Raw genomic sequence first — 112,288 nt, forward strand, 5'->3', positions numbered from 1 at the left:
ACCTCGCCCATGCAGAGCGCTGGTTCAGGCCGTTCGGCGGCGGCGGCAATCTCGATTCGCGGCTGTTGAAGCCCTCCGTGGTCGACTACCTCGTTCGCAACAGGCATGGCTGCGTACTCTGGAATGCGATCCCGCGCGACTGGGACGATCCCGATGGCTGGGTCGACCGAGCCCTCGACCTGTGCCGCTCGCAGCCGTGGAGCCTGATGGTGCTGCACGATCTGCCTGGCGGCGCCATGGATCACCTTGAGCGCTTTCTCGACCGAGCAGAGGAAGCCGGCGCGCGCTTCCACCAGGACTTTCCGCCCGACTGCGTCCCGCTCCGGTCGGGCAAGATCGTGCTGCCCATCCAGCCCTACGTTTCCAACATCGAAGAGAGTGTCACAACATGAGGATCGCGAGTTTCAAGGCAGGTCAAACGGCAACCTACGGCCTGGTCACGAACGCAGGCATTGTCGACGCCGGAAAACGGCTCAAGGCTTATCCAACCCTGAAGTCGCTGCTCGCCAAGGGATTGCTCGACGAACTGAAAGCGCTGCAGGGTGAGCGTCCCGATTACGCATTGGCCGAAATCGAGCTGCTGCCGACCGTGCCCGACCCGGACAAGATCTTCTGCATCGGCGTCAACTACGCCACGCACCTTGCCGAAAGCGGCCATCCCACGCCGCCGCACCCGATGATCTTCACCCGTTTCGCCAACAGCCAGGTCGGCGGCGGCCAGCCGATGATCCGGCCGCTGGAATCCGAACGTTTCGACTTTGAGGGCGAGATGGCCGTGATCATCGGCAAGGCAGGCCGCCGGATTTCGCGGGAAGAGGCGCTGGCGCATGTTGCGGGCTATGCGTGCTACAATGACGGCAGCATCCGCGACTGGCAGCGCCACACCTCGCAGTTCGCGCCGGGAAAGAATTTTGTCGGCACCGGCGCATTCGGACCGTGGATGGTCACCACGGACGAAATCCCCGATATCAGCAAGCAGACCATTGCGACCCGCCTCAACGGCGTTGAAGTGCAGGCCGCGCCGATCTCTGACCTCGTGTTCGATGTCCCTGCACTGATCGCCTACTGCTCGACCTTCACCGAGCTTGTGCCCGGCGACGTCATCGTCACCGGCACCACCGGCGGCGTCGGCGCCTACCGCACGCCGCCGCTGTGGATGAAGGATGGCGACGTGGTCGAGGTCGAGGTGTCCGGCATCGGTGTGCTGCACAATCCTGTGAAGGACGAGGTTGCGGCGGCTGCGACACGCGCGGCTTGATATGAGAGGAACAACAATAAGAGCAAGGAGATACTGATGAACCTGCCGAAACATCTTCTGCCGACCACTGTCGTCGGCAGTTACCCGCAGCCGGAATGGCTGGTCGATCGCGCGATGCTGTCAAAGGTGGTGCCGCGCACACGCCTTCACGCGATGTGGCGGCTGCCTGCGGAGCACCTGGAAGAAGCGCAGGACGACGCCACCATCGTTGCGATCAGGGACATGGAGCGCGCCGGCATCGACATCGTGACCGACGGCGAAATCCGCCGCGAGAGCTATTCCAATCGCTTCGCCACAGCGCTTGAAGGCATCGATGACGAGAATCCGGCGATGATCACCTCGCGTAGCGGACACGAAACGCCGGTGCCGCGCGTGGTCGGCCCGGTAAAACGCCGTGGCCCGGTCGAGCTGCACGACATGGAATTTCTGCGCCAGAATACCGATCGCGCGGCCAAGATCACCCTGCCCGGCCCGTTCACGATGAGCCAGCAGGCGAAGAACGAGTACTACAAGGACGATGAAGAGCTGGCGATGGCATTTGCCGAAGCCGTCAACGCGGAAGCGCTCGATTTGCAAAAAGCCGGCGCTGACGTGATCCAGCTCGACGAGCCCTGGGTGCGCAACAACCCGGACCTTGCCCGCCGCTACGCCGTCAAGGCGATCAACCGCGCCCTGCAAGGCATCACCGTGCCGACCGTGGTGCATCTGTGCTTCGGCTATGCCGCGGTCGTCCCCGGCTCGACCAAGCCGGCCGGCTATTCCTTCCTCGCTGAGCTCGCCGACACCAGTGCCGAGCAGATTTCGATCGAGGCGGCGCAGCCGAAGCTCGATCTCGGCGTGCTCAAGGATTTATCGTCGAAGAAGATCATGCTCGGCGTACTCGACCTCGGCAATCCCGAGATCGAATCTGACGGTGTGGTGGCCGGCCGCATCCGCAACGGGCTGAAGCATGTCGCCGCCGACCGGCTGGTCATCGCGCCCGATTGCGGCATGAAATACATGCCGCGGCATGTCGCGTTCGGAAAACTGAAGGCGATGTGCGACGCGGCAGCAACGGTGCGCAAGGAGATCAGCTAGATCGGCCCGCCCTGCAGCCACGCCGCACCGCGCGCATACAAGGCCTCGACCTCGGGTCCCTTCAGGCCGGGCATGTCGCGCTTGACCGTGTAGCCGATGCGGGTCTGCAAATAGGCGAGATGGCGGTAGCCCGGCGGGAATTGCTCGAGGAGAGTTTTGTCCAGTACCGGCGCCGTGCCCGGCGTGACAGGGTCCATGCGGTCCTTCTCATAGATCGGCTGGCGCAGCACGATGCCCCAGCGTCCCTCCCGCTTTTCGAGGAAGTCGTAGAATCTCCCGGTGCAGAGCACGTCGCACGGCACGCCCTCGACCTCGGCACGCTGCGAGATCGTCATTTTGGTCTGCGCAATCGCGCGGGCGCCTGCGAGGTCAACCGAGATGCCGCCGAGAAAATGCAGGATGCTGACGCCCTTGGCCCAGGCCTGCTTGCTGATTTCGATGAACTCGTCGCCGGTGCCCTGCGTCCAGGTCGCCATCATCCGGCCGTCCGGATGCCAGACCGTGCGGAAACGCTCCCAGTCTCCGGCATCGCGCCAGATCGCCCAGTTCTGCAACAATTCCCGGATCAGGCGATCGTCTTCAATCTCGGCGTCACTTATGGGCATGCGCACATTTTCCCTTGGGACATATTTTCTCAAGCGTCCAAGAGCCATAGCCGTGGGGCTTCCACTGACAGGCCGGCGCCTTCACAACAGCTTCGCGCGGACGAACAGCGCACGCAAGGCGTCGGTCGCCTGCACGGTCAGCATCGCGTTATCAGCGGCGCCCTGCAGTGCTTGCACGGCCTCGGCATGCAGCGCGCGGAATTCGATCCATTCGATCGAGGAGAGATTGGTGATGAAGCGATAGGCCTGGCCGACGGTGGCGATCGACACCGTCCTGCCATTCAGGCTGATCTTGAAGAGCGCCCGCAGCGGGGTGTCGGAATCGGCGGCATCGCCCGCAACTGCGGTCATGACGGAGATGGCGAACGCCGCGACGCGGTGAGGCCTTCGCGCAGACTCGGCACGACGACGAGCCGCTTGACCTCTCCGTTCCGGTAGGCCTGCAGGAACCTGTCGTAGTCCTTGATCGAGACGCAGCCGTTGGAATCACCGTTCGGCCCGAGCAGGTAGCTGTGCACGAGCAGGCCCGTTCGCCCGTGCATTTCGTTTTCGCCAATCGGCGTCATGCGCAGCGCCGCGACACCGTGAAACAGTTTCTCGCGCGGCTTCAAATCGTAAACGTTCGGCGGGGTCGCGCCGACCATGCGCTGGTCGACATGCGCCGGATTGTCCATCAGGCTGCCCAGCCCCGAGTGTGCCTCGAGCTTGGTGCCGCTCGGCAGGTAAACGGCACGGGCCGAAATGTCGTAGACGGCGGTCTGACCATCATAGCCCAGCGCCGCCAGATCCTTGCGCTCGCTGAGCAGCCCATCCCCCGGCGTCAACGAGGCCAAGGAGAAGCGCATCGGCACCAGATCGGCAAGCTTGTCGAACATGGTGCGGTTGTCGGACGAAACCGGCGGCGGATCGCTTCTCGCCGACTGAAGGTTGGCCAGGACCGGCCGGGACCTCGGGAGCGGGATGGCCGCCTCGACCGTCGGGGCGGGCGGCGGGGGCTGCACGTTCTCCTCACGCGACTGCTCCTCGCGCGATTGTCCGCCCAGCAGGATTTCGATGTACGCGAACTCCGCATCGAAGTCCGCGCGCTGCGGGCGGGCGGCGGCACGCCAGGGATAGTTGATGGTCAGCGAACGCCGCACCGAGCCGTGGCCGAAGCGCTCGTCGAACGAGGATGTGCTGCCGACATTCGCGGATGCGGGCTTGACCAAGCCGACCACATCGAAATCGGTCACCCAGGCAGCCAACCCCAAGGCCATGACGAGCGCCGTCGTGCCGAATGCCATCTCACGGAGCAATCGGGTACCGCGGCTTGACGCAAGCCCGGCTGCGCTGGTCTTGGCTCTATCCATTCGTCCCCGGATCGGCGCTTCGGAATCGAATGATTCCTAAGGGATTCACCGAATAAGTCCCACCATAATGCAAACCAAAGTAAGGCATAATCGAGACAGTCGCTCACGGCCATCATGACCGGCCGAATTCACAGGTTCAAGCCTCGTATTGGTAAACGGGCCGGGGTTTTCGACCAGCAGAGCCGCGCTCAAGGCCGGAGAATTGGATTGGTATTCGGTGCCGGCGCCTCTTCCATCTCGGCGTGCTCCGGCAGCTTATCGCCATGTACGGCCAGCGCCGGCCCGATCCAGACCGGATCGGCCAGATGATCCCGGCGCGGATTGGTCGTATTCGGATGGACCAGAACGCTCAGATTGCCATGGTTGAGCATCAGCCAAGGCACCAGTTCGGGGAATATCTCGCGGGCAAAGGCGACCTGGTACATGGCCTGATCGTGCGGCCCGACCTTGACGTCGTGCCACCGTCCGAGCGTGACCGAAAAGCGCTCGCCGATCCACGTGCGCAGTTGCTCGGCCTCGGCCCGCGTGATCGCCGGATCGTAGTAGATGTGGGCGTGATAGCTGGCGATTTCGCCTAGTGGTCGCGGACCCGTCGTTTCCGCCACACCTGTCATCTTAAGCGCTCCCAACACCGCCACCTCAATGCCGGATGGATGATCGCTGCAACCGGCGGCGTGGTCAATGTGCAGGTGTCAGCCGGCCGCCTCCGCCACCTCGACGATCTCGACCGCCAACTCCGGACAATTGGCCCTGGCGATCCATGCCTGGTCTTCGAGCGCGGGCGGAATCCGGCCGGAGCCGCGAACGCGCGCGTTGCCTAACTCATCCAGTTCGAACAGTTCGGGGGCCAGTGCATGGCAGCGCGCGTGGCCCTGGCACTTTTCCGGATCGATTCGGGCAGTGAGGACGCGATTTTCGCTCATGCTGCTACGCCTTGCCACTTTCGGAGAGTGCAAGGAAACGTTTTTCCACATTGCGCTTGATGTTCTGAAGCCCGATCATCGCTTCTTCGTCCATCCGCGCGACCTGCTCGGGGCTGGGCTCCAACGGCCGGTCGGGATTGCGCAATGTCCGCGTATATTTCGTACCACCTGCTGTCACCTCGAAGGTGTAGCGGATGACGATCTTGCCGATGAAATCGGTATCTGCTTCGACGGTCCAGGTCCGGGGCGGGTCGCTTTCGGTGACCGTCCAGGCAAGACGGACTTCGCCGCGCTTGATATGCCATTGCTCACGGAAGGTCTCGCCGCGCAGCAACGGCCGGTCTTCGCCATCGATGTGACGGGAGGCGGCGAGCCATTCCGGCCAGGAGTTCGGATTGCAGACATAGTCGTAGACCGCTGAGGGCGGGGTCTCGACCGTGATGTCGTGGCTTCGCTGAAACGATACGCCCATTGCTGGTCCTTCTCTCAAGTTTTGAGTGCATGCAAAACCGGCGAGCGGTCCCGCCTCATCCGATCCTGATCGGCAAATTGCGGGGGCCGCGTACCGTGCCTTGTGACCATGTGGTGGGCTTCGAAGTATCGAGGGTGAAGGCAGGAATGCGCTTCAGCCATTCCTGCAATGCCACCACCATTTCCATCCGCGCCAGGTTTGAGCCGATGCAGCGATGAATGCCGAGACCGAAAGCGGCATGCGGATTGTTCTTGCGGTCGATCAAGACCTTGTCGGCGCTGGGAAATTTTTCGGGGTCACGGTTGGCCGCCGGGAAAGACAGCAACACCATCTGTCCTTCCCGCATGGGGCAGCCACCGACATCGGTTGTCCTGGTGATCTCCCGTGCCATCGTCACCGGCGCATAGGCGCGCAGGAATTCCTCGACCGCGGTTGGAATCAATTCCGGCTCCGCGACGAGCCTCGCCCGATCCTGCTCGTGTGTCGCCAAATGCCACAGGGATGATCCGATCGCGCTCCAGGTGGTGTCGATGCCGGCCACCAGCAACAGGCGCAGGGCGCCGAGAACCTGACGGTCCGAGAACGGCTCGCCGTCGGGAGAACGCGCCGCGATCAGGAAGCTGACGAGATCCTCGCCCGGATTTTCGCGACGTGCCTTGATCTGGACCTCGAAATACGCGGCGATCGCCTCCTCCGCCTGCCGGAGCGCCTGCTCGTCGGTGACGCCGGTCTGCAGCGCCATCGTGATCCACTCGCGAAACTGATCGCCGTGCTCGGCCGGAATTCCCAGCATATGACTGATGATCAGCACGGGAATGTTCTGGGCGTAGTCGACCGCGCCATCGCACATGCGATTGGCGACGAAGCGGTCGATCAGCTCATTGCAAACTGCCCGCGCCTTTGCTTCGAGCTTCGCGACGGCCTGCGGCGTGAAGGGCGGGATCAGGACCATCCGCATTGGGCGGTGGTTGGGCGGATCCGATGTAATCGGCGGCGAATTCACCCGATAATCGCCTTCGCGAACGACCACGCGCCGGGACGAGAAATGCTCGTAATCGTAGGCGATGTCGCGGATGTCCTGATAGCGCGTCGGAAAGTAGACGCCTCTGTAGCGGTCCGTATGGGCTATCGAACACTGCCGCCGCAGACCGTCCCAGATTCCATAGGGGTCGCAGGTCCAGGCCGGATCAAGGTGATCCCAATCCGTGGCCCAATCGGAAACCGGAGGACGTGCGGTCATTCTCGCTCCCGGGTAGATTCCTTCGCGGCCGGTCGATCTTTCCGACCGGGCTTGTGATATATCAGTTAATATATCAGAAATTCCACGTCAACCATGATTCGAACGCCGGGGCCACACGCCTTGTCCAAAGCCGCAAAGAAATACAAAGCGCGCGAGCGCGAGCCGGCGGAAGCCGAAAGTCTCACCACGCGGGCCTACAGCGTGCTCGAAGAAATGATCTGTACGCTGCAATTGCCTCCCGGCACGCCGGTGTCGGAGGCAGAGCTTTCATCCCAACTCGGAATTGGCCGGACCCCGGTTCGCGAAGCCATGCAACGGCTGGCGCGGGAACGGCTTCTGCTGGTCCTGCCCCGCCGCGGCTGCATCGTTACGCCGATCAGGCCCGACGAAGAGGTGATGCTGATCGAGACGCGGCGCGCGATCGAGACGCTGGTGATGGAAACGGCAGCCGCGCGAGCCAGCGACTCCGAACGCAGGCAGTTTGGCGAGATCGCCGCCCGAATGAAGACCGCGCTGCGCACACAAGACTTCGATGCCTTCGCGCAGCTCGATGCCGAGTTCAACCGCCTTTGCGTTGCCGCCTGCAAAAACGAGCTTGTGGGCTCGATGATGCAGGTGATCGCACCGCTCAATCGCCGGTTCTGGTTTACCCATCACGGCCGAACGCTGTCGAAGGAAGGCGTGGAAGCGCATATCGAGATCGCGTTTGCGTTGTCGCGGGGCGACGCCAGGGCGGCGCTGTCCGGAACCGAGCGGCTGCTTCGCTATGTCGAGAGCCGCATAGGTCAATCCGGCGTGACGGCTTGAGGGAAGCATTGTCGTGCGTTCAGCCCGACCGCTTCTTGCTGCTCTCGAAGACGGTCACACCAGCGGCGGGGTCGAGATCAACCTCGGTCGCTTCCGTCAGACGGGCCATCGTCATGTAGAAGCCGATCGCGAGGATCGATTCCACGATCTCCTGCTCGCTGAAATGCTTACGCATGGCGGCGAAGACCGGTTCTGAAACGCGCACGTTCTCGATCACTTCGCGGCCGAACGCCAGCAGCGCCTTTTCGGCGGCATTGAACGCGGCGTCCTCGTATTTGCCCTGTTCGATGCAGTCGATCTGCCGCTGGGTGACGCCGACGCCGAGCGCGATCGGAACATGCTGCCGCCACTCATATTCGCCGTGCTCCCATTGCGCGACCTGAAGAATCAGCAATTCGCGATTGACGTGGCTGAGCTTCTGGCGGTGCAGGATCGAATTGGCGAACCGCATCGCCGGAATGAAATTGGCCTCGGCATGCGCCATCATCCGGAAGATGTTCAATACGACCGGCATCCGATCGAAGGACGCACGCACGTCGCCGCTGGTCGTCGCCGGATCGATCAGGGGAAGTCTGGCCATTCGCCTCTCCTTGCGCTTGCTGTTCTTGTTGCCATTGCGGACGCTTTCGCGCTCTGGTCGTAACTTACTTGCCGGATCGCGCATCGCTCAGCGGCCGCCGACTTCGCGGATCGGATCGGAGCCGTCCCAATCGGCGGCAACGCGGCGGATGTGCTCGAAGAAACTTCCCTTGCTTCCACTGATGTCTGAAATCTCCACCACGGTGCCGGGATGGGCTTGGGTATCGAAATAGGCGAAACGGCCTTTTTCGCCGCCGATCTGGCCCTCGTGTCCGACTTTGTAGCCCAGCGACAGCGCGCGGTCGTAGAGGGCCTGATATTCGCGGGTCCAGTACGACATATGCTGCAAGCCCTCGTGGCCGGAATCGAGAAACTCCTTGTACATCGAGGGCGCGTCATTGCGCTGCTGGATCAGCTCGATCTGGAGATCGCCGGAGTTGGCGAGCGCCACGCTCATCTCCATGGCGGAGTCCTGGCCGCGGTGGCGGAAGTAATCGGTCTTGACTTTGTCGATATAGTACCAGGGCCCGACGCCCATCACATTGACCCAATGATCCATGGCAGCGCGGATATCGCGGACGACATATCCGTTCTGGCAGACTGCACCAAAGATGCGGCTCATCACGACCTCCCGCTGCTTGCCGGCGGCGCATCCTCTCCGCCTCTTATGTGTCTTGATCCGCCGTTCAGAGGACCGCGTGTCCCGGACGCGGTGCAGCGCCTGTTCGGCGCTGCGCCGCAGAGCCGGGACCCATCTCAACACGCAGGAATGGGTCCCGGCTCAGCAGCGCAGCACTTCGTGCCGCGCTGCGTCCGGGACGATGCCCGTCCAATCCCGACCACTGACAATGCGTTAGCGTCAGCCGTTCGCCTCGGCCACGTCCTCAACGTTGCGCGATCGAAGAAGCGAGAAAATCGCCCTCCCCGCTTCATAAGTCGAGCACTCAGTTCGCCTTCCCGAACAGCAGGGGCAACTGACGCGGGCCGCGAACGGTGCCTTCCGACCATGTGACCTTGCCGGCCGGATCGAGCCTGAAATCAGGAATCCGCTTCAGCCATTCCTCGATCGCAACCGTCATTTCCATGCGGGCGAGGTTGGAGCCGACGCAGCGGTGAATACCGAGGCCGAACGCGGCGTGGCGATTCTCCTTGCGGTCGATGACCACCTTGTCGGCATCGGGGAACATGGCGGGATCGCGGTTGGCGGCCGGGAACGACAGCAGCACCATGTTGCCGGGCTTGACCGGACAGCCACTGACCGTCGTCTCCTTCATCACCTCACGTGCCATCGTCACCGGTGAGTAGGCACGCAGCAATTCCTCGACTGCGAGCGGCATCAGCTCCGGCTCCTTGACGAGGCGCTCGCGGTCCGCGGGCGTCCTGGCCAGATGCCACAGCGAGGACCCGATCGCGCTCCAGGTGGTGTCGATGCCGGCGATCAACAGCAGCCGCAGCGAACCCAGCACGTGTTCGTCCGCCAGCGGGTTTCCGTCCTTGTCCTTTGCCTTCATCAAGGTTGAGATCAGATCGTCGGTCGGATTCTTCTTGCGCTGCTCGAGGTGGCCGGCGAAATAGCCGGTCATCTCCTTCACCGCCTCCATCAGCGCGTTGTCGTCCTTGATGCCGAGTTCGAGGATGCCGTGAATCCATTTGATGAAGAGGTCGCCGTCCTTCTCTGGAATTCCGAGCATGTGCGCGATGGCACGCACCGGAACGTGCTTGGTGTAGCGGGCGGCGGCGTCGCATTTGCCGTCGGCAATGAACTCGTCGATCAGCTCGTTGCAGATCGCGCGGACCCGCGGCTCCAGCTTCTTCATCGCGTCCGGCGTGAAAGGCGGCAGCAGAATTTGCTTGGCCGGCTTGTGCTCGGGCGGGTCGGAGGTGATCGGCGGCGCGCGGGCCGTGATGTCCGGGCGCACGTCGCGCACGATCACGCGCCGGGAAGAAAAGTGCTCGGTGTCATAGGCGATTTCCTTCACCGCCTTGTACGTGGTCGGCATGTAGCAGCCGAGAAAGCGCTCGGTGTGAACGACCGGCGAAGCGGCACGCAGCTTTTCCCAGATCGGAAACGGGTCATCCGTCCACACCGGGTCGGTATGGTCGAAATCGTTGATCCAGTCGGTGACTGGCGGATGTTCGGGCATGATGCTGGCGGAATCGGACATCGGAGCAATTCCTCTGCTTGGTTCGTTCAGATCGTGATGGATGAAAGATCCGCGACCGGATTATTCTTCGGTCACTTCGATGGCAATTTCCGGACAGTTACTCTGGGCGAGCCAAGCCTTGTCTTCCAGGCCCGCAGGCACAGAACCGTCGCCAGTTTCGTGCGCGTTGCCGAACTCGTCGAGCTCGAACAGTTCCGGTGCCAGTGATTTGCAGCGCGCGTGGCCCTGACATTTGTCCTGGTCGACGCGGATCTTGAGCTTTCCGGCCATCGCAGCGCTTCCCCTTCTGCAGCGCGCTTGTTTTCTGCGCGTATTCTTATTCGGCGGCTTTTTCGGCGCGACGGCTCAAACTCGCCGGCCTACCCGCGAAGTTATATCATATTACATTCGCGTTGCCGTTGTGCTGTCAAGGCAAAAGTTATAGATCATGGAACTGAATGTCGCCTCGACCCGCACGTAAAGCGCTGAATGCCTACCACCATGGGGATCTTCGTGATGCCCTGGTTCAGGCCGCGTTGCACGAAGTGGAACTAGGCGGTCCCGAAGCGATCAGCATCAGCGCGCTGGCCAAGAAACTCGGCGTCTCGCAGCCGGCGCCTTACAAGCATTTTGCCGATCGCGAGACGCTGCTGACGGCTGTGACGGCCGAAGCGTTCCGCCAGTTCAGCGCTATGATGCGTGCGGCGCTTGAAAAGCCGTCGAAGCAGTCGAAGCTGTCGCGCTTCGCGCAGCTCACGCTTGATTTCGGCCTGCGCCGCAACGGCATCTATCGCCTGATGTTCGCGTCGCGAACCATGGCATGTGCGCCGAAAGGCAGCGAACTGCATAGTGCCGCAATGGAGACCTTCGAGCTCCTGATAGAGGCGCTGGAGGCGCCCGCCGTAGAACTGCTGCGCGAACGGAGCGCTCTGAAGGTCTGGGCCTCGCTACACGGCGTGGTCATGCTCGCCGAACAGGGATTGCTCACTGGCCAGGCCGCCCATGTCAGCCGGGAAGAACTGGTCGAGGACATCGTGGAGGAAACCAAGCTCGCGCTGTCCGTTGCCATCGAGAAGGCCGGCAAGGCTGGTTCATGACGGCCAAGGCTCCGACGGCCGCGCCTCACACTGCCGACAATACCGACCTTTATGGCGGCATCGCGCTTGGCATCGCCGCAGCCGCAGCGCTCATCGTCGCTAACTCGCCGCTCGGGCCGCAGTATCAGTCGCTGTTGCATACCACCGGCGAGGTGCGGATCGGATCGATCGGACTGACCAAGACGCTCGAACACTGGATCAACGACGGCTTGATGGCGGTGTTCTTTCTGCTGGTCGGCCTCGAGATCAAACGCGAGGCGATCGAGGGTGCGCTGGCGAGCCCGAGGAAAGCAGCATTGCCCGTGATCGCCGCGTTCGGCGGGTTTATTACGCCAGCGGCGATTTTTGCCGCGATAAACTGGGGCGATGCCGAGGCGTTGCGCGGCTGGGCCATACCGGCAGCCACCGACATCGCCTTTGCACTCGGCGTCTGCGCCATGCTGGGACGCAAGGTACCGGCTTCGCTGAAGACTTTTCTGTTGGCGCTTGCGATTATCGACGACCTCATGGCTATCATCGTCATCGCGATGTTCTATGCTGCCGACCTTTCGGTTCTGGCGCTGGGGCTCGGCGCACTCGGCATCGCTGTGCTCGTGGTTCTCAACCTGCTCGATGTGCGAAGGCCCGCATTCTATCTGATCGCCGGCCTTTTCACCTGGGTCTGCGTGCTACAATCCGGCGTGCATGCGACACTTGCCGGTGTCGCCGTCGGCTTCGCGATGCCGCTCACCCGGCACGATGGCCACAGCCTGCTCGAGGACACCGAACATGCACTCAAGCCGTGGGTCAGTTTCGCGATCGTGCCGATCTTTGCTTTCGCGAACGCCGGCGTATCGCTACATGGCCTGACCCTTGCCAATCTGGCGGCGCCGATACCGCTCGGGATCATTGCGGGGCTTTTCATCGGCAAGCAGATCGGGGTTTTTGTCGCTTCGCTGCTTGCGATCCGCCTCGGCCTGGCTGCCATGCCGGATGGAACGACGACGGCAAAGCTCTACGCAATTGCCATCCTGACCGGCATCGGATTCACCATGAGCCTATTCATCGGAACGCTTGCCTTCGACAGCGAGACCGTCCTGAAACAGGTCCGGCTCGGCGTCCTCGTGGCTTCGCTGCTGTCCGGCGTCGTCGCTTCGCTGGTGTTTGTGGCCCTTAGCCGATCGAACAACGCTGCGCCTTCGCGATAGGAGAGCGTCCGGCGAGGCCACGACAAGGCCGCGGCGCAAGCGCGCCACACTCGCCATGGGATCGAAGCCTGCGCCGCGGCGGCGGCTTGAATTCTGCAGTGGCAGATGATCAGCTTGTCCGGTCAAGGGCATCGCCGGTTGAGCACGAATTTTACCAAATCCACTGCACCTCGCCTTCCGGGTTTCGCGCCAGCGCGATCCGCGAGAGGGGTAGCGCTCGGCATGCTGATCTCATTGTGTCTTTCCGGCGCAGCCCTTGGCAAGGACGATGGCGACGATGAGGAGGACGCGGGCAAGAAAGAGCCGGCCCTGCCCAATCTCTATCTCGATATGCGAACCATCTACTCGACCGTGCGCGCCGGCTCGCTCTCGATCGGATTCAGTACGCCGCCCTTGTTGTCGACATTGACGAACTTGTCCTCGCTCCGGACCCTTACCTCGCCGTCCAGCCGAAGCCTCTCCGTCGACCTGCCCTTGACCGTCGATGTCAACGACCGGCTCTCGGTCTATGGCGGCGTCAGCGGAGCTACTTCGCAGGCGGGCACCGATCCCTGGACGACGTTCTCGATCTACGCCTTCACCGTCGGATTCCAGGCCGACCTGTATCAGCAGAACGGCGGAATGTTTCCAACAATCACCGTCCAATCGAACGCGACGCGATCGATTTCGGACTCGCCGCTGGCAACGACCGCCTACAACACCATCCTCGAAGCAGGCTACGCGCTGGATGCGGATGAGACGCGCGGGCTGCTCGCGGGGATGCAATATACCAGGGTCCTCGTCGATAGCCCGTTCGCGCGCGTCAGTCCCGATATCATGGGCTATGTCGGCGGCTATTATCAGTGGGACAACAACTGGAAGTTCACCGGCCGCGTCGGGGTGCAGTCCTTCGGCGGCGCACAGATTCTGAACCTGACGCCGTTTCCAGCGTTTACGCAGCCGATCCTGCGGCTCGACCTCGACCGCATGGATGATGACGACAATCGCCTATTTGGTATCACCGCGCAGATCGCCTGGGCACCGAAGCCGTCTTACCAGCTCACGCTGCGAACGCCGCTTTACGCGATCAAGAACTAGCAATGGCCTCGGAAGAATCGCCAGAACGGCGAGAAGTTCAGTCTGGCTTCATGCCGGGTGCGGATCCCGCACGGCCACGCCGCGCAATAGCTTCCCGATCTCCGGCTTGCAGGCGCCGCAATTGGTGCCGGCCTTCAGGCGCCGGCCGACGTCATCGACACTGGCCGCCCCCTTTTCGATTTCGGCCGAGATTTGGTGCTGCCCGACGCCGAAACACGAGCAGACGATGGATCCGACGTCCTGAGCGGCATCGAGCGGCTGCCCCGTCAGCAGCGACATGCGCGCACTCGGTGACAATTCCTGTTCCGCGAACAGGCCGGAGAGCCACGACCGAGAAACCAGCCTGTGATCGGGTGCGATGAACACGCAACCCTCCAGCCGGCCGTCGCGAACAGCGGCGTAGCGGAAGCGGCCAACCTTCGGATCGCGATAGGCGATCCACTCGATGTCGTGCCCGGCGCGGAGTTGCGCCCGCGCCCAATCGCGCCAGCTCGGCGGCCGCTCGTCGAAGGCCAACTCCATCCGCCAGCAGGTCCCTGAAAGCCCGCCGACCCAGTAACCCGCGGCGGGACGCTCGATCTCCCGGCGGCTGAGGATGAAGGCATGCCATTTCGGCAAGTAAGCGGCCGCCTTGACCGGCGTGTGCTTGGACTCCGGCTGTCCGGAGATCGGATCGGTCGCCGGATTGACCAGCGCGTTGACCCGCCCCTCGCCGGCATACTCGCCATTCCAGTGCATCGGCACGAACACGCAGCCGCGCCGCTGCTCGGCGGTGACGACGACGCGCGCCACCATCTCGCCCCACGGGCTGGTCAGCCGCGCGAGCCCGCCATTCTCCACCCCGGCTGCGCGTGCATCGTCGGGATGGAATTCCGCACAGGGCTCGAAGACGTGCGCCAGCAGCCGCGGCGATTTCCCGGTCCGCGTCATGGTGTGCCATTGATCGCGGACCCGCCCGGTATTGAGCACCAGCGGATAGTCGCGGCTGGTCGCGTTGACGGCTGCGCGCGGCGTCACCGGCACGAAACGGGCTTTGCGGTCGGCTGTGAAGAATTCGCGCGTTTCGAACATCCGCGGCGTGCCGGTCGGATATTCCCGCGTCACCGGCCATTGGATCGGAGTAAGCGCATCGTAAGCGCGGTCGTCGAGCGTGTTCAGGGCGGACAGGTCGAAATCGCGCGTCCCGTTATTCTCGAAACTCGAAAGCCCGGCGTGCTCGCGGAAGATCGCCGCAGCGCTCGGATAGTCGAACCCCGAAAAGCCCATGCGCCGGGCGACGTCGCAGACGGTCCGCCAATCCGCCCTTGCAGCTTCGGGCGCCGGCAGGAACGCTCGCTGCCGTGAAATGCGGCGTTCGGAGTTGGTAACGGTACCGTCCTTTTCGCCCCAGGTGAGTGCGGGGAGCAACACGTGAGCATGACGCGTGGTGTCGGTATGCCGCATGCAATCGGACACGACGACGAGCTCGCACGCCTCGAGCGCGCGGCGTACACGATCGGCATCCGGCAGGCTGACCAGCGGATTGGTGGACATGATCCAGACTGCCTTGATGCGCCGATCGGCGATCGCGTCGAACATGTCGATGGCCTTGAGGCCCTGCTTGTCCGCGATCACAGGCGATTGCCAGAACCGCTGGACGATATCGCGGTGCTGCGGGTTCTCGATCTCCATGTGGGCGGCAAGCTGGTTGGCCAGCCCGCCGACTTCCCGGCCGCCCATGGCGTTGGGTTGTCCGGTCAGCGAGAATGGCCCCATACCGGGCCGCCCGATGCGGCCGGTCAACAAGTGGCAGTTGATGATCGAGTTGACCTTGTCGACGCCGCTGCTCGACTGGTTGATACCTTGCGAATAGAGCGTAACGACCCGCTCGGTTTTGGCAAACCAGTCGAAGAACAACGCCACTGCGCCCTCGCCCAGCCCACAGATGTCGGCCGTCTGCGCGACCGTCTGGCCGGCGACCTGCCGCAGCGCGGCTTCGGCGCCGGTGGTGAATCCATCCACGAATGCGCGATCGATGACGTTGCGTGATGCAAGATGCGCAAGCAACCCGTTGAACAGCACGGAGTCGCTGCCCGAGCGAAGCGGCAGGTGCAGATCGGCGCCGTCGCATGTCGCGGTCCGCCGCGGGTCGATCACGACGATGCGGCACGCGGGATTGCTGGCCTTGGCGGCCACCATGCGCTGGTAGAGGATCGGATGGCACCAGGCAGCATTGGAGCCGACGAGGACCAGAAGATCGGCTGTCTCGAGATCCTCATAACAGCCCGGAACAGTGTCGCTGCCGAACGCACGCTTGTGGCCTGCCACGCTCGAGGCCATGCACAGCCGCGAGTTGGTGTCGATGTTCGCAGTGCCGATAAAGCCCTTGGCGAGCTTGTTGATGACGTAATAGTCCTCGGTGAGAATCTGGCCGGAGACATAGAACGCGATCGAATCCGGTCCATGCTCGCGGATGATTCTGCCAAATCCATCCGCGACATGGTCGAGCGCCGTATCCCAGTTCCTTTCCTGCCCGTTGACCACAGGGGCGAGCAGCCGCCCCTCGAGGCCGATGGTCTCGGCGAGCGCCGAGCCTTTCGCGCACAGTCGCCCGAAATTGGCGGGATGAAGCGGATCGCCCCGGACGGTCACGGCGCCGGCGGGACCCCTGTCAGCGACAACGCCGCAGCCGACCCCGCAATACGGACAGGTTGTCTTAACTGCCACGGGCGATCACCCTCACTCGGCGGGCACAACCGCTGCCGTTTGGACGCTAAGCCAGACCATGCCGTTCTCCACCTTGGTCGGATGCGCGCGCGTGCATCCCTCGTCGGGCGCGACCGCCATGCCGCTTCTGAGCTCGATGACGAAATTGTGCAGCGGACAGGTGACGCGCTTGTTGTGGACGATCCCTTGCGACAACGGTCCGCCCTTGTGCGGACAGCGGTCGTCGAGCGCGAACACCTCGTCCTCGCCGGTCCGGAACACCGCAATGTCTCCGGAGGCCGTCCTCACCACGCGCGAGCCGAGAACGGGAATGTCGTTCAACGCCCCGATTTCGATCCACTTGGTCATGCCAGTTCGAGCTCCGCCAGCGGGGTGAATTCGTTACGGTCGACGCCGCGCTGGGCGCGCGCCGCCCAGGGATCGCTCTGCGAGAATTGCTGCGAATGGGCGAAGCGGCTGAACAGCGCCTTGCGGTTGGTGACATCGTCGACCACCTGCTTGCGGATCGCATCGAGACCGACCCGATCGCACCACTTGTACATGCGCTCCAGATACCAGCCCTGCTCGCGATAAAGCTGCGTCAGCGCAGCGACGATTTCGAGCGTCTCCTCTTCCGTCGCTGCCTTGGCCAGGAATTCGGTTCCCTTGATGTGAAGACCGGCGGCGCCGGCGAAATGGATCTCGAATCCGGAATCGACGCAGACGACGCCGACGTCCTTGCAGGTCGCTTCCGCGCAGTTGCGCGGACAACCGGAGACCGCAAGTTTCACCTTGGCCGGCGTCCACGAGCCCCACATGAACTTTTCGAGTTTGATGCCGAGACCGGTCGAATCCTGCGTGCCGAAACGGCACCATTCCGATCCGACACAGGTCTTCACCGTGCGCAATCCCTTGGCATAGGCATGACCCGACACCATGCCAGCATTATTGAGATCGGCCCAGACCGCAGGCAGGTCCTCCTTCTTTACGCCCAGAAGATCGATGCGCTGTCCGCCGGTCACCTTGACGGTCGGAATCTTGAACTTGTCTGCGACATCGGCGATGGCGCGCAATTCATCCGGCGTCGTGACACCGCCCCACATCCGCGGCACGACCGAATACGTTCCGTCCTTCTGGATATTGGCGTGAACGCGCTCGTTGATATAGCGCGACTGCTGATCGTCGCGATACTCGCCGGGCCAGGTGGCAAGCAGATAATAGTTCAGGGCAGGCCGGCAGGAGTGGCACCCGTTCGGCGTTTTCCAGTCCATGAACTTCATGACATCAGGGATGGTCTTCAATCCATTCTCGACGATGACGCGGCGCGCATCATCGTGGCTGTGATCGGTGCACGCGCACATCGGCTTGACCTTCGGCGCCGCCGAATAGTCGCCGCCGAGCGTGAAAGCGAGTACCTGCTCGACCAGGCCGGTGCAGGAACCGCACGACGACGACGCCTTGGTGTGGGCACGCACGTCATCGATCGTGAAGAGTTTCTTTTCGCTGATTGCCTTGACGATCGTCCCCTTGCAGACGCCGTTGCATCCGCAGATTTCCGTATCGTCGCTCATGGCGGCAACCGAGTTCTTGCCGCTATGGCCGCCGTCGCCGAGATTGGCGGCACCGAACACCAGCCGCTCGCGCATCTGCGAAACGTCGGTGCCGTCGCGCAGATGCTGGAAGTACCACGGGCCGTCGATGGTATCGCCATAGAGCACGGCGCCGACGATTTTCTTGTCGCGCAGGATGATGCGCTTGTAGACGCCGCGGGAGGCGTCCTGCATGACGATCTCTTCCTTGTCCGCACCCGGCGCGAAGTCGCCGGCGGAGAACAGGTCGATCCCGGTCACCTTCAGTTTGGTCGAAACCACCGATCCGTCATAGGTGGCGAAACCCTTCATGGCGAGGTGGTTGGCGCAGACCTTGGCCTGGTCGAACAAGGGAGCCACGAGCCCGTAGGTCTGGCGCCGGTGCTGCACGCATTCGCCGACGGCGTAGATCCGGCCGTCATAGGTCTGCATGGTGTCGGAGACCACGATGCCGCGCTCGCAATAGAGGCCTGCCTTGCGCGCCAGCTCGACATTCGGGCGGATGCCGACCGCCATCACGACCAGATCCGCGGGGATCTCCTCGCCGTCGGCGAAGCGCACACCGGTTACGCGATCCTCGCCGAGAATCGCCTCCGTTTGCGCCGGCATCTTGAACACCATGCCGCGCTCTTCCAGCGACTTGCGCAGCAGTCCGCCCGCGACCTGATCGAGCTGGCGCTCCATCAGCGTGTCGAGCAGATGCACGACGGTGACGTTCATGCCGCGCTTCATCAGGCCGTTGGCCGCTTCGAGGCCGAGCAGACCGCCGCCGATCACGACGGCATCCTTGAAGCTCGTCGAGGCCTGAACCATATGCTCGACGTCCTGGATATCGCGAAAGCCGATGACGCCCCGGAGGTCCTTGCCTGGAAGCGGCAACATGATCGGGTTCGAGCCGGTGGCGATCAGCAGGCGATCGTAGGGTACCCGCGCGCCCTCTCGCGTCACGACTTCGCAGGTACGGCGATCGATCATCTCGATCATTTCGCCCTTGCGCAGCGTGATGCCGTTATCGTCGTACCACTGCTCCGGGTTAAGCATGATGTCGTCGACGGTCTTCTCGCCGGCAAGCACGGGCGACAGCAGAATTCGGTTGTAGTTGCCGTATGGCTCGGAGCCGAACACGGTGATGTCATAGAGATCGGGCGCACGGTCCAGCAGCAATTCCACCGTGCGGATGCCGGCCATGCCGTTGCCGATCACCACCAACTTCGGCTTGTTTACTTTGTCGAGCATGCTCTGCCTTCTAATTCAGGTTCCGATGGCCCCGCTCGGCGACGCAACCCTGCATCGTCGATTGGCGAGAATTATTGATGATTGAGGAGCGCCCATCGGCGGGCAGAGTATCGTCGGCTATGACGATCGATATCTCATGTATTCAAGAGACGTGCCAACGCCGAACCCGTAGTTCTTCGGGCGCAACACACGGCTTCGGCAGGTAAATCGCTAATTGGCTGCACCTGCGCGTGCATGGATGCCCAAAAAATCACCCGTAGGGGCTATCCATTGTGCACAACCCGAATACTTCACCGTGACTCGATGGCAATGTGCCCGTGGAAATAGCACGGCGCCGACCGGCGGGTTTCAGGAGAGCCTTCTTCGTTAATACTTCGCACAGCATAATAAAACACCACACTGCACGTTCGAGCGGCTGGTTTTGCCAACAAACGGAGCAGCGGCCGCATTCGCGGCAGTTTGGGCGCACCTGGCAAGGTACTGCAAACACACGCCAAGTGGCGCGCTTGTTTGTCTGGCACGTGAATTGCTGACGCTGAGACCTAGAGTGCGTCTCAACGACGAGCCGACTCGCTTCCCAAATTCCGTCTCCTTGTGCCGAGATTACCGCGCGGCCCGCGCGGTGTCACACGCCGCTGTTCGAGGCTGCTCGATGAAGTTTGCTGAATTCAAGAAGGCCGGCCATTGGCCCACGCTACTCGCCGCCTTTCTCTATTTCGACATAAGCTTCATGGCTTGGGTCGCGCTCGGTCCGTTGATCGTCTACATCGTGCATGACATGAACCTGGCCGTCGACGAGAAGTTCACGCTCGTTGCCATCCCGGTTCTGGCCGGCGCGCTGCTGCGGGTGCCGATGGGCCTACTCGCCGATCTGTTCGGCGCCAAGCGGACCGGAATTGTCGCGCAGCTCGTCGTCATCGCCGCGACGTCCTGGGTTTGCTATTTCGGACTCCCGAACAAGCTGTCGGTGGAAATCTTCGGTCTCGCGCTCGGCATCGGCGGCGCTTCGTTCGCGGTGGCACTGCCGCAGGCGAGCCGCTGGTATCCGCCGCAATATCAAGGCGTGGTGATGGGGATCGCCGGCGCCGGCAACATGGGCGTCGTGCTCGACACGATGTTCGCGCCGACGATTGCCGAGCTTTGGGGCTGGCAAGCCGTGTTCGGCGTGCTGCTCGTTCCGATGGTGCTGATCCTCGCCTACTACGCCTATGCCGCCAAGGATGCGCCCGGAGAGCGCAAGCCGATCTCGCTGAAGGCCTATGGCACGTTGCTGCGCGATCCCGACAGCCGCTGGTTCATGTTCTTCTACTTCATCACCTTCGGCGGCTTCGTTGGCCTCGCCAACGCGTTGCCGCTGTATTTCACCGTGCAATATCACGTATCAGGCGTCGCGGCGGGTCTGCTGGTTTCCTTGATCGTTGCCTTCGGCTCGGGTTTCCGCCCGGTCGGCGGCCTGATCGCCGACCGCATCGGCGGCATCCGTTCATTATCGATGTTCTTTGGCGTCGTCGTGGCGGCGTATCTCGTCATCGCCTTCATGCCGGAGGGGCCGGCCGCGCCAGTGGCTGCGGGTTGGGCGCTCACCGAAATGCCACGGATCGCCTGGATGTCGGTGCTGCTGTTCTCCATCGGAGTCCTCGCGCTCGGCATGGGCAATGGCGCCGTGTTTCAGCTCATTCCGCTCCGCTTCCGCCAGGAGATCGGCCTGATGACCGGCATGGTGGGTTGCGCCGGAGGCATCGGCGGTTTCTTCCTTGCCAAGGCGCTCGGCGTCGCCAAGGGAATGACCGGCGGATTTGGCGCGGGCTTCCTGTTTTTCGGCCTGCTGGCGTTGCTTGGTTTCCTCGGACTTGCCATGGTCAAGGTGCGCTGGCGCACCACGTGGGGCGCCGCATCGGGAGCGCGGGTCTGACGGCGCGCGCTGCTAAATTGACAGGTCGCGCGCGTGACAATCGGTTCGCAGCGGAATCTCGGGGTTCGCGTCGGCTTCGTCAGCGAGACTGGCAAGCGCTCCGCCAATGAGGATTATGTCGGGACCTGTCTCGGCCGATCTGGTGTAAGCAACCGCGACATCGTCGCCGCCGTCGCTGACGGCGTCGGCGGACACAAGGGCGGACGCGAAGCCGCCGAGCTTGCGGTTCGTTGCTTCATCGACGCCTATTATTCCCTCCCCGAGACGCTGGGCGTACGCCGCCGGGCGTCGCGCTCGCTGGAAGCCGCCAATAGCTGGATCTATACGCAAGGCCGCACCGATCCTCGCCTCAGCGGCATGAGCTGCGCCTTCTCGTCGATCATCCTGTCGCGGCGGCTTTGCCACATCATTCACATCGGCGACACCCGCGCCTATCGCCTGAGCGAGGGACGGCTGGAGCGGCTGACCACCGACCACATCGCCGGACGCGGCGATCTCGCTCATCTGCTCAACCGCGCCATCGGCTTCGAGGATTTTGCCCGCTTCGACTACGCCACCGTCGGGTTACGGCAGCACGACAGGCTGCTGATCTGCAGCGACGGCGTCCATGGCGTGCTTGCCGATCACCGCCTGCAGCTATTATTGAGCGAGCGCACCTCGCCGGAAGAATCCGCTCGCGCGCTGGTCGACGCGGCGCTGGATGCCGGTTCCACCGACAACATGACAGCGCTGGTGCTCGATGTCGTCGACCTGCCGCCCGCCGACCGGGACGAGCTCACCCACTCGATCGCGACGCTTCCAATTCTTGACCTGCCCGAAACCGGCGGCGTCATCGACGATTTTACGCTCGGCGAAATGCTGTCCGATGGGCGCTACAGCCGGCTGTTTAAAGCGATCGACAAGCGGCAGGGTCGCGAGGTCGTGCTGAAATTTCCGCATCCGCGCGTGGCCAGTGAGGGCTCGTATCGCCTCGCCTTCGTCCGCGAGGCATGGGTCGCGGCCCGCGTGCGCAGCCTCTGGATCGGCGAAATCATCGAACTGCCGGCCGAACGGCAGACCCGGCTCTATTCGGTGATGCCGCTTTACGAAGGCGAGACGCTGGAACAGCGGCTCAATCGCTCGCCGCAGCTTTCGCTGGCCGAAGGCATCGGCATCGCAACCAAGCTGGCGCGCGCGGTTGCGACCCTGCACCGGGCCGGCATAATCCATCGCGACATCAAGCCCGACAACGTGATCCTGTTGAAGGCCGGCGGATTGCGGCTGGTCGATCTCGGCGTCGCGCGCGTGCCGTTGCTCGAGGACTTCCCGGCTGAGGATATTCCGGGCACACCGAGCTACATGGCGCCGGAGTTGTTCGGCGGGCGGCCCGGCGACGAGTTTTCCGATCTCTATGCGCTCGGCGTAACCGTGTACCGGATGTTCACCGCCGCCTATCCCTACGGCGAAATCGAACCGTTCTCGCGGCCCCGCTTCGGCAAACCCGCCTACCTCTCGCGCTATCGCCCCGACCTGCCGGCCTGGCTGGACGCGGTGGTCGGCAAGGCGCTCAACGTCGATCGCACGCAACGCTATGGCGACGTCATCGAATTCTCGCACGAGCTCGAGAACGGCGCGATGTGGGCAAAGCCCGCCGTCACGTCGCGGCGCTCGCTTTACGAGCGCGATCCGCTGGTGTTCTGGAAGAGCCTGTCGGCGGGCCTGATCGTGCTCGTCATCCTGCTGCTTGCATGGATCGTAAAAAATTAGCCCGACGCTCCGGGTAGAGCGTCGGGCCATATCATGAGCGAAGCAAACAGGGCTGGCTTCGCCAGCCTGGTTCACACCCCGGTCTGGGTGATGAACTTGGTATTGAAATAACCCTCCATCGCCTCGGTGCCGCCTTCCGAGCCGTAGCCGGAATCCTTGACGCCGCCGAACGGCACTTCGGGCAGAGCCAGACCAAAACTGTTGATCGAGACCATGCCGGCTTCGATCGCCGCGCCGATCGCGGTCGCCGTCTTGGTCGAGCTGGTGAAGGCGTAGGACGCGAGACCGAACGGCAAGCGGTTGGCCTCCTCGGCCACCTCGTCGAAGGTGGAGAACCGCGAGATCAGCGCCAGCGGACCGAACGGCTCCTCGTTCATGGCGCGCGCATCCTTCGGCACGTCGCTGACCACGGTCGGCTCGAAGAAGTAGCCCTTGTTGCCGACGCGGTGACCCCCGGTCTCGAGCTTGGCGCCCTTGCCAACGGCGTCCTGCACCATGCCCTCGATCGCGGTAACGCGGCGCGGATTGGCGAGCGAACCCATCTTCGATTCCGGATCGAGGCCATTGCCGACCTTCATCGACTTGGCGCCCTCGACGAACTTGTCGACGAATTCACGGAACACATCGTCCTGCACCAGCATGCGCGTCGGCGAGATGCAGACCTGGCCGGCATTTCGGTATTTCGCCGCCGCCAGGATCTTCGCCGCCGAGGAGACATCCGCGTCCTTGAACACAATCGCGGGCGCATGGCCGCCCAGTTCCATGGTGGCGCGCTTCATGTGCAGGCCCGCCAAGGCCGAAAGCTGTTTGCCCACGACGGTGGAGCCGGTGAAGGAAATCTTGCGGATCACCGGATGCGGAATGAGATATTCCGAAATCTCCGAAGGCACGCCGAAGACCAGGTTGATGACGCCATCGGGCACGCCCGCGTCAGCGAACGCCTTGATCAGTTGCGCCGGAGATGCCGGGGTTTCCTCGGGCGCTTTGACGATAATGGAGCAGCCGGCTGCGAGAGCCGCGGAGAGCTTGCGAACGACCTGGTTGATCGGGAAATTCCAGGGCGAAAAGGCCGCGACCGGGCCAACCGGCTCCTTGACTGCGATCTGGTAAATGCCGGGACCACGGGCCGGGATCACCCTTCCATAGGCGCGCTTGGCTTCCTCGGCGAACCACTCGATGATGTCGGCCGCCGCCATCGCTTCGATCTTCGCTTCGGCCAGCGTCTTGCCCTGCTCCATCGTCAACAGCGGCGCGATCTCGTCATTGCGCTCGCGCATGATCGCGGCCGCCTTGCGCATGATCTTGCAGCGGTCGAACGGCGCCACCGCGCGCCAGACCTTAAAACCCTTGGCGGCGGCTTCCAGCGCCTCGTCAAGATCGGCACGGTCGGCATGCGCAACGGTGCCGATCGTCTCCTCGGTTGCCGGGTTGAGCACGGGGATGGTCTTGCCCGACTGGCTCGGACGCCATTTGCCGTTGATGAAGAGTTGGGTATTCGAATATGCCACGAGACTTTCTCCCTGAGCTTATTAGTCGCCAAATGGCGCGCGCGGCGGAAATCAGGCGCCTATATGATGGAAGCCCGATCGAATTGCAAAGCCGATTCAAGGACGTGCGGCCGCGCGACCGGCGCATAGCGCCTCCGCGGCCCGCGTCAATTCCGGGCCCAGATAGCTCCGGAACCGGGGCTCGCGGGTGAGCGTCGCAAAATCCGGCTGTCGCGTGACGCCACCGTCCGCGACGAGCAGATATTGTTCAGCGATTTCGGCCAGAATTTCCAGGTGCCAGGCCGCAGTCGGATGCAGGCACACCACCACGAGCCGCCCCTCCGCGCGCAGTTTGCGGAAGAAATCGAGCATAAAGCCGATATAGCCGTCCTGCAGGTTGAATTGCGGCTCGTCGAACAGATGCACCATCGGCGCCGGCGTCGGCGACTTTTCGAGGAGTATCGATGGCACCAGCTTGCGGAAGCGGCGTACCTGATAGGTCTGGTGATAATGGATCGCGAGGCGGTCGCGTTCGCGGTACTTGACCTTATGGATATCTGTGCCGGCAACGTAAACGCGGCCGGACGATGGCGCATTCGAGCCGGTCATCATTTCGAACAGCGTCGTCTTGCCGGCCCCGTTCGGGCCGACCACGCCGATAACAGCGGGTCGGTCGATCACGAGATTGGCTTCAAGTGTGAACGTCGGGCGGCGCACCACGCGGCCACGCGTGTAGACCTTGCGGACCTGATCGAGGACGAGCAGCGGCGAGGCCATCAGTGAACTCCAAGCAGGCGTTGGCGCAAGCCGCGGTCGTCACGAAGCGTCGCGGCCTCTCCGCTCCAGGCGATCCGGCCGCGGTCGATAACGGCGGCTTGGTCGGCGACCGACAGCGCGATCTCGGCATTCTGCTCGACCACCAGCGAGGCGACGCCCTCGTTCCGCAGCCTGCGGATGGTCGCAAGCACGTCACCAACGATTTTCGGCGCCAGCCCCTGGCTCGGCTCGTCGAACAGGATCAGTCCGGGCGATCCGACAAGCGCACGCGCGATCGCCACCATTTGCATCTCGCCGCCCGACAGGTTTTCGCATTCGCGTTCCATCAGGTACTCGAGCGGCGAGAAGATTTCGCACGCCTCCTTGACGGTCCAGCTCCGGAACTTCGTCCGCTTCTGCGCAATGCCGAGATTGCGCGCCACCGAGAGCGTCGGACACAGCCGCCGGTCGTCGGGCACCCAGCCGATCCCGCCGCGCGCGATTTCATGCGTCGGGCTATGCGTGACCTCGCGGCCGTCGAACCTGACGGCGCCTCGGCGCGGACGGGTCAATCCCAGGATCGAGCGCAGCATCGTGGTCTTGCCGGCGCCGTTAGGGCCCAACAGCGCAAATACCTTGCCGCGCTCGACAGATAGCGATGCGCCAAACAGCGCCTGCGTCTCACCGTAAAACGTATCGACCGCCTCTACCTGGAGAATCATGCGAACCGCCCGAGGTTAGAGCGCTTGACCCATTCATTCTGCTGCAGCTCGTGCGGCGCGCCGCGCGCGACCACTTGGCCCCAATGGATCACGGAAATACGGTCGGCCAGCGAGAACAGGAATTCCATGTCGTGCTCGATGGCCACGATCGTTAGCTTGCCCTTGAGCCGGCCAACCAGCGTCGCGAGGCGCTGCACGCCGTCGGAGCCAAGCCCGGAGGTTGGCTCGTCCAGGCACAACACGCGGGGTCCCTGCCCCAGCGCGACCGCGATCTCGAGCGCACGGCGGTCGCCATAGCTGAGATCCTTGGCGCGCGTATCGCCCTTGTCGGCGAGGCCAACGGTAACAAGTATCTCGGAAGCCTTCTCGGCAAACCCGCGATCGCCGGCAGCGGCGTGGCGCATATCGAATCCGCGGGCGCGGAAGCCCGGCAGGCCGACCATGACATTCTCGCGCGCGGAAAACTCGTCGAACAGTGTCATGATCTGGAACGAGCGGGCGACGCCTTTGGCTGCAATGCGATGCGAGCTCAGCCCCGTCACATCCTCGCCGTCGAACCGGATCGAGCCACGGCTCGGCTTGACGCGGCCGGTGAGCACGTTGAAGAATGTGGTCTTACCGGCGCCGTTCGGCCCCATCAGGCCGTGGAACTCCCCCTCGGGCACTGTCAGGTCGATGCTTTCAAGCACGACGCGGTCGCCGAAGCGAACATGAACGCCGGAAACTTCGATCAGCGCCATCGTCCGCCTCCGAACAAGAGACGCAGCGCAGTGCCGCCTTGCTGCCGCATCGAATTCAGCGACCGGTTCTGCCACGCGGCCATGATGGCTCCGGCAACGCCCTCAGGCCGGAAGAGCACGACCGCGATGAACAGCAGCCCGAAATAAAGCATCCAGGCGTTCGTCATGGCGCCGATCACGTCGCGCGCGATCAGGAACAGAAACACGCCGATGACGGGACCCCAGAAGCTGACGAGGCCGCCGCCGACCAGCGTCATCATCACGACGTAGCCGGACTGATGCAGGCTCATTACATCAGGGAACGCCGCAAGCTGCGCCATCGCGAACAGGCCGCCGGCAAATCCTGATACTGCCGCCGACAGCACGAAGATCGACGCCTTGTAGAGCCACACATTATAGCCGAGATGCGCAGCGCGGGTTTCGCTCTGCTTGATCGCCGCGATAACCCGGCCATAGGGCGAATGCACCAGCCGCCACAGCGCGATAACAGCGATTCCGAAGACGATGAGGACAAAATAGTAGAATGCCACATTGCCGGCGAGATCGAACGACGCAAACCCAAAATCGGCGGGCAGCCGCGCGATCTTCAATAGCCCATCCTCGCCGCCCGTGACCTTGTGCGACTTGATCGCAACCGTCCAGAAAATCTGGCCAAAGGCGATGGTCATGAAGGCATAGTAGATGCCCCGCCGGTGCGAGATAAATAGCGCGACCAGCGCGCCGGCCAAACCCGCGACTGCAAATGCGGCCGCAAGGCAGGCCCAGAGATTGGCGACGACATTGAACTGGCAGAGGCCGAAAGCATAGGCTCCAATGCCGAAATAAGCGCCGTGGCCGAACGACGGCAGGCCGGCGGTGCCCAGCACGAGATTGAACGCGAGCGCATAGAGCGACCAGATCAGGATCTCGATCCCGAGATAGGGATAGAGGCCGACGCGTGCGATCCAGAGCGGCACGGTGGCCAGCACCAGCCCCAGCACCAGCATGGTCGGCGTGATGAGCCGCGCGGAATCGGATTGCGGAGCTGGGATCATCTTCAGGCCTCGAGCACGCTTTTCTTGCCCCAGAGCCCGCGCGCCCTGAAGGTCACGACCGCCACCAGTAACACGTACATCGATAGCAACGACCACTCGGAGGCGTAGGCGCCGGACAGACCGACGGCGAGCCCGACCAGAAGGCCGGCAACGACCGCGCCCCAGAAACTGCCGACGCCGCCGAGCACGATTACCAGGAATGCCGGAATGACGGCGTCGACGCCCATGTGCGGGCGTATGCCCCAGATCGGCGCCACGATAATGCCGGCGATGGCCGCCAGCATAGTGCCGAACACGAAGACGAGCAGCCGCAGCCGCGTCAAGTTGATGCCGAGCGCGCGCACGATTTCGCTGTCATGCGCACCCGCCTTCACGGTGGCGCCAAACGAGGTCTTTTCGATCAGGAGCCAGACCAGTCCGATGACCGCGGCTGCAATGCCCGCGGCATAGAAGCGGTAGGTCGACCAGATCAGATCGCCGAAGATAAAACCGCCATTGACCGCTTGCGGCACCTGCAACACGTAGTCGCGCGTGCCCCAGGTCAGGCGGATCATCTCCTCGATCACCATCGCAGCGCCAAAGGTCAGCAGCAAACCGTAAAGCGGATCCTTGCCGTAGGTCCGGCGCATGCAGAATTCGATGGCGATCCCGACGAGGCCGACCGCAGCCGGCGCAAGGATCAGCGTCGCGGCGTAGCGCCAGCCGAGCGGCAATGCCAGCCAGGACTGCGCAAGGTCAGCCGGGAACGGCGGGCGCGGCCCCATCAGTTGCATGGCGAAATAGGCGCCGAGCGCGAACAGCGAGCCGTGCGCGAGATTGATCTGCTCCATGAGGCCTACGATCAGCATGAAGCCGAGCGCGATCAACGCGAACAGGAGGCCGAGCGTGAGGCCGTTGAGGATGTGCGGCAGAAGATCGAACAAGCTGCATTCTCGTATTGCTGTTGCAGGGCAGCGGGCACACGACGCGCCCGCTGCGAATTCAAGCGGTGAACTCAGGAATCAACCGTAGGAACCTGCTCGTAGGGGACCAGCTTGCACTTGGCCTGCGCATCGGTATCGGCCACAGCCTTTGGCTCGGTCCAACTGATGATTTCGTACAGATCGGTCTTGTCCGCAGGCTTGGGATTGCGCCGCGCCAGATAGATCGTCTGCTGCATCTGGTGCGTTACCGGATCCATATAGGCATCGAAATGCTGCATGCGGTCAGTCGCCGAGACCTTCAGATTCTCAAGCTCCTTGATGATCTTGACGTTGTTGGTCGAGCCTGCGCGCTCGATCGCACGCAGCAATTCCCGTGTGGCCATGTAGCCGTTGTAGGAAACATTGCCGGGCACCGGAATCGAGCCCTCCTTGTTGGTGGCCTGCCATTTCTTGACGAAATCAGCGACGCCAGGCAGCGCCAGCTTGTGATACCAGGTGGTGCCGAACACGCCGAACAGGCTGTCGGGCGAGCCCCAGACGTCCGGCCAGTCCTGCTGGTTGTTGATCCAGGCAGGTTTACCGTCGAGCTTGAGCTGGGCGACCTGCTCGCGCAGTGCCTTGATGTCGTCGCCGCCGACCGCGGTCGCCACGACATCCGGCTTCGCCTGCTGGATCTTCAAGAGGTAGGCCGTGAAGTCGCGGGTGTTCTGCGGCACCAGCAGATTGTCGACGATCTTGCCGCCGGCGCCTTCGACCTGCGCTTTCGTCGCCGCCGAGGTGGTGTGGCCCCACACATAATCATTGGTGAGCAGCATCCAGTTCTTGCCGATCGAGTTGACGGCGTTCGCGACCGAGGCTTTGGAGAAATTGGTGCCGTTGCCGTCCCAGACGAACTTGATGCGGGAGCAGTTCTCGCCCGCCTCGCTGGGTGCGGACGAATTCGTGTTCAGGTAGATGACGCCATTCTTGGCAGCGACCTGGGTGATGGCATTGGCGACGCCTGAATGCACCGCGCCGATCAGGATAGTGCAGTCTTCTCTTGTGATGAACCGCTCGGCGAGGCGGCTGCCGGTGGCCGGCGTTGTTTCGGTATCCGCCGTGATCCAGGTGATCTTGCGGCCGAGCACGCCGCCTTTGGCGTTGGCCTCGTCGATCGCCATCTGGATTCCGCGCAAATCGTCCTGCCCGCTGTTGCCGTATTGACCACTGGCGTCGCAGGTCAGGCCGAGCTTGATCGGCTTGGCGGCGCCTTGCGCCCAGACACGGTTTTCCTTCCACGGTCCGAAGTAGCTCGCCGTGCCGGCAAGGGCGCTGGCCATCAGGCTGCCCTGCAAAACGCTTCGCCGCGAGATCTCACGCTGTTTCATGGCTCCCTCCCGAGCAGGCTTGTTTTCTTGTTGCGGCACCTAGAATGAACGTTCTATTATCCCCTGTAAAGTGGAATATTTGAACCGGTCGGCAGAACGGCCGCGATGGGATAGAGCTGACGCCATGGACAAACCTGCCGGCACGGCGATGAGTTATGACGAACTGCGCGGCGCGATTGCCCAGCGGCATCGCGCTTTATCCGGCCGCCTGCAGCAGATCGCCGAATTCGTCCTGGATCATCCGACCGACGTCGCGTTGGGCACGGTGGCGGAGATCGCCGAGCGTTCCGGCGTGCCTCCCTCGGCCATCGTTCGCTTCGCTCATGCTCTGGGCTTTGGCGGCTTCACCCAGATGCAGCAGGTGTTTCGAACGCGCCTCGTGGCCGGCGTGGCGCCAAGCTACAAGGCGCGGCTGGCGCGCATGAAGAGCGAGGAAAAATCGGTCCTCGGCCGCAAACCAGCGGCAGTACTGGGCCGCTTCGTCGCGGAAGCCCAATCGAGCCTGGTGACGTTGAGCCAGTCGGCCCATGAACGGCAACTCGAAGCCGCCATCATGATATTGGCGAAGGCGCGCGATATTTATCTGCTGGGCCTCGGCGGCTCGTTTCCCGTAGCAACGCATCTGGCTTATGTGCTGCGGAAACTCGGGCGGCGCGTGGTGTTGCTGGACGGCACCGGCGGCAGCATCCACGAACAATCGCATCCGGCCACTTCCGAAGACGCGCTGGTCGCGATCAGCTTCCGCAACTACTACCCTGACACGGCGCGGCTATTTCCCGAACTAGTGGCGCGCAACGTGCCGGCGATCTCCATCACCGACAGTCTGCTGAGCCCGATCGTTGAGGGCGCCTCGGTCGTGTTCGAAATCCAGGACATGCCGGAGCCGGCGCTGCGCACTCTGGTCGCGCCGATGTGCCTTGTGCAGGCGCTCGCGATCGGCCTCGATCTCGCCGCAGACTGACATTTCGGGAAAATCAGGAGAGAACGTCATGGCATCACAGGACGACGCGCGGTCGCTGAAGGGCAAGGTTGCGCTGGTCACCGGCGCTGGCCGCGGGCTAGGCCGCGCGTTCGCCGAACGGCTGGCGGCCATGGGGGCCGATGTCGCCATCCATGGCATGCGCGAACACGGCCCAGCCGAATATGGCGAAGGATCGACGCTGACGGCGGTCGCGGAAGCGGTGGCCGCGGCGCATGGGGTACGCACCACCCGCGTACTCGGCGACCTTACGCAAGGCGCCGACATCGCGCGTGTCGTCGAGACCACGACGAAGCAACTGGGGCCGATCGACATTCTCGTTCACAATGCCGGCGGCGACATTGCGGCCAAAGGCGGCAAGCCCGATCCGAACGACGCCGTCGGCATTCGCGAAGAGGATGTTCGCGCGGTGCTCGATCGCAACCTGCTCTCAACCATCCTGACCTGCCAGGCGGTGGCCAAGGAAATGATGCCGCGGCGTCAGGGCCGCATCGTCACCATCGGTTCCGTCGCAGCCTTCAAGGGCCGCACAAACGGCTCGATCTATGCGGTTGCGAAAGCCGGCATGACGCATTACACGCGCTGCCTCGCCGATCAGCTCCGATCCTATGACATCACGGTGAACTGCATCGCCCCCGGCGACACCCGCACCGGCCGCTTCATGGGCACGCGCGCGGTGGATCAGAACCGGATGGTGGAAGGCGGCACGCTCGATCGCATCGCGACCGTCGACGAAGTCGCGCGCGTCGTCGAAGTGTTCGCAGGTCCGCTGGGCGCGTTCGTCTCAGGCCAGGTACTGCGCGTGGACGGCGGAGGACAGTGCTGGGCGGCGTGAAGGCGGGCCAAGAATCTTCGTAAGGCGAGTCGGCGTCACGCCGCCAAAATCATTTCGGGTGCCGCTGCAGGCAAATTCTGGCTGTCGGCGACCGCGCGATTGGTGATCTGTCCGCGGTGCACGTTGAGTCCAGCGCGCAGATGCGGATCCTCAATCAGCGCGCGGATGCCCTTTTCAGCCAGAGCAAGGCCGAACGGCAGCGTGGCATTGTTGAGCGCATGGCTCGACGTCACCGGCACCGCGCCCGGCATGTTGGCGACGCAATAGTGCACGATCTCGTCGACGAGATAGGTCGGCGCCTGATGGGTCGTCGGCCGCGACGTCTCGAAGCAGCCGCCCTGGTCGATCGCAACGTCGACCAGTACGGCACGGTATTTCATGCGGCCGAGATGCGCGCGCGAGACGAGCTTCGGCGCGCTGGCGCCCGGCACCAGCACGGCGCCGATCACGACATCGGCCGCAATGACTTCCTCTTCGATCGCTTCCAGCGTTGCATAGCGTGTGCGCACGCGCCCCAGGAACATCTCGTCGAGAGCACGAAGGCGCGGCAGCGAGCTGTCCAGGATAACGATGTCGGCGCCGAGCCCTGCGGCCATCCGCGCGGCATGCGTGCCGACCACGCCACCGCCGATCACCGCGATCCTGCTTGGCACCACGCCGGGCACCCCGCCGATCAGCTTGCCCATTCCGTCCGCCGATTTCCGCAAGGCAGCGCCCGCCGCCTCGATCGCCAACCGTCCCGCCACTTCGCTCATCGGCGCAAGCAAGGGAAGCCCTCCATGGGCGTCGGTCACCGTCTCGTACGCAATCGCCGTGCAGCCGGATGCCAGAAGCCCCTTGGTCTGCGCCGCATCCGGCGCAAGATGCAAATAGGTAAAGAGGATCTGATTGTCGTGAAGCTGGCGCCATTCGCTCGGCTGCGGCTCCTTGACCTTGACCACCATATCAGCGGTCGCGAAGATTTCCGCGGCCGTATCCACAATTGCAGCGCCAGCCGAACGGTAGACCTCATCACTTGCGCCAATGCCGATCCCGGCGCCCTGCTCGACGATCACGTCGTGTCCCCGCGTCACATACTCCCGCACCGAAGCCGGCGTCAGACCGACGCGATATTCCTCGACCTTGATTTCCTTGGGCACACCGATCCGCATGGGCTTGCTCCTGCATCCGAGGCCATCTCTGGCTGCAGATAAAAGTACTGCTGAGTCGGCAGCGCTTCTCGGCGAATTGCGGCTTGCTGGGAGCGATCTACGCATATATTCTGCACGATAGCCCTATTGATTAGTGATTTACAGCGTGAATGAACTGGATCGCATTGATTATCGGATTTTGACCGAGCTCCTCGCGGACGCCCGAGCGAGCCAGACCGAGCTCGCCGAAAAGGTCGGACTGTCGCCGACAGCCTGCGCGCGCCGCATCCGCCAACTCGAGGAAGGTGGGATTATCAGGGGCTATCGCGCCGATCTCGAGCCGACTGCGCTCGGGCTCGTCACGACCGTCGTCGTCACCATCACGCTGGAAAAACAGAGCGAGGATTACCTGGCCGCATTCGAAGCCGCGATCGCCCGCTGTCCGGATGTCGTGTCCTGTCACTTGATGTCGGGCAGTGACGACTATCACTTGCAGGTCATCGCACGCGACATCGCGGACTTCGAGCGCATCCACAAGCAACATCTTTCCCGGATGCCCGGGGTGGCGCGCATCCACTCGAGCTTTGCGATGCGCGAGGTGGTGCGCAGGGCCATCCCCGAGACGGCATTGCGACGCTAGCCTCTTCGATCAGCTCGACACCATCGGCGCATCCAGCCTACAACGCATGGATACGACGGCGAAGCGCCAGTCGTTTTCAGCATCGTCCGGTGACCGGCGTGTTGCGTCCCGATGCTGCCGACCAGACCGAACGCGACTTGACAGGACGCTAATCCATCGTATGTTACGTTATAACATAACTACCCACAAACCAATGATGCCTTCCGATGGGGACCCTGCATGGGCGAAGTCATTCGATTTGTTTCGAAGCCGGAGCTTGAGCGGGCTCGCTTAATTCGAGAGGCCCGCGCGATATACGACAGCATATTCCCGCCGACCGATGCGGTCAGCGAGCATCCGGATGCTCGCCTCAGCCAAGGGACGCAATCGTGCAGGAAAGGCTTGCTCCGGGCGGTACCGGTGCGCTGACCAGCGGCGACTCGATCGCGAGCGGCATTCTGCTCGCAGCTTCATCTAGTGCATGCGGTTCTCGACAGGCTTGCCCTTGAGGCCGTCGTGCGAGTGCCTGAGATCGAGCGTTGGCTTGGGTTGCTCCCTGAGGCACTCCGGCTGAGGATTGCAGGAGCGTTCGCGTCACTGAGCCTGTGGACCGACGGCTCAAGCCACACAGTCCAAGCCACGGAGCAGCAAGTCTACCGATGCAAACAGAAGGAACAGAGTGCCGAGCGGGAGCGGGCATGCCACAGGCGCACCCGACACCCGCTCGTTCCATGCAGCGCGTCGCCGCTATCTGCGGTATGTCCCGACGAGTTCAGCCTGGCCGATCGTGTGCTTCTCTGCTGCTTTCCAGATGTCGACTATCGGCATGCTGGGCGAACGCGATAGCTCGTCGACATCCAAAGCCGCCAGCTTGAAGTGATAGTGATGCGTACCATGACCCTTGGGCGGCGCGGGCCCGCCATAGCCTAGCTCGCCGAAATCGTTCACGCCTTTGCCGAGACGCTCCGTCTTTGGCCCGTGACCGATGGCTTCCGGCAACATCGTCCGCTCACCCATGATGTTGTAGATGCCCCAATGCCGAAACGTGCCGGACGGTGCATCCGGATCCTCGACGATGAGGGCGAAGCTCTTCGTACCGGGCGGGGGATCCGACCATTGAAGCGGCGGAGACACATTCTGCCCGTCGGAAGTGTATTTGACCGGAATCGGCTGGTCGTCGTCGAATGCAGGACTCGTCAACTTGAACACCATATGCAGACTCCCGTGCTCATGGAATGCGAAAGGTCGCAGCGGCGGGCTCGCTCGGTTCTCCGGGGTGCAACGATGCACCTTGCCGGTCGATTCCGCCGATACGAAGGAACGTCGGACCGGCGCTTGAGTTGCTTCAACGAGGCACGCTGATCGGTGTTTCCCGCGCTCGCTCAGCACGATCCCTGCAAGCTGCGCGTCGGTACGCCGATGCTGGACTATCTAGGGAAGCCGGCGCATGGCCCTTTCACCGGAAGCCGAACAAGTTCGCGAGAGGACTAATCGCGAGCTGACACGAGCCGTAGCGGGCGCGGCAGATACCTATCCCTTTGGGTTCTGATCATGGCGAGTGCACGGGAACAGCTCAGCGAAGTCATGATCGGTCCGCACCACCTTGCGGGCATTCTGGGCATGCCTCACGATGCGGCCGGCATCGTGATTTTTGCGCATGGCAGCGGTAGCGGCCGTCTAAGCCCACGCAACAACCAGGTCGCAGCGGCTCTCCGTGAGGCCGGGTTTGCCACGCTGCTGCTTGATCTCCTCAGCCCGGAGGAGGAGCGCGACCGTGGCAACGTATTCGACATCCCGCTGTTGGCATCACGGCTTGCAGACGCCGCAGACTGGACCCGCAACAGGCCGGAGCTCGCGAAGTTTCCGATTGGCTATTTCGGCGCAAGCACCGGTGCGGCGGCCGCGCTGGTCGCGGCTGCCGACCGACAAAACGTCGCTGCGGTGGTTTCGCGCGGCGGTCGCCCGGATTTGGCCGGCAATGCGCTGCACGCCGTCAGGGCGCCGACGCTGCTGATCGTCGGCGGAGCCGACCTGCCGGTGATTCCGCTCAACCGTTCGGCTTTTGCGGAGCTCTCGTGCGAGAAGGACCTCGTGATCGTGCCGAAGGCGACGCATTTGTTCGAAGAACCCGGCGCGCTCGAGCAGGTGACGCAATATGCCACGCGCTGGTTCCGCCAATTCCTGGCGTCGCCCCTCTCCGAAGAGGTGATCGACGCCGATACGGTTTTCGCCGACCGGCGAGACGCCGGACGTCGGCTGGCGTCGGCGCTCATGAAGTTCAGGGACAAGGACGCGGTCGTGCTTGCGCTGCCGCGCGGCGGCGTTCCTGTTGCATTCGAAATTGCGCAAGCGCTGCACGCCCCGCTCGACGTGGCGCTCGTGCGCAAGATCGGCGCGCCGGGTCATGAGGAGCTCGGGCTCGGTGCGGTCGTCGATGGCGCCCATCCGCAGGTCGTGCTCAATGAGGACATCGTTCGCGAGATCCAGCCGGGCGCAGCCTACCTGGAAGCCGAGATTGCCCGCCAGCTTGCCGAAATCGAACGTCGACGGCGCCTTTACCGCGAGGGTGATCCACCGCCAGAGATTGCCGGCCGTACGACCATTGTCGTCGACGACGGCATCGCCACCGGCGGAAGCGTGAAAGCCGTGCTGAGAGCGCTCGCAAGGGCGAAGCCGGGCCGTCTCGTTCTTGCGGTGCCGGTCGCGCCACGCGATTCGCTCGACGAGCTGAGCGCGGAGGCAGACGAGATCATTTGTCTCAAGAGTCCCGATCCGTTCTTTGCGGTCGGCATGCACTACAGGGATTTCGGCCAGACTTCGGATCAGGAAGTTACCGAGCTGTTGCATCGTTCAAAGGCCAGCACCCCGAACCAGGCGCGCGCGTGACGATCGCGATAGCAATATCCGATGCGATACCGTGCCCGACCCGAAGATCGAGCCGCCGTCTCACACCTGCTCGCGCCTTTTTCGCTTTGTCTCAAACCACTCCACTTGTCGGACCCCGAAAGCCTTGCCGCCGCCTGGCGTCTCGACAGCCACGGTTTCCCCTTTGCTCTTTCCGATTAACGCCCTGGCGATCGGTGAAGTTATCGAAATCTTCCCCTTGCTCGCATCGGCTTCCGGTTCGCCCACGAGCTGCCAGACCCGCTTCTCGCCGGTGTCCTCATCAATCAGCGTCACCGTGGCGCCAAACTTGATGGTATTGCCGGAAAGCTTGGATACGTCGACGATATCGGCACGCGCGAGTTTGTCTTCCAACTCGGCAATTCGAGCGTCGTTGACACTTTGCTCTGCAAGCGCAACCTGATACTCCGAATTCTCAACCAGATTTGGATCGTCGGCGATCGCCTGCTGAATTCGCTGAACAAGATCGGGCCGCTCGACGCGGATGCGGTGCCTCAGTTCATCTGCAAGGGCAGCGTAGCCCGCGGCCGTCATGGGAAATTTTGTCATCGCGACTCTTATACTGAGTTAATCGACGAAACATGCATTCAGACGTTCACGCCGCGCGCCACCAGCGGTCGCACACGTCCGCCCCGCGGTGGGGAACGCCGCGCGAGGACACGGGTTCCAATTCTAGTGAGATTGCCGGTTCCCCCTTGAAGAGATGGCCGCCGCGGCGCCTCGCCCGCCGCGCGGCTCTGACAGTCCGTGAATGCTCGCTTGCGGAACCTGCGGAGCGGTATGATGGAACGTTCACCTATATGTAGGGTTGCCGGTCCAATGCGAAGGAAAGAGGGCTCAGGACTGTGGCCTTTCATGTCAGTCTTGTTGGTCGAAGTGACCTCAGCGGAGAAATCTACCGTCAGATCCGACAGGCAATTCTGGACGGGCGCCTTCGGCCTGGGGAGCGGCTGTCTCCCACGCGGGAACTAGCCGCCGCGCTGACGGTTGCGCGATCGACGGTGACGATTGCGTATGAAAGCCTTCTCGCGGAAGGATTCGCGACATCCCATCCGGGCGCCGGGACGTTCGTCAGCCATCACCTTGAGGCAAAACGTCCGGCATCGAACACAAGACGATCGACGGTCCGCGCAATTCGGGTGCGTGAAGTTTGGGAGACGATAGCGCCTCCGATAGGCTTTGACCACGCGGCGCGTTTCGACTTCAGAACCGGGCTTCCGGACGCTTCGCTGTTTCCACACCGAGCCTGGCGGCGGGTCGTCGCCCATGCGCTGCGCTCGCGCGAGATGGCGGCAGGCGTCTACGAGAATCCTGCGGGCACTTCGGACCTGCGCGCGGCGATCGCTCGCCACATCGGCATCTCACGCAGCGTTTCCGCATCGCCCGACGACGTCATCGTGACCAATGGCACCCAACAGGCGGTCGATATCGTCGCTCGCGTGCTTCTCGGGCCCGGTGATGTCGTTGCGATGGAGGATCCGGGCTATCGACCTTTAAAGGAGTTGCTCAAGGCGCTGGGCGCGCGCGTGATCGGTGTGCCGGTCGACCGCGAAGGACTCGCCGTGGAGGCGCTGCCGGCCGAGGCCAGGGTGGTCTACGTGACGCCGTCGCATCAGTTTCCCCTCGGCGTGGCAATGAGCCTGTCGCGTCGACGTGCGCTGCTTGCCTGGGCCGAGCGCAACAACGCGGTTGTCGTCGAGGACGACTATGACAGCGAGTTTCGCTTCGGCGGACGTCCGCTCGAGCCGCTTCAGACCATCGATTCGACCGGTCGCGTTGTGTATGTCGGCACGTTCTCAAAAACGTTGCTGCCGGCTCTCCGGCTGGCCTTCATGGTCGTGCCGCCGTCACTGCGAGAGGCGGCGCACAAGGCGAAATTCGTCACCGATTGGCATACAGCGACAATAGCGCAGAGCGCGCTGGCGCAGTTCATCGACGAGGGCACGTTTGCGCGCCACATTCGCAGGGTGAGCCGCATCTATAGCGAACGGCATGAGATGCTGACCGCGGGGATCAAGAGGGACTTCGGCGATTGCCTCGACCTCGTTCCATCGAGCACCGGGCTGCACATCACCGCTTGCGCGCGAGGTGCGTCCGTTGATCATATCGATGCGATTGTATCACGAGCCTTTGATCTCGGCGTTGCCGTTGGTACGATGTCGCGCTGGCAGGTGGACAGAAAGCCTCCGACCGGCATAGTCCTGGGATATGGGCCGATCGCGACGGCGCGGATTGCCGAAGGGCTGAGGCGGCTGCGCAGATGCTTCGATGAACGTATGTCTCGACGCCCGAACCATGTTGAGCATAGAATTATGTAGAACCACCGACCTGCGGCTTCTTACTTATGGTTTGCGGCCGATCACGACGCCGTTCGCGGCGGGTGCTTCGAACCAGACCGTCTCGATGTGCCGGAATCCGGCTTCCTCCAGCCACGCCGAATATTCGGCCGGCGTGTAGTTTCGTCCTTCCGTCTCGATCAACATGTTGAGGCTCATCAGCGCGGCCGGCGCTGGTCCGGTCTTTTCGTCATTGACGAGAAGCTCGCTGATGACGACTGCGCCGCCGCTCGGCAAAGCCTCGAAGGACCGGCGCAGCAGGGCGCGGTTCTTCGCGTCGTCCCAATCGTGCAGGATCATCGACAGGAGATGCACGTCGTGATCTTTCGGAAGCTGCTCGAAGAAGCTGCCGCCTGCCGTCTCGATCCGGTCGGTCAAACCGGCCTCGGCAATCTTTCCCGCCGCGATCGCGGCCACATGCGGCAAGTCAAACACGGTCGCACGCAGCACCCCATACTGTTTGCAAAGCTCGATGTCGTACGCGCCCGATCCGCCGCCGATGTCCAGGAGGCGGCGGAAATGACTGAGATCCACGGCTTCGCCGAGCTTGCGCGCAGTCATCGTGGAGATCGAATGCATCGCCTCCCAAAACAGCGCCAGCATCATCGGATCCTCGCCGTCGAAGATCGAGGATTGCGCCGCCGGGTCCCACGTGGTTGGCCGGTTCGTGCGCAGCGCTTCGGTGAGCCTGCCCCAGCCGGGATAGAGCCGCTTGTCGAGCATCTGCACAAAGCCGCCGAAGTAATACGGCTTGCCCTTCACGAGATAGGCTTCGCTTAAGGGCGTGTTGCGATAGCGGCCGCCGGTTTTCTCCAGGAGCCCGAGTGCAGCGCAGCCGGTCAACAGCATCTCGGCGGGGCGTTGATGCAGGCCGAGCGCACCCGCCAGCTCCGCAACCGTGGTGCCGGCGCCGCCCGCAAGGCGGCTGAAGAGGTCCAACTCGTGCGCAGCGGCCAGAGTCTTGAAGGCCCAGAAACCGGTCGAAAGCGCCATCAGCGGGACGGCGGAAGGAAGCTCCGCCGCGATCGCTGTGCGCCTTGCACGGATTTTCGTTTCCATGATCTTCTCCCGCAAATTGATTCGACGACACGCACATCGTCAAAGAGCGCCGTTGCAGGGTGATTTCGCGGCCAAGAAATTCGGTTACATCTGAAATCATGGGCTCCTACGCGGCCTTCGCATCGTAGGAGAACATGAGGCCTGTCAGAAGTGCCAATTCATACATTTGCGGGCAGACCAATTTCGTTTACTCCGCCTGAATTGGACTGATTGATTATCCGCAGATTGGACCTTCCGTCATACCGCTTCGCTTTCTAATTCATACCGCTTCGCTTTCTAATGTTGGGGCCCGCTGACGCGCGCTGCGTCAGATAGATGCGCCGATATTGACCAGACGGCGAGCTACGCGGAACGCGATGCGACCGTGCGCGAGTACGCCCGCCACGACGATGGCCGCTCGCATTGAAACCGCAAGCACACCCTGACCGCCCACGATAGCTCGTCATCGCACGAAGGCGTGAGAGGTGAACGAGCTCACACGCCGGCAACGTGGATGCCGCTAGTCATCCGCGCAACTTCTTCGTATCGGGAGGACTCACCATGTCCGTTATTGTCAATACGCTCACGAGTTGGAAAGAAGCGGCGAGCGGAAGCGCTGCATCCAGCAATCGTCGACCTGGATGGGGACTACGGTTTCTACACTGGTGTGCCGAGTGTTCGGAGCGGTCGCGGCAGCGACAAGCCTTGGCGGAGCTCGATGACCATTTTCTCAAGGACATCGGCAAGACGCGGCAAGAGGCCATGACCGAAGCAGCCAAGCCATTCTGGAAATGACGTCGTTCATCGCGCACTTGCTGCCGGCGGTGGCGCTGGGCTTGTGCGTCGCCATCCCGTTCGGCCCGATTGGCTTGATGTGCGTGCAGCGGACGCTGGCATTCGGAATCTGGATTGGGGTCGCGAGCGGCATGGGTGCGGCAACGGCACACGCGATGTTCAGTTGCCTGGCCGTGGCGAGCGGGACCGTGTTGACGCAGATGACGCTCGCCCTGCACACGCCGCTGCGCATCACGGGAGGGATCGTGCTGGTCTTGATGGGCCTCAGAACCATTCTCGTGTCCACGGGCGCGGCGCACGGCTCGACATGCGGAGATCCGACATGCGCAGATTTGCTTTCGGCCTATACATCGACCCTGTTGATCGCCGCCGCCAACCCGATGACGATACTGCCGTACCTGGGCTTCACGTCCGCGCTGGAAACCGGCAAGCCGCTGATCATGGAACGCGCGCTGGCGATGCCCATCGGTGTGATGCTCGGCAGTGCATCCTGGTATCTCTTCCTCGTCCTCAGCACGAACACCCTGTTTTGAAGCTTGCAGAAAGCCGCGCTGGATCGGTTCAACAGGCTCACCGGGATCCTCCTGATGGCCCTGGGAGCTTCGCTATGCACCCGCATCATCTGACGGCAAAGGCCACTGGTCCGCTCGATTGCCATTGAGATCGATGCGGGAGGAGGTGGAGCTCCCAACTACGAAATATCGAAAACAACCCCATGCAAAGTAGCAATAGCCGCCGATTTCGCGAGAGCACCGAAGACCAGGACCGGCGGCTGCGCAAGGCCGTACGATCGGCTCAATTGCCGGCAAACTCAAACTGCCCGCTCTTCCGGGGGAGCGACGAGCGATGTTTGTGCTGCCGCCTCCAACGGCTCCTTGTCGGGTTTGTATTGTGCGGGAAGCTGCAGCACGGTTGCCGTTTGACCGGGGCGCAGCCGTGTAAGAGGCACGATCCTGCCGTTCGCAAACTCGAGCGCGTCGTGGTGCCTGTCGCTCAGTTCCTGATTGATCTGCCTGAAGCGCGCGAGCCGCGCCCCAATGCTGCCGAACCGCATGTCTGGGAATAGCTCCGCGAACGGATGATCACTGACTGCGTCTTCGCTGAACACAAGCTCAGTACCCGGCGAGAGGCACACGGCAATTCCTGGCTCTCCGACCGCGGAGAAGCCGCGTGTCACGGTATTGGGAAATTTGCTCGTTATCAGCAATTCTCCCGATCTTGCAGCACGTGATTCGACGCAGTGCAGGCTGTAGTCGCACATTGAACCGCTCCCTTTTTGCATGTCTGTCCCTGGTGTGGACCGGCTGGGATGATGACTGAAGGATTCCGGTCCCACTACCTGCGCATGGTCGGAGGGACCTTGGGCTGATCAGGCATCTGACCTAGAGCCACATTCAATGAGTTCTCCCTTCCTTCGCGAAGCATGGCGAGCCGGATCGAGGAGCCTGGCGCCATCGCATGGATCTTCTTGGTCAATTCTTTGGCGTTCTTGATCGGCTGCCCCTCCGCCGCGGTGATCACGTCCCCGCGTCTCAATCCGGCCCTGGCAGCCGGACCGTCGTCCTGAACGTCCGCCACGATCGCACCGTGCAGATGGTTCACGCCGAGGCTGTCGGCAATGTCCGGAGTGACCGGTTGAACTTTGGCCCCTAGCCATCCGCGCGTGACAGCGCCCTTGTCTTTCAGTTGCGATACCACGGCCTTGACCGTGTCTGCGGGGACCGCAAAAGCAACGCCCACCGAGCCTTCCCTGGATGAAAGGATCTTGCTGTTGACGCCGACGACGTCGCCGCGGGCATTGAAGCTCGGGCCGCCGGAATTGCCTTGGTTGATCGGCGCATCGATTTGGATGAAATCCATCACGGAGCCCGTTTCGATGTCGCGCTCGCGCGCTGAAACGATGCCGGCCGTGACCGTGCCTCCCAGCCCGAACGGGCTGCCAGCAGCCAACACCCAATCGCCGACGCGCGGCAGTTGATCGACGAGTTTTACGTAACTGAAGTCGCTGCGCCCGTCGACTTTGATCAGGGCGACATCAGTCAACGAATCCTTTCCGATGACTTTTGCAGGGTAGGTTTTGTTGTCGTTGGTGCGGATCTCGGCCGTATCGCCGTCTTCCACGACGTGACTGTTCGTCACGGCATAACCGTCCGCGGAGATGAAGAAGCCGGAGCCAAACGAGACCAGTTGATCACGGGCATTCGGCGCCGGAATCTGCTTGTTCGGAGGCCCCTGATCAGGTGTACCGAATAATCGGTCGGGTAGGCCTTTGGAGGTCGCAGCAGCTTTGGAGCTGACCCCAATCACGGCAGGTTGAACTCTTTCGGCGAGATCGGCAAAGTCGCCAGGTCCACCGCCATCTGCATTATCGGCAGCGCGATGCACCAACGTCGAGGGCTCGCCCACGAAAGGAGTCTGACCTCGCGTACCGATAGTTTGTGCCTGTGCAATACTCGCGATCACCACGATCACGGCGATGGTTCCGCCCATGACCGAAGGCCGACGGCAGCTCAAAGGTACACTTTCATGAGCCATGTCCACATCCATAGCTTGTCATCGCCTCACCGCGGCTCTGACGTCGGACGCTGGGGCCGGCTCGCCGTCAGTTCCTGTGAGAGGCGCTCAGACGCTCGCGGCAATTGTGGGCCCAACAATCTGCCGCGCCGGCAGTTCCACTCCAGCCGACCGCGGATAAGGAAGTCATCCCAAATGCCGGCAAACCGCCGACGATCGATCGCCTCGCCGCCGAAAATCCCACATGGAAAATCCACATGGCTCCCAACGTGATCTTCCGTGCGGTCGCAGTTCCATCAGGAAACGTGCGCTCGGCTCCACTATCATCCGTTTGCAGAGGCGTTAAATGAAACTTGCGGCGAGCCTTCGCAACTTTCTTTGAACCGCCGTGCGGTGTTAGCATGAAGGTGTGCAACGACGGTGAGAGGTGAGAGCAGGCTGTGATCAAGGTCGAGCGAACCGGCGAAGGCGATCCACTTGAATTCGAGGTCATCGTCCGTGTGGGAAACGGCGAGACTCGCCATCACGTCACGATGGCAAGAGAGACTTGCGAACGACTAACGAAGGGCACGCACACGCCCGAGCGCTGCATCGAGACAGCATTCCAATTTCTGCTTGATCGCGAGCCCCAGGAATCGATCCTGCGGCGTTTCGACATCACCGTGATCTCCCGTTACTTTTCCGAGTTCGAGCGCGAACTGCCACGCTACCTCTCTCGATCCTGACAGCTTCGGCAAAAGGGCTTTGGTAGCGGGGGGCCGCTACCGCCTTTCCCCACACCAACCGAACCTGCGATATTTTCTTCAATCGTCCGACTCATGGAAGCGAACGAGCAGATCGGGACGTAGACGCACCGCACGCGGCAGCATCTCCACCGACATTGTCGAACCTGGGTCGCACCGCAATAGCTGGCGCAGGCCGCTCTAGGGTGGTATCCTTATTCGGAGCTATTGAAGCTCCGAGACCAGGGATTTCCCTCACGCGATTAATCGCGGTCGAGACAATGGCGCTCGAAGAAATGCACTCCAAAGTCAAGCGGACGATCGCGCCTGCGGTCGGATGGCGCGGAAAATGGAGGATGTTATGGCGTCGTGGCGTGACGACAAGGCCAGGGCAACCCTGATCCGCGATGCAGCGGGAAGCGTCCAGCCGGGAAAACCCCCCCGGACTTTTGCTGAACTTTTGTTCGGCCACACCAATAGCGAGGATCTTACTAGCTACGATGCTTCGTCCCTCGCCTTCCTGGCGGAACAGGCTTGGGAGCATGTGCAGCAACGCACGGCAGGCCGTGCCGATATCCGCGTCATCAATCCAATGATGCCGGACGGGCGCGAGATTTCCGTGCTCGAAGTTCTCAACGACAACATGCCCTTCCTGTTCGATTCGACTATGGCGGAACTCGCCGAGCAGGGCATCGAAGTCACGCTGGTCGCCCATCCGATCATTGCAGTGGAGCGCGACGAGAAGGGTAAGCTCCTGCATTTCTACGGCGAAACGCTGCCAGAAGAGGCAAGGGGTGAGCGCGAAAGCCTGATCCATCTCCACATCACGCGGCTCGACGCCGATGCCGACCGCGAGAAGCTCGTCGACGGCCTCACCAAGGCATTGAACGACGTGCGCGCCTGCGTGACCGACTGGCGAGCCATGCGCGCCCGCGTCGAAGGGGCGATCAAGACCTTGAGCTCCAATCCGCCGCCGCTGCCGATCGACGAGGTGGCCGAAGCCAACCAGTTCCTGCAATGGCTGTGCGCCGACAATTTCACTTTCCTGGGCCTGCGCGAATATCGCTTCTCGCCCGACAGCGCACCTTCGGACGAGATCAGCAGCGGCGAAGGTCTCGGCATCCTGCGCGATCCTGATGTGAGGGTGCTACGCCGCGGCACCGAAATGGTGGTGATGACACAGGAAATCCGCGAATTTATGCGCGAGCCGACCCTCCTCATCGTTGTCAAGGCCAATGTCAGCAGCCGCGTCCATCGCCGCGTCCAGATGGACTACGTAGGCATCAAACTGTACACGCCGGACGGCCGGCTCGAGGGCGAACTGCGCCTCGTCGGCCTGTTCACCTCGGGTGCCTATACTCGTTCGGTGCGACAAATCCCCTATGTCCGCCACAAGGTGGCGCAGGTGCTCGAGCGCGCCGGCTTCGACCCCAACAGCCATTCCGGCAAGGCACTGCTGCATATCCTCGAAGAATATCCGCGCGACGAGATCGTCCAGGTCGATATCGAGACGCTCTATAATTTCGTCATGGAAATCCTGATGCTTTATGAACGCCCTCGCCTGCGGGCGTTGGCACGGGCTGACAAATTTGACCGCTTCGTCTCCATCCTCGTGTTCATTCCGCGCGAGAAGTATGACACCGACGTACGAACGCGTGTCGCCGCCTTCCTGGCCCAGGTATACAAGGGGACCTTGGCAGCCTCCTACGTGTCCTTCCCCGAAGGTTTGCTTGCGCGCGTCCACTACATCATCGGGCGTTATGAAGGCAAAACGCCCGTCGTCGAGCGTGCCACGCTTGAAGGCGGGATCAGCGCAATCACCGCAACATGGGGTGACAAGCTGAAAGCCGCACTCGCGAACACCACTGACGGCATGCGGGCGCGCCTTCTCGCCAACCGTTATGCCCGGGCCTTTACCGGCGGCTATACGGAGATCTTCGAAGCCTCACAGGCCATCAATGACATCGCCACCATCGAGAAGCTCAGCGCCGCTCGTCCCGTGTCGCTTTCGGTCTACCGCACCGACGGTGATGATCCGACGCGTTTCGGCCTTAAGGTCTTTTCGCGCGGTACGCCGCTATCACTGTCCTATCGCGTCCCGGTGATCGAAAATCACGGCCTGCGCGTCGTCAACGAACGCACGTACGAGATTACGCCCAGCGCCACGCCTGCACCCGCGCCGGTTTGGCTACACGACATGACGATCGAGGCCAATGACGGCAAACCGGTCGTTGTTACCGAGGAATTCGCCCGTCGCCTGGAAGCCTCGATCATGGCGGTGGTGGGCGATCGCGCCGAATCCGACGGATACAACGCCCTCATCCTGCGCACGAGCTTGAGCTGGCGCGAAGTTTCGGCCATCCGCGCACTCTCCCGCTACCTGCACCAGATCCGCGCTCCGTTCAGCCAGGACTATATGTGGGGGACGTTGCGCAAGAGCGCCGCAATCACCACCAGCATCGTCGCGCTGTTCCAGGCTCGCTTCGACCCGCGCCTCGCTGCCACCAATGCCGAGCGCTCGGCGAGCGAGGCGGCTCTCCTCGCCGAGATTGAGGAGCAGCTCAAATCCGTCGCCTTGTTAGACGAAGACCGCATCCTGCGCCGCTTCACCAATCTGGTGCAGGCCACCGTGCGCACCAATCTGTGGCAAATTGGCCAGGACGGACATCCGCGTCCGGTGATTTCCTTCAAGTTCGACGCCCGCAAAATCGATGACCTGCCGGCTCCGCGACCGCTCTACGAGATCTTTGTCTATTCGCCGCGTGTCGAAGGTATCCATCTACGTTTCGGCAAGGTCGCGCGCGGCGGCCTGCGCTGGTCCGACCGGCCGCAGGATTTCCGCACCGAGATCCTCGGCCTTGTCAAGGCACAGCAGGTCAAGAACGCCGTCATCGTGCCGGTCGGCGCTAAGGGCGGCTTCGTGCCCAAGCGCCTGCCGCCGCCCTCCAATCGTGAGGCCTGGATGGCGGAAGGCACCGAAGCCTACCGCATCTTCGTTCGCTCGCTGCTCGAACTTACCGACAATCTCGATGGGGATGCGATCGTGCCGCCCGACGACACCTTGCGGCACGACGAGGATGATCCGTATCTCGTCGTCGCGGCCGACAAGGGCACGGCGACTTTCTCCGACACCGCCAACGCGATCTCAGTCGAGAAGAGCCATTGGCTCGGCGACGCTTTCGCCTCCGGCGGCAGCCAGGGTTACGACCATAAGAAAATGGGCATCACGGCGCGCGGTGCGTGGGAAGCCGTCAAGCGACATTTCCGCGAACTCGGCACCGACATCCAGACCATGCCCTTCACCGTTGCAGGCGTCGGCGATATGTCCGGCGACGTCTTCGGCAATGGCATGCTGCTTTCGCCGGCGACAAGGCTGGTGGCGGCCTTCGACCACCGGGACATCTTCATCGATCCCTCGCCCGACGCTGCCACTAGCCACGCCGAGCGCCTGCGCTTGTTCAGCATGCCGCGGTCGAGCTGGCAGGACTATGACAAATCGCAGATCTCGCAGGGCGGCGGCGTGTTCTCGCGTTCGCTCAAGGCGATTCCGCTCGCGCCGGAAGTGCGCACCCTGCTGGACCTCGACAAGCCACAGGCCACGCCTTTCGAGGTGATGACGGCGATTCTGAAGGCACGCGTCGACCTGCTCTGGTTTGGCGGCATCGGCACCTATGTCCGCGCGTCGACAGAAAGCGACGATCAGGCGGGCGATCGGGCCAATGATCCGATCCGCGTTACCGGTTCTGATATCCGCGCCCGAGTGATCGGCGAAGGTGCCAATCTCGGCGTGACCCAGCGCGGCCGCATCGAAGCGGCGCAGAGAGGCGTCAAGCTCAACACCGACGCCATCGACAATTCGGCCGGAGTGAACACTTCTGACGTCGAGGTCAATATCAAGATTGCGCTGGCACGCCCCGAACGCGACGGACACCTCAGTCCGAGTGACCGCAACAGCCTGCTTGCCGCGATGACCGACGAGGTCGGCGCGCTGGTGCTTCGCAATAACTATCTTCAATCGCTCTCGTTGTCGCTGGCCGAACGCAAGGGCGTGGCCGACAATGGCTTCCTTGCCCGCCTGATGCAATCGCTCGAGCGGCGAGGCCTGCTCGACCGCGCCGTTGAGTTCCTGCCGGACGACGTCGCAATCGCCGCGCGGACGCAGCGCGGCCAGCCCTTCACGCGGCCGGAACTCGCCGTGCTGCTCGCCTACGCCAAGCTCACCCTTTACGATGATCTGCTCGTCACGAGCGTGCCGGACGACCCTTATCTCACCGGCGAATTGTCAAAATATTTCCCGCACGAGATTCGAGACAAATTCTCCGATTCCATCAAACACCATCGTCTGCGGCGGGAGATCATCTCCACCAATCTTGCCAATGCCGCGATCAATCGCGGCGGCCCGACCTGCATCGGGCGCCTGATCGATGAGACGGATGCCGACGTATCCACCATCGCCATGGCCTTCGTGGCGGTGGAGGAATCTTACGGACTCGAGCGGCTGAACAACGCGATTGATGCGCTCGACACCAAGATCAACGGTCAAGTGCAACTCGGCCTCTACGCGGCGATTCAGGATCTCCTGCTCTCCCGCATGGTCTGGTACCTGCGCAACGTTGATTTCAAAACCGGTCTGCACGCGGTGATCTCGCGCTTCGGCCCGGGTATCCGCGAGATCGCCGCCGGACTCGACAACGCCCTGCCGCAGGACTTGCAGGCCGGCCGCAGCAAGCGGCGACAGGACCTGATCGATGCCGGCGTTCCCACCGATCTCGCAGAGGAGCTCGCCGATCTCGACGCCTTGGTCTCCGCACCGGATATCGTGACTGTCGCCGAGCGCACCACCCGCGCCATCGGCGACGCCGCCATGACCTTTTTCGCTGCCGAGGCCGACTTCCATCTCAATCCCATCATCGTCGCCGCGCGCAGCGTGCCCGCAAACGATCATTTCGAACGTCTTGCCATCGACCGCGCGGTTGACCAGATCGCAGCAGCCGAAAGAAAATTGGCCGCTGATATGCTGACAACCGGCCAATGCGGCCGGCAGGCTACCGAGATCTGGCTCGCGGCTCATCCTGAGGCGACGCGTATCCGCCGCTCGGTCGAGGAGATTGCTGTCAGCGGTCTGACGCTCGCCAAACTGACCGTGACGGCCAACCTACTGGGGGATTTGGTGAAGGGCTGATGGGCACGCGGCGGCTATACCAGAGCGCGATGTCGAACCACAAACCTGCCGGACTGGACTGCACAAGTCGCAGGCCGGCGTGCAAAAATCGCAAGTTTGGTAGCGGGAGAGGGACTCGAACCCCCGACCCCAGGATTATGATTCCCGTGCTCTAACCAGCTGAGCTACCCCGCCACGGCATCGCGGTGGCGGCAGGCAATGCCGCGGTCGCGAACGCGCGGCATATAAGGAGCGGGTCGACGACCTGTCAAGCAAAGCGAGCCGTCCGGCCAAGCATCTGCAAAATTGCGCTATTTCGGCCGGATTGACGGGTCGCCGCCGGGGCTGCCGGGCGGCGGAATCACCGGCGTCTTGCCATCTTCCGGCGTGGGCGCATGGATTTCGGGATCAACGCCCGGGGGCGGACACAATACGCCCTCCGAGCGGGCCAGTTTGTCGCCGAGCGGCTCGGTCCGCTGACCGGTGGTCGTTCCTTCCCGCGCCTTCCCCTCCGGAACCGTCGCGCCGGAATTCGGCGCCTGCTGCATCGGGGCGCAATTGACATTGGCGGCGCGGTCGGGCGATGGCGGTGCGGTCTGGGCGGGTGGCGTCGCCGGGCTGGGCGGGGCCTGAGCGCCCGCCATATTTGTCGCCGCCATCAACACACATGAAAGAAGAAGCGCCCGGTGCATTGCCATGCCGGGAAAACGGTCCGCGCACGCGGAGGTTCCCCAATAGGCGACTGCGCTTCATGATTTCCGAAAACGGATCAGCGAAAAATGTCCCATCGGCGGCATCGGCCGCCGCTCGGTCAAGGTGACGCCGCCATGTTTGGCGGCCCAGTCGGTCAGGCGTTCCCACGGAAATTCCGGCCGCCAGCCCAGCCGCCGCGCCAGTGGCGCGAACGCCAGTTCGAACGCGCGGCGCGGACCGGTTTCGGCGCCGATGTGATTGACCAGGATGAGTTCGCCGCCGGGCTTCAGCACGCGGATGAAATCATCCAGCGTGCGTTCCGGATCCGGCACCGCCGTGATGACATATTGCGCCACCACCGCATCGAAGAACGAATCCGGAAACGCCAGGTTCTTGGCGTCCATCACCGCAAGCGCTTCGACATTGGTCAGGCCGAACTCGCGCACGCGCTTGAGCGCCCGCCGCAGCATCGGCTCGGAAATGTCGACGCCGCACAATTTCGTGTTGCGCGAATATTCAGACAGCGACAGCCCCGTACCGACGCCGACGTCGAGAACGCGTCCGCCGATCTTGTCGGCTTCAGCGATGGTCGATCGGCGGCCCTCGTCGAACACCTTGCCGAAAACCAGATCGTAGACCGGCGCCCAGCGCCCATAAGCTTTTTCGACCCCCTCGCGGTCGATGTCCCCAGCCATTTCCCCTGCCCCGATTTTTTCTTAAGTGCGCATCACCTCGGGGAGCGGCGCGGCCTTTTCCCGCACCCCTCCCCTCGCCACCGGATGGCGTGCGGTCGCGCTCTTGATGAATCCGCCGCCGAGCACGCGCGCCTGTCCCGCAGGCGCATCGTAGAACACGCAGGCCTGGCCGGGCGATACGCCCTCCTCGCCGGCAACGAGTTCGACCTCATAACCGCCATCGGCCGCGCGCAGCCAGGCCGGCTGCGGCGCGCGCGTCGAGCGCACGCGCACGAACATCTCGATGCCGTCGCCAATGACGCGGTCGAGCAGACCGTCGCCGATCCAGTTGACGTCGCGCAGCAGGATGCGATCCATCCGCAGCGCCTCGCGCGGCCCCACCACGACGCGGCGGCTGGTGGCATCGAGCTTGACGACATAGAGCGGCGCGCCGGCTGCAATGCCCAGTCCCTTGCGCTGGCCGACGGTGAAATGAACGATGCCTTGATGACGGCCGATGACGCGGCCCTCGAGATCGACGATGTCGCCGGGCTCGATCGCGCCGGGCTTGAGGCGGCCGATGATGTCGGTGTAGCGCCCGGTCGGCACGAAGCAGATGTCCTGGCTGTCCTGCTTTTCGGCGACTTCAAGGCCGAAACGCCGCGCCAGCTCGCGCGTCTGCGGCTTGGTCATGTCGCCGAGCGGAAAGCGCAGATAATCGAGCTGCTCGCGCGTGGTCGCGAACAGGAAATAGCTCTGGTCGCGATCGGAATCCGCGGCGCAGACCAGCGCGCGCGATCCGTCGGCAAGGCGGCGCGAGGCGACATAGTGTCCGGTCGCGAGCGCCTGCGCGCCGAGTTCACGCGCGGTCGCCAGGAGATCGCGAAACTTGATCGAGCGGTTGCACTCGATGCAGGGCACCGGCGTTTCGCCGAGCGCGTAGCTGTCGGCGAAATTGTCGATCACGGATTCGCGGAAGCGGCTTTCGTAGTCGAGCACGTAATGCGGGATGCCGATCCGCTCCGCCACGTTGCGGGCGTCGTGGATGTCCCGTCCCGCGCAGCAGGCCCCCTTGCGATGGGTGGCAGCGCCGTGGTCGTAAAGCTGCAGCGTGATTCCGACCACGTCATAGCCTTCGGACTTCAGCAAGGCAGCCGTCACCGAGGAATCGACGCCGCCGGACATGGCGACCACGATCCGTGTGTCCTGCGGACGGCCTTCGAGATCCAAACTGTTTCGCATGCCAGGGGTCATCGACTTCAATCGCGAACGCGCCATGGCGGTTCGCGGCCAGGTTTTAAAAAGCCTTTATGCATAAGGCCTTAAGGCGCAATTCGGCCATACCGGGGCCGGATCGGACTTAAGCTCTTTAATATAGGCCGTATTCCCGTGAAGCAATCAGCCGATCCCCATTTTGGAGCGTGTCCAGGACGGCAAATCTTGCCGCCGGGCAGAAAAGGCGGCCGTGGTCACGCTCCGGAATCCGGACGCCATTCTTGTAAGCATTTGAAATTACGTGATATTTTTTACCGTGGCGGCTGGCCCGGTCCTTGCTGAATGGTAGCCGAGAGCTCAGCGCGAGGGTTACCGTGGTTAGTGTCACGTCAGAAGTATCGGCAAATGCATCTTTCCAGAGCGCGGCGGCGAGGTCCGCCCGGCCGGATTCCGATCCGCCTGTCGGAAACGACAGCTTCGCGGCGCTGGTCGACAGCAACACGGCCGCGAGCCACAACGACCGCGCGCAGGACCCCGCGCCCTCCCCGCGCCGCTCCGACGAAGCGCAATCAGCTTCCGACAACCGTTCGCGCGACAGCGCCGCCGCATCCGACAAGGCCGCGCGCAACGATTCGAATAATCGCGACGCCGCGGCCAAGATGCGCGACGACAAGATGCGCGACGACAAGGCACGGGACGACAAGACACGCGACGCCGGCAAGGTCGACACCGGCACCAACGCCGATGCCGAGACCAAGGCCGCAAAGACCGGTCGCGCCAAATCGAAGTCCGACGCACCGAAGTCCGAGAAGGCGTCGTCCGACGAAACGGCGCAGGCTTCTTCCGGCGACGGCTCACCAGCGACCGATCAGCCCGAACTGGCGCAGGATGGAACGGCCGTGGTAACGGCCGACGCGATTGCCGCCGCCATCCCTGCTGCCGCAACGCCGCCGGCGACGGCCTCCGCCGCACCCGCGACCGATAAGGCGACCGCGCCGCTTGCCATCGCGGCGGCTGCGATCGCAGCATCCGCTTCGCTCGCCGCCGAGACTGCGCCAGCCGGTCCCGCCGGTGAAAGCGCCGAAGCGACCGCCACCACGACCGCGAACACGAACGCTGGGCAAGGGGACGGTACCAAGACCAACGCGCAGGGCATCGGCCAGGCCGTCAGCGCGCAGGCCACATCCGCCGACCCGTCCGTCACAACCGGCATCGCTCAGGCCGCTGCCGTGGTTGCAGCGACTCCCGCCGCCACCAAATCGGCCGTGCCGCTCAAGAGCCCGGATCTCGCCCGAAAAGGCGCCACGACGGTCGTCGAGCAGGTCAAACCCACCGACGCCATCGCACCCGCAGCGCCTGCCGCCGATACCATCGTGCCCGCCATCACGCCGCCGACCGAAGCCGCAGGCAAGCTCAAGTCCGAGAATGGCATCGCCGAGGCCGTGAAGGCCGACGCCTCGGGCAATTCCATCGTGCCGTCGGCCGCCAACACCAACACACATTTTGTTGCCCCAGATGTCGTCGGCCAGACGCCGGTCGCCGCGTCCGGCAGCGGCCTGCAGGCTGCCGGCACGATCCAGACGCAGCAACCTACCGCTTCCACCACGACGACGGCTGCCGCTACCCAACTCACCGCCACCGCAGCCACAAGCGCGGCGGTGCCGGTGAGCGGGCTTGCGATGGAAATCGCCGCTTCCGCCAAGAGCGGCAAGACCCGCTTCGAAATCCGGCTCGATCCCGCTGAACTCGGCCGCATCGATGTCCGCATCGATGTCGATCGCCACGGCCAGGTGACGTCGCATCTGACCGTCGAACGGCCGGAAACGCTGTCGATGCTGCGCCAGGACGCCAACCAGTTGCAGCGCGCACTCGACAACGCCGGCCTCTCGACCGGCAACGGCGGCCTACAATTCAGCCTGCGCGACCAGTCTTCGCAGGGCCAGAACGACGGCAACCAGTCCAATCCCAACGCCCATCGCCTGGTGGTGAGCGAAGAAGACAACGTTCCGGCCGTGGTCGCCGGCCGCAGCTATGGTCGCATGCTCGGTTCGAGCGGCGGCGTCGATATCAGGGTTTAAGGAGATTGCCATGGCAGTCGATGCAGCAACCATGCCGACAACGGTCGTCTCGGCGCCGGGAACCGGCACCGCGACGAGCAACAACACCGCGTCGGAGAAGACGACGGGAATCGCGGATAATTTCCAGACCTTCCTGACGCTGCTGACCACGCAGCTCCAGCACCAGAACCCGCTCGATCCGCTCGACACCAACCAGTTCACCCAGCAGCTCGTGCAGTTTGCCGGTATCGAGCAGCAGCTCAAATCGAACGAGCAGTTGAAGGCGCTGGTCGAAATTGAGAAGAGCGCCCAGGCGACGCAGGCGCTGGTCTATGTCGGCAACATGGTCGCCGTCGACGGCAGCAAGGCGCAGTTCGACAAATCTGCGACCTGGAATTTCAATTCCGATAAAGACACCAGCGCGACGATCACGATCACCAATTCGGTGGGACAGACGGCCTATACCGGCAACTTCGCGCTGAAGAAGGGCGGCTCCAGTTTCGTCTGGGACGGCAAGGGCAATGACGGCGTGCAGTGGCCGAAAGGCACCTATACTTTGACCGCCACCGGCAAGGACAGTTCGGGCAACAACGTCGCAATTTCCACCGAAGTCCAGGGCATTGTGGATTCGGTTGACCTCAGCGCCTCCCCGCCGCTGCTGTCGATCGGCGGCCAGAGCTACACCACCGACAAGATCAAGCGCGTGATCCGTCCGACCACCTCAAGCTAAGCCCGGCCCACTCGCCTCGGTTGATCCGCTGCTCCCGGCCCGGCAATCCCTGATTGTACGCAAAAGCGTCACAGGGAACCGGGCCGGAGCCATTTTCGGTCATTTTCAAGGAGATTCGTATTGAAGCCGTAGGCTTAGGCAAATTTTAAGCCGCGGGGCGTAGGTTACCATGGTGAGTTCAGTGGTTGAGAGTTTGTGAGTACGCCATGACAGAACCCCATCGCCCGAGGGTGAAATACGTCATCGGGCCTGACGGCAGTCCGTTAACAATTGCAGACCTGCCCGCGCCAGGCACCAAACGGTGGGTGATCCGCCGCAAGGCCGAAGTCGTCGCTGCGGTCCGTGGCGGCCTGCTCTCCCTCGAGGAAGCCTGCAGCCGCTATACGCTGACCGTCGACGAATTCCTGTCGTGGCAGTTTTCCATCGATCAGCATGGCCTGGCAGGCCTCCGGACCACCCGGATCCAGCAATATCGCCAGTAAACTCTCCCGAACCGAAAGATTTGATGAAAACCGGCTTCGTTTTACGAAGCCGGTTTTTTTCATGCCGGAACTATTCGCGGCGGCTTTAAGGGTTGTTAACCATATGGAAACCATCCCCTAGGCAATAATTGCCCAGTCGGTCCCTCGGGCCGAATCCCTGGGGGCGGTTGGTGCAAAGTCTCGTTGCTTTCCTGAAAGGCCTGGGCGCAGCGCGGCTGATGGCCATGGTTGCGGTGACTACCGCGCTGATCGGCTTCTTCGCCTTCGTCATCATGCGCGTCACCACGCCGCAAATGACCACCCTGTTCACCGACCTCTCCTCTGAAGATTCCTCCGGAATCATCAAGGATCTTGAACGCCAGGCCATTCCCTTCGAGCTGCGCAACGAAGGCGCGGTCATCATGGTCCCGAAGGACAAGGTCACGCGGCTGCGGATGAAGCTGGCCGAAAGCAACCTGCCCAAGGGCGGTGGCGTCGGCTACGAGATTTTCGACAAGTCCGACGCGCTGGGCACCACGAGCTTCGTCCAGAACATCAACCATCTGCGCGCGCTGGAGGGCGAACTTGCCCGCACCATCCGCGCCATCGACCGCATCCAGGCCGCCCGCGTCCATCTGGTGCTGCCGGAACGGCCATTGTTCGCCCGCGAGGCGCCGGAGCCGTCGGCTTCGATCGTGGTGCGGGTGCGCGGCAGCCTCGAACCCCAGCAGATCCGCGCCATCCGTCACGTCGTTGCCTCCGCCGTCAACGGACTGAAGCCGCAGCGGGTGTCGATCGTCGACGAAGCCGGCCGGTTGCTGGCCGACGGCGCCAGCAAGGACCCCGAGATCGCCGTCGGCGACGAGCGCCGCACCGCCTTCGAGAAGCGCATGCGCAACGAAGTCGAGGCGATCGTCTCCTCGGTGGTTGGCCAGGGCCGCGCCCGCGTCCAGCTCACCGCCGACTTCGACTACAACAAGGTCACCCAGACTTCCGACAAGTTCGATCCCGAGGGCCGCGTACTGCGCTCCACCCAGACCCGCGAGGAATCTTCCCTCACTGCCGAGAATAACGGCCAGGTGACGGTCAACAACGAACTGCCCGGCAATCAAACCAACACCACGCCGGCGGCCCGCGACCAGAGCAAGAAGAGCGAAGAGACCAACAACTACGAGATTTCCCGCACCACCAAGACCGAGGTCACCGAGGCCGGACGGGTCAACCGGATCTCGGTCGCGGTGCTGGTCGACGGCGCCTACACCAAGAACGAAAAAGGCGAAATGGTCTATCAGGACCGCAGCAAGGAGCAGCTCGACCGCATCGCAACGCTGGTGCGCTCGGCGATCGGCTTCGACCAGAAGCGGGGCGATCAGGTCGAGGTCGTCAATCTCCGCTTTGCCGAAGCGCCCTCCGTGCCACCGGTCGTCGAGCCGGGCGGCCTGCTCGGCATGCTGCAGTTCACCAAGGACGACGTCATGTACGTCATCGAGCTCGGTGTCATGATGCTGCTCGGCCTCGTGGTGCTGTTCCTGGTGATCCGCCCGCTGGTCAAGCGCATCCTGGCCGCCGAAGTCGTTCCCGCTTTGGCCGAACCGACGCCTGCATTGATCGAGGGCAGCGGGCCAAACGGAGAACTCGGGCCCAATCAGGCCTTGATCGCCGGCACCAGCGGCACTGCCCAGTTGATCGACGTCGCGCAGGTCCAGGGCCAGGTCCACGCCCAGGCCGTGCACAGGGTCGGCGAACTGGCCGAACGTAATCCGAACGAGACCGCCTCCATTGTTCGCCAATGGCTGAGCGAACCCGCCGAGAGCTGACATGGCCGCCGTACCGCAAACCTCAAACGCCAACGACATCACCACCGTCATCTCGGCGCTGGCGAGCCGTCAGAGCAACCGGCCCAAGGGCAAGCCGTTGAGCGGCCCGAAGCGCGCCGCCATCCTGATGCTGGCGCTGGGCGAGCAATATGGCGGCAAGGTGTGGTCGCTGCTGGACGACGACGAGGTGCGCGAACTGTCGATCCACATGTCGACGCTCGGCACCGTCGAGGCCGATGTCGTGGAAGACCTGCTGCTCGAATTCGTCTCGCGGATGTCGGCCTCCGGCGCCCTGATGGGCACCTTCGACGCCACCGAACGGCTGTTGCAGCAATATCTGCCCTCCGAGCGCGTCAGCGGCATCATGGATGAAATTCGCGGCCCCGCCGGCCGTAACATGTGGGAGAAGCTCTCCAACGTGCAGGAAGAGGTGCTCGCCAACTACCTCAAAAACGAATACCCGCAGACCATCGCGGTGGTGCTGTCGAAGCTGAAGCCCGAGCACGCCGCGCGCGTGCTGGCGATCCTGCCGGAGGACCTCGCGCTCGATGTGGTCGGCCGCATGCTGAAGATGGAAGCGGTGCAGAAAGAAGTCATCGAGCGCGTCGAGCAGACGCTGCGCACCGAATTCATGTCCAACCTGTCGCAGACCCGCCGCCGCGACGCCCACGAGGTGATGGCCGAAATCTTCAACAATTTCGACCGCCAGACCGAGACCCGCTTCATCACCTCGCTGGAAGAGGAAAACCGCGAATCCGCCGAGCGCATCAAGGCGCTGATGTTCACCTTCGACGACCTGATCAAGCTCGATTCCGCCTCGGCCCAGACGCTGATGCGCAACGTCGACAAGGACAAGCTCGGCATCGCGCTCAAGAGCGCCAATGAGGAGGTGCGCGCCTTCTTCCTCGGCAACATGTCCTCGCGCGCCGGCAAGATGCTGCTGGACGACATGGCTGCGATGGGACCGGTGCGGCTGCGCGACGTCGACGAGGCGCAGGCGCTGCTCGTCAACCTCGCCAAGGACATGGCCGCCAGGGGTGAAATCACCCTGACCAAGAACCGCGCCGACGACGAATTGGTGTACTGATGGCCGCGCCCGCAAAATTCCTGTTCGACACCGACTTCGCAGCGCCCGACAGGGCGCGCGAGCGTGCCGCCACGGCCGCCGAGATCGCGCAGAAGGTCGCAGAGGCCGAGGCACGTGCCTACCGCGCCGGCTACGAGGCGGCCCAGCACGAGGCCAAAGTCGAGAGCGACCGCCGCTCGGCGCTGGCGCTGGAAGAGATCGGTATCGCCATCAGGGGCATCGCCACGCGTTTCTCCGGCATCGAGGCCAGGATGGAAACCGAGGCTGTCGATGTCGCGGTCGCGGTGGCGCGCAAGCTGTGCAGCGAACTGGTCGCCCGCGAACCGCTCGGCGAGATCATGGCGCTAGTCAGCGACTGCTTCTCGCATCTGGTCGCTACCCCGCATCTCGTCGTTCGCATCAACGACCAGCTCTACGAGGCCGCCCGTGAGAAGATCGAACGCCAGGCGGCCCAAAGCGGCTTCGAGGGCCGGCTGGTGATCCTGGCCGAGCCCGGCATCGCCACCGGCGACTGCCGGATCGAATGGGCCGACGGCGGCGTCGTGCTGGAGCGCGCGGCCATCGAAGCGAAGATCAGCGAACTCGTCGGGCGCTATCTGGCGTCCCGCGATCAGGCCGCAATGTGAAGGCCATGAGGACTGAACCATGAGTGACACCGACGCACAGGTACCGCTACCCGATCTCAACGCCGCGGATGCGCCGCCGGTCGACGATCTCGCCTACAACGAGGACGAACAGGCCTCGCGCATCGCAGCCGACCTCGAGGCCGTGTTCGACGTGCCCGTGCAGGTGTCGGCCGTGCTCGGCCGCTCCAAGATGGACGTCGGCGAGCTGTTGAAGCTCGGACCCGGCACCGTGCTCGAACTCGACCGCCGCGTCGGCGAAGCCATCGACATCTACGTCAACAACCGCCTGGTGGCGCGTGGCGAAGTCGTGCTGGTCGAAGACAAGCTCGGCGTGACCATGACGGAAATCATCAAGGCGGAACGCAACTAACAGTTTTGGCGATACGCGCGCGTGAGGCGCGCGAACAGACGGACAGGAGACAGACATGCGGCTTCTCATCGTTGGCACATTGAAGGGCCAGCTCACGACCGCCACCAAGATCGCGATGGCAAACGGGGCTTCGGTGACCCATGCCGAGGCGACCGAACAGGCGATGGCCGTGCTGCGCGGCGGCAAGGGTGCCGACCTGCTGCTGGTCGACGTCGCCCTCGACATCCGCGACCTGGTGATGCGGCTGGAAGCCGAACATATTCACGTGCCGATCGTGGCCTGCGGCATCTCCAATGATGCCCGCGCCGCGGTCGCCGCGATCCACGCCGGCGCCAAGGAATACATCCCGCTGCCGCCGGATCCGGAACTGATCGCCGCCGTGCTTGCTGCCGTCGCCAATGACTCACGTGATCTGGTCTATCGCGATGAAGCGATGGGCAAGGTGATCAAGCTGGCGCAGCAGATCGCGGGCTCCGACGCCTCGGTGATGATCACCGGCGAATCCGGAACCGGCAAGGAAGTGCTGGCGCGTTATGTCCACACCCGCTCGACCCGCGCCAAACGGCCGTTCATCTCGATCAATTGCGCGGCAATTCCCGAGCACTTGCTGGAATCCGAACTGTTCGGCCACGAGAAGGGCGCCTTCACCGGCGCGGTCGCCCGCCGCATCGGCAAGTTCGAGGAAGCCACTGGCGGCACGCTGCTGCTCGACGAAATCTCGGAAATGGACGTGCGGCTGCAATCCAAGCTGTTGCGCGCGATCCAGGAACGCGTGATCGACCGCGTCGGCGGCACCAAGCCGGTGCCGGTCGACATCCGCATCATCGCGACCTCGAACCGCAACCTCGCAGACGCCGTGCGCGAAGGCTCCTTCCGCGAGGATCTGCTGTTCCGCCTCAACGTCGTCAACCTGAAGATCCCGCCGCTGCGCGACCGTCCGGCCGACATCCTCGAGCTGGCGCAGCACTTCGCCAAGAAATACGCCGACGCCAACGGCGTGCCGCTGCGCCCCATTTCCGCCGATGCGCGGCGCGTGCTGACATCAAACCGCTGGCAGGGCAACGTTCGCGAGCTGGAAAACACCATCCACCGTTCGGTGCTGATGGCGCAGGGGGACGAGATTGGGCCTGAGGCCATCCTGACCCCCGATGGCGACCGCCTCGACCTCGCCAAGACCGCGCCTGCCGTGGCCCACGCCACCTTTGCCGCCGAACAGGTGACCCGCGCCCTCGTCGGCCGCACCGTCGCCGACGTGGAGCGCGACCTGATCCTGGAGACGCTGAAGCACTGCCTCGGCAATCGCACCCATGCCGCCAACATCCTCGGCATCTCGATCCGCACGCTGCGCAACAAGCTGAACGAATATGCCGACGGCGGGATACCGATTACCCCGGCCGGCTCCGGTGACAGTCAGCGGTTTGTGACGGCGGGGTAGGCTGCAAAGCGGCGATGATTTCTTCTCCGTCATTCCGGGATGGCCCGAAGGACCAGACCCGGAATCTCGAGATTCCGGGTTCGATGCTTCGCATCGCCCCGGAATGACGGTGCCCTACGAATAACTCGGCGCATCCGGCTTGCGGAAAATGTGAATAGGGTCCCCGGGCTGCAGGTCGCGCCCGGTGAAAACAGCATAGGCATACAGCGCCAGATAGGCGATCGCGATCGCGCCGACGCCGTAAAATACCCAGGTAGCCAATCGCTTCATCAGATCGCCGTACCGCGTTGAGTCATCGGCCGAGGCTAACATAGCGCGCAGTGCCGGCCCAGCCTCTATCCCGCCGCCACCTTCTGCGCCGGCGCGACATTGATCGCGAGCTTGCCGTAGCGATCCGTAAAGGCCTCGGTGTCGATCTCCTCGAGCTGGATCACCCTGCTCATCACGCCTTCCTTCCAGGCGTCGTGTTCGGGGTCGTTCTGGAACTCGGGCATCACCTCTTTGGCGAACAGTTCCAGCGACTCGCAGATGTGCTCATGGGCATTCTTGCCCGCCTGATTGAGCAGGATCACCTGGTCGATGTGGGAAGAGCGGAAACGTCTTAGCTTTTTGCGGATGGTTTCCGGCGACCCGATCAGGCCGCCGCGCAGCGCCGCCTCCTGCGCCTCGGGATTTTCACGCTTCCATTTGTTGTACACGTCCCACACGTTGACGGTGCCGGGATCGGGACGCTGGCGGTTCTGCGAGGCGCCGTAATAGCGCAGCGCGAACTGGAAGAAGGTGGCGCCGTCGGCGCGCGCCCGCGCCTCCTCATCGGTCCTGGCGCACATGAAGAACGACACCAGCGCCATGTTCGGATTGATCTCGTAGTCCGCGAGTTTCTTCAGCCGCTTGGTGATCGCATTGTAATAGGCATGCACCCAGGCATGCGCCGCTTCCGCACTGACGAACTGGAAGCCGAGCGCGCCGAAGCCGTTCTGGCCGGCGCGTTCGATGGTCGGGAGCTGCGAGCACGCCATCCACAGCGGCGGATGCGGCTTCTGAACCGGCTTAGGCACCACATTGCGCAAGGGAATGTCGAAATACTTGCCGTGATGCTCGGTGCCGACCTTGGTGAACATCGGGAAGATCGCCTGAACCGCCTCCTCGAACACCTCGCGCTTGGTCTCCATGTCGCGGCCGAACGGCGTCAGTTCGGTGATGGAGGCACTCTCGCCCATGCCGAATTCGCAGCGGCCGTTGCTGAGCAAATCAAGCACCGCGACGCGTTCGGCGACGCGCGCGGGATGGTTGGTGGTGAGCTGGAAAATGCCGTGGCCAAGCCGGATATTTTTGGTGCGCTGGCTGGCGGCGGCGAGAAAGGATTCCGGCGCGGGCGAGTGCGAATATTCTTCCAGGAAATGATGTTCGACCACCCAGGCATAGTCATAGCCGAGCCGGTCGGCGGTCTCGAGTTGCGTCAGCGCATTTTGGTAGAGCCGGAGCTCGTCGCCCTCTTCCCAGGGGCGCGGCAGTTGCAGCTCGTAAAAAATGCCGAATTTCATGACGCCTCCCGAAACCGCTTGTTGTTTTCGGGCAGTGTATTCTCCGCAAATCGCAAGTCTAGCCTTGGTCGCGAAACGGCAATTCCGCGTCACGGAAGTTGTCTTGCATGGAACGCGCGAATGGTTAGCTTTACAGTCCGTTGAGTCGCGGCCTTCCGCCCGCTCTTCTCTCCATCTGGACCCCATGACCATTTTTACGCCGCATCAGGATTCCGCGCTGAAGGCCGTCGCCGAATGGCTGAAGGCCAAGCCGGGCCGCAACGGCACGCCGCCGGTGTTCCGCCTGTTCGGCTACGCCGGCACCGGCAAGACCACGTTGGCGCGGCACATCGCCGAAGGCGTCGACGGCGAGGTGAAATATGCCGCCTTCACCGGCAAGGCGGCGCTGGTGATGCGCAACAAGGGTTGCGACAACGCCTCCACCATCCACTCGCTGATCTATCGCGCCAAGGAATCCGGCGTCGAGCAGCCGAGCTTTGAATTGTGGGACGACGCGCCGGCTTCGAAAGCGAAGCTGATCGTGATCGACGAATGTTCGATGGTCGACGCCGAACTCGGCCGCGACCTGATGTCGTTCGACTGTCCACTGCTCGTGCTCGGCGACCCCGCGCAGTTGCCGCCGATCCAGGGCGGCGGCTTCTTCACCAATTGCGAGCCCGACGCGATGCTGACGGAGGTGCACCGGCAGGCGCAGGACGACCCGATCGTGCGGATGTCGATGGACATTCGCGAGGGCCGCGAGCTCGAAATCGGCCGCCACGGCGAAAGTGAAGTGGTGCCGCGCGGCGAGCTCGATCCCGACCGCGTCATGAGCGCCGACCAGGTGCTGGTCGGCCGCAACAATACCCGCCGCGCCTACAACATGCGGGTACGCCAGAAGCAGAACATCGAGGATCCCCTGCCGGTTGCCGGCGACAAGCTTGTCTGCCTGCGCAACAACCGCAAGAAGGGCCTGTTCAACGGCGGGCTCTGGCGCGTCAAGTCGCGCACCCAGCCGCGATCGAAATCGCAGATATTGAGCATGCGGCTGTCGCCTGACGAAGAGTTCGGCCACAAGGTCACCAAGGTCTCGGTGCGGCACGATTGCTTCCAGGGCGGCATCGAGGCGATCCCGTGGGAGCAGCGCAAGCCCTACGACGAGTTCGACTACGGCTACGTGCTCACCGTGCACAAATCGCAGGGCTCGCAATGGGACGACGTCGTGCTGTTCGACGAGAGTTTTGCATTTCAGGACAGCCGGGCGAGATGGCTCTACACCGGCATCACCCGCGCGGCGAAGCGGCTGAGCGTGGTGGTGTAGTGGCAACGCACTCCGTCCTCATCCTGAGGAGCCGCGAAGCGGCGTCTCGAAGGATGGCCGCGGGCGATATCGGGGCCTCATGGTTCGAGACGGCGCTAACGCGCCTCCTCACCATGAGGTTCAACTATCTCCCCGCCACGAAGTAGAAATCCTCGCGCCCCGGCAATGAGCCGTACGTGAACGGCTGCTGCGTGCGATTAGTCGCGTTCCAGACGTCGTCGCGGACGATGTCGAATAGTTTGCGCACCTCGACCTTCGGCTCCTTGATGACGCGCGCTAGCACCGTGGCAAACGGGCTGTTGAGGGAATCGCCGTCAAGCGCGGTCTCGCCGTGCTTGGCCGCGTAGACCACCATGAAGCCGGCTTCCGGCTCGATGTTGGAGAAGCCGCGGTTGACCAGTTTTAGCGAAATCGTCCGCTGCATGGTCTTTTCGAAAGGATTGTCGCGGCAGGCATCGAGCATCACCAGGCGCAGTTTTCGCGCGCCGGCAACCGCGGCGATCACCTGCTCAAGCGCGACGGCTTGCGTCTCCGCATCGCTGTCCGTCTTCAGCCTGGCATCGACCGGGATCAGGTAATTCACGCCGCCGACCTCCATGCCGTGACCGGCATAGTAGACAACGGCCCAATCCGCCTTTTCGGCCTCCAGGCCGAACTCGTGCAGGGCGGCGAAGAATTTGTCCCGAGTGAGATCGGGAGCCAGCGTCACCGTGGCAAAGCCGAGTTCGCGAAAGGTCGACGCGATCAGTTTGGCATCGCGCGGCGGATTATCCAGCGGGGCGACATTCTTGTAGGCGCCGTTACCGACGATCAGCGCGACCTTGCGCGGCCCCGCCGGTTGTGGCGTCGACGGCGAAGCCTTGCCCGCAGGCGACGGCGCGGCCGTGCCCAGCAAGGCCTCCAGCCGTTCCTTGGCGATACCGCGCGCAAGCGTCGTATCGATATCCTCGCGTCTTGCCGCGACGGCGTTGGCTGCCGAGCGATAGTCGGCGCGCGCGGCGGCAAGGTTGCGGCGTTTCTCGAAAAGCTGTCCGCGGCCGACATAGGCGCGGACGTAGTTCGGATTGATCTTGAGCACCTGGTTGTAGTCACTGAGCGCGGCATCGAGATTGCCCTTGCCGAGATAGGCATTGGCGCGGCTGGTCAGCGCGTAAACATTGTTCGGCGACTTGGCCAGCGCCGCATTGCAGTCGGCGAGCGCATCATCGAACCTGCCCATGCTGGTGTAGGTAACGCACCGGTAGGCCGGAACATGGGCACCGTCGGGATTGACCTTTTGCGCCTCGGCATAGTCGGCGAGCGAGGCCTCGTACAGCTTCATCAATCCTTGCAGGCGGCCCCGGTTGTAGTGGTGCAGATAGCGGCTCTGGTCATTAAAGATATGTTTGACCGCCAGATTGAACTCATCGAGCGCCCGCTGCAACTCTCCCCGGCGCATGAAGATGACGCCGCGGTTGTTGTAGGCACTGCCGAAGCTCGGGCGCAATTGCAGGCACAGATCGTAGTCGGCGAGCGCGCGCTCGTCGTCGCCCTTGTGGCTGTAGGCAATGCCGCGCGCGTTGATGACGTTGATATTCTGCGGCGCGATCTCGTGGGAGGCGGTGAACGCAGCGATCGCGCCATCGTAATCGCGCTTCTTCACCAGGGCATCGCCGCGATACCAGAAGGCGGCTGCCCTGGAGGTCCCCGTGATCATCTCGTCGGCAATCACGCTTTCGCAGGCTGCGAGCCGGGCAGCCGGTTCCGCCGCGTTATTTCGGCAGGTCTCGACATCGCCCGCGGCGCGCGCGGGGCCGGCGGCGACAAGCAAGACGAGACCCAGCAACAAGGCCCGCAACATCGGCGGAACGCTCCGGCGCATGGATTTTGGTCACGGAACGCGACCACCGATTCATTGTGGAAAGGCAGGCCCGCACTGGTCAAGTGACGGAGATCACCCCTCCAAATACTTGTCCAAATATTTGGGCAGATGGCCCTATTCACGAACTCGTGTGGCGCACCCCGTAACAATCCGCAGCCAGCGCCGTATGTTCGGCATCGGCGAGAATTGAGCCGATTGCGAAACGCCGGTCCCGCTCTAGACTGCCCCAACCAACGCCGAAAGAGGAAACCATGTCCCCTCGCCATTTCAGCCGCCTGTCGCTCGCCGCTGCCGCCATCGGTACACTGGCCGTCGCGGCCTTCGCCGCCGCGCCTTCGCGCGCCTCGGAAGAGGCCGTCGTCATTCCACCCCCTGCCGTCGACGTTCAATCTGCCGACGGCATCCAGACCGCCGTGATCGCCGGCGGCTGCTTCTGGGGCGTGCAGGGCGTGTACCAGCACACCGCCGGCGTACTCAACGCGGTCTCCGGCTATTCCGGCGGCAGCAAGATGACCGCGAACTACACCATGATCGGCACCGGAACGACGGGACACGCCGAGGCGGTCGAGATCAAGTACGATCCGAAGAAGATCAGCTACGGCAAGATCCTGCAGATCTTCTTCTCCGTCGTACACGACCCGACGCAATTGAACCGTCAGGGCCCGGACATCGGCACGCAATATCGCTCGGCGATCTTCGCCACCAATGACGAGCAGAAGAAGGTGGCGGAGGCCTATATCGCCCAGCTCAACGCCGCCAAGGTCTACAAGAAGCCGATCGCGACCAAGATCGGCCCGCTGCAGGCGTTCTACCCGGCGGAAGACTATCACCAGGACTACCTGACGCGGCACCCGAACCAGCCCTATATTGTCTTCAACGACATCCCGAAGATCGAGAATCTGAAGAAGATCTTTGCGGAGAACTACGTCGAGCAGCCGACGCTGGTGCGTAACGCGAAGGCTACCAATTAAGGAGGGCAAATGTCCGATACCAAGACATCCGGCAAGGTCGTCAAGAGCGAGGCCGAATGGCGCAAGGAATTGACGCCGATACAGTACGCCGTGCTGCGCGAGAAGGCGACCGAGCGGCCGTTCTCGGGCGAGTATGAGCACGAGCACCGCAAGGGCACCTATACCTGCGCCGGCTGCGGCCAGACGCTGTTCGAATCCGATGCCAAGTTCGATTCCGGATGCGGCTGGCCGAGCTTTACGCAGCCTGCAGTGGACAGCCATGTCGATGAAGAGCGCGATTTCAGCCACGGCATGATCCGCACCGAAGTGTTGTGCTCGAAATGCAATGGCCATCTTGGCCACGTCTTCAACGACGGCCCCGGGCCGACCGGCCTGCGCTACTGCATCAACTCGGCGGCGCTCAAGCTGCAGCCGAAATAAGCTTCGATCCGTTCGAACCTGACTTTGACGCGCAGCGTCATTCCGGGATGGTCCGAAGGACCAGACCTCAGATGCGCAACTGCGCATCGGGGAATCTCGAGATTCTCAGGTGCGCAATTGCGCACCATAGTTCGATGCTTCGCATCGCCCCAGAATGACAGCGTGCCCTCTCGACTTCGGCGGATCGACCAAGGACTCGCGGGCCGGGATATGCTTTGATCCGGGCCGCGGGCGTCGTTTTCCGCGGGCCTTGGGGGGACAAGCGATGTCGCTTGGAACGATACTCATCATTATTCTGATTATTTTCCTGCTGGGCGGCTTTTCCGGCCGTTTCGGCGGCTATGGCTATGGCAGGGGCCATTCCGCGATGGGGCTCGGTGGCGTGATTTTAATCGTGCTTCTGATCCTGCTCCTGCTCGGCAAGCTGTAAGCCAGGGAACCCGTTGAAAGGACGGAACCCATTGAAATAACTTGATTTAATTTGCGCATCCCGCAGCCATGCGTGGATTCATCATCACCCCCGATGTCGGGCTTCAGGGGTCGCATTTTCGTCAAAGAAGCTTATATTGGGAAGTGAAATGACGTGCACGGCGTGGCCCGCCACTGTGGCCCACCGTCATCCAATCCCCATTGCTCACACGAAAAGAGCCGAAAAAGATTGAGGTCACCGTCCATGCGTCCATTCAGCTACAACACCGCCGCCGAACTGTTTCCCGCCGCTATCCGCAAGAAGAAGCGAGCCGGGTTTGCCTATCGGCGTTTTGGCACCGCGGCCGAAGCGGTTCGCTTCGCGATCGAGGAGCTGCCTGCGGACTCGCTGAATGGCGCCTATCTCCAGGTCGAGGAAGCGCGCTTTGACCAGAGCGGCATCCGCTCGCTCTATGAAAGCGAGGCGTTCCCGCTGCCGCGTCGTCCGCGCCCGGCCGCTACCGACGACAAGGCCGACGCCGCCTAAAGCTTCCACTTCTCATACAGCGCCCCCGGAAATCATTTCGGGGGCGTTTTTCTTTAGCGCGGCTGCTTGTCGAGCCAGCGCTTGAGCATGCGCACATTGCGTACGTTGGCGCGGAACATGACGTCGAAGGCGTCGCCCGCGACCGGCACCAGGCCAACCGCGCCGTCAACCGCAACGTTGGCAAGCATCCGCGCCGTGATGTGCCAGGGGGCGCCAAGCGCGCGCGCCTCGCGCACCACCCACAGCGAAATCGCCGTCGTGATGATGTCGCCGACCACCGGGATCAGGCCGATCAGCCCGTCGATGCCGTAGCGGAAATTGGTGCCGGGCACGATGAAGGCGACATCCAGCAATTTGGCGATGGCATCAAGCCTCGCGATCCGCTGCTCGCGCGTCAGCTCGCCGAACGGATTGGCGGCGGAATGACCGAAATCGAACCGCATTCCCTCGAACCGCGTATGCAGGTTCGGCTCGGGGAGTTCGCGCCCCTCCTGGTCGATGACCGGCCCACGTCCGGGCGCGCGCGTCCGGGAAGATGGTCCGGAACGCGAACGGGGCGGCGTAAAGATATCGTCGTCTGACATGGCCATCAGATGGTAACGCGAATGCGAGGCGCAAGTTGCGTCATGCGGTCGCTGCTTTGCGTGAGTCGGATCCGAAAGCTGTCATCACCCGCCAACGGTCGTAATGACGTAGAGGTAGCGCCGCAATACTCGACTTGTCATCCCCGCGAAGGCGGGGATCCAGTACGCCGCGGCTGATCGGTTCAATCAGTGACGTCTCTGGAATACTGGGTCACCCGCCTTCGCGGGTGACGACAAGTGTGCGCCTTTGCTCGTGACGGGCTTTTCCTGACGTTCCCGAACGGAGCATGATTCTAATATGCCTTGGTTGCGCGCGAAGCAGGTGGAATGCGCGCAGCGGGCACACCCGCCATTGAGACGGCTTCGGACAAATCAACGGCACGAAGTGAAGACAGATGAAGAAATTCGTCCAGCTCGCAACAGGTTTGTTTCTCGCACTGGGAAGTGCGGCGATCGTAGCCTACGCGATGGCGCACCTCGCGCAACATAGCCTGGGCTTTCCCCGATCCATACTTCGAGAGCAGGCGCTGATCTGCGCGGCTATTCTCCTTGGCCTCGTCACGATCGAGTTCCTCGCAAGCCGAGAGAAATAGCAGGGTAGCCGACGATGAGGATCATAGACCTGGCTGTCGCCGTCATCTTCTTTATCGCGAGTGCCGGCATGATCGCACTCCTGATGGCTGTATTCGCACACTACGGATTGGGCGTCCCTCCGGCGGCATTGAGGATGAATGCCCTCATCTCGGCCGGCGCACTCGGCGTCGTGCTCCTGGTAGCGATGGCGGGGGCTCGCGAGAATGAAGACTAGTTCGCGGACAATCACGATCGGGGTGCTACGGGGAACGGGGGCTGGAATGTTCAGTGGCAGGACAATCGATAATCGACCTTTGGCGTATTGCATTCCTTGCTCGGAAAGGACGCCGCACCGCTACGAACGATGGAGCGTTAACCGACGTCTCACATCGAAGGCCATCTGCCTGGTCTGCAACAATGATTCGCGTGGCGACACGGGTCGCAACAGCGCCACCGAAATCGCATCTGCAAAGGCAGGCACAGTGTAAGCATCATTGTGATTGACAGGTTTTTCCTGACGCGCCGGCGCAGGATTGCACTCTAGGATGGCGGTCATTGGTGGGGGGCGCCGCGTGCGCAATGGGACGAGGAGCAGAAGGGTGGGTCGAACCAAACGCAAATTGATCAAGCTGTCTCGGGCCGAGCTGCTGCATGAGCGGGCCGTCTTTTGCAAGCGTCTGGCGATTGGCGCGGCCGATCCGAGATTTGCCGAAAAACTTCAGATATTGGTCGACGAATATGAGGCCGAGGCCGCGCAGGCAGCATTACAAGCCAGCCCGCAGCCTGGACTCGGCGAGGCCCTCAACACCCAGCCGCAGCATCAGACAGGTTGACGGATTGCAGTGCATGCGGCGTGGCGGCGATATCGCCACTCGGAGATTCTCTGGTTCGGTGATTCCGGCATCCGTGTCGATCGACACACAACATCAGCCCACGGCATGGCAACGCGATACGTTCCCGACGACGTGCGGGACTTCATATTGAAGCACATCGCTTCGGTGGCGCAGATCGAGGCGCTGCTTCTGATCTGGTCCAACCCGGAAGAGCGATGGGGACTGCGCCAGATTGCGGCCCGCATCTATGCCAGCGACACGGAAACCGAAACCGCGCTGGCCGGGCTTTGCACCGACGGGCTACTGGTTTGCGAGGGTGGAGTCTTCGAGTTACGAACCTCAGCGGAAAACGCCGAGATGATCCGAAGGCTTCAGGAAGTCTACGCCCGCTACCTTGTTGCCGTGACTGACGTCATCCATAACAAATCGCGCAACATACTCCGGGCCGCCGACGCGTCCGAACCTGGAAAGGACCAATGAAGGTACGAAGGATTTCCTGCAAAATGGCAGGCTGGAGTGCGTTCCTGACGGCTTTGTTCATCGTCCAGCCGTGCATAGCCCAGAAGCTCCATTCTTACGAACCGCTGATGATGGACCCCTACTCCACCATCTACGTCGATGACGGCTCCTGTTCGGCTGGCAAGGTCTTGAAGGTGCAGGGCGCAGCGAAGAATCATCGCCGGAAAAAGAGCTGCGTGCCACTGAGTGATCTGCAGCCCGGCACGCGCTCCGGATCGGCCAAGTAGCCCGGCGGCGAGACAAAGCCGTCGCCCCGGCCTCGAACGCCACGGGCCGCGGACCTTCATCCGCGGCTTCAGCACCTGTCCCTATGGGCAGGGATGCCGATAGCCGTCATATCCGAGATAAGTGCCGGATACGGGATCATAGGAGCGGTATCGTTGTGCGCAGTAGGCGACCGCATCATTTGCCCGGGCCTGACTGTTGGCGATGGCCCCTCCAATGATAGCGCCGGCAGCCAGTCCGCCGAGCACGGCCGCGCCGGTGCCGTGGTGGCGTCGATGCCAGCCGTAGCGGTGGTAGTGCGGCCCACGATGCCAGCGGCGATACTGCACGGCCTCGGCCGGCTGAATCGATGCGGCCAGCCGCTCTGCCCCGGCCACCGCCATCATTGGTGATGCCGCGGCCGGCTGGAGCGGGATCAAGGGCGTTACTCCGAGCACAATGGCTGCCGAAACAATTTTGCATGATTTCATCTGATTGCTCCCGTTCTGCGCTCTTGTCCAAGCTCGACCGACAACGCACCCGCGGCCGTATCGTTCTGACAGGTTAATCCTGACGCTTGGCACGCCGCGGAGCAGGAGCTGGTATTTCGCCTAGAGCGCTTTCAAGCAAAAGCCTGCCCCGGACTTGATCCGGGGTGGACGACGGTTCGCGTCAAGAAAACGCGTCAAACAAGAATCTAGAGCCCGGTTCTGATTCAATCAGAACCGGGCTCTAGCGCTCAGTTTGGAGCAGCGAGCCAGCCCCGCCTGATGCCGTAGCGGACGATATCCGCGCGGCTATGCAGGCCCTTCTTTTCCGATGCTCGTGCCTTGTAGGTCTCGACGCTTTTGACGCTCACCTCCAGATCGCCGGCGATTTGCTTGTTGCTGAACCCTTGAGCGACCAGCTTGAGCACATCCTCTTCGCGCCTGCTGAGTTCGCCGCCATCACCGCTATCGGCCGACGTCAGTTCGGGAGCGCTCGTTGACGCCTTCTCGGCGATAGCGGGATCGAGGTAGATGGCGCCGTCGTTGACGGCCCTGATCGCGCGAAGCAGTTCGTCTCCGGCGGATCGCTTCAGGAGATATCCCCGTGCGCCAGCTTCGAGTGCCGGATGAATATAGGCGCGGTCTTCATGCACGGTCAGCGCAATGATCTTTACCGCCGGGCACCGCTTGCTCAGCCGGCGCGCGAGTTCCAGGCCGCTGATGTCGGGCAGCGAAAGGTCGATCACCGCAATGTCGGGGGAGCATTCGCAAATGGCTTTCAGTCCCGTTGTCCCCGTATTCGCCTCGCCGACGAGTTCGACCTCGGGCACGCCTTGTAACAGCGCGCGTATGCCGGCGAGCACGACCGGATGGTCATCGACAAGCGCGATGCGAATGGGCGTCATGCGCCGGTCTCCTGTACTTCCATCTCCTGCATTTCCAGCGGGATCTGGACAAAGATCGTGCTGCCTTTTCCTGGCGCGGATTCCACCGCGATCGTGCCGCCGAGCAGCGCGACGCGCTCCTTCATGCCGGAGAGGCCAAGTCCGGACGGTTGACCGCCGCCCATCGCATTGCGGCTGACGCTTTCCGGATCGAAGCCAACGCCGTCATCCTCGAGAACAAGCGCCAGCCCGTCCGATTTCTTCTCGAGCACGATACTGACCTTGCTGGCGCTGGCGTGCTTCAGGACGTTGGTCAATCCCTCCTGGACCAGTCGATACAGCACCGCCGCGACATCGGGAGGCAGCGAATTGTCCCGCCCGAACGTCTGGATATCGATACGAACGCCATAACGCTCCTGCCACTCCGCGACGTAGGCTTCGATCGCCTTGAAGATTCCGAGGTCGTCGATCGCGGTCGGCCGCAGGTCCGACGCGGTGCGGTGAATGTCCCGGCCGATCTGCGCAGCAAGCTGCTCCAGCCATCGCACCTGCTCGGTGGCTGCTTCCGGGTTGCCGCCTTTCGCCAATCCCTGTTCAAGCGCCTTCAAGCCGAGAGACAATCCCGTCACCGTCTGGCCGATCTGATCGTGCAGTTCTCGCGAAATCCGGCGCTGCTCTTCTTCCTGGGCCGAAGCCAGGCGACGAAGCAAGTGAGAACGCTCGGCCTCCGCGCGCTTGAGGATATCGATGTCGGCGAGCACGCCGTGAATCACGTGACGCCGGTTGGGCGGACCTTCCGCCCTGCCTGCCGCACGCAACCAGTATTCGCCGCGATCGTCGGATTGAACCGGAAATTCGACGCTGCCTGATTTGCCGCTTTCGAGGCAAGCGCCGCCGAACGAGGCCAGAGCCGCGCGATGCGGCGGCTCGAGCAACGCAAGGATCCGGTCCGCGGACCATCTGGTTTCGCCCGAGCGGGCGCTCGGCAACCCCAGCAATGCGCCAAAGCGGCTGCAACCGCTGAACTCGTTTGCGGTCAGATCCCAGCGCCATGTACCGAGTTCGGCGGCATCGATGGCAAGCGCGCCGCGTTTTTCGCTGTCCAGCAGCGCTGCGGCCGACTGAAGTGCCTCCATGCGACGCCGCTGCGCGATCTCGCGGGCGATCACCAGCCCAAGCGCGATGGCGAGCCCGACACTCGCCGCGGTTCCTCCGACCAGCAGCCGCAACGAGCGGGATACGGGAGCGTTCAGTTCAGCGACTGGAACACCCACGTGGACCGACCATCCTTCGGTGCCCACCAAGCCGCGATGGACCGTTTCGACATCCATTCCCTCCCGCGTCTGGGTGCGCAGCGAGTTCGAGCCGCCGCGGGCAATGGCTTCCTGCACCGCGGGCGTCTTCGCGCTTGCACTGACGGCCCTGGCATCGGGCGTTCGCGCGACAATCTCGTCCTTGGCGTCAATGACGGTGCCGGCCCATCCGGCGGGAAGACCGGCCTGACCAAGAATGGTACCGATCTGATCGGGCAACAGCCCGACGGTCAGGACGTAGCGAAGCTCGCCCTCTCGAACAACCGGCACACGCAGTGCCACGAGCCGCTTGCCGATGGAGGCCTGGTACGGCCCCAGTCCGCCAAGGACCGGCTTACGTGTGCGGAGCACGGCGTTGAAGCTTTCGCTATCCGTCACCGGCCCGAGCGGCGCGCCGAGCGGCCGCAATACGTTGAGGACCTGCTCCTGGTCCGGCTTGGTCAGGAACGCGGTCTCCCACAGCGGACGGGCGGCGACTATTCGTTTCGCCTCGCGATAGAAGTCGCTCAAGTTGCCATCGTCGAGCGCGGCCGAGCTTGCAAGCGTCTCAGCGACCTGTATTTCGTGGGAAATCTCGCTCTCGATCCGGTGCGCCACTTGCGTCAGCGCCTCGGTGGCGGCTTGGCGGGCGTAGCTGCGTTCCTGGTCGGCGGTGATATAGGCCATCCATCCCCCGAGCAGCAGGACCGGAATGGCGGCGGTCAGAACCAGCGCGGTGAAAAGCCAGATGGCTTCCTTGCTTCGGCTCGAACCGGAGGTCAGCCTGTTACTTAACTCCGCGATCATGGACGCGCGCATGTTGCTTCGCCGGCGAAAATTGACAACGCTGTGGGCTCCTTTACATCGCACTCCCCGATCGGACCAGCCTGACATTCGTCTGCCAAGCGCCATCTTGACGGCAGAGGTCAGGTAATTCCTGACGTTCGCAGCCGGCAATCTCGCTCCCCGACACGGTCATCCTACTTGGTTGGAAGCGTCGAGGTATCCAGACCAAGGGACGAGAAGAGATAGGGACTAAAATAGGACAACCGCCGGAACGAACATCGGCGCGGCGGCGGAGCTATGGGGTGGGCAAAGCGAAAGCGTGCCCACCATCACTTGCACCGGATGCTGGATGGTGGGCACGGCACTATCGCGCCTTTGCCCACCCTACGACACCGTCCTTACGTCGAATGTACTGGCTGCGGCTCGTCCACGTATCGGTGCGCGAGCCACGACGACAGCGCCGCAGGCACCATGCCGACGATGCCGTAGAGCAGGAACTGCACCACGCCGGTATCCGGTCCGCGCGAACCATAGAGCAGCTCTGACGCGGCAAATCCGATGGCGCCCACGATCAGGATCCGCACCACGGGAGAAATGCGCTTGACGTGACAGAGAATGTCGTCGATGGCGCCGATCATCAGCGCAGGCACGATGCCGAACAGATAGCTGTATTGCAGCGTCTTGGCGAACGCGCCGAGGAATTTCCCGATCTCCGACCAGTTGGTGTCGGTCCAGTAGCCCGAGGCCACCGTGGTCGCGAACAGCATCAGGAATCCGCCGACGAACGGGCCGATAGCTCCGAAGATCAGATAGCGTTTCATGGAACTGCCTCCTGGCGCTGGCTACCCAATACAGCAGCTCAAGGGCCAAGTAAATTTGTCCGTTCTACCTTCCCATTGCGCGAGAATTGCCGACAGCACCAGCATCTGCATCAGGTTGCGCCGAGAGCGATGAACAAACGTTCAGCAATATTACCTCGGCCATTCCCCGACGTCAGGCTGAAGAAACTTCCGCGCACTTTCCGACTTATGCTGATGGGAAAAAATGGCACTCCCCGAGGAGGGGGAGCCATCGTTGGCAACGATCGGCCGGCTGGAAAGTTCGGCCAGCAGAGGGGTTTTCGCTCGCGGATGCGCGATCCGCAATTGCGAGCTTGCTGAGACTTGGAAAGCTTGAGGCAGCATTGCCGCGATGCAAGAACCATAGAGGCTATTCTTCGATGTCCATGCTCACTTCCGCCGTTCAACGCTCCACCCTCGGGCTTCACACGCTCGAACAGTACGAGCCGCTGATTGGCGCTGCGACGGTCGATCGCATAGCGGCGAAGGCCGATCGGGTGCGCACGATGCGCGTCGCCCATATCAGTTCAACGTTCTACGGCGGAGGTGTCACCGAACTGCTCACGCCGCTCACCCTTATGATGAATGCGACCGGCATCGAAACCGACTGGCATCTGATCCAGGGAACGCCGGGCTTCTTTGGCTGCACGAAGAAGCTGCACAATACGCTGCAGGGCACCAGCCTGGAGTTTTCCGACGCTGAAAAGACGATCTACGAAGAGGTCGTGTTCGAAAATGCCACGCGGCTTCATCTTGACGACTGCGACGCAGTCATCGTGCATGATCCTCAGCCTCTGCCGCTCATCACGCATTTTTCCGATCGGGAAATGCCGTGGCTCTGGCAATGTCACGTCGATCTGTCGTCGCCACACGCCTCGGTATGGACCTATCTACGCAAGTTCATCGAGCAATATAATGCAACTATCTTTTCGCTGCCCGAATACGGCCAGGATCTCCAGGTCGGTCAGCATTTCGTCACCCCGGCGATTGATCCGTTCTCGGCGAAGAACCGGGAGATGTCCGACCGCGAGAGACGGGAATTCCTTGGCAACTACAAAATTCCGACAGATCGTCCCTTGGTGACGCAGATTTCCAGGTTCGATCGGTGGAAGGACCCGATGGGCGTGATTGAGGCCTTCCGCAAGGCGAGAGAGCAGGTCGACTGCACGCTCGTACTCGTCGGCAACAACGCCTCCGACGATCCCGAGGGCGGAAAAATTCTCGAGAAAATCGAGAGCGCCGCCGATGAAGGCATCATTGTTCTCAGCGTCGACGATCCAACCCTGGTCAACGCGCTGCAGCGCTCTGCCGCCGTGGTCCTGCAGAAGTCGACCCGCGAAGGCTTTGGCCTCACGGTCACCGAGGCGATGTGGAAGGGCGCCGCCGTCATCGGCGGCGACGTCGGAGGCATCCGGCACCAGATCAAGGACGGATGGAACGGATTTCTGGTGAGCACGCCCGATCAGGCGGCGGCGAGAATGGTCGAGCTCTTGAAGAATCCGAACTTGCGGGAGGAACTCGGTACGCGTGCGAAAGAAAGCGTGCGGCAGAACTTTTTGATGAGCCGACTACTAGAGGATTGGCTCGACCTGCTGTCCAAATACGAACGGCCGGTGGTTTGACGGTTTGGTTCGATCTCGATGGTAGAAAGCCCATGCGGATTGCCCAGATAGCGCCTCTGGCCGAAAGCGTCCCTCCCAGACTTTACGGCGGCACCGAGCGCGTGGTGGCGTGGCTGATCGATGAGCTGGTGAGCCTGGGACATGAGGTGACATTGTTTGCCAGCGGGGACTCGGCAACGTCAGCTCGGCTTCATGCGGTTTGGCCTCGGGCGCTTCGCCTTGGCCGCCCGCGGACCGACCCGATGGTTGCCCAGACGGCGTTGTTGGAAGCGGTAGCCCGCAATGCGACCGAATTCGATGTCATTCACGCGCATATCGATTGGCTGCACCTGCCACTCCTGAGCCGGCTCGGCGTTCCGTTTCTAACCACCTGCCACGGGCGCATGGACTTGCCTGGCTTTCCGGACGTGGTCCGCAGCTTTCCCGACGCGCCGTTCGTTTCGATATCGGACAATCAGCGCGTTCCCCTAAGCGAGGCCAACTGGATCGGCACCATTTACCATGGCTTGCCGGCCGACCTGTTTCGACCTTCGTTCGAGGCCGGCTCCTACCTTGCCTTCCTGGGCCGGCTGACGGCGGAGAAAGGACCGGAAGCCGCCATCCGGATCGCGCGCGCTGCCAAAATGCCGCTTCGTATCGCCGCAAAGGTCCCGCGCGGCGATAGAAGCTACTTCAAGGAACAGCTCGAGCCGCAGATCGATGGCAAGCAGGTGCAGCTCACCGGTGAGGTCAATGATGACGCGAAGCGGCAGTTTCTGGCAGGCGCTGCGGCGCTGTTGTTTCCGATCGATTGGCCAGAACCATTCGGGCTCGTCATGATCGAGGCCATGGCGTGCGGCACGCCCGTCATCGCGTTCAAATCAGGCTCGGTGCCCGAAGTCATCGACAACGGCATTACCGGGTTTGTCGTAGCGGATGAAGCAGAAGCGGTCGAAGCGATCGGAAGGCTCGCCGAACTCGATCGAAGCCAGGTGCGCGGGCATTTCGAGAAGAGGTTCACCGCTAGGCGCATGGCGGAAGAATATCTTCGCCATTACACAGCACTGGCTCGCCACCGCGCCAATGAAGCCATTCCGGCATGAGGCGGTGCTGGTGGATATGGACGAGCTACATGCGAACCTGACGTGCCCGTCGTCTGTAAGCTACCTTCGGCCGGCCGCCGCTACAGCCGCCACGGGCTCGCTCTTCTTCCCGAGGATCCGGTCGGAGCCGAAACGAATGGTCCACTGCGCCACCGACAGCAGCAGCGATTCATAGATCGCCACGCACTGCTCGAGTTCCCGGTCGGTGGATGGCGGACAGTTCGGACGATTGCGGACGATCATCGTCGTTGTCGACCAGCTCAGCAGCGCAGCCTTGCACGCGACGATCAGGCCGTATACCCGGTCGGGCTCGAGCAAGGGTTCGATGGCCTCGATCTTGACGTCGGCCTTCAAGGCGAGCGCTGCGACGACGTGGGAGTATTCACCCCGCACCGCAAACCGGTTCACGATCGAATCGTTGAGCTTGCCCGTGCGATTGAGCGCGACGACTTCGCTTTGCGCCTGGGTATAATCAATCGCCTTCCGGGCCGCGCCACCCTGTCCGGCGGCCGCGGCAGAACCTTGGGTTTTCTTCCGCGCAAGTGGTCGCGACGCCGTCAAGAACCGCGCGCGGACCACGTCGGCAACTCTGCCCAGAAGCTCCCGAAGCAGGTTGCCGGGAATGTCCAATCGAAGCCCGAGCTTTTCCGCGAGGACTTCGTCACGCTCGGCCCGCCCCACCAGCGTCGCGTAGCCGCATTCGGAGAAACGCGCGCCGGCGTTGCGCGCGAGCGCGTTGGAGACGTGGACGTCGCCAAATCGCATCAGCGCATCGGTCAGCGCCTCATTGAGAATCTTTCTGTCCGATATTGCCAGCAGATGCTGCTGGCTGCGGCTTTGGACGATTTCAAGCAGGTCGGCCTCCAACAGGCAGTTGGAGCATCTGAGAACCGGCGCCGCCAGCAAGTGGTTTTCGTGAAATGCAAGCTTGCGGATGGTCTGGCGCGGGGCGCGGTCGATGGTGGAAAGGGCCTCGCTGAGCTGGACCACGGTTTTCGCGTTCACCCGCTCGATCAGGTGGGCGAGAACGCCATCGACGGCTGCGATCTGCGATTCACCGAGACGATCGACATTGGACAGGAACAGGTCCGTCACCTCCCCGAAAATCCGGGCGTCGTGCTCGGGTCCCTCCTTTTCGGCGCCATTCAATTCCGCGCGCAAATTCGGCGATGCAGCGGGCATGGCTATGCCGCCTCCGCACCGGTCGTGCCGGCTCGCCGCGTCACCTTACGGTCCACCGCACGGATGGCCGGCATCTTGGTGAATCCATCGGCAGCGGCATGAACGCGCATTTGAGTGCCATTCGACAGGCTGGTCTCGGCAGCTTTTTCACTTCAACGACAGCAATGAGGCGGGTGCGAGCAATAGCCGCTGATCGTACTCAGCCTTCCCTAACGGGTGGTTGTTCCGGAGCGCTGATTTTGCGCATTTTTACGGAGTTTTGGGCAGATGAAGGCGGACCCGGCCATCTGCCAGGCATCCGGGCCGGGCAGCATCGGCTTCGGGAGGCCTCAGCCCGGACAACCGAAGTCATGGTTGCCGCGTCGTGAACGGGCCGGCCGCGAATGACGTTTCGGCGCCGGCCTGTTCGATCACGGCTGAGACGGCGTCTGGAAGACCCGCGTCCGTTCCTTCTCCGGAACCATCGAGCCGACATAAGAAGCGCAGCGCAAAACCGGGTTGTCCCACTTCCGCGCTTCGCTCGACGTGGCGCGCACGCAACAGTCTCGAAAAGTGTTGGCGCGAGCTATTGCAGCTTCGCAGCGAGCCATTGCAGCTTCGCAGCATTGGCGCATAATTCGCGTGGGGCCGCGCAGCACTTTTCGATTCGGACATCGGCAGAAATCGAGCAACCACACCGGGTGAGTTCCCGGTGATGGACGACGTGTGCGGCAGCGCAAACCGCGTGCAGCGCCCCCAATGAAAAGCGGCCAGCACCGCACGCAACCCTGCACGCAACCTTTGGGGAACGGCTCAATGACTATCCATCGTACAAGCAAGATCGCGCTTCTCTTCGCCCTCGCCGTCGCGGCGACCGCGCTTTCCGCACGCCCAAGCCTCGCCTTCTCGGAGGCGCAGCAGATGTGCACCGGCGATGCCATGCGGCTATGCGGCCATGAAGTCCCTAACGTCCAGCGAATCACCGCCTGCATGGTCAGGAACCGCGCGCATGTCAGCCCGGGCTGCCGCGCCGTGATGGAGCGCGAAGGCGCCGCACGGCGACGAGCCGCCGCCTCCCAGTGACCGGTCCCTTCAGTTGACGACGAATGCAAAACGGCCTCAGCAGGAGCAATGCTGAGGCCGTTTCACGTTGGAATCTTTGGCTACGCCGCGACGATCGATTTCCTGGCTCAAACGAGATAAGCTCGAGCTCAAGCGCGCTTCTCCTGAGCTCGCAGCAGCTACTCCCCCCACAGCGCGAAGGCATCGTTGAACGCGCGTTCGCCCGGAGAGCCCTTTTCGATCGCGATGATGGCGCGGCGCTGGTTGACGTAGACCAGCGGAACGTCGAACCAGGAGCGCTCCTTGAGGAGCTGCAAGTTGCGGGCGCGGTCGGAATCGACGTTGGAGAGGCCGACCAGGAAGAAGCCGTCGGTAACCTTCACGGCGAGCCCAGCCAGCGGCGTGCCGCGCGCCTGCTCGTTGGACTTCATCAAAATGCCCGGCACGTTGCCGACGCCGCCGCCGGAAAAATCCTGCGGCAGGATGAAGGTCAATTCCGCGGTGTGGCTCGCCGGCAGCGAGGTATCGGTGTTGCGGCGGAACGACATCGTCATCTTGAACTTGCGGTCGGGAATCTCGATGTCGGCGCGCACGGCAACGTCCGGCTTCTGATTGCCGCTCGCCCTGATCGGTTCGGTGCGCCAGATCACCGAGCCGACATATTGCTTGCCCTTGGGATCGGACGGATCCTCGTCATACAGCACGACGCGCTGCGCCACGGGTGCCACGTTCTCGCTCGACGACGGCTGGCCAACGCGGTCGGGAATCTTCGGGCGCGACTGCGGCGCGGCCGGATCCTTCGGCGCTTCCACGACGGATGCGGATTTGAACAGGCCGCTCACGGCTGTCACGATCGACTTGCCCCAGAGGATACCGGCGCCGACCAGAATGAGGACGATGCCGACCGCAATCGCACTCTTGAACGGAAACCCGGCGCCTGCGCGCTTCTTCGGCGGCTCGCGGTCGCGGTCCTGCGACAGCCGCGGGCGGTCGCGCAGCGGCGGCGGCGCGTAACGGTCGGCTTCCGCCTGCGATTCGTCATACGAATACGGCACCTCGGGATCGGCGCCGCGGTCCTCCATGCTCGGCTCGAGCCGGTCGAATTCCGGCGAGGGCGACGGCACGTTGGCATAGGTCTTCCGCGCATTGCGGTTGGCTTGCGCCGCGGCGCGGCCAAGATCGTCGGCGTCGGCTGCGATGTCGCGGAAGCCGCGCATGCCGGGCGGCTGTGGCGGCGTCGGCGGACCACCATTATCCGGGCCGCGGCGGGGGCCGCGCTCGCGAGGCGGCGGTGGCGGCAGGCCAGCATCCTGCGTCGGAATCTGCGGCGGCTGCGGGCGCGGCGCGCCAGGCGGTGGCGCATCGGCGCGCAGATTGCGCGGCGGGCGTGGCTCCTCGCCAAGCGGCGGACGGCCATCGCGCGAGGGGCCTTGAGAAGGCGGGCGCGGGCGTGGCGTACCCGGCGGCGCGGCAGCCGCTTCCGGCGGGCGGGCATTGGCGCGGCGGAAGGCATCGCCGCCACGCGCAGCCCCGCCACCGCCGGGCCGCGAAGCCTCGCGGGCGCGCTGGGCGGCTTCCGATTCGACCTTGCGCACGGCCTCTTCCAGCGACAGCCGCTCGCGGGTGATTTCGGATTCGGAAAGCGGCGGCTGAACGCTGCGCAACTGCGCGATCAGCGCGGTACGCGCCCGCTCATAGAGCGCACGGCGGCTCTCACCTGGAGCATTGGGGTCCAGGCCGGCGATAGCGCGTGCAATCAGCGGGTAATAATCAGCCATTTCTCTTCAATACTGCAGCCCCGACGGTAACATCCCGTTAAGCCTCAAACGGGTTCTGCACCAGGATAGTATCCTCGCGTTCGGGGCTCGTGGAAAGCAATGCGATCGGACAACCCACGAGTTCCTCGACCCGGCGGACATATTTAATGGCCTGGGCCGGCAGATCTGCCCAGGAGCGGGCATTGGCAGTCGGCTCTTTCCAGCCCTCGATGGTTTCGTAGACCGGCACCACCCGGGCCTGGGCGCCCTCGCCCGCCGGCAGATGGTCGATTTCCTTGCCGTCCAGCATATAGCCGGTGCAGACCTCGATGGTGTCGAAGCCGTCGAGAATATCGAGCTTTGTAAGCGCTAGACCCGTGATGCCGCAAGTGCGGACTGTCTGCCGCACCAGGGCGGCGTCGAACCAGCCGCAGCGGCGCGGGCGGCCGGTGTTGGTACCGAACTCGCGGCCCCGCTCGCCGATCTTGCGGCCGATCTCGTTGTCCTGCTCGGTCGGGAACGGCCCCTGCCCAACTCGCGTCGTATAGGCCTTGCAGATGCCGAGCACATAGCCGACCGCGCCTGGGCCCATGCCGGTGCCGGTCGCCGCCTGCGCGGCCACGGTGTTGGACGAGGTGACGTAGGGATAGGTGCCGTGGTCGACATCGAGCAGCGCACCCTGCGCACCCTCGAACAGGATGCGCCTGCCTTCGCGGCGCTTGAGGTCGAGCAGCCGCCACACCGTTTCAGCATAGGGCAACAGCCTTGGCGCCAGCGCGCTAAGCTCTTTCAGAATGCCCTTGCCGTCGATCTCCTCGAGATTGAGCCCGCGGCGCAACGCGTTGTGGTGCGCCAGCAGCCGATCGATCTTGTGCGGCAGCGTGTCGAGGTCGGCCAAGTCCATCAAGCGAATCGCGCGGCGGCCGACCTTGTCCTCATAGGCCGGGCCGATGCCGCGGCGCGTGGTGCCGATCGCGGTAACGGCGTTACTGGATTCGCGCAGCGCATCGAGGTCGCGATGCAAGGGCAGAATCAACGTGACGTTTTCGGCAATGCGCAGGTTTTCCGGACTGACGGCGACGCCCTGGCCCTTCAGCCGCGCCACCTCATCGAGGAAGGCTTGCGGATCGAACACCACGCCATTGCCGATCACCGCAAGCTTCGACGGCCGCAGCACGCCGGACGGCAGCAGCGCGAGCTTGTAAGTCTCGCCATTGATGACGAGCGTATGACCGGCATTATGGCCGCCCTGGAAGCGCACGACGATATCGGCCTGCTCCGACAACCAGTCGACGATCTTGCCCTTCCCCTCGTCGCCCCACTGGGCGCCGACGACGACAACATTGGCCATTTTTAAGGTGTTCCCTGCAAATCTCTTGGTTCCAGCATGATTTCACCGGAGAACCGGTACCTGTGTTTCCGGACCATGCTCTAAGCTCGCCCAGCCATAATCACGGCCGGGGCCGCTCGCGTGCAGGGCGCCCCACCGGATAAAGGAAGCAGGTGATCTAGGCAAGCAAGAAGGCGGCTTTAAGGGGGCCTTAGAACGGCTCCAACCCATTGATATCCCCGTAAAATCCTGGCCATCCCGGCCTTGCGCGGGCAAGAAACGCATTAATGTTCGGCAATGATGGAATGGCCATGTCCAAAACCACCCGTGCAACGCTAGCGCTGGAAAAACTCGGCGTGAAATTCGCCCTGCACGCTTACGACTACGACCCGGATGCAGCGAGCATCGGGCTGCAGGCGGCGGAGGCGCTCGGCGTTGAGCCCGCGCGCGTGCTGAAGACATTGATGGCCGAGGTCGACGGCAAGCCGGTCTGCGCCGTGGTGCCGTCGGACTGCGAGGTCAGCATGAAAAAGCTCGCGACCGCGCTTGGCGCCAAGGCGGCGAAGATGATGCGGCCGGCGGATGCCGAACGGCTGACCGGTTATCATGTCGGCGGCATCTCGCCGTTCGGACAGAAGAAGCGCCTGCCGGTCGCGATCGAAGAAGCCGCGCTCGGCCATACCAGCGTATTCCTCAATGGCGGCCAGCGCGGCCTGCAGATCGAACTCGATCCCAACGACGCCGTGAAGGCTGCGGGCGCAATCCCGCGCGCGCTCGTGGCGTGAGCGGCCTTCGCCGCGGCGGAGCCCTATTTGGTGAGTTTGGGCTGCGTCTGCGCCCATAGCATCGACTCGATGATGGCCTCGCGCAGTTTCGGGCGCTGTTCCTCATCGCATTCGATGAACGCCAGAATGGAATTGGCGCGAACGGCAAACTGATGACGTGTTTCGGCTTCGGCTTCTTCGGCCGACATCGGCTTGTTCAAGGAATGACCCACCATCTGCAATCTGCAAAAATTCGATGTCACGGACAGACGAAACGCTTGAGAGCGGAATAGCCTGCAAACCGTGGTCCCAACGATCGAACGAACGCCCAATACTGAAAGTAGCCAGGAATAACTCACTGCATGCGCCCCCCGAAAAACAAACCAAGGTTGGGTCACATGAAACAATCGTCCTTTGATTGCATATTTGCCTGCCCGCTGGCAACCCCAAACAGCAGCAAGACGCGCTGCATGGTCGCGATGCATCTGCACCATTGATGAGCGGCGCAAATCGGTGTCTGTGACCAGGGCCGGGCCACATTCCGGCCCGGCGTCGATCGCCGGGCGGGCCGCGGCGCCATAAACCGGTCCCTCGAATGTCGGCTACCGAACAGACTTCACCCGCACGATCCGGGAACTGGCTCGCCAATCAGCCCTATCTGCTGCTCAGCATCACCGCGCTGTGCTGGGCCGGTAACGCCATCGTCGGGCGGCTGGCCGCCGGCCACATTCCGCCGGTGACACTGTCGTTCCTGCGCTGGTCGTTCGCGTTCCTGATCATCCTGCCGTTTGCCTGGAAGCATCTCGTCAAGGACTGGGCTGCGATCCGCGGCCGGCTCGGCATCATGATCGTGCTCTCCGTCACCGGCATCGGCGCCTTCAACACGCTGCAATACTGGGCGCTCGAGCACACCCAGGCGCTGAACACGCTGTTGTTGCAGTCGGCGGGACCGCTGGTCGTCGCGGTGTGGTCGCTCGTGCTGCTCGGTGTGCGGCTGACGCTGGCGCAGGCGGCCGGCGTTCTGCTCTCGATGGCCGGCGTGCTCATCATCCTGCTGCATGGCGACCTCACCAAGCTGTCGGGCATCGACTTCAACATCGGCGACCTGATCTTCCTCGTGGCGCTCGCGATCTTCGGCATCTATTCGGTGCTGTCGCTGAAGCGGCCCGCGATCCACGGCCTCTCGTTCGTCGCCTTTACCTTCGGCGCCGGCGCGGCCTGCCTGATCCCGCTGTTCATCTGGGAACTGTTCGCGCGGCCGCTGATGCAGATCGACACCGCGAACTTCTTGACGCTCGCCTACGTCGCGCTGTTTCCCTCGACGATCGCCTATCTCTGCTTCAATCGCGGCGTGCAGCTCATCGGCGCCAACCGCGCAGCCCCCTTCTTTCACGTGGTACCGGTGTTCGGCGCCGTGATGTCGATCGCCTTCCTCGGCGAGCATCCGCAAGTATTCCACTTCATCGGCTTCGCGCTGGTGCTGACGGGGGTGTTTGTCGCGTCACGGAAGCCTCAAACTGCCTAGGACGTGCACTACGGCCGATGGCCGATTTCTGAGCTCAAGCGGACACACGTTTTGAGCGCAGGTGGATGCCCGCAAATGACCCCAAAGCGGATTGACATTTCTCTCTTCGGGGAGATTGCATGGCGCGCGCAGCTTGGCTGTACGGACCTCGTCATGAAGCTTATTGCGCACCGTGGATGGTCCGCGGGTCCGGGTGAAAACTCGCTCGCGGCGTTCGCACGTGCCGCCCGTGACGGCAGAATATCTGGCGTCGAATTCGACGTCTGCCTTGCAGCGGATTCCGACACATTGGTGGTGTCACACGGCCCGCCGCCTCATGTCGAGAATGCGCTTACCCTCGATGTGGCACTGTCGCTTCTTTCACCAACTGACCTTGACCTGTTTGTGGAGGTGAAGGAGACGGGACTCGCCTGTAGAGTCATCGAGAGGCTGGTTGCCAGCAACGTAGCCCGTCGCTCAGTCGTGTTTGCCTTTGCCGCCGTCGCAAGATCCTTTCCGTGGGAGGGTGCGCGACCGGTGCGCCTGGGCATCATCGTTAAATACCCGTGGAACCTGAATCGTGCGGTGCGCAGGTATGCGCCGGATGTCCTCCTGCTCGGCTGGGACGCGCGCGCTTGGACGCGAGTCGCTTTTCGCGCCTGGTGGTCCGTTTTCTCACTTGAGCAGCTTGCGCGACGCCACCACGTGCCGGTTGTGGTAGGAATCGTGCAACGCATGGACGACCTTCATTGGCTCTCGCGGCAGCGCCTCTACGGGGTGGTTGCCGACGTCGATCGCACTATCGGCCGCAGCGCCAGACCTGATTAGGCCGGTGCAAACCCGTTCGTCGCCCGTGAACTATTCGAAAGCAGCTGACAAATCGGCCTGATCTGGCGTGGGAAACCGGCTCTTTCGGTGACGTCGTCTTCTGGGCCCAAGCCCGACATGCCGGCAGGCTGTGCCAATGTCTGCTTCCGAGAGAAAGGCGGAATCGCAACCCCTCTGTCCGTACAGCCGATTTATGGGCACACGTCGCAGTTCCGGGTGGTTCGCGACGGTGACTTGCCGTCATAAAACCGTTATCTCTTTGGCCCGCTTCGTTTAGGCATTTCGATGAAAGTCCGCGCCAGCAATCTGATGATCGGCACCCTGACCCTGGCCCTGATCGCCGGGTCGCTTGGTGCGTGGCTCGGCTATCAGAAGTTCGCCGGCATCAAGCAGAAGGTGCCGTTCCGCGTGATCTTCGAGGGCTCGGCTTCGGGCCTGCGCAACGGCGGCAGCGTCAATTTCGCCGGCATCCGGGTCGGCGAAGTGGTGTCGCTGAAGCTCGACCATCCGCGCCGCGTGGTAGCCCTCGCCATGATCGACGGCAACACGCCGGTGAAGAGCGACACCCAGGTCGGCCTCGAGTTTCAGGGGCTGACGGGAATCGCCGCGATCTCGTTTACCGGCGGCTCCGATGAGGCGCCGCCGCCGTCCAAGGGCGCGGACGGCATTCCGGAGCTCACCGCCGATCCGGAAGGAATGCTCAATACCCAGGAAAAAATCCGCGTGGCGCTGCGCAACGTCGACCGCGTGATTGCCGACAACGAGGTGGCGATCAAGGATACTTTGCGGAATTTCGAGACGTTCACCGCCTCGCTTTCACATAATGGCGCAAAGATCACGTCCATCATCGCGACCGCCGAATCCGGCATCGGCGCGGTCGACGGCGCAATGGACAAGACGAAGGATTTCCTCGGCAGCCTCGCCAGCGACAAATATGGCGGCGAACTGCTGCCGACCGTCATTTCGCTGCGCGAGCTGATCGAGAGTTTCGACAAGAAGTCCGGGCGGGTGATCGCCGAGACGCGAAAAATGCTCGGCGACGTCAGCGAATCCGTCAACAAGGCCGGCCAGAAATTTGGCGGGCCGCCTCCCCGCCGCTAACCTGCCGTTCGCATAACAACCAAAAAATGGAACGCCCGACGTGCTCGACAAATCCGCAAACTTGACTGCGCCGCCTCCGACCGTGACCCGGACCGAGAGCGCAGTGCCGCGGGCTCTGCAGAAATATCTCTCGCTCGACGATTTCGAATCCGTTGCGCGGCGGCGGATTCCAAAATTTCTCTACGGCTATATTTCCGGTGGCGCCGAGACCGATGCCGCGCTGCGCGACAACCGCAAGGCCTTCGATGAATACGGCTTCGTGCCGCGCGTGCTCAACGACGTCTCCGGCCGCGACCAGACCACCACGCTGTTCGGCAAGACCTACGCCGCGCCGTTCGGCATTCCGCCGATGGGTTCTTCCGCGCTATGCGCCTATCGCGGCGACATCGTGCTGACGCAGGCCGCTAGGTGCGAGAACGTGCCGATGATCTTGAGCGCCTCCTCGCTGATCACGCTGGAGGATGTCCGCGCCGCCAATCAGGCCGCGTGGTATCAGGCCTATCTCGCAGGTCTTCCCGAACGGATCGAGCCGTTGGTCGATCGCGTGACGGCGGCCGGCTACGACACCTTCGTCGTCACCGCCGACGTGCCGGTGCCGCCGAACCGCGAGAACAACATCCGCAACGGTTTCCAGGTGCCGCTTGCGATCACCCCGCGCGTGTTCTGGGACACGGTCACGCATCCGCACTGGCTGTTCGGCACCTGGGCGCGCACCGTGATGAACCACGGCATGCCGCATTTCGAGAACATGGACGCGCAGCGCGGCCCGCCGGTGCTGGCGAAAAACCTGATGCGCAACATCGGCGCCCGCGACCAGCTCGCCTGGAAGCACGTCGAGCTGATCCGCAAGAGGTGGAAGGGCAAGCTCGTGGTCAAGGGCATGGTCTCGCCGGCCGATGCTAGAATCGCGCGCGAGAGCGGCGTCGATGGCGTGATGCTCTCCAACCATGGCGGCCGCCAGCTCGACTACACGATGTCCGGCCTGCGCACGCTGCCGGAGATCGCGGCAGAAGCCAAGGGCATGACGATCATGGTCGACGGCGGCATCCGCCGCGGCACCGACGTGATCAAGGCGCTCGCGCTCGGCGCGCATTTCGTCTGGGTCGGCCGCCCCTTCCTCTATGCCGCGATCGCCGGCGGCCAAGCCGGCGTGCAGCGCGCGATCACGCTTCTGAAAGCCGAGATCGACCGCGATCTCGCACTGCTCGGCATCCGCAAGCTCAGCGAGATCACGCCGGATCTGGTGCGGAAGTTCTAGAGCCCGATTCTGATTATAGGGCGTGAATCCATTCAGATTGGTCAGCCCGCTTAGGTGCGCATTCCGGACTCAAGTCGGACATCATCGCAGGTCCGGAAAAAGCCAACAGCAGACCAGCGCGATTGTTCGTCGGTCTCGGCCTCAGTCTGGTCGCGCCATTGTGAATGCTGTACGGTTTTCGGCTGACGGTCCAGGGCCGGGGGGCCTGGCTTCAGCGTGGAGATTGCTTGCCCGGACGGCACGATTGAAAGCGAACACTTCGCCTCCGGTTCACCGCAGGGAGCGATCGTGGCCGGCGTCCCAGGGGTGTTCGTGCTCGTCATCACGAATGGTCTTGCCGTAGCATTCGGCCGCGAGTCCCGATGCAGTAGCCTGACATTGCGCATAGCTTGTAAAACTGCAGTCGGTGCCACCATAGTCATAAGACAAGCAATAATGGCCCGACGGTACAATCGGCCCGGCCTGCGCTGTGGAAGCCGTCATCGGGAAGAAGGCAAGTGCGGAGAAAGCGATTGTCGAGGCAATCGCAACTTTCTGAATTGTTCTCATGGTCGTAGTCCATCTTAGGCCCTGTCCAACCCTGAGATGGGCCCGATGCTGATGAAACCGATTATAAAAAAATTCATTCTGCTTGCTGGTCTCGTCGGTGCAGATGCGTTGGCGTGCCATCAGGCATACGTGATCGGCCGAACCCGCGAATGAATTTGTATTTAATTGGGATGAGGCTCTCTCACGCCTACATTTTGGAGAGCGCCGAATTGGCTCCAGCACGAAGCCCGACCGGACAAAGGGACGGTGAAGCATCAATTTGCTCACGATTTGCCGTGCAGCGGGCTCAAAATCAGTCAGGAGATGACGATGATTTCCCGCACCCTGAAAACCTTGATCGAGGAAAAGCCGTTTGTGACCTGTCCCGGGGTCTTCGACTTGGTCTCCGCCAAGCTCGCCGATCGCACCAGGGCCGACGCGCTTTACATGACAGGCTATGGAGCCGTGGCGTCCTATCTCGGACTGCCCGATGCCGGCCTGGCGACTTACTCACAGATGCTCGATCGCGTGCAGGCTATAGCCCAAACCGTGCACAAGCCGCTGATCGCCGATGGCGATACCGGTTACGGCGGCCTGCTGAACGTTCATCATACGGTTCGCGGCTACGAGAAGGCGGGGGCCGCAGCGATCCAGCTTGAAGATCAGCAAAGCCCCAAGAAATGCGGTCACACGCCGAACCGGCACGTGATCCCCGTCAAGGAAATGATCAACAAGCTGATGGTTGCAAACGACGCACGCTCGTCAAGAGACTTTCTGATCATCGCGCGCACCGATGCCCGCACGCCGCTCGGGCTCGACGAAGCGATCCGTCGTGGCGAAGCGTATGCCAAAGCCGGCGCCGATGTTATTTTCATCGAGAGTCCGGAATCGGAAGCAGAGATGCGAAAGATCGGATCAGCCCTGGACGTGCCGCTGGTCTCAAACCAGGTTCACGGGGGCCGAACCCCCATCCTCAGCCAGGATAAACTTAGGGAAATCGGTTACCGGATGGCGATTTATCCGACGGCAGGCCTGCTCGCCGCCGCTTATGCGCTGAACAATGTCTACGGTTCGCTGGTTGACGACAAGCCGGTGCGGGCGCCGCTCTATGACTTCAACGAGTTCAGCTCGTTAATTGGCTTTCAGGAGGTGTGGGATTTCGAGAAGAAGTACGCCTCACTGGAAGCGGGTTGAGCAGCGACGTGTCCGATCGCTCTGAAAATCCAGCGGAAGTCTATGATAGCACGACGATCACGCTGCACTGGGTGATTGCAATTCTCGTTACAATCCAGTTTCTGATCGGCAGGACGACCAAATTTTCTGCCACGTGGCTCGCTTCGGGTCGACATCTGGTCCGTGCATGTCGTGTTCGGATTTGCGTTCGCCAGCGCGGTGGTCTTGGAGATGCTGTGGCGCGCCACACGCAGCCGTAGATTGGCTCCGCTTGACCGCGGCCTCATTCACTTGACCGCGGTGGCGACGCACCGGCTGCTCGATCTGCTGCTGCTGATCATGGTTGCACTGGGCATCACCGACGTGTTTTGCGCATGGTTTTCCCGCTGTTCAACCAGTAGACGACATCGTTGACACACGATGGTCAATCGCCACAATCGAACAGTCCTCTACAGGAACAAGGTGCGGCAATGGATGCCACTTCAGTGTCTGGCAAATGTTTGTGCGGCTCGATTGTTTTCCAATATACCGGGGCACCGAACTGGACATTGCATTGCCATTGCGAGAGTTGTCGACGAGCAACCTCTTCCCCAATGACGACATGGATTTCAGTCCCACGCAGCGCGTTCGCGTTCACGAAGGGCGCCCCCCGCTATTTCCATTCTTCGCCAGGCGTTCGGCGTGGTTTCTGTGAGAATTGTGGGTCACCCCTCACATATGAGAATGAACGGATAGAGGGAGAGATTCACATATATGCGGTGTCGCTGCTCGATGCGAATTATGCGTCGCCGAGCTGCCATGTCTTCGTTAATGAACAGCTACCTTGGTTCGAGGCGCTCGATGACTTGCCAAGGTTTGCAACGACCAGTCGCGACGGCGCCTCGCCTATCCGCATCGGTCCCAAGAAGAAGAAAGTGGATTGATCTTTCGTGCCGAGGGCCAGTTAGGGTCGAGTCTCGGTTGGATAAATGAGAGGTTCATATACGTGGCGCTGTCCAGTATTGCCTTTCGTAGTACCCAGAAAGATCAACGCACCCCGGAGGTGCTCGTTCCATCTCGCGATCCGGTCGATGTCTCTTGTGAGTCATTCGCGTCGATTTTGGCAACCCGCAACATGTCCGGTTGGTGGACAATCTCGGTCCGGCTTTTGTCGATTCAAGGCATCGGCTTGGGAATGAAAATGCGATGCCTATCGCTGCCCGTCGTGCACTGAAATCTGATCCACCGAGAGCCCGCCGATGCGCGCGTGGGTGCGGCCGCCGGTCGCCATGACGAGCCCGAACACGATCTCGTCGCGCCGCGGCGCGTCCCAGATCGTCATCTCGGCGGTGCCGAAATGGCTGCGGACGTAAGCCGCCTCGATGTGGCCGAGCGGGACCATCAGCCGCGAGCCAATCGCGCCGACGGTCTTGGCGGCGGGCACGATCGCCTTGGCCTGCGAAATCACTTCGCGGATCGCAGCGCCACCCGCCTCATGCCAGACCGCGCCGTGCTCGAGCTCGCCGTCGCCGCCGACGATCGCACCCTTGCCATAGGCTTCGACAATGTCCTTGCCGCCCAACCGCTCGCACAATGTCCGCGCCAGTTGCCGGCCGAGATCGCGCAAGCCGGCCTGAAACGGCATCAGGTCCGGCTCATAGCGGCCGGCATGGGGATTGTTGATCACGGCAAGCGCGGTGCCGATCAATAGCGGCCGTGTCCGGCGCGGCCCGCGCTCGTGCCAGACTTCCTCGATCGAGACCTGCGTCTTCCTGATATCGTACGCCGTCACTGCGCGGCCTCATCGATCACGGGGTTACGCAGCACGCCGATCTTCTCCACCTCGACCTCGACGACGTCGCCCGGCACCAGGAACATCGGCGGCTTGCGCGTAAAACCGACACCGGCCGGGGTACCAGTGGCGATGACGTCGCCCGGCATCAGATCGAAGATCTCGGAGGCGTAGTTGATCAGCCGCGGAATCGAGAAGATCAGGAACGAGGTGTCGGACTTCTGTACCGTTTTGCCGTTGATGCGGGTCTCCAGCTTCAGCTTGGTCGGATCGGGCAATTCGTCCGTCGTCACCATCCACGGCCCGAACGGCCCGGTTCCGACGAAATTCTTGCCGGCCGCGATCTGTTGCGCATGCATCTGATAGTCGCGGACGCTCACGTCGTTATAGATCGAATAGCCGGCGACATGGGCCATGGCGTCGGCCTCCGAGATATAGCGGCCGGGCTTGCCGATAATGACGGCGAGCTCGCCCTCCCAATCGAGATGCGTCGATACTTTCGGCCGGATCACCGGCGCGTCGTGCCCGACCTGGGAACGCCACACCCGCAGGAAAATCGGCGGAAACGCCGTGATCTCACGCTTCATGCCGTGGGCCACCGCCTCCTGGTGGTGGTCGAGATAGTTGCGCACGGCGCAGACGATCTTTTCGGGTCGCGGGATCACCGGAAGGTATTTGACGTCCGACAGCTTCAGGTCCGGCGCGTGGCCGGCCACGATGCTGTCGCGCTTTGCGAAATCGGGGCTGGCGATGAAGTCCTGCAGCGTGGCGTGGGACAGCTTGCTGCCGAGGTCGACCACGCCGTCGCCGAGAACCACCCCCCAGGTTTCCTTGCCGTTGTTCAGGAATGAAAGCAGCCGCATGCGACCGTGTCCTCTCGTTGGTAGTGCTGAATTTCGCTCAGCCGCACTATTTTCGAAAATCTCGTCGAACGCAACCCAAATTCGCCGCTTGAGCGGCTTCGACCGCGCACTTTTTGCGGAAAGGACCGCCGGCGCAGCCCGCCGGCAACTAGCCGGCGCTGATCACGCCAGCGGCGTATTTGGCGACGTTGTCGGACGTCGTCTGGATGTGGCTGCGGATCAGATCGCACGCCTGATCGGCTTTCCGGCCGATCGCGGCCTGCATCAGGGCGCGATGTTCGCCAACTTTGTCGCGCGGGTGCGGCCTGAACATGGCCGATAGATTGCGGTAGCGCTCGGCGCGGTCGAACAGCGAGTTTCGCATGGCAAGCAGCGTCGGCGATCCCGACGCCGAGACCAGCGCCTCGTGGAATTGGCGGTGCGCCGCCTTCCATTCGGTATTGCTCGCATAATCTTCCGGGGCCCGCTCCTCGATCCTGGCGAGCCGGTGAAGTGACGAGATAACCCTTATTTCCCAGTCGTCGTCGCCCTTCTCGATCGAGCGTCGCATCAGATCGACCTCGATCAGGATGCGGGCATGCGTCAGGTCGTGCAGGTCCTCGAGCGTGACCGGCGCGACCTTGTAGCCACGCTGCTCCTCGGCGACGACGAGCCCCTCCGCTACCAGCAACGTCAAGGCTTCGCGCAGCGTCGTGAAGCTGGCGCCGAACGACAGGCGCAGCGCATCGAACTTCAGCGATTCATTCGGCTTGAGCTGGCAGGTGACGATCTCGTTTCGCAGCCGGTGCGCGATGTCGGAGGCGAGCGTCTTGCCGAATTCCTTGCGCGCCTTGAGGGCTGTCGTTGTCATTGATTCTCTCGCGACCCGTGGCCCGCGATCCTAGCCAAAAAGAATCCCGTTGCAATGATTTTCGCAATGGGACATATTTTCGAAAATAGTTAGAATTGGGGAGCCGCTCGGATGAAGGCTGTACTGGTGCATCGCCCTGGAGGCCCGGAGGCGCTCGACTATGTCGAGGTGCCGATGCCGGCGCTGGGTGAGCGGGAGGTTCTGATCCGCGCCCAGGCCTTCGGCGTCGGCCAGCCCGACAAGCTGATCCGCAGCGGCGTCTACAAATGGATGCCGCCGCTGCCGGCCAATCCCGGCAATGATGTCGCCGGAATCCTGGAAGCCGTGGGTGCGCAGGTGAGTGGGCTTGTCGTCGGCCAGCGGGTGCTGTTGAGCGCGCGCGACCTCGCCCAGCGCGGCGGCTGCTACGCCGAATATGTCGCAGCGCCTGCGGACGCGGTGCACGTGCTGCCGGACAACGTCGCGTTCGAGGACGCGGTGTGCCTGCCGAACTACCAGGTCGCCTGGGCACTGCTGCACAATTGCGGCTCCGCTACGCCGCCCCGCTCGGCCCTCGTCATCGGCGCGGCCGGCGGGGTCGGGACGTCCCTGGTGCAACTCGCAAAACTGGCCGGGATGAAGGTGATCGGCACCGTCTCCACGCCGGAGAAGGCCGCCTTCGCGCGAAAGATGGGCGCGGACGAGATCATCTATTATCGCGACGAGGACGTGGTCGCCCGCATCCGCGCCCTTACGGGCGGACGCGGCGTCAGTCTCGTCCTCGATCACGTCTGCGGCCCCGAATTCTATTCCTATCTCGGTGCGCTCGATAAATGGGGCACCATCGTCTCCTACAACGCGTTTGCCGGACTGCCGACGGAAAACCTGATGGGCGAGATGCGGAAGCATCTCGACATCTGCCCGGCGATCCGCTGCTTCTCCTTTCACATCTACGATAACGACCGCGAAGGCCGGCGCGACATCATGCGGAAGGTGATCGGCCATCTCGCAGAGGGCGCCATTCGCCCGTCGATCTTCAGGCGCTTCAAGCTCTCCGAAGTTCGTGCCGCGCATGAACTGCTCGATTCCGGTGCGGCGTTCGGCAAGATCGTGATGACCCCGGACTGAGCTGGATGCCCGCACAGCCCAAACATTCTGCCTGAATTCAAGAGGTCACGAGATGATCAAGGTCAAGCGGCTGCGACACGTCACTTTCACCAGTCCAAACATCGGGGCGCAGCTCGACTACTACCAGTCCATCATCGGGCTCGGCATCATCCAGCGCAGCGACGGCCGGATCCTGCTCGGCACCGAGTCCGAGGAGCTGACGCTGGTTCTCGAACGCGGCGCGGCCTCGCAACTGGCTTCCATCGCCTATGAAGTTGCGCCCAACCTCGATCCGGCCGACCTGCAGAAATCGCTGGCAAGCCTCGGCGTCAAATCGGAAGTCAGGAGCGACACGGCGCCGGGAATAGCGAAGGCACTCGTCTTCGACGATCCCGACGGACACCGGATCGAATTGTTTTCCAGATGGGAGTTCTGCAAGGCAGTCGAACCGATTCGCGGTCTTGCCGTCGCCAAGCTCGGCCACGTCGCGCTCTATACGCCCGATCCTGAACGAACAGCCAAATTCTTCGGCGACGCTCTCGGCTTCCGCGTCTCCGACCGCATCGAGGAAAATTTCGTCTTCATGCGCTGCGGCCCGGAACATCACGCGATGAATTTTGCCCGCGGCACCGACGGCCGTCTGCATCATCTCGCCTTCGAGCTGCGCGACGCCTCGCACATGCACCAGGCCTGTGACCTGCTCGGCCGCAACAAGTTTCAGATTCTCTGGGGACCGGTGCGGCATGGACCCGGCCACAACGTGGCGGTCTACCACTACAACCCAGATGGTTACCTGATCGAGCTCTATTACAGCATGGATCTGATGCTCGACGAAGAGCTCGGCTATTTCGAGCCGCGTCCCTGGCACCACGATCGTCCGCAGCGACCGAAGACCTGGATCGGGTTGCCGCGCGACGTCTGGGGCGTCGGGCCAGCCAAGGAGGCAAGCGAATTTTCTCCGGCGATGCGCGGCGTGAAGTGATCACGCCGCGTCACCCATAGCCGGAGCTGACGTTCAAAAAAACACAAAACACGAGGGGAAACAGATGGCTCGATCGTTGAACGTCCTGCGCGGACGGTTGCTTGCCCTGCGCTGCTGCATCGCTGCCGCAGCGCTTAGCCTCACCTGCCTGGCGCCTTCCATCGCCGCTGCGCAGACGTATCCCAGCCGGCCGATCCGGCTGCTGCACGGCTTTGCGGCGGGTGGCGCCGCCGACACCATGGCGCGCATCGTCTCGGACGGGCTTTCCAAGCGCCTGGGACAGCCGGTGGTGGTGGAAGCCAAGCCGGGCGCCGGCGGCAATCTCGCGGCGGACGCCGTCGCCAAATCCGCGCCGGACGGCTACACGATCGGCCTCGTCACGGGAGCGCACGCGATCTCGGGCGCACTCTACAAGCAGCTCGCCTATAGCCCGATCGACAGTTTCGATATGTTGTCGACGATGGTCTACTACGCGCTGGTGATCGCGGTTCGCGCCGACCATCAGGCGAAGACACTCGCGGACCTGATTGCGATGGCGAAAGCCAAGCCCGATGCCCTGAGCTACGGCTCCGTCGGTTTCGGCAGCACGCATCATCTCGCGGGCGAGCTGTTGAACGTCACCGCCGGCACCAAAATGGTGCACGTCCCCTATCGCGGTGACTCACTAACCGTCACCTCTCTGCTCGCCGGAGACGTTCCCGTGATCGTCGGGACCACCGTGCTGCTCGCAGGCCAGATCGAAAGCGGCGCCATTCGCGGCCTCGCCGTCACCTCGCCCGCGCGCACCAAATTGCTTCCGAATGTGCCTTCCGTACAGGAAGCCGGCGTTGCGGGCTTTGACGTTCGCACCTGGGCCGGGCTGGTGGCTCCAAAGGGCACGCCCCCCGATATCGTGAAGCGGCTGAACACGGAGATCCAGTCGATGCTGGCCGACCCCGCAACGAAGACGGCGCTGGAGACGGCAACCGGCGGCGAGGTCCGCGGCAGCACGCCGGAGCAAATGCGCGCGCTGATCACGTCGGAGATCGACAAATGGTCGAAGGTGATCAACGACGCAGGCATTCCGCGCATTTGAGGGGTACGCCGGTTGGTGGAAAGCTCTGAGGCACCGCGCTCTCAGCGACAAGACTGTCGTCACCCGCGACGGCGGGTGATCCAGTATTCCAGATACGTTCACGGTCAATCGAGAAGCCGCCGCGTACTGGATACCCCGCTTTCGCGGGGTATGACAGCGGGAGTGCTGATGGGCAAAACATTGTAGCATTGCGCGGGCGGGACTTGTCGCGTGGCGGAATTTTCGCCCTACTCGCCTTGCGACCATGACCAAGCCCGCACCAGCGCCGCCTGCCTTCCATCCGGTCCGGTGGCTGACCAACCAGCCTTACCTGCTGCTGAGCCTGACCTCGCTGTTCTGGGCCGGCAACATCGTGCTGGCGCGCCACGTCGCCGGGCACGTACCGCCGTTGACGCTGTCCTGCGTCCGCTGGATCGGCACCTTTCTGATCCTGCTGCCGTTCGCCTGGCCGCATTTGAAGCGGGATTGGCCGGTGCTGCGCGCGCATCTGCCGATGATGCTGTTCCTGTCGCTGGTCGGATTTGCCTACAACAATGCGATCTCCTACTGGGCGCTGCAATATACCGAGGCGCTGAACGCGCTATTGATCCAGTCGGCGGGGCCGCTGTTTGTCGCGCTGTGGTCGCTGGCGCTGTTCGGCGTCCGCCTGACCGGTGCGCAGCTTGCCGGCATCACCATCTCGCTTGCCGGCGTCCTGACCATCATCCTGCGCGGCGATTTCAGCGCGCTCGCCAACATCAGCTTCAACCGCGGCGACCTGATGTTTGCGAGCTCCCTGGTGTCGTTCGGATTATATTCGGCGCTGATCCCGCGCCGCCCGGTGACGCACGCGCTATCGCTGATTTCATTCACCACCTGCTGCGGCGCGCTGATGCTGGTGCCGTTTTCGATCTGGGAATTTTCGACCGGCGCGACGCTGAAATTCGACATGATCTCCATGGCGACGCTGGGCTATGCCGTGATCTTTCCCTCGACGCTGGCGTACCTGTTCTTCAACCGTGGGCTAGCGCTGATCGGGCCCAATCGTGCCGCGCCGTTCTTTCATCTGGTGCCGGTGTTCGGCTCGGCGATGGCGATCCTCTTGCTCGGCGAGCAGTTGCGGTTATTCCACCTCGTGGGCTATGCGCTGGTGCTGGCGGGCGTGGTCATCGCTTCAAGGCGGGCTTCGGCAAAGGCATGAACTCTCGTGTCCCGCACGCGGTGCTGCTGCTGCGCAGAGCCGGGACCCAGCGATGGTGGGCCCCGGTTCAGCAGCGCATCATTTCATGCTGCGCTGCGCCCGGGGCACGTATACCGCCCGCGGGGGAGCGCCTTACCGGGCTTCCACTTTCGATCCCGGCAGGCTAGCTTGCCGGCCATTTCAACAGAAGAACAAACCGAGGAAACAACTATATGTTCGCGTTATTGAAGCGGTATCGGCCTGTCGCCGCAGCGGCTCCCCTGATGCTGGCGATGATCGCCACGGCTGCCGCGCAGGCCCCCTACCCGAACCGCAACATCACGCTGGTGCTGCCCTTCGCGGCCGGCAGCGGCACCGATACCACCACGCGCATCATTTCGAAGGAGCTCGGCACCGCGCTCGGCACCGGCATGGTGATCGAGAACAAGGCGGGCGCCAACGGCTCGATCGCGGCAAGCTATGCCGCGCGCTCGGCGCCCGACGGCTACACGCTGTTCGTGACCACCAACACGTCGCATTCGGCCAATCCGTATCTTTTGAAGAACATGACCTACGATCCGATCAAGGATTTCACGCCGATCGCGCGCACCGGCGACTTGCCCTTCATGCTGGTGATCCATCCGGACATTCCGGCCAACTCCGTGGCCGAGCTGATCGCGCTCGCCAAAAAGGAGCCGGGCAAATACACCTATGCCAGCGGCAGCTCGGCTTCCATCGTCGCCGGCGCGACCTTCGCCCGCCTCGCCGGCATCGACTTGCTGCACGTTCCCTACAAGAGCTCGCCGCCGGCGCTGACCGACCTGATCGCCGGCCGCGTCTCCATGATGTTCATCGACGTGCCGACCGGCCTGCCGCACGTCAACGCCAAGGCGCTGAAGTCGCTGGCGGTGACGACCAAGAAGCGCTCGGCGCTGCTGCCCAATCTTCCGACCATGGACGATACGGTGAAGGGCTTTGATATCACCTCGTGGCAGGGCTATTTCGGCCCGGCCAACCTGCCGAAGGATATCGTGACCAGGCTGAACGCGGAGATCCGCAAGGTGGTCGAGCGGCCCGACATCAAGAGCCAGCTCGCCGAGCGCGGTATGGAGGCGTTCTCCGGAACGCCGGAAGAGTTCGATGCCTTCGTGAAGGAGCAGCTCGTGGTGTGGGAGAAGCTGATCACGGCCGCGGGAATCGAGAAGCAGTAGCTGCCGCGCTGCCTAGCTGCGTAGGGTGGGCAAAGCGAAACGTGCCCACCATTCACGTAATGACTCGTTGATAGATGGTGGGCACGGCGCGATGCGCCTTTGCCCACCCTACAGCGCTCGTGTCCCGGACGCGGTGTAGCGTCACTTGACGCTGCACCGCAGAGCCGGGACCTACGCGGGATGGACCCCGGAACAGCAGCGCATCACTTCGTGCTGCGCAGCATCCGGGGAACGCGATCACATCAAGCTCAGGCCACCCGCACCTTGCCCAAGAACTCGTCTACTGCGCTGCGCAGCATGCCGGATTGGGTGTCGAGTTCACGGGCGCTCGCCAGCACTTCGGATGCTGCCTTGCCGGTTGCGGCCGCAGCGGTAGAGACGCCGCCGATATGGGCGGAGATCTCGTTCGATCCGGCCGCGACCGACTGGATGTTGCGGGCGATTTCGCGGGTGGCGCCGCCCTGTTGCTCCACCGCGCTCGAGATCGAGACCGTGATCTCGCTCATCTGCGCGATCGTCTCGGTAATGCCGCCGATCGAGGCCACGGCCTCGCTGGTGGAGGCTTGCATGGCGGCGACCTGCGAGGAGATTTCCTCGGTCGCCTTCGCAGTCTGGTTGGCGAGCGCCTTCACTTCCGACGCCACCACCGCAAAGCCGCGGCCGGAATCGCCGGCGCGTGCCGCTTCGATGGTGGCGTTCAGCGCGAGCAGGTTGGTTTGGGCCGCGATCGAGTGGATCAGCTTGACCACTTCGCCGATCTTCTCGGCGCCGGTCGAGAGCGCGCCGACGGTGGCGTTGGTGCGCTCGGCGTCGCTGACCGCCTTGGCGGCGATCTCGCTGGAGCGCGTCACCTGACGGGAAATCTCGGTAACCGAACTGGAGAGCTCTTCAGCGGCGGATGCCACCGTGCCGACATTGTCGGACGAGCGCTGCGACGCCGCGCCGACGGTTGCCGCGCGCGCGCTGGCGTCGCTGGCGGTCGTGGTCATGGATTGCGCCGTGCTCTGCATGCCGGCGGCCGCCGTCGAAACCGAACGGACGATACCGGTCACGCTGCGTTCGAAGTCGCTGGCGATGCTTTCCATCGCCGCCCGCCGCTCGGCCTCGGCGCGCGTCTGCACCTCGGCTTCCTTCTGCTCAAGCCCGCGGATGCGAACCGCGTTGTCCTTGAAGATCTGCACAGTCGCGGCCATCGCACCGATCTCGTCGCCGCGGCCGATGCCGGGAATTTCACCGTCGAGCCGGCCCTCGGCGAGGTCCTGCATGCGGGCGCCGAGCTGACCGAGCGGCTTCGAAATGCTGCGGCCGATCATCCAGGCGATGCTGCCCGCAACCAGCGCGATGCCGAGAATGGCAAACCCGAGCACTGCCGCGATCGGCTTCATCTTGGCGTCGAGGTCGTCGAGATAGGCGCCGGTGCCGACGAACATGTTCCAGCCCGGAATCGGAACCGCGTAGGAGAACTTGCGGATCAGTTCGTCCTGTCCGGGTTTCCGGAATTCATAGCGCAGCATGATTTCGCCGTTCGCCGCGATGCCGTCGCGCAGCTCACGCACCAGCTTTCGGCCACCGGTGTCGATATCCATACGGTTCTGGCCGATCTGGCTGGGAACCGGCGCCAGCACGGCGACGCCATCCATCGTGTAGGCGAACACGTAGCCGTTGCCGTTGTCGAAGGTCAGCGTATTGCCGCGCTTGCTGAACTCGGCAATCGCGGCCTCCTTGGTCATCTGGCCGGCGGCAACCTGTTTCTGCAGGCCGAGCGCCATGTTGCGCGCCATGTCGACAATCGCCTTGGTCTGCTCGATCCGCGCATTGAGCATCTCACGCTGCATCAAATAGCCCGCGAGCATACCGGCGACGCAGAGGCCGAGCAGGGTCACGCCCACCAGAATGCCGAGCTTGGGGGTGATCTTGAGATTGGTCAGCTTCACGGGGATCTCCGGAAATAGGCGCGTGGCACGCGATTGGCCGATTGATTCGGCGCACAATATCGTGAGACCCTTTAGCGCTTTGTTACGAAGGCCAGCGGAAATCCGGCAGAAAACCGTGCTGCCGATCAAGCAGCAACCGGCGATTGTAGCAGAAGCAAGTCAAGTCGCGTAAAAGGTGAAATGTACGTCAACGATGAAAGTGGCGGCGCCCGCCGCCTCAAACCAACACCGAAAAATAAAATCGGGAGCAGGAAATGCCGAAATTCAGGGTGGTGACGCCGAAGGGCGCGAGCTTCACGGTCGCCGGCGGCGGCTATGACTACGAAAAGGAAGCGCTCGATCCGATCGGGGCCGAAATCATCGAGGCGCCGGCCAACGAGGCGGAATTCATCGCCGCTGCAAAAACCGCAGACGCGATCTACGCCAAGGGCATGCCGATTACCAAAGCCGTCATCGACGCGCTCGAAAATTGCAAGGTGATCACGCTCGGCAGCGTCGGCGTCGACAGTGTCGACGTCAAGGCCGCCACCGCCCGCGGCATTCCCGTCACCAACATTCCCGACACCTTCATCGAGGAGGTCGCCGACCACGCCATGATGCTGCTGCTGGCGGGCTTTCGGCGGCTGGTCGAGCAGGACAAGATGGCGCGCACCGGCCGCTGGTCCGAGGGCCGGCCTGCGCTGTTGAAGATCCCCCGGCTGATGGGCCAGACGCTCGGCTTCATCTCGTTCGGCCGGGTGGCACGCGCCGTCGCCAAGCGCGCCGCGCCCTTCGGCCTGCGCATGATGGCCTATGACCCGTTCATCCAGGAAACGCTGATGTACGACCACGGCGTGATCCCGGCGACGCTGTCCGAAGTGCTGTCGCAGTCGGACTTCGTCTCAATGCATGCGCCGGCCCGGCCGGAGGTGCACCACATGCTGACCGAGAAGCATTTCCGCCAGATGAAAAATTCCGCCATCTTCATCAATACCGGCCGCGGCGCCACGGTGGACGAGGAAGCGCTGATCAAGGCGCTGCAGGAGGGCTGGATTGCGCACGCCGCCCTCGACGTGCTGGAAAAGGAGCCGCCGTCGCACAACAATCCGATACTTTCGATGGAAAACGTCACCCTGACCGCCCATGTGGCGTCGGCATCGGCACGTTTTGACGAGGCGCGCAAGCGCCGCGTGGGCTACGAATTGTCACTGGTCCTGTCCGGCATGTGGCCGGTAAGCTGTGTCAATCCGTCGGTGCTGCAAAACACCTCGCTCCGCCGCTGGCAACCCGTCAGCATGGATCGAGGGCCCAACAGCTAACACGGCGAAAAATGTTTCGAACGACAGGGTTCACCGGCGATTCAACGCCGGGAACCGATACAGGGAGAGCACCATGAGGAACGACATCACCCGTCGCGATGCGTTGGCTTTGGGCGCCTCGGCAGCGGCTCTGGCCGTGACCGGCGCATCGGCGCAAACCGCGTCCACCATCAAAGCGGCCGACGTCCCCGCCCCCAAGTTCGCAATCGAAAAAGGCGCATCCTTGCGCATGCTGCGCCCGGTGCGCTTCGTGCAAGCCGACGAGGACGTGTTCCGCGCCAACGCGGCCAAGTTCACCAAGGACACCGGCATCGAGGTCAAGGTCGACTTCGTCGGCTGGGAAGACATCAGCCAGCAGACTGCGGTGACCTCGAATTCCGGCGCCGGCCCGGATATCATCATCGGCTTCTCCGATGCGCCGCACATCTATGTCGACAAGCTGGTCGAACTGAACGACGTCACCGATTATCTCGGCAAGCGCTACGGCGGCTGGCTGCCGCTGGCGCAGACGTATGGCAAGCGCAGCAAGAGCGACAAATGGATCGGATTGCCGTTCGGCGCCACTGCCGGCCCGCTGATCTACCGCAAGTCGGTGTTGCAATCGATCGGCTACGACAAGGTCCCGGAAGACAGTGCCGGATTTGTGGACCTTTGCCAGAAGCTGCACAAGGCCGGCAAGCCGGCCGGCTTCGCGCTGGGCAATGCCAAGGGCGACGGCAACGGTTTTGCCAACTGGGCGCTGTGGTCGCACAACGCTTCGCTGCTCGATGAAGAGGGTAATATCATCATCAACAGCAAGGAGACCATCGAAGCGCTGAAGTGGGTCAAGGCACTGTACCCGACCTTCATCGCCGGCACGTCGTCGTGGAACGACGTCAGCAACAACCGCGCCTACTCCTCGCAGGAAATCTCGCTGACCGCCAACGGCGTCTCGCTGTACTTCTCGCTGAAGAACGATCCGGCGACCAAGGCGATTGCCGAAGACAGCGAGCATCAACTGCTGCCGAAGGGCCTCGCCAAGGTCTCGCCGATGGCCGGCCTGACGCTGAACGCGATGCTGTTCAAGCACAGCCCCTATCCCAATGCCGCAAAGGCGTTCCTGCAATTCATGATGGAAAAGGAACAGTACGAGCCTTGGCTCAACGCCAACTCCGGCTACTGGTCGCAGCCGCTTGCCGCCTATACCGACGCCGCGGTCTGGTCCAGCGACCCCAAGGTCTCGATCTTCAAGAACACCATGCAGAGCACCTACTACGATGGCTACAAGGGGCCGATTTCAACCGCAACCGGTGCGGTCAGCGCCGACTACGTGCTGATCCAGATGTGCGCCGCGGTCGCGACAGGTGCCCAGACGCCGGAGGCCGCCGTCGCGGAGGCGGAGCAGCGTGCGAAGCGGTACTTCCGGCGGCAGGGCCGGTAGGGCAAGTAGAGCGGCGTCAGCGATTGACACGCCGTCATTCCGGGATGGTGCGTAAGCACCAGACCCGGAATCTCGAGATTCCGGGTTCGATGCTTCGCATCGCCCCGGAATGACCTTGAAAGTCAGACCTGCACAGGGACCCGATGTCCGTAACCACTCTACCATCGCGCGGCGTGGCGCTCCGGCAACCGAACTGGATCGCGCGCTTGTTCGACTACAAGCCGTTCCTGATCGTGATGTGCCTTGCGCCGGCGATCGGGCTGTTGACGGTGTTCCTCACCTACCCGCTGGGCCTCGGCGTCTGGCTCGCCTTCACCGACACCACGATCGGCCAGCGCGGCATCTTCATTGGCCTGGAGAACTTTCAGTATCTGCTGAAGGATCCCCTGTGGTGGAACGCGGTGTTCTACAGCGTCTTCTACACGGGAATAGCGACCATCGGGAAATTCGCGCTCGGCTTCTGGCTGGCGCTCCTGCTCAACAACCACTTCCCGCTCAAGAGCCTGTTGCGCGCTATCGTGCTGTTGCCGTGGATCGTGCCGACGGTGCTGTCGGCGCTGGCGTTCTGGTGGATCTACGATCCGCAGTTTTCGATCATCTCCTATCTGCTGGTCGATGTGCTGCACATCCGCTCGACCAACATCGACTTCCTCGGCACGCCCTGGCCGGCGCGGTTCTCGCTGATCGCAGCCAACATCTGGCGCGGCATTCCGTTCGTGGCGATCTCGCTTCTCGCGGGCCTGCAGACCATCTCACCCTCGCTCTATGAAGCCGCGATGCTGGACGGCGCCACCGCCTGGCAGCGCTTCCGCTACATCACCCTTCCGATGATGATGCCGATTCTGGCGATCGTGATGACCTTCTCGATCATCTTCACCTTCACCGATTTCCAGCTCGTCTATGCCATCACCCGCGGCGGTCCGGTCAATTCCACGCACCTGCTGGCGACGCTGGCGTTCCAGCGCGGCATCGCCGGCGGCGAGCTTGGCGAGGGTGCAGCAATTGCGGTCTCGATGATCCCGTTCCTCGTGTTCGCGACGTTGTTCAGCTACTTCGGCCTGGCGCGCCGCAAATGGCAGCAGGGAGAAGCCAATGACTGACGTAGCTGCCCAACCGGGCAACAGCAATGTCGCCAGCGCCACGCCCGACACCATGGCGTGGGATTCGCGCGCGCGGCGGGTGATGATGATCTATCTGCCGCTGGCCTGCTTCGTGCTGATCCTGCTGTTCCCGTTCTACTGGATGGCGATCACCTCGTTCAAGCCGAACGCGGAGCTCTTGAACTACAAGCAGCACAATCCGTTCTGGATCTCCTCGCCGACGCTGGCGCACATCAAGCATCTCTTGTTCGACACCGCCTATCCGACCTGGCTCAAGACCACGATGTTCGTGGCGATCGGCTCCACCTTCCTGTCGCTGTTCGCTTCGACGCTCGCAGCTTACGCGATCGAGCGCTTGCGCTTCCGCGGCAGCCCCTATGTGGGCTTGGGGATCTATCTCGCCTATCTGGTGCCGCCCTCGATCCTGTTCATTCCGCTCGCCACCGTGATCGTGCAGTTCGGCCTGTTCGACTCGCCGATGGCGCTGATCCTGGTGTATCCGACATTCCTGGTGCCGTTCTGCACCTGGCTATTGATCGGCTATTTCAAGTCGATCCCCTATGAGCTCGAGGAATGCGCACTGGTCGATGGCGCCACCCGGCTGCAGATCCTGCGCCGGATCACGCTGCCGCTCGCGGTGCCCGGCCTGATCTCGGCCGGCATCTTCTCCTTCACGCTGTCGTGGAACGAGTTCATCTACGCACTCGCCTTCATCCAGAGCGGCGCCAACAAGACGGTGCCGGTCGCGATCCTGACCGAGCTCGTCACCGGCGACGTCTACCAGTGGGGCGCGCTGATGGCCGGTTCGCTGCTCGGCTCGCTGCCGGTCGCGCTGTTTTATTCGCTGTTCGTGGATTACTACGTGTCGTCGTTGACGGGCGCGGTGAAGGAGTAGGCGATTCCCGCTATCTGGGGACGGTAAAAATCACCGGAATGTTGAAGCCCATCGAGCCTTGCGTAATTTCGGGCGGAAACGCCGGAAACGGCGAGGCTCGGCGGACCATCGCAGCGGCCTGCGCATCGAGCGCGGCGACGCCAGATGATCCAGCAAGTCGGCTTCCGAGCACCTGCCCGCTGCGGCTGATCGTGAAAGATACCTTGGCCACACCGGGCTGGTTGGCCCCCGCTGGATACTGGTGAAAGCGCATCAGATGCGCGCGCACGCGCTGATTATAGGACGCAACCGCCGAGGCCGTTGCGCCCGCGCTGGCCGCGGAGGCGGCCGGTGCCTGGCGTTCGACGCGAGGCGGTGCCGCGGTGCGTGGTTGGGGTGTCGAGTCGTTTGGCTTCTCCGCCTCGGGGCGGACGACTTTCGGCTTGACTGGCGTTAGCTTGGCATCCGGCACAGGATTGGCGGGCTCGGTGGCCGGCTTGATTTCCAGCTTCTGCTCTGACGGCGCCAACACCTCAGGGTTTTCCTGCGGCGGGGTCGGCGCGATCTGCTCTTCAACAACCTCCTGCTGCTTGACCGGTTCGGGCGGCGAGGCGTCGGCCTGATCCATCAACTGGTCCGGGGCACGCTCCAGCGGCGTCGATTGCGGCGCCGACGATACCGGCGACATGTCCACCATGATTGCCGGCAAGGTGACGCCGGGCTCCGGCTGTGGCCGGCTCCAGTTCATGCCGATCGCGATCACTGCGGCATGGGCAGCGAGAATTGCCGCCGCCGATGCGCCCCAGCGGCGCAATACGGCCTGGTCGGAAGCATCATGGAGCGCGAACGCGTTCATGACGGTCAACTGCGGCCGTCGAGGCCGACCAGCGCGATCTTGAGATAGCCGGCGTTGCGCAGGAGGTTCATCACTTCCATCAAGTCGCCATAGCTGACGGCCTTGTCGGCGCGCAGATAGATGCGCTCGTTCTTGTCGCCCTTGGTGGCGGCATCGATTGTGGCGGTCATCGTATCGCGTGCGATGATGTCCTCGCCGACGGCGACCGAAAGATCCGGCTTCACCGTGACGAATACCGGCTGATCCGGCCGCGGCGATGGCTCGACGGCGCTGGCGGGAAGATTGACGCCGAGATCGACGGTCGCAAGCGGCGCGGCAACCATGAAGATGATCAGCAGCACCAGCATCACGTCGATGAACGGCGTGACGTTGATCTCGTGATTCTCGACAAGGTCTTCGCCGCCGCCGCGCGCCCGTCCGCCGACCACATGTCCGAGCTTCGCGCCCATCGCCTACTCCGCAGCACGCGCCAGGCGGAACGAACCGCGGTCGCCCTCGCGGCTGATCAGGAGCAGCACCAGCGCCGAGGCATCGCCGAGCAGCGCACGATGGGCTGAAATCGTGCGGGTGAGATGGTTGTAGATCACGACCGCCGGGATCGCCGCGACCAGACCGAGCGCGGTCGCGAGCAACGCCTCCGCGATGCCGGGCGCGACCACGGCGAGATTGGTGGTCTTGGCTTCGGAAATGCCGATGAAGGAATTCATGATGCCCCAGACCGTGCCGAACAAGCCCACGAATGGCGCGGTGGCGCCGATGGTGGCGAGCACGCCAGTGCCGCGCGCGATCTGCCTGGACATCGCCGCCTCGACCCGCTCCAGCCGCAGCGCCACTCGCTCCTTGAGGCCGTCGTCGAAATGACCGCCGGAGAGACTCGCCTCGCGAGCGGCGGACTGGATGATCTGCGCGACGGCATCGTTGCCGCCGCGGGCTTCCTTCTCAGCCTTGGCCAGCACCGTATCGGTTTCCAAGAGGCTGAGGCGCCGTTTGGCGGTCGCGGTCTTGCGGCGGATCTCGACGGTTTTCGCCAACCAGATCGTCCACGTCGCCAGCGAAGCGAAGGCCAAGCCCACCATGACCGCCTGCACCACCACGTCCGCATTCACGAACATGTTCCAGGGCGACAGGTTGCGCGGCAGCAGCGCAACGTCGGTGGCGGCGAGCGCCGCGCCCGGCATTCCAGCCACACCGGCAACGCAGCACCAACGGATCATAACGTCCAGCACTCTTCGCTGCATGATCGTCTCCCGGGCTGACAATGCGGTTACACCGCGCGGGCGGGCGCGATCCTTTCCGCCAACGCGTGAAAGCGCTGCAACTGGTCGCTGCGCAGCGCGCGCGCTTCGTCGCGGCCGACAAACACCTTGAACATGATGCCGCCGTCGACATTGATGAACGCGATGAAGGCCGACAACTTGCCCATGAAGGGCCGCTCGACAAAAGCGATTGCTCCGCAGCGCTCGTGCCGCAGATGGCCGTGCAGCCCCTTCGGCTGCATCAGGTTGAAGTAACCGCGGCCCACTTCGCCCGCGGGCACGCTGCCCGTGAATTCGAATATCGCGTCGTCGGTATGGACGATCAGCGTCACCTCGCCCCATTGCGCGACATCGTTCATCGCGGCGGCGAATTCGCCGCCGGGGCCGATGCGCACCATCGTATCGGGCAGCGCCTCGAGCACGGCGCGCGGGGTCACCTTCCGCTCCCGCGCCACGTCCTCGATCACCGCGCCCGGATTCTCCGCCATATGCGCCTTGAGTTCGGCAAGGTCCGTGCTCAACATCGCACCCTCCCTCAAGCGGCGGCGCTGGACTTGCGCTCGCTCAGGATCACCTCGAAACCTTCGAACTTGGGATGGCCGAGGTAGAGGCTTTCGCCGGTCTTGTTGTCGGCGCGGGCATGCGCGCGGCGGAATTCTTCCGATTTGGTCCAGGCTTCGAACGCCGCCTTGTCGACCCAGACCGTGTGCGACGAATACAGCGTGTGATCCTCGGCAACGGGCCCCTTGAGCAGGTGAAACTCGACGAAGCCGGCCATGTTGCTGAGATAGGACTCGCGCGAGCGCCAGACATTCTCGAAGGCCGCTTCAGAGCCAATCTTTACCTGGAACCGGTTCATCGCGATAAACATTTGAAATCTCCTTGCTGGGTTGCTGGGGTGCGCCTGGCGTACCGTTTGAGCTGGTTGGAAACAAGAACGTGCCGAAGCCGCGCTGGAGCATCAGCGCGGCCCGGTGCCATTGGAGGTGACGGTCTCACCCGAGACCGCGGAGTCTTCGTGTCAGGTTCCTCCGAAATGATATCTGAGACCGCCCTTGAAGACGATGCCGGCGCCGGCGCTGGCCCATTTAACGTCGTTCTGCGTGTCGCCCGTGCTCCCGACCGGAATGGCATACGGACGATAGTACTGGTTGAGGAGGTTCTCGACTGAGAAATTAAACGTGAGGTCCCGCGTGGGCTGGTACTGCAGATACAGGTTGACGAGATCGTACGACGTTGCTGGCGTGTAGGTCGGAGGAAGGTTCCTGTTTGCGATCGCCGACGTCCACAGCATGGAAAGAATGAGGGTCCTGTCGAGCAGACGAACACCGGCCGTCGTCGTGATTTTCTGCGGCGGCACAGTGTACAGTCCAAACCCGGTCTGCAGGTTCTTACCGTCCTGGAAGGAGCCGGAGATGCCTGCGTACCAAAGGCCGGCGTCATACATCGTCTCCGCCTCGAAGCCCTGGATTCGCGCCGAGGCGACGTTCTGATACTGCAGGAAGGGCAGGACGGTAATCCTCGGCGCGGGTGGTGGGCCGGTCGGCACCGTCAGCGGCGTACCAAAGGCAACCTGGTCGATGAAGTCGGTGATGTCGTTGCGGAAGAAGTTGATCTTGCCGCGGAAGCTGTCGCCGGCGATGAACAGGTCGTTCTTTCGGATGTTGAATCCGATTTCCTTGTTCTTGCCGACCTCGGGGCGCAGGTTCGGATTAGGCAGGAAACAGAAGGTCGAGTCGGCGCCCGGACCCGGGGTCCCCGATGGGCAACGGAAGAACGAATCGTTGATCGTTGCGCCGGCATGCGGGCCGTTGACCAGCGTCTCCGTAATCGACGGCGCGCGGTAACCTTCTGCATAACTGGCATAGGGCGTCACCACCGCCACCGGCATCAAGGCGACCGTGATCTTCGGCGACAGCCGGTCGCCCCCTGAAGATGTCGCCCCCGACTCCAGGCTGTAGTTGTCGTAGCGAAGGGCGCTGATCGTCTCCAGCAGATTGCTGTATGTTGCCTTCCACTGCACAAACCCGCCGGACACCGTACGCCGTCCGCCTGGAGTTGTGACATCCGAGGTACCGCGCCGGTCGGCAGTCTTCACGTTGTCCTGGAACGCATCGGCGCCGTACGTGACCGCATGGTGCCAATCCGCATACTCGAAGCGCGAGGTGTTGTACGCGTCGAAACCGACCGTATCGAGCAGGTAACCGCGGTTGTCGCCGATGCAGCCGGAGACCGGATTGCCCGGCACGCCGCCGCAAAAAGCGTTGTTGGGATTCGTGTTGGTGTGAAACGTCTTGATCTGATCGTTCTCGGTGCGATTCCAATAGACCTTTGCATTCCAGTCGAACACCTTGTCGTCCGGTTGCGAATATTTCCAGCCGAGCGTCGTCGTGTAGTTCTTCACGTCGGTATGATAGATCGACGTGCCGTTGAGGTTATTGGTCCCATTTGGGTTGGTGGAATTGGGATCGCCGGCGCGCCGCGGCGGCTGGCCCACGTTGTAAAGGTCTTCCTGGAATATCGTGCCCAATTTGACTTCGTGTCCGTCAGCAGGACGCACCGTCACCTTGGCGATACCAGCGGTAAGCCGGTTTCCGGTATTGGCGACTTCGAAACCAGTGCCGTCCTTGTAGCTTTCCTGCGTGCTGTAGGTGCCGCCGGCGAACACATCGACATTCGGATTGACGTGAACACCGCCAAAGACCGAGCCCAAGGCACGGCCATAGTTCGTTCCGAGAATGGTTTTGGCATCCACACCCCAACGCTCGCCCGGACGCACGACGTCTTCGATGTCCTTGGTGCGGAACGACGCCACGCCACCGATCGCGCCCGAACCGTAGATGTTGGCCGTAGGACCGCGCACGATTTCGATGCTGCTGACCAGTTCCGGGTTGAGGAAGAAAGAGCCGTTCGCGAAATGGCCGGTGCGCTGATAGTTCTGCCGCGCACCATCGACGACGACGGCGACGCGACCGAAATCCTGCAGGCCGCGGATATTGATCGAGGTCGACGGCTCATCGCCGCGATCCTGCACCCAGACACCGGGAATGTTGTAGAGGAGACCGCCGAGTGTGCTGGCCTGGCGACCCTGAATCTGCTCCAGCGTCACCACGCTGACGGGAGCCAGCGCGTCGATAGCACGCTCTTCCGTCTTCGAGGCAGCGACGGTGATCGCATCCAGCGACTGCACCGGCACGGCACCGATCTGCGCCATCGCATTCATGACAGGCGCCCGGGCTTGCTGGGCCTGCTGCGGCTTGCCTTGCTGGCGCTTGCCCTGCTTCTGTTTCTTCTGCTCGGATGCGCCCGTGACAGCCTCCGCTTCGAGCGCCTGCGTGAACGCAGCGGTTGAGGACAACAACGCAAATGAAAATGCCGACGCGCCCAAAAACAAGGCGCGCGAATGCCTAGCCCCGAAAGCCATACTGCCCCAACCTGTTTATTTGCCTATTGGGTTGGCTGGCGGGCGCCGGTGATGAGGCGGCTGCTTGCTGGCTACCAATCTTCGCGACCGGGCACCCCCGCTCGTATCGCGTCCATCTTGGTTACGCCGCGGTGCGGAACCGGTCAATAATGCCACGGCGCACTTTATATCAATTGTAAAGTGCAGCGGTTGGATTGCGGCCCCGCCCAACTATACAAGCGTAGATCGATCGAATTCTTCGGGGCACCAAAAGCACAAAATGTCCGCAACAACAGGAGACAACCTCGGAGGTGCCCGGACGCAAGCCGGCAAGCCCGCTTCCGCAGCCAGATCGCTTGCCATCAGCGGCAACCGGATCGACAGCCGCGAACTGTTTGCCACCGAGCGCGAAATCATCATCGCGCATGGCGAGGAGCATTATCGCCTGCGGCTGACGTCGCAGAACAAGCTGATCCTGACGAAGTGACCGACCTGGTGAACCGGAAATGAAAGTTTGTCGCACGCTCGCAGTGTCGGCCGCCGCGGGCTGTTTCCTGCTCGGCGGCGTCGCGCTCGCCGCCGGCGTTACGGTGCATGATGCCCGTAATCGCGACGTCGCGATCGCAGACCCCGCGCGGATCGTCTCGATCGGCGGCGCGATCACGGAAATTCTCTACGCGCTCGGTTTCGAGGACCGTCTCGTCGGCGTCGATTCGACCAGCCTCTATCCCGCCGCGGCGCGCGAGAAGCCGGATGTCGGCTACATGCGCCAGCTTTCGGCCGAGGGCGTGCTCGGGCTCAACCCCTCCCTGGTGCTGGCGGCGCAAGGGTCCGGGCCGAAGGAAACCATCGACGTCCTGGAGGCCGCCAAGGTGCCGCTGGTGCTGGTGCCCGAAACCTTTTCGGAAGCAGGCCTGCTCGACAAGATCAGGCTGGTCGGCCACGCCATGGACGCGGACAAGCGGGCCGAATGCCTGACCGCGGCGGTGTCGGACGATCTGGCGCAACTGCGCGAGCTGCGCGCCAAGGTGACGAAGCCGGTGCGCGTGATGTTCGTGATGTCGCTGTTGAACGGCCGGGCGATGGCCGCCGGAAAGAACACCGCGGCAAACGAGATCATCGCGCTTGCCGGCGGCGTCAATGCCATCGACAGCTATGAAGGCTACAAGATCATCAATGACGAGGCGATCGTCGCGGCGAAGCCCGACGTGGTGCTCTCGATCCAGCGCGGCAAGGATTCGGTGGTCGAGGAGACGGTGTATCTTCATCCGGCCTTCGCGCTGACCCCTGTTGCGGCCAACAAGGCCTTCATCTCGATGGAAGGCCTTTATCTGCTCGGCTTCGGGCCCCGCACGGCGGCCGCCGCCCGCGATCTCTCGATCAAGCTCTATCCGGCGCTGGCGCCGCAGGCCGAAAAATTCAAGCCCGCGGCACTCACCGCCGACTGCCGGAAATGACCGTTCTGACCGAGGGTAATGCCAAGCGCCGCAGCGGATACGCGTTGCGCCCTCCGGCCTCACTGACCCTCATCTGCCTGTTCGCCGCGCTGGCCGGCGCAGCGCTGATCGCGCTGACGGTTGGCGCCGCCGGAATTCCGCTGGCGCGGCTGCCGGCCGCGCTCGGCCTGTGGAGTGACGCCGCGGCCGGTCCAAGCCTCGCGCGCGACCAGCTCGTGCTGTGGTCGATCCGGATTCCACGAATCGGCGCGGCCGCGATG

At 62.9% G+C, this 112,288-nt stretch carries 113 protein-coding genes and 1 tRNA gene (2 of these 114 running past the window's edge); 60 read left to right on the forward strand and 54 right to left on the reverse strand.

Features of this window, described 5'->3' with window-relative positions; all coding sequences use genetic code 11:
- The 3 genes in view from LMTR3_RS01850 to LMTR3_RS01860 are tightly spaced (at most 36 nt apart) and all read left to right on the forward strand, a layout consistent with a single transcriptional unit that may run on beyond the window.
- Positions 1–392, forward strand: partial view of a polysaccharide deacetylase family protein gene (locus LMTR3_RS01850; RefSeq protein ID WP_065743408.1) — the 3' portion only. 274 nt of this gene lie to the left of the window's left edge; only the last 392 of its 666 coding nucleotides appear in the window; its start codon lies beyond the left edge, outside the window; it ends in the stop codon at positions 390–392.
- A complete protein-coding gene (locus LMTR3_RS01855) occupies positions 389–1,258 on the forward strand; it encodes a fumarylacetoacetate hydrolase family protein (protein WP_065743409.1) in 870 nt (289 codons plus the stop codon). Before LMTR3_RS01850 ends, LMTR3_RS01855 begins: the two co-directional genes overlap by 4 nt.
- Positions 1,259–1,294: 36 nt before the next feature.
- The gene (locus LMTR3_RS01860) at positions 1,295–2,335 is read left to right on the forward strand and encodes a 5-methyltetrahydropteroyltriglutamate--homocysteine methyltransferase (RefSeq protein ID WP_176721804.1); all 1,041 of its coding nucleotides are present in this window, start codon (positions 1,295–1,297) and stop codon (positions 2,333–2,335) included.
- Here the strand turns inward: LMTR3_RS01860 and LMTR3_RS01865 are convergent.
- The 7 genes from LMTR3_RS01865 to LMTR3_RS01895 all read right to left on the reverse strand — a co-directional run bounded on the left by LMTR3_RS01865 (position 2,332) and on the right by LMTR3_RS01895 (position 6,924).
- Positions 2,332–2,940: a nuclear transport factor 2 family protein gene (locus tag LMTR3_RS01865; RefSeq protein WP_065743410.1), complete on the reverse strand. Its 609-nt coding sequence runs from the start codon at positions 2,938–2,940 to the stop codon at positions 2,332–2,334. The genes LMTR3_RS01860 and LMTR3_RS01865 overlap by 4 nt on opposite strands.
- A gap of 81 nt (positions 2,941–3,021) precedes the next feature.
- Positions 3,022–3,291 (reverse strand): hypothetical protein, encoded by a 270-nt coding sequence (locus LMTR3_RS01870; protein ID WP_057844096.1) that lies wholly within the window; start codon positions 3,289–3,291, stop codon positions 3,022–3,024.
- Positions 3,288–4,223 (reverse strand): DUF2778 domain-containing protein, encoded by a 936-nt coding sequence (locus LMTR3_RS01875; RefSeq protein ID WP_065743411.1) that lies wholly within the window; start codon positions 4,221–4,223, stop codon positions 3,288–3,290. Before LMTR3_RS01875 ends, LMTR3_RS01870 begins: the two co-directional genes overlap by 4 nt.
- A gap of 254 nt (positions 4,224–4,477) precedes the next feature.
- A complete protein-coding gene (locus LMTR3_RS01880; RefSeq protein ID WP_065743412.1) occupies positions 4,478–4,903 on the reverse strand; it encodes a DOPA 4,5-dioxygenase family protein in 426 nt (141 codons plus the stop codon).
- Positions 4,904–4,981: 78 nt separating this feature from the next.
- Positions 4,982–5,212, reverse strand: coding sequence for a ferredoxin (locus LMTR3_RS01885; RefSeq protein WP_065743413.1), 231 nt, complete (start codon positions 5,210–5,212; stop codon positions 4,982–4,984).
- 4 nt (positions 5,213–5,216) lie between these two features.
- Positions 5,217–5,684, reverse strand: a complete 468-nt coding sequence (locus LMTR3_RS01890; RefSeq protein WP_065743414.1) for an SRPBCC family protein — start codon at positions 5,682–5,684, stop codon at positions 5,217–5,219.
- 55 nt (positions 5,685–5,739) lie between these two features.
- Positions 5,740–6,924 (reverse strand): cytochrome P450, encoded by a 1,185-nt coding sequence (locus tag LMTR3_RS01895; RefSeq protein WP_065743415.1) that lies wholly within the window; start codon positions 6,922–6,924, stop codon positions 5,740–5,742.
- Positions 6,925–7,044: 120 nt separating this feature from the next.
- On the opposite strand from LMTR3_RS01895, the gene LMTR3_RS01900 reads away from it, so the two are divergent.
- The gene (locus LMTR3_RS01900) at positions 7,045–7,731 is read left to right on the forward strand and encodes a GntR family transcriptional regulator (RefSeq protein WP_065743615.1); all 687 of its coding nucleotides are present in this window, start codon (positions 7,045–7,047) and stop codon (positions 7,729–7,731) included.
- A 19-nt stretch (positions 7,732–7,750) separates the two neighbouring features.
- Here the strand turns inward: LMTR3_RS01900 and LMTR3_RS01905 are convergent, their stop codons facing one another.
- The 4 genes from LMTR3_RS01905 to LMTR3_RS01920 form a co-directional block, all read right to left on the reverse strand.
- Entirely contained in the window at positions 7,751–8,311 is a 561-nt protein-coding gene (locus tag LMTR3_RS01905; RefSeq protein ID WP_065743616.1) for a carboxymuconolactone decarboxylase family protein, read from the reverse strand.
- 87 nt (positions 8,312–8,398) lie between these two features.
- Positions 8,399–8,932 (reverse strand): VOC family protein, encoded by a 534-nt coding sequence (locus LMTR3_RS01910; RefSeq protein WP_065743416.1) that lies wholly within the window; start codon positions 8,930–8,932, stop codon positions 8,399–8,401.
- Positions 8,933–9,254: 322 nt separating this feature from the next.
- Positions 9,255–10,475, reverse strand: a complete 1,221-nt coding sequence (locus LMTR3_RS01915; protein ID WP_065743417.1) for a cytochrome P450 — start codon at positions 10,473–10,475, stop codon at positions 9,255–9,257.
- A 60-nt stretch (positions 10,476–10,535) separates the two neighbouring features.
- Positions 10,536–10,745, reverse strand: coding sequence for a ferredoxin (locus LMTR3_RS01920; protein WP_065743418.1), 210 nt, complete (start codon positions 10,743–10,745; stop codon positions 10,536–10,538).
- 167 nt (positions 10,746–10,912) lie between these two features.
- On the opposite strand from LMTR3_RS01920, the gene LMTR3_RS01925 reads away from it, so the two are divergent.
- From LMTR3_RS01925 to LMTR3_RS01935, 3 genes are all read left to right on the forward strand, one after another.
- On the forward strand, positions 10,913–11,551 hold the full coding sequence (locus LMTR3_RS01925; RefSeq protein ID WP_065743419.1) for a TetR/AcrR family transcriptional regulator: 639 nt from the start codon (positions 10,913–10,915) through the stop codon (positions 11,549–11,551).
- The gene (gene nhaA, locus LMTR3_RS01930; protein WP_065743420.1) at positions 11,548–12,738 is read left to right on the forward strand and encodes a Na+/H+ antiporter NhaA; all 1,191 of its coding nucleotides are present in this window, start codon (positions 11,548–11,550) and stop codon (positions 12,736–12,738) included. The genes LMTR3_RS01925 and nhaA overlap by 4 nt, the downstream gene beginning before the upstream one ends.
- Before the next feature lie 222 nt (positions 12,739–12,960).
- Positions 12,961–13,815: a hypothetical protein gene (locus LMTR3_RS01935; protein WP_065743421.1), complete on the forward strand. Its 855-nt coding sequence runs from the start codon at positions 12,961–12,963 to the stop codon at positions 13,813–13,815.
- Positions 13,816–13,863: 48 nt separating this feature from the next.
- Here LMTR3_RS01935 and LMTR3_RS01940 read toward each other — a convergent pair whose 3' ends face one another.
- From LMTR3_RS01940 to nirB, 3 genes are read right to left on the reverse strand one after another with little or no spacing between them, the layout of a single operon-like run.
- Complete coding sequence (locus tag LMTR3_RS01940) at positions 13,864–16,521, reverse strand: nitrate reductase (RefSeq protein ID WP_065743422.1); 2,658 nt, start codon at positions 16,519–16,521, stop codon at positions 13,864–13,866.
- Positions 16,522–16,533: 12 nt separating this feature from the next.
- Positions 16,534–16,869 (reverse strand): nitrite reductase small subunit NirD, encoded by a 336-nt coding sequence (gene nirD / locus LMTR3_RS01945; protein WP_065743423.1) that lies wholly within the window; start codon positions 16,867–16,869, stop codon positions 16,534–16,536.
- Entirely contained in the window at positions 16,866–19,325 is a 2,460-nt protein-coding gene (gene nirB / locus LMTR3_RS01950; protein ID WP_065743424.1) for a nitrite reductase large subunit NirB, read from the reverse strand. Before nirB ends, nirD begins: the two co-directional genes overlap by 4 nt.
- Before the next feature lie 526 nt (positions 19,326–19,851).
- On the opposite strand from nirB, the gene LMTR3_RS01955 reads away from it, so the two are divergent.
- Positions 19,852–21,237 (forward strand): nitrate/nitrite transporter, encoded by a 1,386-nt coding sequence (locus LMTR3_RS01955; RefSeq protein WP_349643786.1) that lies wholly within the window; start codon positions 19,852–19,854, stop codon positions 21,235–21,237.
- A gap of 33 nt (positions 21,238–21,270) precedes the next feature.
- Positions 21,271–22,983: a bifunctional protein-serine/threonine kinase/phosphatase gene (locus LMTR3_RS01960; RefSeq protein ID WP_065743426.1), complete on the forward strand. Its 1,713-nt coding sequence runs from the start codon at positions 21,271–21,273 to the stop codon at positions 22,981–22,983.
- Between the two features lie 71 nt (positions 22,984–23,054).
- Here LMTR3_RS01960 and LMTR3_RS01965 read toward each other — a convergent pair whose 3' ends face one another.
- The 7 genes from LMTR3_RS01965 to LMTR3_RS01995 form a co-directional block, all read right to left on the reverse strand.
- On the reverse strand, positions 23,055–24,491 hold the full coding sequence (locus LMTR3_RS01965) for an NAD-dependent succinate-semialdehyde dehydrogenase (protein WP_065743427.1): 1,437 nt from the start codon (positions 24,489–24,491) through the stop codon (positions 23,055–23,057).
- 96 nt (positions 24,492–24,587) lie between these two features.
- On the reverse strand, positions 24,588–25,247 hold the full coding sequence (locus LMTR3_RS01970) for an ATP-binding cassette domain-containing protein (RefSeq protein ID WP_065743428.1): 660 nt from the start codon (positions 25,245–25,247) through the stop codon (positions 24,588–24,590).
- A complete protein-coding gene (locus LMTR3_RS01975; protein WP_057844114.1) occupies positions 25,247–25,948 on the reverse strand; it encodes an ABC transporter ATP-binding protein in 702 nt (233 codons plus the stop codon). The genes LMTR3_RS01970 and LMTR3_RS01975 overlap by 1 nt, the downstream gene beginning before the upstream one ends.
- Positions 25,945–26,688, reverse strand: coding sequence for an ABC transporter ATP-binding protein (locus LMTR3_RS01980; RefSeq protein WP_065743429.1), 744 nt, complete (start codon positions 26,686–26,688; stop codon positions 25,945–25,947). The genes LMTR3_RS01975 and LMTR3_RS01980 overlap by 4 nt, the downstream gene beginning before the upstream one ends.
- A complete protein-coding gene (locus LMTR3_RS01985) occupies positions 26,679–27,722 on the reverse strand; it encodes a branched-chain amino acid ABC transporter permease (protein WP_065743430.1) in 1,044 nt (347 codons plus the stop codon). The genes LMTR3_RS01980 and LMTR3_RS01985 overlap by 10 nt, the downstream gene beginning before the upstream one ends.
- A 2-nt stretch (positions 27,723–27,724) precedes the next feature.
- A complete protein-coding gene (locus LMTR3_RS01990; protein ID WP_065743431.1) occupies positions 27,725–28,645 on the reverse strand; it encodes a branched-chain amino acid ABC transporter permease in 921 nt (306 codons plus the stop codon).
- A 71-nt stretch (positions 28,646–28,716) separates the two neighbouring features.
- The gene (locus LMTR3_RS01995; protein WP_245319701.1) at positions 28,717–30,012 is read right to left on the reverse strand and encodes an ABC transporter substrate-binding protein; all 1,296 of its coding nucleotides are present in this window, start codon (positions 30,010–30,012) and stop codon (positions 28,717–28,719) included.
- A gap of 124 nt (positions 30,013–30,136) precedes the next feature.
- Between LMTR3_RS01995 and LMTR3_RS02000 the strand changes: the two genes are divergently transcribed.
- Both LMTR3_RS02000 and LMTR3_RS02005 read left to right on the forward strand, forming a co-directional pair.
- Positions 30,137–30,973 (forward strand): MurR/RpiR family transcriptional regulator, encoded by an 837-nt coding sequence (locus LMTR3_RS02000; RefSeq protein WP_065743432.1) that lies wholly within the window; start codon positions 30,137–30,139, stop codon positions 30,971–30,973.
- A gap of 28 nt (positions 30,974–31,001) precedes the next feature.
- Positions 31,002–31,826 carry an SDR family NAD(P)-dependent oxidoreductase gene (locus LMTR3_RS02005; RefSeq protein WP_065743433.1) on the forward strand — a complete coding sequence of 275 codons (825 nt, stop codon included), beginning with the start codon at positions 31,002–31,004 and terminating at the stop codon, positions 31,824–31,826.
- 35 nt (positions 31,827–31,861) lie between these two features.
- Here LMTR3_RS02005 and ald read toward each other — a convergent pair whose 3' ends face one another.
- On the reverse strand, positions 31,862–32,977 hold the full coding sequence (gene ald, locus LMTR3_RS02010) for an alanine dehydrogenase (protein WP_065743434.1): 1,116 nt from the start codon (positions 32,975–32,977) through the stop codon (positions 31,862–31,864).
- Positions 32,978–33,122: 145 nt separating this feature from the next.
- Between ald and LMTR3_RS02015 the strand changes: the two genes are divergently transcribed.
- Both LMTR3_RS02015 and LMTR3_RS39025 read left to right on the forward strand, forming a co-directional pair.
- Complete coding sequence (locus LMTR3_RS02015) at positions 33,123–33,596, forward strand: Lrp/AsnC family transcriptional regulator (RefSeq protein ID WP_065743618.1); 474 nt, start codon at positions 33,123–33,125, stop codon at positions 33,594–33,596.
- Positions 33,597–33,815: 219 nt separating this feature from the next.
- A complete protein-coding gene (locus LMTR3_RS39025) occupies positions 33,816–34,004 on the forward strand; it encodes a hypothetical protein (RefSeq protein WP_084029364.1) in 189 nt (62 codons plus the stop codon).
- 318 nt (positions 34,005–34,322) lie between these two features.
- Here the strand turns inward: LMTR3_RS39025 and LMTR3_RS02020 are convergent, their stop codons facing one another.
- Positions 34,323–34,787 (reverse strand): YbhB/YbcL family Raf kinase inhibitor-like protein, encoded by a 465-nt coding sequence (locus LMTR3_RS02020; RefSeq protein WP_065743435.1) that lies wholly within the window; start codon positions 34,785–34,787, stop codon positions 34,323–34,325.
- Between the two features lie 339 nt (positions 34,788–35,126).
- Here LMTR3_RS02020 and LMTR3_RS39960 point away from each other — a divergent pair, with 339 nt between their 5' ends.
- Entirely contained in the window at positions 35,127–36,461 is a 1,335-nt protein-coding gene (locus tag LMTR3_RS39960) for a phosphoribosyltransferase family protein (RefSeq protein ID WP_349643787.1), read from the forward strand.
- Between the two features lie 60 nt (positions 36,462–36,521).
- Here the strand turns inward: LMTR3_RS39960 and greA are convergent, their stop codons facing one another.
- On the reverse strand, positions 36,522–37,028 hold the full coding sequence (greA, locus tag LMTR3_RS02030; protein WP_065743436.1) for a transcription elongation factor GreA: 507 nt from the start codon (positions 37,026–37,028) through the stop codon (positions 36,522–36,524).
- 296 nt (positions 37,029–37,324) lie between these two features.
- On the opposite strand from greA, the gene pdxR reads away from it, so the two are divergent.
- On the forward strand, positions 37,325–38,797 hold the full coding sequence (pdxR, locus tag LMTR3_RS02035; RefSeq protein ID WP_065743437.1) for a MocR-like pyridoxine biosynthesis transcription factor PdxR: 1,473 nt from the start codon (positions 37,325–37,327) through the stop codon (positions 38,795–38,797).
- A 24-nt stretch (positions 38,798–38,821) separates the two neighbouring features.
- Here pdxR and LMTR3_RS02040 read toward each other — a convergent pair whose 3' ends face one another.
- The gene (locus tag LMTR3_RS02040; RefSeq protein WP_210184669.1) at positions 38,822–39,874 is read right to left on the reverse strand and encodes a methyltransferase; all 1,053 of its coding nucleotides are present in this window, start codon (positions 39,872–39,874) and stop codon (positions 38,822–38,824) included.
- Between the two features lie 540 nt (positions 39,875–40,414).
- Here LMTR3_RS02040 and LMTR3_RS36035 point away from each other — a divergent pair.
- Positions 40,415–40,648, forward strand: coding sequence for a DUF1127 domain-containing protein (locus tag LMTR3_RS36035; RefSeq protein ID WP_084029366.1), 234 nt, complete (start codon positions 40,415–40,417; stop codon positions 40,646–40,648).
- Entirely contained in the window at positions 40,645–41,181 is a 537-nt protein-coding gene (locus LMTR3_RS02045; RefSeq protein WP_065743438.1) for a LysE family transporter, read from the forward strand. Before LMTR3_RS36035 ends, LMTR3_RS02045 begins: the two co-directional genes overlap by 4 nt.
- A gap of 278 nt (positions 41,182–41,459) precedes the next feature.
- On the opposite strand, the gene LMTR3_RS02050 is transcribed toward LMTR3_RS02045, so the two are convergent.
- Both LMTR3_RS02050 and LMTR3_RS02055 read right to left on the reverse strand, forming a co-directional pair.
- Positions 41,460–41,909, reverse strand: a complete 450-nt coding sequence (locus LMTR3_RS02050) for a hypothetical protein (protein WP_065743439.1) — start codon at positions 41,907–41,909, stop codon at positions 41,460–41,462.
- A gap of 74 nt (positions 41,910–41,983) precedes the next feature.
- Positions 41,984–43,138 carry a S1C family serine protease gene (locus tag LMTR3_RS02055; RefSeq protein ID WP_065743440.1) on the reverse strand — a complete coding sequence of 385 codons (1,155 nt, stop codon included), beginning with the start codon at positions 43,136–43,138 and terminating at the stop codon, positions 41,984–41,986.
- A 464-nt stretch (positions 43,139–43,602) separates the two neighbouring features.
- On the opposite strand from LMTR3_RS02055, the gene LMTR3_RS02060 reads away from it, so the two are divergent.
- Both LMTR3_RS02060 and LMTR3_RS02065 read left to right on the forward strand, forming a co-directional pair.
- Positions 43,603–43,887: a hypothetical protein gene (locus LMTR3_RS02060; protein ID WP_065743441.1), complete on the forward strand. Its 285-nt coding sequence runs from the start codon at positions 43,603–43,605 to the stop codon at positions 43,885–43,887.
- Positions 43,888–44,233: 346 nt separating this feature from the next.
- Complete coding sequence (locus LMTR3_RS02065; protein WP_065743621.1) at positions 44,234–49,066, forward strand: NAD-glutamate dehydrogenase; 4,833 nt, start codon at positions 44,234–44,236, stop codon at positions 49,064–49,066.
- Positions 49,067–49,163: 97 nt separating this feature from the next.
- On the opposite strand, the gene LMTR3_RS02070 is transcribed toward LMTR3_RS02065, so the two are convergent.
- The 4 genes from LMTR3_RS02070 to mnmA all read right to left on the reverse strand — a co-directional run bounded on the left by LMTR3_RS02070 (position 49,164) and on the right by mnmA (position 51,666).
- Positions 49,164–49,240 (reverse strand) — tRNA-Met (locus tag LMTR3_RS02070).
- Positions 49,241–49,356: 116 nt separating this feature from the next.
- Entirely contained in the window at positions 49,357–49,743 is a 387-nt protein-coding gene (locus LMTR3_RS02075) for a hypothetical protein (protein WP_065743442.1), read from the reverse strand.
- A 51-nt stretch (positions 49,744–49,794) separates the two neighbouring features.
- Positions 49,795–50,433 (reverse strand): class I SAM-dependent methyltransferase, encoded by a 639-nt coding sequence (locus LMTR3_RS02080; RefSeq protein ID WP_065743443.1) that lies wholly within the window; start codon positions 50,431–50,433, stop codon positions 49,795–49,797.
- A gap of 21 nt (positions 50,434–50,454) precedes the next feature.
- Positions 50,455–51,666, reverse strand: a complete 1,212-nt coding sequence (mnmA, locus tag LMTR3_RS02085; RefSeq protein WP_065743622.1) for a tRNA 2-thiouridine(34) synthase MnmA — start codon at positions 51,664–51,666, stop codon at positions 50,455–50,457.
- A 335-nt stretch (positions 51,667–52,001) separates the two neighbouring features.
- On the opposite strand from mnmA, the gene LMTR3_RS02090 reads away from it, so the two are divergent.
- From LMTR3_RS02090 to flbD, 8 genes are all read left to right on the forward strand, one after another.
- Positions 52,002–53,705, forward strand: a complete 1,704-nt coding sequence (locus tag LMTR3_RS02090; protein ID WP_065743444.1) for a flagellar hook-length control protein FliK — start codon at positions 52,002–52,004, stop codon at positions 53,703–53,705.
- A gap of 10 nt (positions 53,706–53,715) precedes the next feature.
- A complete protein-coding gene (locus LMTR3_RS02095) occupies positions 53,716–54,414 on the forward strand; it encodes a flagellar hook assembly protein FlgD (protein WP_065743445.1) in 699 nt (232 codons plus the stop codon).
- Between the two features lie 206 nt (positions 54,415–54,620).
- Positions 54,621–54,896, forward strand: coding sequence for a CtrA inhibitor SciP (gene sciP, locus LMTR3_RS02100; protein WP_002714638.1), 276 nt, complete (start codon positions 54,621–54,623; stop codon positions 54,894–54,896).
- Between the two features lie 170 nt (positions 54,897–55,066).
- The gene (fliF, locus tag LMTR3_RS02105; protein ID WP_065743623.1) at positions 55,067–56,692 is read left to right on the forward strand and encodes a flagellar basal-body MS-ring/collar protein FliF; all 1,626 of its coding nucleotides are present in this window, start codon (positions 55,067–55,069) and stop codon (positions 56,690–56,692) included.
- 1 nt (position 56,693) lies between these two features.
- Positions 56,694–57,779 (forward strand): flagellar motor switch protein FliG, encoded by a 1,086-nt coding sequence (gene fliG / locus LMTR3_RS02110; RefSeq protein WP_028349460.1) that lies wholly within the window; start codon positions 56,694–56,696, stop codon positions 57,777–57,779.
- Positions 57,779–58,405, forward strand: a complete 627-nt coding sequence (locus LMTR3_RS02115) for a FliH/SctL family protein (RefSeq protein ID WP_065743446.1) — start codon at positions 57,779–57,781, stop codon at positions 58,403–58,405. Before fliG ends, LMTR3_RS02115 begins: the two co-directional genes overlap by 1 nt.
- A 19-nt stretch (positions 58,406–58,424) precedes the next feature.
- Positions 58,425–58,775 carry a flagellar motor switch protein FliN gene (gene fliN, locus LMTR3_RS02120; RefSeq protein ID WP_057847186.1) on the forward strand — a complete coding sequence of 117 codons (351 nt, stop codon included), beginning with the start codon at positions 58,425–58,427 and terminating at the stop codon, positions 58,773–58,775.
- 55 nt (positions 58,776–58,830) lie between these two features.
- Positions 58,831–60,210, forward strand: a complete 1,380-nt coding sequence (flbD, locus tag LMTR3_RS02125) for a sigma-54-dependent transcriptional regulator FlbD (protein WP_065743447.1) — start codon at positions 58,831–58,833, stop codon at positions 60,208–60,210.
- A gap of 114 nt (positions 60,211–60,324) precedes the next feature.
- Here flbD and LMTR3_RS38305 read toward each other — a convergent pair whose 3' ends face one another.
- Both LMTR3_RS38305 and LMTR3_RS02130 read right to left on the reverse strand, forming a co-directional pair.
- Entirely contained in the window at positions 60,325–60,480 is a 156-nt protein-coding gene (locus LMTR3_RS38305; protein WP_176721805.1) for a hypothetical protein, read from the reverse strand.
- Positions 60,481–60,545: 65 nt separating this feature from the next.
- The gene (locus tag LMTR3_RS02130) at positions 60,546–61,754 is read right to left on the reverse strand and encodes an LLM class flavin-dependent oxidoreductase (protein WP_065743448.1); all 1,209 of its coding nucleotides are present in this window, start codon (positions 61,752–61,754) and stop codon (positions 60,546–60,548) included.
- 184 nt (positions 61,755–61,938) lie between these two features.
- Between LMTR3_RS02130 and LMTR3_RS02135 the strand changes: the two genes are divergently transcribed.
- Positions 61,939–63,054: an ATP-dependent DNA helicase gene (locus tag LMTR3_RS02135; RefSeq protein WP_065743449.1), complete on the forward strand. Its 1,116-nt coding sequence runs from the start codon at positions 61,939–61,941 to the stop codon at positions 63,052–63,054.
- 124 nt (positions 63,055–63,178) lie between these two features.
- Here the strand turns inward: LMTR3_RS02135 and LMTR3_RS02140 are convergent, their stop codons facing one another.
- On the reverse strand, positions 63,179–64,894 hold the full coding sequence (locus LMTR3_RS02140) for a caspase family protein (RefSeq protein ID WP_065743624.1): 1,716 nt from the start codon (positions 64,892–64,894) through the stop codon (positions 63,179–63,181).
- A 272-nt stretch (positions 64,895–65,166) separates the two neighbouring features.
- Here LMTR3_RS02140 and msrA point away from each other — a divergent pair, with 272 nt between their 5' ends.
- From msrA to LMTR3_RS02160, 4 genes are all read left to right on the forward strand, one after another.
- Complete coding sequence (msrA, locus tag LMTR3_RS02145; protein ID WP_065743450.1) at positions 65,167–65,886, forward strand: peptide-methionine (S)-S-oxide reductase MsrA; 720 nt, start codon at positions 65,167–65,169, stop codon at positions 65,884–65,886.
- A gap of 9 nt (positions 65,887–65,895) precedes the next feature.
- A complete protein-coding gene (gene msrB, locus LMTR3_RS02150; RefSeq protein WP_065743451.1) occupies positions 65,896–66,306 on the forward strand; it encodes a peptide-methionine (R)-S-oxide reductase MsrB in 411 nt (136 codons plus the stop codon).
- A gap of 265 nt (positions 66,307–66,571) precedes the next feature.
- On the forward strand, positions 66,572–66,736 hold the full coding sequence (locus LMTR3_RS02155) for a DUF3309 family protein (RefSeq protein WP_065743452.1): 165 nt from the start codon (positions 66,572–66,574) through the stop codon (positions 66,734–66,736).
- A gap of 243 nt (positions 66,737–66,979) precedes the next feature.
- Complete coding sequence (locus tag LMTR3_RS02160) at positions 66,980–67,261, forward strand: hypothetical protein (RefSeq protein WP_057842144.1); 282 nt, start codon at positions 66,980–66,982, stop codon at positions 67,259–67,261.
- 53 nt (positions 67,262–67,314) lie between these two features.
- Here the strand turns inward: LMTR3_RS02160 and LMTR3_RS02165 are convergent, their stop codons facing one another.
- Positions 67,315–67,851, reverse strand: a complete 537-nt coding sequence (locus LMTR3_RS02165; RefSeq protein ID WP_028349449.1) for a DUF4112 domain-containing protein — start codon at positions 67,849–67,851, stop codon at positions 67,315–67,317.
- 389 nt (positions 67,852–68,240) lie between these two features.
- On the opposite strand from LMTR3_RS02165, the gene LMTR3_RS02170 reads away from it, so the two are divergent.
- The 5 genes from LMTR3_RS02170 to LMTR3_RS02190 all read left to right on the forward strand — a co-directional run bounded on the left by LMTR3_RS02170 (position 68,241) and on the right by LMTR3_RS02190 (position 69,997).
- On the forward strand, positions 68,241–68,438 hold the full coding sequence (locus LMTR3_RS02170) for a hypothetical protein (RefSeq protein ID WP_057842145.1): 198 nt from the start codon (positions 68,241–68,243) through the stop codon (positions 68,436–68,438).
- 14 nt (positions 68,439–68,452) lie between these two features.
- Positions 68,453–68,653: a hypothetical protein gene (locus LMTR3_RS02175; protein ID WP_065743453.1), complete on the forward strand. Its 201-nt coding sequence runs from the start codon at positions 68,453–68,455 to the stop codon at positions 68,651–68,653.
- A gap of 385 nt (positions 68,654–69,038) precedes the next feature.
- Complete coding sequence (locus tag LMTR3_RS02180) at positions 69,039–69,251, forward strand: hypothetical protein (protein WP_141686437.1); 213 nt, start codon at positions 69,039–69,041, stop codon at positions 69,249–69,251.
- Positions 69,252–69,356: 105 nt separating this feature from the next.
- A complete protein-coding gene (locus LMTR3_RS02185) occupies positions 69,357–69,731 on the forward strand; it encodes a hypothetical protein (RefSeq protein ID WP_065743455.1) in 375 nt (124 codons plus the stop codon).
- Positions 69,732–69,754: 23 nt separating this feature from the next.
- Positions 69,755–69,997: a DUF6719 family protein gene (locus tag LMTR3_RS02190; RefSeq protein WP_065743456.1), complete on the forward strand. Its 243-nt coding sequence runs from the start codon at positions 69,755–69,757 to the stop codon at positions 69,995–69,997.
- 81 nt (positions 69,998–70,078) lie between these two features.
- Here the strand turns inward: LMTR3_RS02190 and LMTR3_RS02195 are convergent, their stop codons facing one another.
- The 4 genes from LMTR3_RS02195 to LMTR3_RS02210 form a co-directional block, all read right to left on the reverse strand.
- Positions 70,079–70,465: a BA14K family protein gene (locus LMTR3_RS02195; RefSeq protein WP_065743457.1), complete on the reverse strand. Its 387-nt coding sequence runs from the start codon at positions 70,463–70,465 to the stop codon at positions 70,079–70,081.
- Positions 70,466–70,713: 248 nt separating this feature from the next.
- Positions 70,714–71,367 carry a response regulator gene (locus LMTR3_RS02200; protein ID WP_065743458.1) on the reverse strand — a complete coding sequence of 218 codons (654 nt, stop codon included), beginning with the start codon at positions 71,365–71,367 and terminating at the stop codon, positions 70,714–70,716.
- The gene (locus tag LMTR3_RS02205) at positions 71,364–73,457 is read right to left on the reverse strand and encodes a sensor histidine kinase (RefSeq protein WP_065743459.1); all 2,094 of its coding nucleotides are present in this window, start codon (positions 73,455–73,457) and stop codon (positions 71,364–71,366) included. The genes LMTR3_RS02200 and LMTR3_RS02205 overlap by 4 nt, the downstream gene beginning before the upstream one ends.
- 365 nt (positions 73,458–73,822) lie before the next feature.
- Positions 73,823–74,245, reverse strand: a complete 423-nt coding sequence (locus LMTR3_RS02210) for a DUF5413 family protein (RefSeq protein ID WP_065743460.1) — start codon at positions 74,243–74,245, stop codon at positions 73,823–73,825.
- A gap of 398 nt (positions 74,246–74,643) precedes the next feature.
- Between LMTR3_RS02210 and LMTR3_RS02215 the strand changes: the two genes are divergently transcribed.
- Both LMTR3_RS02215 and LMTR3_RS02220 read left to right on the forward strand, forming a co-directional pair.
- Positions 74,644–75,885 (forward strand): glycosyltransferase, encoded by a 1,242-nt coding sequence (locus tag LMTR3_RS02215; protein ID WP_210184670.1) that lies wholly within the window; start codon positions 74,644–74,646, stop codon positions 75,883–75,885.
- A 32-nt stretch (positions 75,886–75,917) separates the two neighbouring features.
- Positions 75,918–76,967, forward strand: coding sequence for a glycosyltransferase family 4 protein (locus LMTR3_RS02220; RefSeq protein WP_065743461.1), 1,050 nt, complete (start codon positions 75,918–75,920; stop codon positions 76,965–76,967).
- A 60-nt stretch (positions 76,968–77,027) separates the two neighbouring features.
- Here LMTR3_RS02220 and LMTR3_RS02225 read toward each other — a convergent pair whose 3' ends face one another.
- Positions 77,028–78,149 (reverse strand): DUF2336 domain-containing protein, encoded by a 1,122-nt coding sequence (locus LMTR3_RS02225; protein ID WP_065743462.1) that lies wholly within the window; start codon positions 78,147–78,149, stop codon positions 77,028–77,030.
- Positions 78,150–78,944: 795 nt separating this feature from the next.
- Here LMTR3_RS02225 and LMTR3_RS02230 point away from each other — a divergent pair.
- A complete protein-coding gene (locus tag LMTR3_RS02230; protein WP_065743463.1) occupies positions 78,945–79,211 on the forward strand; it encodes a hypothetical protein in 267 nt (88 codons plus the stop codon).
- A gap of 158 nt (positions 79,212–79,369) precedes the next feature.
- Here LMTR3_RS02230 and LMTR3_RS02235 read toward each other — a convergent pair whose 3' ends face one another.
- Together LMTR3_RS02235 and LMTR3_RS02240 are read right to left on the reverse strand one after the other, a co-directional pair.
- Positions 79,370–80,968 (reverse strand): hypothetical protein, encoded by a 1,599-nt coding sequence (locus LMTR3_RS02235; RefSeq protein WP_065743464.1) that lies wholly within the window; start codon positions 80,966–80,968, stop codon positions 79,370–79,372.
- A 37-nt stretch (positions 80,969–81,005) separates the two neighbouring features.
- Positions 81,006–82,298 carry an adenylosuccinate synthase gene (locus tag LMTR3_RS02240; protein WP_065743465.1) on the reverse strand — a complete coding sequence of 431 codons (1,293 nt, stop codon included), beginning with the start codon at positions 82,296–82,298 and terminating at the stop codon, positions 81,006–81,008.
- Between the two features lie 290 nt (positions 82,299–82,588).
- On the opposite strand from LMTR3_RS02240, the gene ybaK reads away from it, so the two are divergent.
- The gene (gene ybaK / locus LMTR3_RS02245; protein ID WP_065743626.1) at positions 82,589–83,062 is read left to right on the forward strand and encodes a Cys-tRNA(Pro) deacylase; all 474 of its coding nucleotides are present in this window, start codon (positions 82,589–82,591) and stop codon (positions 83,060–83,062) included.
- Between the two features lie 23 nt (positions 83,063–83,085).
- Here ybaK and LMTR3_RS37270 read toward each other — a convergent pair whose 3' ends face one another.
- A complete protein-coding gene (locus LMTR3_RS37270; protein WP_141686440.1) occupies positions 83,086–83,535 on the reverse strand; it encodes a hypothetical protein in 450 nt (149 codons plus the stop codon).
- A gap of 101 nt (positions 83,536–83,636) precedes the next feature.
- Between LMTR3_RS37270 and LMTR3_RS02255 the strand changes: the two genes are divergently transcribed.
- From LMTR3_RS02255 to LMTR3_RS02270, 4 genes are all read left to right on the forward strand, one after another.
- Complete coding sequence (locus LMTR3_RS02255) at positions 83,637–84,566, forward strand: DMT family transporter (RefSeq protein ID WP_065743467.1); 930 nt, start codon at positions 83,637–83,639, stop codon at positions 84,564–84,566.
- A gap of 75 nt (positions 84,567–84,641) precedes the next feature.
- Positions 84,642–85,373: a glycerophosphodiester phosphodiesterase gene (locus LMTR3_RS02260; protein WP_065743468.1), complete on the forward strand. Its 732-nt coding sequence runs from the start codon at positions 84,642–84,644 to the stop codon at positions 85,371–85,373.
- Positions 85,374–85,658: 285 nt separating this feature from the next.
- Positions 85,659–86,474: an MlaD family protein gene (locus LMTR3_RS02265; RefSeq protein WP_065743469.1), complete on the forward strand. Its 816-nt coding sequence runs from the start codon at positions 85,659–85,661 to the stop codon at positions 86,472–86,474.
- 103 nt (positions 86,475–86,577) lie between these two features.
- On the forward strand, positions 86,578–87,732 hold the full coding sequence (locus LMTR3_RS02270; RefSeq protein WP_065743627.1) for an alpha-hydroxy acid oxidase: 1,155 nt from the start codon (positions 86,578–86,580) through the stop codon (positions 87,730–87,732).
- Positions 87,733–88,002: 270 nt separating this feature from the next.
- Here LMTR3_RS02270 and LMTR3_RS37275 read toward each other — a convergent pair whose 3' ends face one another.
- The gene (locus LMTR3_RS37275) at positions 88,003–88,401 is read right to left on the reverse strand and encodes a DUF3551 domain-containing protein (protein ID WP_065743470.1); all 399 of its coding nucleotides are present in this window, start codon (positions 88,399–88,401) and stop codon (positions 88,003–88,005) included.
- Between the two features lie 126 nt (positions 88,402–88,527).
- Here LMTR3_RS37275 and LMTR3_RS02280 point away from each other — a divergent pair, with 126 nt between their 5' ends.
- The 3 genes from LMTR3_RS02280 (at position 88,528) to LMTR3_RS39740 (ending at position 90,356) form a co-directional block, all read left to right on the forward strand.
- A complete protein-coding gene (locus LMTR3_RS02280) occupies positions 88,528–89,454 on the forward strand; it encodes an isocitrate lyase/PEP mutase family protein (RefSeq protein ID WP_245319705.1) in 927 nt (308 codons plus the stop codon).
- A 162-nt stretch (positions 89,455–89,616) separates the two neighbouring features.
- Positions 89,617–89,847 (forward strand): hypothetical protein, encoded by a 231-nt coding sequence (locus LMTR3_RS02285; protein ID WP_065743471.1) that lies wholly within the window; start codon positions 89,617–89,619, stop codon positions 89,845–89,847.
- 56 nt (positions 89,848–89,903) lie between these two features.
- Entirely contained in the window at positions 89,904–90,356 is a 453-nt protein-coding gene (locus LMTR3_RS39740; RefSeq protein WP_084029374.1) for a GFA family protein, read from the forward strand.
- A gap of 266 nt (positions 90,357–90,622) precedes the next feature.
- On the opposite strand, the gene LMTR3_RS02290 is transcribed toward LMTR3_RS39740, so the two are convergent.
- The 3 genes from LMTR3_RS02290 to LMTR3_RS02300 all read right to left on the reverse strand — a co-directional run bounded on the left by LMTR3_RS02290 (position 90,623) and on the right by LMTR3_RS02300 (position 92,917).
- Positions 90,623–91,204 carry an amino acid synthesis family protein gene (locus LMTR3_RS02290; RefSeq protein ID WP_065743472.1) on the reverse strand — a complete coding sequence of 194 codons (582 nt, stop codon included), beginning with the start codon at positions 91,202–91,204 and terminating at the stop codon, positions 90,623–90,625.
- Positions 91,201–92,067 carry a fumarylacetoacetate hydrolase family protein gene (locus tag LMTR3_RS02295; protein WP_065743473.1) on the reverse strand — a complete coding sequence of 289 codons (867 nt, stop codon included), beginning with the start codon at positions 92,065–92,067 and terminating at the stop codon, positions 91,201–91,203. The genes LMTR3_RS02290 and LMTR3_RS02295 overlap by 4 nt, the downstream gene beginning before the upstream one ends.
- Positions 92,068–92,215: 148 nt before the next feature.
- Complete coding sequence (locus LMTR3_RS02300) at positions 92,216–92,917, reverse strand: GntR family transcriptional regulator (protein WP_065743474.1); 702 nt, start codon at positions 92,915–92,917, stop codon at positions 92,216–92,218.
- 111 nt (positions 92,918–93,028) lie between these two features.
- Between LMTR3_RS02300 and LMTR3_RS02305 the strand changes: the two genes are divergently transcribed.
- The 5 genes from LMTR3_RS02305 (at position 93,029) to LMTR3_RS02325 (ending at position 98,430) form a co-directional block, all read left to right on the forward strand.
- Entirely contained in the window at positions 93,029–94,024 is a 996-nt protein-coding gene (locus tag LMTR3_RS02305) for a zinc-dependent alcohol dehydrogenase family protein (RefSeq protein WP_065743475.1), read from the forward strand.
- Positions 94,025–94,076: 52 nt separating this feature from the next.
- A complete protein-coding gene (locus LMTR3_RS02310) occupies positions 94,077–94,985 on the forward strand; it encodes a VOC family protein (RefSeq protein WP_176721806.1) in 909 nt (302 codons plus the stop codon).
- A 64-nt stretch (positions 94,986–95,049) separates the two neighbouring features.
- Positions 95,050–96,060, forward strand: coding sequence for a Bug family tripartite tricarboxylate transporter substrate binding protein (locus tag LMTR3_RS02315; protein WP_084029376.1), 1,011 nt, complete (start codon positions 95,050–95,052; stop codon positions 96,058–96,060).
- Between the two features lie 244 nt (positions 96,061–96,304).
- Positions 96,305–97,240 carry a DMT family transporter gene (locus LMTR3_RS02320; RefSeq protein ID WP_065743477.1) on the forward strand — a complete coding sequence of 312 codons (936 nt, stop codon included), beginning with the start codon at positions 96,305–96,307 and terminating at the stop codon, positions 97,238–97,240.
- A 263-nt stretch (positions 97,241–97,503) separates the two neighbouring features.
- Positions 97,504–98,430 carry a Bug family tripartite tricarboxylate transporter substrate binding protein gene (locus LMTR3_RS02325; protein ID WP_502686596.1) on the forward strand — a complete coding sequence of 309 codons (927 nt, stop codon included), beginning with the start codon at positions 97,504–97,506 and terminating at the stop codon, positions 98,428–98,430.
- Between the two features lie 248 nt (positions 98,431–98,678).
- Here the strand turns inward: LMTR3_RS02325 and LMTR3_RS02330 are convergent, their stop codons facing one another.
- On the reverse strand, positions 98,679–100,364 hold the full coding sequence (locus tag LMTR3_RS02330; protein ID WP_065743630.1) for a methyl-accepting chemotaxis protein: 1,686 nt from the start codon (positions 100,362–100,364) through the stop codon (positions 98,679–98,681).
- Positions 100,365–100,618: 254 nt separating this feature from the next.
- Between LMTR3_RS02330 and LMTR3_RS02335 the strand changes: the two genes are divergently transcribed.
- The 4 genes from LMTR3_RS02335 to LMTR3_RS02350 all read left to right on the forward strand — a co-directional run bounded on the left by LMTR3_RS02335 (position 100,619) and on the right by LMTR3_RS02350 (position 105,077).
- Positions 100,619–101,662 (forward strand): C-terminal binding protein, encoded by a 1,044-nt coding sequence (locus LMTR3_RS02335; RefSeq protein ID WP_065743479.1) that lies wholly within the window; start codon positions 100,619–100,621, stop codon positions 101,660–101,662.
- A 73-nt stretch (positions 101,663–101,735) separates the two neighbouring features.
- Complete coding sequence (locus LMTR3_RS02340; protein ID WP_065743480.1) at positions 101,736–103,082, forward strand: ABC transporter substrate-binding protein; 1,347 nt, start codon at positions 101,736–101,738, stop codon at positions 103,080–103,082.
- 143 nt (positions 103,083–103,225) lie between these two features.
- Positions 103,226–104,182, forward strand: coding sequence for a carbohydrate ABC transporter permease (locus tag LMTR3_RS02345; protein WP_065743481.1), 957 nt, complete (start codon positions 103,226–103,228; stop codon positions 104,180–104,182).
- On the forward strand, positions 104,175–105,077 hold the full coding sequence (locus tag LMTR3_RS02350) for a carbohydrate ABC transporter permease (RefSeq protein WP_065743482.1): 903 nt from the start codon (positions 104,175–104,177) through the stop codon (positions 105,075–105,077). The genes LMTR3_RS02345 and LMTR3_RS02350 overlap by 8 nt, the downstream gene beginning before the upstream one ends.
- A gap of 10 nt (positions 105,078–105,087) precedes the next feature.
- Here LMTR3_RS02350 and LMTR3_RS02355 read toward each other — a convergent pair whose 3' ends face one another.
- From LMTR3_RS02355 to LMTR3_RS02380, 6 genes are all read right to left on the reverse strand, one after another.
- On the reverse strand, positions 105,088–105,912 hold the full coding sequence (locus tag LMTR3_RS02355; protein WP_065743631.1) for an energy transducer TonB family protein: 825 nt from the start codon (positions 105,910–105,912) through the stop codon (positions 105,088–105,090).
- Between the two features lie 5 nt (positions 105,913–105,917).
- Positions 105,918–106,361, reverse strand: a complete 444-nt coding sequence (gene exbD, locus LMTR3_RS02360; RefSeq protein WP_065743483.1) for a TonB system transport protein ExbD — start codon at positions 106,359–106,361, stop codon at positions 105,918–105,920.
- 3 nt (positions 106,362–106,364) lie between these two features.
- A complete protein-coding gene (exbB, locus tag LMTR3_RS02365; protein ID WP_065743484.1) occupies positions 106,365–107,126 on the reverse strand; it encodes a tonB-system energizer ExbB in 762 nt (253 codons plus the stop codon).
- 50 nt (positions 107,127–107,176) lie between these two features.
- Positions 107,177–107,692 carry a heme utilization cystosolic carrier protein HutX gene (hutX, locus tag LMTR3_RS02370; protein WP_065743485.1) on the reverse strand — a complete coding sequence of 172 codons (516 nt, stop codon included), beginning with the start codon at positions 107,690–107,692 and terminating at the stop codon, positions 107,177–107,179.
- Between the two features lie 11 nt (positions 107,693–107,703).
- Positions 107,704–108,039 carry a heme-degrading protein HmuQ gene (gene hmuQ / locus LMTR3_RS02375; protein ID WP_065743486.1) on the reverse strand — a complete coding sequence of 112 codons (336 nt, stop codon included), beginning with the start codon at positions 108,037–108,039 and terminating at the stop codon, positions 107,704–107,706.
- Positions 108,040–108,189: 150 nt separating this feature from the next.
- Positions 108,190–110,592, reverse strand: a complete 2,403-nt coding sequence (locus LMTR3_RS02380) for a TonB-dependent hemoglobin/transferrin/lactoferrin family receptor (RefSeq protein ID WP_084029380.1) — start codon at positions 110,590–110,592, stop codon at positions 108,190–108,192.
- A gap of 259 nt (positions 110,593–110,851) precedes the next feature.
- On the opposite strand from LMTR3_RS02380, the gene hemP reads away from it, so the two are divergent.
- The 3 genes in view from hemP to LMTR3_RS02395 are tightly spaced (at most 19 nt apart) and all read left to right on the forward strand, a layout consistent with a single transcriptional unit that may run on beyond the window.
- A complete protein-coding gene (hemP, locus tag LMTR3_RS02385) occupies positions 110,852–111,058 on the forward strand; it encodes a hemin uptake protein HemP (RefSeq protein ID WP_065743487.1) in 207 nt (68 codons plus the stop codon).
- A gap of 19 nt (positions 111,059–111,077) precedes the next feature.
- Entirely contained in the window at positions 111,078–112,028 is a 951-nt protein-coding gene (locus LMTR3_RS02390; RefSeq protein ID WP_065743488.1) for a heme/hemin ABC transporter substrate-binding protein, read from the forward strand.
- Positions 112,025–112,288, forward strand: partial view of a FecCD family ABC transporter permease gene (locus tag LMTR3_RS02395; protein WP_065743489.1) — the 5' end (the start) only. The gene runs 828 nt beyond the window's last position; 264 of the gene's 1,092 nt are visible here — the first part of the coding sequence; the start codon lies at positions 112,025–112,027; its stop codon lies off the right edge, out of view. The genes LMTR3_RS02390 and LMTR3_RS02395 overlap by 4 nt, the downstream gene beginning before the upstream one ends.

It is taken from the genome of Bradyrhizobium sp. LMTR 3, assembly GCF_001693485.1.
In the GTDB taxonomy this organism is placed as follows: Bacteria; Pseudomonadota; Alphaproteobacteria; order Rhizobiales; family Xanthobacteraceae; genus Bradyrhizobium.

Bases quoted from the DNA above. Each gene is read 5' to 3' on its own strand.
- LMTR3_RS01905 (WP_065743616.1), bottom strand. From the start codon at position 8,311: ATGGCCAGACTTCCCCTGATCGATCCGGCGACGACCAGCGGCGACGTG.
- LMTR3_RS01875 (WP_065743411.1), bottom strand. From the start codon at position 4,223: ATGGCATTCGGCACGACGGCGCTCGTCATGGCCTTGGGGTTGGCTGCC.
- LMTR3_RS02355 (WP_065743631.1), bottom strand. From the start codon at position 105,912: ATGAACGCGTTCGCGCTCCATGATGCTTCCGACCAGGCCGTATTGCGC.
- sciP (WP_002714638.1), top strand. From the start codon at position 54,621: ATGACAGAACCCCATCGCCCGAGGGTGAAATACGTCATCGGGCCTGAC.
- LMTR3_RS02165 (WP_028349449.1), bottom strand. From the start codon at position 67,851: ATGGCCATGTCAGACGACGATATCTTTACGCCGCCCCGTTCGCGTTCC.
- LMTR3_RS01880 (WP_065743412.1), bottom strand. From the start codon at position 4,903: ATGACAGGTGTGGCGGAAACGACGGGTCCGCGACCACTAGGCGAAATC.
- LMTR3_RS02345 (WP_065743481.1), top strand. From the start codon at position 103,226: ATGTCCGTAACCACTCTACCATCGCGCGGCGTGGCGCTCCGGCAACCG.
- nhaA (WP_065743420.1), top strand. From the start codon at position 11,548: ATGACGGCCAAGGCTCCGACGGCCGCGCCTCACACTGCCGACAATACC.
- LMTR3_RS02295 (WP_065743473.1), bottom strand. From the start codon at position 92,067: ATGCGGCTGCTTTCATTCCTGAACAACGGCAAGGAAACCTGGGGGGTG.
- LMTR3_RS01935 (WP_065743421.1), top strand. From the start codon at position 12,961: ATGCTGATCTCATTGTGTCTTTCCGGCGCAGCCCTTGGCAAGGACGAT.
- LMTR3_RS02300 (WP_065743474.1), bottom strand. From the start codon at position 92,917: ATGACAACGACAGCCCTCAAGGCGCGCAAGGAATTCGGCAAGACGCTC.
- LMTR3_RS37270 (WP_141686440.1), bottom strand. From the start codon at position 83,535: ATGGTGCAGATGCATCGCGACCATGCAGCGCGTCTTGCTGCTGTTTGG.
- LMTR3_RS02055 (WP_065743440.1), bottom strand. From the start codon at position 43,138: ATGGGCGGAACCATCGCCGTGATCGTGGTGATCGCGAGTATTGCACAG.
- LMTR3_RS02005 (WP_065743433.1), top strand. From the start codon at position 31,002: ATGGCATCACAGGACGACGCGCGGTCGCTGAAGGGCAAGGTTGCGCTG.
- mnmA (WP_065743622.1), bottom strand. From the start codon at position 51,666: ATGACCCCTGGCATGCGAAACAGTTTGGATCTCGAAGGCCGTCCGCAG.
- LMTR3_RS39960 (WP_349643787.1), top strand. From the start codon at position 35,127: ATGGCGAGTGCACGGGAACAGCTCAGCGAAGTCATGATCGGTCCGCAC.
- exbD (WP_065743483.1), bottom strand. From the start codon at position 106,361: ATGGGCGCGAAGCTCGGACATGTGGTCGGCGGACGGGCGCGCGGCGGC.
- LMTR3_RS01975 (WP_057844114.1), bottom strand. From the start codon at position 25,948: ATGATTCTCCAGGTAGAGGCGGTCGATACGTTTTACGGTGAGACGCAG.
- exbB (WP_065743484.1), bottom strand. From the start codon at position 107,126: ATGATCCGTTGGTGCTGCGTTGCCGGTGTGGCTGGAATGCCGGGCGCG.
- LMTR3_RS02225 (WP_065743462.1), bottom strand. From the start codon at position 78,149: ATGCCCGCTGCATCGCCGAATTTGCGCGCGGAATTGAATGGCGCCGAA.
- nirD (WP_065743423.1), bottom strand. From the start codon at position 16,869: ATGACCAAGTGGATCGAAATCGGGGCGTTGAACGACATTCCCGTTCTC.
- LMTR3_RS02220 (WP_065743461.1), top strand. From the start codon at position 75,918: ATGCGGATTGCCCAGATAGCGCCTCTGGCCGAAAGCGTCCCTCCCAGA.
- LMTR3_RS02185 (WP_065743455.1), top strand. From the start codon at position 69,357: ATGGCAACGCGATACGTTCCCGACGACGTGCGGGACTTCATATTGAAG.
- LMTR3_RS02340 (WP_065743480.1), top strand. From the start codon at position 101,736: ATGAGGAACGACATCACCCGTCGCGATGCGTTGGCTTTGGGCGCCTCG.
- LMTR3_RS02310 (WP_176721806.1), top strand. From the start codon at position 94,077: ATGATCAAGGTCAAGCGGCTGCGACACGTCACTTTCACCAGTCCAAAC.
- LMTR3_RS38305 (WP_176721805.1), bottom strand. From the start codon at position 60,480: ATGAAGCGATTGGCTACCTGGGTATTTTACGGCGTCGGCGCGATCGCG.
- ald (WP_065743434.1), bottom strand. From the start codon at position 32,977: ATGCGGATCGGTGTGCCCAAGGAAATCAAGGTCGAGGAATATCGCGTC.
- LMTR3_RS02190 (WP_065743456.1), top strand. From the start codon at position 69,755: ATGGCAGGCTGGAGTGCGTTCCTGACGGCTTTGTTCATCGTCCAGCCG.
- LMTR3_RS39740 (WP_084029374.1), top strand. From the start codon at position 89,904: ATGGATGCCACTTCAGTGTCTGGCAAATGTTTGTGCGGCTCGATTGTT.
- hutX (WP_065743485.1), bottom strand. From the start codon at position 107,692: ATGTTGAGCACGGACCTTGCCGAACTCAAGGCGCATATGGCGGAGAAT.
- LMTR3_RS01855 (WP_065743409.1), top strand. From the start codon at position 389: ATGAGGATCGCGAGTTTCAAGGCAGGTCAAACGGCAACCTACGGCCTG.
- hemP (WP_065743487.1), top strand. From the start codon at position 110,852: ATGTCCGCAACAACAGGAGACAACCTCGGAGGTGCCCGGACGCAAGCC.
- LMTR3_RS01980 (WP_065743429.1), bottom strand. From the start codon at position 26,688: ATGGCGCTGATCGAAGTTTCCGGCGTTCATGTTCGCTTCGGCGACCGC.
- LMTR3_RS01890 (WP_065743414.1), bottom strand. From the start codon at position 5,684: ATGGGCGTATCGTTTCAGCGAAGCCACGACATCACGGTCGAGACCCCG.
- LMTR3_RS02140 (WP_065743624.1), bottom strand. From the start codon at position 64,894: ATGTTGCGGGCCTTGTTGCTGGGTCTCGTCTTGCTTGTCGCCGCCGGC.
- LMTR3_RS01915 (WP_065743417.1), bottom strand. From the start codon at position 10,475: ATGTCCGATTCCGCCAGCATCATGCCCGAACATCCGCCAGTCACCGAC.
- LMTR3_RS01910 (WP_065743416.1), bottom strand. From the start codon at position 8,932: ATGAGCCGCATCTTTGGTGCAGTCTGCCAGAACGGATATGTCGTCCGC.
- LMTR3_RS02200 (WP_065743458.1), bottom strand. From the start codon at position 71,367: ATGACGCCCATTCGCATCGCGCTTGTCGATGACCATCCGGTCGTGCTC.
- LMTR3_RS02135 (WP_065743449.1), top strand. From the start codon at position 61,939: ATGACCATTTTTACGCCGCATCAGGATTCCGCGCTGAAGGCCGTCGCC.
- LMTR3_RS01870 (WP_057844096.1), bottom strand. From the start codon at position 3,291: ATGACCGCAGTTGCGGGCGATGCCGCCGATTCCGACACCCCGCTGCGG.
- msrA (WP_065743450.1), top strand. From the start codon at position 65,167: ATGTCCCCTCGCCATTTCAGCCGCCTGTCGCTCGCCGCTGCCGCCATC.
- LMTR3_RS02050 (WP_065743439.1), bottom strand. From the start codon at position 41,909: ATGTGCGACTACAGCCTGCACTGCGTCGAATCACGTGCTGCAAGATCG.
- LMTR3_RS02040 (WP_210184669.1), bottom strand. From the start codon at position 39,874: ATGGAAACGAAAATCCGTGCAAGGCGCACAGCGATCGCGGCGGAGCTT.
- LMTR3_RS02080 (WP_065743443.1), bottom strand. From the start codon at position 50,433: ATGGCTGGGGACATCGACCGCGAGGGGGTCGAAAAAGCTTATGGGCGC.
- LMTR3_RS02130 (WP_065743448.1), bottom strand. From the start codon at position 61,754: ATGAAATTCGGCATTTTTTACGAGCTGCAACTGCCGCGCCCCTGGGAA.
- nirB (WP_065743424.1), bottom strand. From the start codon at position 19,325: ATGCTCGACAAAGTAAACAAGCCGAAGTTGGTGGTGATCGGCAACGGC.
- LMTR3_RS02265 (WP_065743469.1), top strand. From the start codon at position 85,659: ATGAAAGTCCGCGCCAGCAATCTGATGATCGGCACCCTGACCCTGGCC.
- LMTR3_RS02175 (WP_065743453.1), top strand. From the start codon at position 68,453: ATGAGGATCATAGACCTGGCTGTCGCCGTCATCTTCTTTATCGCGAGT.
- LMTR3_RS02380 (WP_084029380.1), bottom strand. From the start codon at position 110,592: ATGGCTTTCGGGGCTAGGCATTCGCGCGCCTTGTTTTTGGGCGCGTCG.
- LMTR3_RS02195 (WP_065743457.1), bottom strand. From the start codon at position 70,465: ATGAAATCATGCAAAATTGTTTCGGCAGCCATTGTGCTCGGAGTAACG.
- LMTR3_RS02210 (WP_065743460.1), bottom strand. From the start codon at position 74,245: ATGAAACGCTATCTGATCTTCGGAGCTATCGGCCCGTTCGTCGGCGGA.
- flbD (WP_065743447.1), top strand. From the start codon at position 58,831: ATGCGGCTTCTCATCGTTGGCACATTGAAGGGCCAGCTCACGACCGCC.
- LMTR3_RS01970 (WP_065743428.1), bottom strand. From the start codon at position 25,247: ATGGCCTCGCCGCTGCTCGTCCTCGATCAGGTCCGCAAGGTCTACACG.
- LMTR3_RS01865 (WP_065743410.1), bottom strand. From the start codon at position 2,940: ATGCCCATAAGTGACGCCGAGATTGAAGACGATCGCCTGATCCGGGAA.
- LMTR3_RS02320 (WP_065743477.1), top strand. From the start codon at position 96,305: ATGACCAAGCCCGCACCAGCGCCGCCTGCCTTCCATCCGGTCCGGTGG.
- LMTR3_RS02065 (WP_065743621.1), top strand. From the start codon at position 44,234: ATGGAGGATGTTATGGCGTCGTGGCGTGACGACAAGGCCAGGGCAACC.
- LMTR3_RS01860 (WP_176721804.1), top strand. From the start codon at position 1,295: ATGAACCTGCCGAAACATCTTCTGCCGACCACTGTCGTCGGCAGTTAC.
- LMTR3_RS02095 (WP_065743445.1), top strand. From the start codon at position 53,716: ATGGCAGTCGATGCAGCAACCATGCCGACAACGGTCGTCTCGGCGCCG.
- LMTR3_RS01920 (WP_065743418.1), bottom strand. From the start codon at position 10,745: ATGGCCGGAAAGCTCAAGATCCGCGTCGACCAGGACAAATGTCAGGGC.
- LMTR3_RS02205 (WP_065743459.1), bottom strand. From the start codon at position 73,457: ATGCGCGCGTCCATGATCGCGGAGTTAAGTAACAGGCTGACCTCCGGT.
- LMTR3_RS02170 (WP_057842145.1), top strand. From the start codon at position 68,241: ATGAAGAAATTCGTCCAGCTCGCAACAGGTTTGTTTCTCGCACTGGGA.
- LMTR3_RS02335 (WP_065743479.1), top strand. From the start codon at position 100,619: ATGCCGAAATTCAGGGTGGTGACGCCGAAGGGCGCGAGCTTCACGGTC.
- LMTR3_RS37275 (WP_065743470.1), bottom strand. From the start codon at position 88,401: ATGGCACGCCAACGCATCTGCACCGACGAGACCAGCAAGCAGAATGAA.
- LMTR3_RS02390 (WP_065743488.1), top strand. From the start codon at position 111,078: ATGAAAGTTTGTCGCACGCTCGCAGTGTCGGCCGCCGCGGGCTGTTTC.
- hmuQ (WP_065743486.1), bottom strand. From the start codon at position 108,039: ATGTTTATCGCGATGAACCGGTTCCAGGTAAAGATTGGCTCTGAAGCG.
- LMTR3_RS02260 (WP_065743468.1), top strand. From the start codon at position 84,642: ATGACCCCAAAGCGGATTGACATTTCTCTCTTCGGGGAGATTGCATGG.
- LMTR3_RS02160 (WP_057842144.1), top strand. From the start codon at position 66,980: ATGCGTCCATTCAGCTACAACACCGCCGCCGAACTGTTTCCCGCCGCT.
- greA (WP_065743436.1), bottom strand. From the start codon at position 37,028: ATGACAAAATTTCCCATGACGGCCGCGGGCTACGCTGCCCTTGCAGAT.
- LMTR3_RS02315 (WP_084029376.1), top strand. From the start codon at position 95,050: ATGGCTCGATCGTTGAACGTCCTGCGCGGACGGTTGCTTGCCCTGCGC.
- LMTR3_RS02305 (WP_065743475.1), top strand. From the start codon at position 93,029: ATGAAGGCTGTACTGGTGCATCGCCCTGGAGGCCCGGAGGCGCTCGAC.
- LMTR3_RS02155 (WP_065743452.1), top strand. From the start codon at position 66,572: ATGTCGCTTGGAACGATACTCATCATTATTCTGATTATTTTCCTGCTG.
- LMTR3_RS01895 (WP_065743415.1), bottom strand. From the start codon at position 6,924: ATGACCGCACGTCCTCCGGTTTCCGATTGGGCCACGGATTGGGATCAC.
- LMTR3_RS02230 (WP_065743463.1), top strand. From the start codon at position 78,945: ATGACTATCCATCGTACAAGCAAGATCGCGCTTCTCTTCGCCCTCGCC.
- LMTR3_RS01885 (WP_065743413.1), bottom strand. From the start codon at position 5,212: ATGAGCGAAAATCGCGTCCTCACTGCCCGAATCGATCCGGAAAAGTGC.
- LMTR3_RS01925 (WP_065743419.1), top strand. From the start codon at position 10,913: ATGTCGCCTCGACCCGCACGTAAAGCGCTGAATGCCTACCACCATGGG.
- LMTR3_RS02000 (WP_065743432.1), top strand. From the start codon at position 30,137: ATGGACAAACCTGCCGGCACGGCGATGAGTTATGACGAACTGCGCGGC.
- msrB (WP_065743451.1), top strand. From the start codon at position 65,896: ATGTCCGATACCAAGACATCCGGCAAGGTCGTCAAGAGCGAGGCCGAA.
- LMTR3_RS02255 (WP_065743467.1), top strand. From the start codon at position 83,637: ATGTCGGCTACCGAACAGACTTCACCCGCACGATCCGGGAACTGGCTC.
- fliG (WP_028349460.1), top strand. From the start codon at position 56,694: ATGGCCGCCGTACCGCAAACCTCAAACGCCAACGACATCACCACCGTC.
- LMTR3_RS02235 (WP_065743464.1), bottom strand. From the start codon at position 80,968: ATGGCTGATTATTACCCGCTGATTGCACGCGCTATCGCCGGCCTGGAC.
- LMTR3_RS02075 (WP_065743442.1), bottom strand. From the start codon at position 49,743: ATGGCAATGCACCGGGCGCTTCTTCTTTCATGTGTGTTGATGGCGGCG.
- LMTR3_RS02325 (WP_502686596.1), top strand. From the start codon at position 97,504: ATGCTGGCGATGATCGCCACGGCTGCCGCGCAGGCCCCCTACCCGAAC.
- ybaK (WP_065743626.1), top strand. From the start codon at position 82,589: ATGTCCAAAACCACCCGTGCAACGCTAGCGCTGGAAAAACTCGGCGTG.
- LMTR3_RS02020 (WP_065743435.1), bottom strand. From the start codon at position 34,787: ATGGTGTTCAAGTTGACGAGTCCTGCATTCGACGACGACCAGCCGATT.
- LMTR3_RS02115 (WP_065743446.1), top strand. From the start codon at position 57,779: ATGGCCGCGCCCGCAAAATTCCTGTTCGACACCGACTTCGCAGCGCCC.
- LMTR3_RS39025 (WP_084029364.1), top strand. From the start codon at position 33,816: ATGGGCGAAGTCATTCGATTTGTTTCGAAGCCGGAGCTTGAGCGGGCT.
- LMTR3_RS36035 (WP_084029366.1), top strand. From the start codon at position 40,415: ATGTCCGTTATTGTCAATACGCTCACGAGTTGGAAAGAAGCGGCGAGC.
- LMTR3_RS02350 (WP_065743482.1), top strand. From the start codon at position 104,175: ATGACTGACGTAGCTGCCCAACCGGGCAACAGCAATGTCGCCAGCGCC.
- fliN (WP_057847186.1), top strand. From the start codon at position 58,425: ATGAGTGACACCGACGCACAGGTACCGCTACCCGATCTCAACGCCGCG.
- LMTR3_RS02045 (WP_065743438.1), top strand. From the start codon at position 40,645: ATGACGTCGTTCATCGCGCACTTGCTGCCGGCGGTGGCGCTGGGCTTG.
- LMTR3_RS02240 (WP_065743465.1), bottom strand. From the start codon at position 82,298: ATGGCCAATGTTGTCGTCGTCGGCGCCCAGTGGGGCGACGAGGGGAAG.
- LMTR3_RS01995 (WP_245319701.1), bottom strand. From the start codon at position 30,012: ATGAAACAGCGTGAGATCTCGCGGCGAAGCGTTTTGCAGGGCAGCCTG.
- LMTR3_RS02215 (WP_210184670.1), top strand. From the start codon at position 74,644: ATGTCCATGCTCACTTCCGCCGTTCAACGCTCCACCCTCGGGCTTCAC.
- LMTR3_RS01985 (WP_065743430.1), bottom strand. From the start codon at position 27,722: ATGATCCCAGCTCCGCAATCCGATTCCGCGCGGCTCATCACGCCGACC.